Below are 115,343 nucleotides of genomic sequence, written 5' to 3'. Positions count from 1 at the left end.
CGCCCGCACGATCCGCTTGATGCCGTCGAGGATCGTGCTGCGGGTCGTGTCGGTGAAGGTGCGGACGTTGAGCTGCAGCACCGCCTGGTCGGGGATCACGTTGCTCTTCGTCCCGGCCTGGATGCTGCCCACCGTGAGCACCGCAGTCTCTCCGGGCACGACCTCTCGCGAGATGATGGTCTGCAGCCGCACCACGATCATCGCGGCCAGGACCACCGGATCGACGGCGGCCTGCGGCATCGAGCCGTGCGCCCCGCGTCCGTGCAGGGTGATCCGCATGCTGTCCGCCGCCGAGAGCGCCGGGCCGGAGCGGGTGCAGACCTGACCCGCGGGCAGTGGCATCACGTGCTGGCCCAGCGCCGCCTGTGGTGTCGGGACGAGGTCGCCGAGCCCGCCGTCGACCATCCCGCGCGCACCGTCGGCGGTCTCCTCCGCCGGCTGGAAGACCGCGATGAGGGTTCCCTTCCAATGCTCCTTGCCGTCGGCGAGCAACTGTGCGGCCCCGGCCAGGCAGGCCACGTGCATGTCGTGGCCGCAGGCGTGCATCACCGGCACCTCGTTGCCGTCGGCGTCGGTGGCGGTGACCTCGCTGGCGTAGGGCAGCCCGGTCTGCTCGCGCACGGGCAGCGCATCCATGTCCGCCCGCAGCAGCACCGTCGCGCCGTCCCCGTTGCGCAGCACGCCGACCACCCCGGTGCCGCCGACCCGCTCGTGCACCTCGAACCCGGCGCTGCGGAGCCGGTCGGCGGCCAGGCCCGCGGTCCGCGTCTCCTGGTGCGACAGCTCTGGGTGCTGGTGGACGTCCCGGTACAGGTCTTCCTGCCACGGCCTGGAGTCCTCCAGGCCGGTGAGGACGGCTGAGACAGCCGAGTCAGCGGTCATGGCCCGCTCCAATCTCCAGGACGAACGGTCGGGCGGCTCCCCACGTCAGTGTGCACACAGGTCGCTGGTCCGCGCACCGTCGCTCGGGCGCGCTGCCCCGGCCCCGGGCAGCGTGGCTACCGCGGCCGGCCGCGTCGACGTCGGGTGCATGCAGCTCCGGTTCGAACCGGCCCGGGACGGGCAGCCAGCGACGGATGTCCCATGACCGCAGGAGCGTGCCGCCGTGTCCACCCGCCCGTTGACCCGCTGCTGTGGTGCTCCCACGGGCTGCCGCCGGCCCGCGACGGATCGATCGGCGGCCGGGTGACGCTGCGGGTCGGAGAGCGGCTGATCGTGGCGCTGCACTGGTGTCGCGGGGGGAGGCTGATGGGCGATCCCAGGCTGACGAACCGTCCGAGCGCGCTGCGGTAGTCCTCGCCGGTGACCGCGACGCCGGGCTGGGGGACGGAGGCCGAGCCGGGCTCGGCCAGGGCGAGCATGCCGTCGACGTCGGCGGCGTTGAAGTGGTCCGCCCACACAGGGTGCAGGTCGGCGGGCTCGGGGATGTCGGGCACGGCGGTGAGATCCCGTCTCGTCGAGCACGGTCCGGACGGGCCGACCCATGGTGGTGCGGGCGTGGCTGTGCAGTGCACCATCTGCGCTCGACTCCCAGCGGGCGGCAGACCAGCGCGTTCAACCGGCCGCCCGACCTCGCTCCAGCAACGGGGGGCCGGAGGAGCCGGCCGGGTAGTCGAGCATCGGGGGGCGCCCGGAGGCCCAGACCTCCGGGATGGGGGTGACCACCCGCCACTGCTCTACCGCCTCGTCCCCGCGGACCGACAGCGCGCTGTCCCCGCTCAGGACGTTGAGGAGCACGTGACCGTAGGGCGGGAACTCGGCAGCGGGTGGTTGACCGCTCAACTCGAGCGACACCAGGCCCAACCCGGAACCCTCCATCCAACAGCCGGTCATGTGCAGGGTGAGGTCGTTGGGTTCGTCCACGCCGATCCACAGGGAGCCGGCCGAGCGCTCGGCGTCGTCGTCGGCACGGGGGTGGTCGGATGTCCCGGGCGCTCGGAAGGTGAGCAGGACTCCCTTGCGGCGGGCGCTCAACGCCTTGCCGGTGCGCAGCCGGAAACGGGTGCCCGACCACCGTGGGCTGTCCAGCTCCAGCAACACCTCGGCACAGGTCTCCGTGTCGCGGCTGGGGTCCACGCCGTCCTCGTGCACGTAGTCGGGCACCTCCTCCCCGTCCGCGCCGCCGGTATCGGCGAGGCGGCCGGCGGTGTAACGGGCTCGCCGGGTGCGCGTGACGACCTCGTCCTCGGTCAGCTGGCGTACCGAGCGCAGGGCGGCGACCTTCGCGTCGCGCAGCTCGTGCTCGCGCAGGCGGCGCGGGGGCTCCATCGCCACCAGGGCCAGGACCTGCAGCATGTGGTTCTGCAGCACGTCCTCCAGCGCACCGTTCTGGTCGTAGTAGCCGGCCCGGCCCTCCAGCCCGAGGGTCTCCTCCCAGAAGACGTCGACCTCCTGGACGTAGGTGCTGTTCCACACCGCTTCCAGGAACGGGTTGGCCATCCGGAGCCCGATGAGGTTCATCATCGTGGGCATGCCGAGGGTGTGGTCGACCCGGAACACCGCCTGCTCGGCGGCGTCGCCGGCCACCTGCTCGAGCAGCCGGTTGAGGGCCTGAGCACTCTCGACGTCGTGGCCGAAGGGCTTCTCCAGGGCCACTCGGCTACCGGAGGGCAGCCCGACCTTGCCCAGCGTCTCGACCGTGGCGGGGAAGAGGGTCGGGGGCAGCGCCAGGTAGGCCACCAGCGGGCGGTCGTCGGTGCCGTCGTCGTCCGAACCCGAGCCGGTGGCGCCGACGGACAGGACCCGGGCGACGCTGTCCGGGTCGGTGACGTCGACCGGCTCGTACCGCAGAGCGCGGACCAGCTCCTCGCGGGCGGCACTCGGCACGACTGCGGCGTGCTTCTCCAGGCGCTCCGCGACGTGGCGCCGGAAGCGGTCCTCGTCCCAGTCCTCGACGGCGGTGCCGACGAGGCAGAAGCCGTCGGGCAGCCGGTCGGCGGCGTGCAGCGCGGCCACGGCCGGCAGCAGCAATCGGCCGGCCAGGTCGCCGGTGGCACCGAAGAGCACGAGCTTGTCGATCATCGGGTACCTCTCTGCATCGGGCAGGTCAGGACGAGGTGGGACCGCGGGTCTCGGGTAGCACCGTCACCACGAGGAAGAACGGCAGGACGGCGGCCACGGCGAACATCAACCGCCGGAGGTGAGGCCACCTCCGGCGTCACCGCAGCCTGGCGGTGGAACCGGCCCGGTCCAGGCCATCCACGCGGCGCACCCGGAGCCGACCGAAGAGCAGCAGCATGGTCCCGTCGGCCAGCGCCTGCACGCCGAGCAGCACCCCGAGCAGGGTGAGCGTGGCCGCCCACAGGTTGAACAGCACGATCAGGCCCAGCACGATGCCCACCACGCCGCTGAGGATCAGCGCCGCCCGGGGCGCACCCCGGTCGAAGGCCATGACCAGCCGGACGATCCCGCCGACCAGGAACAGCGACCCGGCGATCAGGGTCAGCGTCAGGGCGGCCGTACCGGGGTAGCGGAGCAGCATCAGGCCCAGCACCAGCAGCACGCCGCCGCTGAGCGCGGTGGCCCAGAACCCACCCCGGCCGATCTGGAACACCGCCGCGATGAGGGCGATCACCCCGCCGACCACCCCCAGCCAGCCCAGGAAGAGCACCGAGACGACGGTCGCCAGCACGACGTGCGCCAGGATGACCACGCCGACGATGACCAGCAGGATGCCCAGCACGACATCCCACCCGCTGCGCCGACGTTCCACCACGACTCCGGTCATGTCCGTTCACCTCTCGATACAGGGACACCGACCCCAGGGTCGATACAGGGACACCGACCCCAGGGCTGATACCCCGAGGGTCCCCGCCATCACCGTCCGAAGCCGTCGATTCGGGCTCCGGTAGGCGGAGTCGGCCACGTCGCCGGTACTCAGAACCCGCCCTTCAGCCGCATCGGCCACGGGCGGCCGTCGGGGTCGTAGGCCAGGTCGTACACCGGGGTGATCAGCCGCCGCGCCCACCTCGGGCCGTGCCGCCGGGGATGGCGGCGCAGCCGACCTGGCGGGCGCGGCCCCTCGCGGCCGTTGGCGTGCCAGGCGTCCAGCTCCGCGGCGGCCCGGCACAGCGCCTCGGCGGCGCAGTCTGGGGACAGCAGGTCGGCGTCGTCGCCGTCGGCCCGGCCCAGGTGCTCGCGCATCAGGGCCAGCCGCAGCCCCCGGGCGAAGACCCGTGCGCCGTCCCCAAGGCCGCCGGGGTCGAGCGGATCGCGGCCGTCGCGCTGCTCGTCGAGGACGGCGGCGGTCAACTCCGAGTCGTGCGTCCAGGCCCGACGGCACAGGTTGGCGCTGCCCACCGCGGCCCACACGTCGTCGACGACGCAGACCTTGGAATGCACGTAGACCGGGTGACCGGCCTCGTTCTCCAGGTCGAACAGCTGCACGCGCTCCCCACCGGCGGCCAGCACCGTCCGCCAGGCCGTGTTCTGCCCCAGCATCGTCGCGGGGCGGTCGAGGCGCCCTTCACCGTCGATGTACCGGGGGACCACGACGATCAACCGCAGCGCCGGTGAGCGGCGCAGCGCGGCGGCGAAGATCCGGGCGACGTCCGAGGACCACAGGTACTGGTCCTCGACGTAGACCAGCCGGCGGGCCCGGGCCAGCGCCTTGGCGTAGCCCCGGGCCACGCTGCGCTCGCCGTCCGGCGCGAACGGGTACCGGGGCCGCCGCCGGGGGTAGGTCTGCAGCAGCTGCACCGCACAGCTGCCCGCCGGCTCGGGCCGGGGCGCCGGCGGCGGGAGTGGCTGTACTGCGCGCGCGGCCCCGCGCAGCCGATCCGGGATCGTCTGCCACGGCCAGTGGGTCGGCGCGGCGGGGTCCGCCCACCGCCGCCGAAACACCATCGCCACGTCGTGCACCGCCGGGCCGGTCAGCCGCAGCTGGACGTCATGCCAGGCCGGCGTCGGGCCGTACACGTCGTTGAACGTCGGCTGGACCTGCTGGTCTCCGGTGTGCGCGGGGCCGTCGCGCCGGGTGCGGGCAGTGTCGAGGCCGCCGACGAACGCCACCTGGCCGGTTGCGCCGGCGACCACGGTGAACTTCTGGTGGTGGCAGCCCAGCGGCCGCACCCGCTGGTCCAGCACCGTCTGGCCGCCCGCGGCGTTCACCGCCCGGGCCAGGTCGCGGTGGGCGCCGAGGCTGTGCCCGAGGACCTCAGGGTGCGAGCGCCACAGCAGCAGGCGCACCGTCGCTCCGCGGCACGCGGCGCCGACCAGCGCGGCGGCCACCGGCGGCCCGTCGTCGTCGAGCAACTCGTCCGGCTCGGCCCGCCAACAGGCGAACAGGACGACGTCCCCCGCTCCGGCGCTCTCCAGCACCCTGCCCAGCTCGGCCAGGTAGCTTCGCCCGTCGATCAACGCCTGCACGCCGTTGCCCTCGCTCCACGCCGGCAAGTCCGAACTGTCGTTCCCCCGCTGTGCGGTGGAGAGCAGCCACGGATGTCCGCCGCGCAGTTGCCGCGCCCAGCGTGGCTCCCGGCGGTGTACTGGAGATCTGGGCACGACCCGTGTCCACCTCTTCTGCCATCCGGACCCGCCGCCCCGGTCATCCGGCGGCTAACCACCACGTGCTGTCCGAGGGATCGACGTTCGCTTCGAGGACGTGTATGCGGTGGACCCTTGGAGGGAGGAGATCGGCATGTGGCACGACGTGCTCGCCCCGCAGGTCCCGTTGCTGGAGAAGGTGCTCAGAACAGCACTGGTCTACGTGGTGATCTGGGCGCTCCTGCGGGTGTCCGGCAAGCGAGGGCTGGCCTCGACCAACACCCTGGACCTCATCGTGGCGTTCCTGCTGGCGAGCGCCGTGGAGAGCGCGATCCAAACTGACGACGACAGCGTGACCGGAGCCGTGGTCAGCGCGGTCACCCTCATCGCCCTCAACACCGGGCTGCTGCACCTGTCGAACACCAGCCCGACGGCCGCGCGGATCATCCAGGGCAGGCCGACGACCGTGATCGAGGACGGTCGCCTCGACGAGCACAACTTGAAGAGACTCGGGATACGGTCCCGCGAGCTGGAGCACGCGGTCCGCAGCCAGAACGGTGACGACATCAGCGAGGTCCGGCACGGTGAGCTGACCCCCAGCGGCCAGTTCGTCCTGACCCTCAAGGACAGCGAGCAGTCGGCGACGAAGGCCGACGTGGCCGCTCTGGCCGAGCAGCTCCGGCACCTCGAGACGCTCCTGGCCACGCGGCGCTGACGTCCACCGGCAGGCCCGAACCCGGCGCCCTGGTGTCGGCACCCGCGGCCGGTGATGCGCTGTTCACCGGTCGCGGGGATAGATGTCGGTGCGCTGGGCGCGCGCCATGACCGCCTCGCCGGGCTGGACCTCCGAGAGCTGGACGACCTGGCTCGGCAGCGCGGCCGCGAGGAGCCAGTCGGCGGCCACCCGGACCCGGTTGGGGGTCATCGGCAGTGCGAGGAGGTGATAGGCGCGGGTGACGGTCTTGGCCGCCGGCCCGGCCAGCGAGACACCCAGCACCTGGGCCACCGCGTCCCACCCTCCGAGATCGGCCACCAGCCCGAGGTTGTGGTGCCGATACGGGCGAGCACGGCCCACACCCAGGCTGGCGGCCACGTTACGGGCCAGCGCCACCCCCTGTCGCTGGGCGTGCTGCGCGGTCGTGGGAGTCGGTGGCCACCTGTACGCGACGCCACCGTCGCCGTCATCCCCGCCGGTGTCGGTGGAGGTCGGCTGTTTCGTCAGGTCCGGAACGGCGGCGGCGTCCCCCGCCGCCCACACGTGCTCGACGCCCGGGACGCGCAGCTGCGCGTCGACGACCAGTCGTCCCTTCTCCAGGGGCCGGCCGAGGCCGGCCACGAGGGGGTTGGCCGACACTCCGGCGCCCCAGATGACGGTGCGGGTGGGGACGACGGTGCCGTCGGTCAGCGTGACGGAGCGCTCGCCGGCCGACTCGAGGCTGACACCGAGCCGGATCTCGATCCCTCGGTCCCGCAGTACGTCCCTCGCCACGTCCCCGAGTTCCGCGCCGAGCTCGGGGAGCACGGTGTCCGCGATGTCGATGAGCAGCCAGCGCACGTCGGTCGGCTTGATCCGGCTCCACCGGTCCGCGACCGTGTGGGTCCACCGTCGCAGTTGGGCGACGACCTCGACCCCGGTGTAGCCGGCGCCGACGGCCACCACGGTCAGCCGCTCGCGCCGCTCCCGCTCGCCGTCCTCGGTGGCCGGTGTGGTGTCGGCACGGTCGAGCTGGGTCAGGAGGTGGTCGCGCAGGTACAGCGCCTCGGTCAGGGTCTTCACGCCGAGGGCGTGCTCGGCGAGACCCGGGATGTCGAACTGGCGGGTGACCGAGCCCGGGGTCAGGACGAGGCGGTCCCAGCTCTCCGTCCGGGTACCACTCACCTGCCCGCCGGTATCGAGGAGTTCCACCGTCACCGTCCGCTCGGAGAGGTCCACGGCGGTCACCTGGCCGAGCACCCGCCGGGTGCGCGGCAGGGCCTGACGCAACGGGACGGCGGCGTCGCGAGGCTGCAGCGCACCGGTGGCGACCTCGGGGACCAACGGGGTGTAGAGCAGGTAGTCCGTCGGGTTGACCAGAACCAGCTCCGCCGCCTCGGCCGGCAGCCGCCGCTCCAGGCGGCGTAGGGCGTGGAAGCCGGCGAACCCGGCCCCGATCACCAGCACTCTAGGGCGCGACTGCGTCATCGCTGTCATCTCCAGTGACTGAGGTCATCCCCACCGAGAGAGATGGAAATGGCTGGTCACGCCGTTGTACTCGGTGGGAAGGCGGAAGCGTCGGACGGGTGAACAACCCTGCAAGATCAGTTGGCGTGTCGGTGTGATACCCGCGATGCAGGGTTTCATGACACAACTGGGGGAAACGCATAGGACAGCACCTGCGCACGTCTGGCTGATCTCGGACGACTTCCTGCTCCCGCACGCCGTAGCCGGGGCGTTGAGCGCTCTGGGGTGGGAGGATGTCCGGGTGCTGCGCGAGCAGCAGTCGTCGAGCGCCGATCTGAGCGGCGCTGCACAGACGTTGGTCCGCCAGGGTCGATTGCTGTGGCTGGTGCTCGTGGCGGACGAGAGCGGAAGGCTGCCCAAACCCCCCCGAGACTTCGTCCGGTCCGCCCGCCGCCACGTCCTGGTCCTCGGCGGCCGCCGATCCTTTGGCGCGCTCGCGACCGCGATGGAGCGCGGCGCTCATGCCGCGCTCGACGCTGACCAGCCCTTCGAGACGCTGATCCGCAAGTTGGCGCAGGAACTCGCCCACCCGTCCGCGGATCACCCGGCCGCGATTGCGGTGGCGCGACTGCGGCGGCGTGAGTCCGAGGCGCTCCGCTTCGGCTTGCTGAGCGCCCGCGAGCTCGAGGTCCTCGCTGCGCTCGTGGAAGGACGCAGCGCCGCCCAGATCGCAACCGCCGAGCACGTGACGATGGCGACCGTCCGCAGCCACATCCGCGCCATTCTCACCAAGCTCGGGGTTTCCTCACAACTGGCTGCCGTCACCATGGCTCACCGCTCCTGCCGCGAGGCCGTGGTCGTCGACCGCATGCGCAGGATCATCAACTTTGATGATGACGAGTCCGTCAGTGAATCGTCACGCTGAATAACGGAACCGCTCATTACGAGTCCAGGTCATGGCTTGTCGGAGCGGGACTGGAAGGTAATTTCGCCCATGTCGGACGACCGATGGCCGAATGATGCCGCCAGTGTCTCGACGGTGGTCGGGACGAGCCCATCCGCACCTGCCCCTGCGTGTGGCAGGAGCGGGACCGGTCCAGCACCGCGACGACGCCGGTCGCCCCGGCCGTCGAGCACCGGGTGGGCATAGTGGCGGTCCCCTGCCCTCCGGGAGCCCCGCGCCAGCACGTTCCCGACCCGAGCACGGACACCCACCTCGGGACGTGCCTGCGCGCGGTGGGCGGGGCACGTGCTGTTCCCGACCGGGACGTCCGGTCGCGACTGGTCGGTGGCCGCTATCAGCTCGACGAGCTGATAGGGCGCGGCGGGACAGCCGAGGTCTACCTCGCCCGCGACGCGCTCTCGGCGCGGACGGTTGCCGTCAAACTGCCGCGTCCCGACCGGACCAGCAACCCCGGCCTCGTCGGACGCTGTCGACGGGAGGCGCAGTCCGCCGCCCGGCTCGACCACCCCAACATCGTTCCCGTGCTGGGCACGGGGCAGGACGAGGTCAGCGACTCCCGCGGGAACGTGGTCCACCGGCCCTACATCGTCCTGGAGTGGGTCAGCGGATCCACGCTGCGGGAGGTGCTCGCTGATCGGCAGGTCCTGCGACCGGACGAGGCGATGCGCACCACCGCCGAGGTGCTGGCCGCGTTGCAGCACAGCCACGAACGCGGCGTCGTCCACGGTGATGTCACCGCGGCCAATGTCATGGTGAGCGCCGGAGGCGTGGTCAAGGTGCTGGACTTCGACAACAGTCACGTGCTCACCGACGCAGATGTGACCCACACGCTGTCGACCAGGGGCACACCCGCGTACTCGGCTCCCGAGCAGGTCCAGGGGATGGCCGTCGACGCCCGCACCGATGTGTACTCCACCGGCTGCCTGCTCTACGAGCTGCTCACCGGGTCACCCCCCTTCAGCGGTGAGTCTGCCGCGGCCCTGGCCCGTCAGCACGTACACGCCACGCCTCATCCGCCGTCGCTCTTCTGCTCTGGTGTCGCACGGGAGATGGACGCCCTGGTCCTCCGTGCACTGGCCAAGGAGCCGGAGGCGCGTCATCAGACCGCTGAGCAGTTCCGGCACGACCTGCTGGCGGTCGGTCCACGCCACGACCGCAGGAAGGTCGAGCCGAGAGATGGCTGACGTCCGCCCTGCACCAGCGGGTGCGACCTGGGACATCGCCGTAGAGGGGGATCCCCTGGGCGCAGCTCTGCTGGCGCTGTCACGGTTGGAGATCGACAGCCTGGAGTTCGAGGACGTCCTGCTCCACCTGGCGCAGCTGGCAGGTCGGGCTGTGCCCGGTGCGGACGGCGCCGGTCTCCGCCTGCTCGACCTCAGCCGGCCCTCGAGCGTGGTGGGGACCACCGCGGTGGCCTGCAAGGTCAATGCGATCGAGAGCCGGCTCGGTGAGGGCCCGTGCACGACCGCCCTCGTCGAGGCACGGACGATCCGGTGCAACGCGCTGAGCTCGGAGCGCAGCTGGCTCCCGTTCCGGCGGCGGGTCCGTCACCTGGGCATCGAGAGCGTGATGTCGCTGCCGCTCCGGCTCTCGAACCGGGTCCTCGGCTCGATCGGCGTGTACGCCGGCCGACGAGATGCCTTCGACGAGCACGCCGCACGCGTGGGAGAGCTGTTCACGACGTCGGCCGCGGTCACGGTGCACAACGCCCAGGTGCTGGCTGCGGCGCAGCGCCTGGGGGTGCCGCCGCGGACGCCGGAGACGGACGGACCCGTCGTCGAGCGGGCGTTGGGCGTCATCATCAGCCGCACGGGCGACAGCCCCGTCGAGGCCTTCGAGCGGCTGCTCCTGGTCAGCCACCGGACGCACCGGAGGGTGAGCGCCGTCGCATCGCAGGTGGTGCACGAGGCAGAACGCGCCGCCCGGGCTCGACGGGCCGGACGGCCGACGATCTCACCGGCCCATCAGCACGTGGACCCCGGACGGCGGACGGGTCAGCCGTCCGTCTGAGCAGCCTCGACCAACGTGATCGGCCCGTAGTCGGTCGGCATCTCGATGTCGTGTCGCAGCAGCGTGCCGACGACGGCCGGGATGAGCGCATCGAGGGCGTCCACCTCGTCCAGGGCGGTGGAGCCGACCCAGACGCTCACGGTGAGACCGATGCTGTTGGGGTTGATGGCGCTGACGCGGACCGACGGTGGCGGGTCGTCGAGCGCCTGGGGGAGTTCCCGGACCGCGTCCAGGAGAACCCGGCGGGCGAGGTCGAAGTCGGTCTCGTAGGCGACCCCGACCTCGACCTGGAGCATGCGCTTCTCGTAGCCGGTCTGCACGCGCACCACCGACCCGTGGACCTTGCTGTTCGGGATCACGACCTGGGTGCCGGTGAAGGTGCGAACGACCGTCTCGCGCAGGTTGATGATCCGGATGGTGCCCTTGACGCCACCGACCTCGACCTGGTCGCCCTCACGGAAGGGCTCGCGGACGACCATCATGATCCCGCTGAAGATGTCGCCGAGGATGCTCTGGGCAGCGATGCCGATGATGAGCGAGGTCAGGCCGAGCCCCGAGAGGACGCCGGCGAAGTTGACGCTGGGAAAGGCGACCACGAGCGCGATCGACCACCCCAGTGCCGTGGCCGCCCATCGGAAGATCGTCGAGAAGATCGTGGCGAAGCTGCGGCCCCGGCCCCGCGCCCGCATGATCTTCTCCGAGAGGTAGCCGACCAGCCTGCCGAGCAGGTACGCCGCAACGGCGACCCCGAGCCCGATGAGCAGGTCCGTGCCGTCCAGCTGGGGCGTCGGTATCTCCGGGATCTCCGCCGCGGACAGCCACTGGGGGAGCAGAGCAGGAGCCATCACGAGGTCCTCGTCACGGTGTCAGGATCTTCAGCGCCGTGTCCCAGTTGAACGCCGGGGACGCCGGATCGGCCTGCAGGGTCATCACCACGAACTGGAACCCCTCCAGGTGGCGTGTCCGGCGCAGCGGACCCACGTCGATGGGGCGCAGGCCCGCCGCGGAGGCGAAGCCGGAGACCTTCTCCTTGGCCTGGTCGGATTCTCCGGCGATGAAGACGTCCAACGGCTGGCCGGCCACCTCCCCGGTCCGCACGGGGGCCGCGAACGTCGTGTTGAAGGCCTTGACGACGTGGACGCCGTCGTCGGCGAGGCCGGCGATGGTCTCGGCAGCAGAGGTGCCGGGGGCGACGACCAACGAGTCGAACGTGTCGAAGTCGACCGGGTTGGTGATGTCGACGACCGTCTTCCCGGACAACGCGGCGCCGTAGTCGGCCACGATCTCCTCGGCCGCCTCGAAGGGAACCGCGAGGACGACGATGTCTCCCGTAGGTTCGTCCCCGACAGTGCCGGGATCGGCGTCCACGTCGAGCGTGCCGGCCAGCTGCCGCGCCGTGTCGACGTCTCGGTCGAGGAGCGGGAGGCTGTGCCCCGCAGCAACGCCACGCGCTGCGATCCCTGCACCCACGTTGCCGGTGCCGACGATCGTGATGTCACTCATGGGGTTCCTCTTCCGAGGCCGCCTCGTCATCTGATCGAACCGCTGACGCTACGGCGCCCACCGTCGCTCGTCAGCCACCGGTGTCCAGCGGCCGTGGTCCTCGACCCGGCACGGCCACAGGGGACGATTCCCGAGCACGTCGAGCTGCCGACCCCCCGCCGGTGGATCCGGTGGATCCGAAGATCTCGTCAATCCTGACGATGACACCGCCCGGGGTCGCCACCAGCCTCGAGAAGTGGAATCGTGCGGTCCGCACTGACGTCGTCGCACTGTCCGCCGGTCATCTCGGTGCGCGGGATGCCCTGCACACGGCACCCCGACACACGGCACCGTGACCCCGCGCACGATCCACGACGAGTCTCCCTCGCACCCGCCGAGCGACGCTGTCCGGTCCGGCGATCCACGTCCTGCTCCCACCTCCACGGAGGACCGATGGACGTCTCCACCGAGGGCCTGAAGAAGGCACGCCGAGCCGGGTTGTTCGTCAACCTGGGCACGTTCCTGATCGGTTACACGACCGGGGTCATCGCCGGTGCCCTGCTCTACATCGGCCCCGACTTCGGACTCGACGAGCTGCAGTCGAGCCTGGTGACGACCGTCCTCCTGCTCGGGGCGATGGTGGGGGCGCTGGGGTCGGGACGCGTCGCCGACCGCCGGGGACGGAAGGCCACCCTGCTCCTGGCCGCGATCCTGTTCACGGTGGGCCTCGCGCTCGCGGCGGTGGCGCCAGGCTTCTGGGTGCTGCTGCTGGGACGGGCGGTGATGGGGCTCGGCGTCGGCACCGCGTCAGCTCTGGTGCCGACCTACCTCACCGAGCTCTCGCCGACGCAGATCCGCGGGCGGATGCTGGCGCTCAACCAGCTCATGCAGAACGTCGGGATGCTCGTCGCCTACCTCGTGAACCTCACCTTCTCGAGTTCGGGGAACTGGCGCGCGATGTTCTGGGTGGGCGCGATCCCGGCGGTCGTGCTCGCGCTCGGCGCACTGAAGCTGCCCGAGTCGCCGTCATGGCTGGTCGCCCAGGGACGGGTCGACGACGCCCGGTCGACGCTCGGCGAGGTCACCGGGACCGAGGGCGCCGACCGCGTGGTCCAGCGCTACCGGCGCGAGGCAGCCGACGACGCCGACCGCAGTACGCAGGATGAGGAGTCCGAACAGCAGGGCTGGCAGGCTCTGCGGGCGCCTCGCGTCCGCGCGGCGGTCGTCGTCGGTCTGGGCCTGGCGGCCCTGCAGCAGTTGGTCGGGATCAACACCGTCCTGTACTACGCGCCGACGATCATGGCGCAGACCGGCTTGACCGCGTCGAACTCGATCCTCTACTCGGTCGTGATCGGCGTCGTCAACCTGCTGATGTCGTTCCTGTCCCTGCGGTTGATCGACCGCGTCGGGCGCCGGCCGCTGCTGATCACGTCCCTGGTCGGCATGGGCGTCTCCGTCGCCCTGCTGGGGCTGGCCTTCGTCGCCGATCTCAGCCCGCTGCTGAAGCTCATCGGCATGGTGCTGTACGTGATGTCCTTCGCGGTCGGGATGGGTCCGGTGTTCTGGGCACTGCTCCCGGAGATCTTTCCCTCCGCCTACCGCGCGCAGGGCACGAGCGCGGGTTCGGCGACGAACTGGCTGTCGAACTTCGCGGTGTCCACGGCGTTCCTGCCGCTGGCCGGGGCGATCGGGACGGGGCCGGTGTTCCTGGTCTTCGCAGTCGTGTGCCTGTTCGCCCTGGGGTTCGTGGGGAAGTACGTCCCCGAGACCAAGGACCGGAACTTCGCGCAGATCGACGCGGATCTCCGGTCGCGCTGGTCGGGCCAGCAGGTACAGGCCGCCTGAGCGGGGGGCGGCCCGCGACCCCCCTCGGGTCGGACACGCCTCACCGCTCCGGCGGGCAATCCACCCACAGAACGCAACGGGAGGCACCACGGTGTCGGAACCACGCGAACAGACCCTGCTGATCCTGGGCGCCACCGGCGACCTGAGCCAGCGGCTGCTGCTGCCGGGCCTGGGCGCTCTCCTGGCCACCGGCCGCGTCGTCGGCCTCTCGCTCTTGGGTGCGGCCGCCCCCGAGTGGGACGACGAGCGCTGGCGCCAGCGGGTCACCGAGTCCTTCCGATCGGCCGGTGCCACGGGCGAGGAGGTCGACGCGGTGGCGCAGAACGCGCGCTACCGGCAGGTCGACGCGACCTCCCCGAGCGACCTCCGCGAGCTGCTGGAGGCCAGCAAGGGAGGTCTGGTGGTGTACTTCGCACTGCCGCCGGCGATCACGGTGCAGGCCTGTGAAGCGCTGACCGAGATCGGCGGGGTGCCGGAAGGCACCCGGCTGGTCATGGAGAAGCCGTTCGGTACCGATGCCGCCAGCGCCGAGGCGCTCAACGGCCTGCTGGCGAGCTTGGTACCCGAGCAACAGGTGCACCGGGTCGACCACTTCCTCGGCCTCTCCACGGTGCTCAACATCGTGGGCCTCCGCTTCGCCAACCGCATGGTCGAACCGGTGCTCAACGCCGGACACGTCGAGAGCGTGGACATCATCTGGGACGAGGACCTCGCCCTGGAGGGCCGGGCCGGCTACTTCGACGCCACTGGCGCCCTCACGGACATGTTCCAGAGCCACCTGCTCCAGGTCCTGTCGCTGGTGGCGATGGAGCCGCCCAGCAGCATCGACGCGAGGGACTTCCGCGACGCCAAGGCCCAGGTCCTGCGCGCGACGCGGGTCTGGGACGACGACCCGGTCACCTCCAGCCGCCGCGCTCGGTACACCGCCGGCCGGATCGACGGGCGACAGGTGCCCGCCTACCTCGACGAGGAGGGCATCCCGCCCGACAGCACCACCGAGACGCTGGCCGAGGTGCGGTTTGCCGTCGACACCTGGCGGTGGGCGGGCGTGCCGTTCCGGCTGCGGTCGGGCAAGGCGCTGGGCGAGCCGCGCAAGGAGATCGTCGTTACCTTCAAGCCACCACCGCGGCTTCCCGCCGGCCTCACCGGCAACGACCGGCCGGACCGGCTGCGCATCGGCATCGGCTTCGGCGCCGACCGGCTGCACCTGGACCTCACCCTCAACGGCCCCGGGAACCCGAAGGTGCTCGACCCCGTCACGCTGGAAGCCCGGTTCGGCGCCGGCGACCTGCCCGAGTACGGCCAGGTGCTCGAAGGCATCCTCGACGGCGACCCCACGCTGTCGGTCCGCGGCGACACCGCCGTCGAGTGCTGGCGCATCATCGAGCCGGTCCTGGACGCCTGGCGCGCGGGCACGCCGCCGCTGCAGGAGTACCCGGCCGGCAGCCACGGACCTGCCGACTGGCCGCTGCCTGGGCAGCTGGAGAGCTGACCCATCGCTGGTGGACCTCCCAGGTGGTCGACCGGGCTCCCTCGAACGGGAGGAGACGCCCGTGCCCGGGCAACTGCCGGGCTCCACCGGTCCGGCCGAACCCACCTCGCACCGATCGGGAGGGCGCACGATGATCACCGAGCAGCAGATCGTCCGCTTCCTGAGCTCCGATGGCCGGCCGGCGGGCTCAACGACTGGACCCGCAGCCGGCTACCCCGATCGTGTGCGTGGACGGTCACCGTGACCGACGGTGTCGCCAGGGGCGCCAGCACCTGCAGCGGAGCGGTCACGGCAGGAGCGTCCCGCCATTGATCCGGCCCGGCGTCTCCCCGGTCTCGGTGACGACTGCGGCGACGTCGCGCAGCTTGCGTTGGGTGTCCTGCGAAGCCTTGACGAGGATGCCGAAGGCGGCGTCCTCGGTGATCCGAAAGCGCTCCATCAGCACTCCCTTGGCCTGCCCGATCAGGTCGCGGCTGGCCACCGCGGCCGTCAACCACCTGACCTGCCGGGAGGCACGAACCGCCACGGCGGCATGGGCGGCGGCCAGTCGCACGAAGGGTGCGCTGGAGTGGGCCCTCCACGGGACGTGCGTCGGGCCGTAGACCGTCAGGGCGCCGAGCGGTCGGACATCGCCGCGCAGAGCAACGGTCGTGACCGATCCGGCACCCTCCTCCCGTGCCGCCGACGCGACCCGAGGCCAGCGAGGGTCAGCGGCGAGGTCGGCGCTGTCGACGGTCGCGCCCGCGGCGGCGTCGACCACCGGCCCCTGGCGGATACGGCACTGCAGCAGATCGAGGCGCTCCGCTCGGCTGTCACTCGCCGCCCCTGGCCGCAGCCTCCGGCCGGGCCCCACCAGGCTCACCGACGCCCAAGCGCCTTCGGGCAGAGCAGAGACGACGGTGTCGACCACGGCGGCTACCGTCGCTGCAGGATCCGACTGCAGGGGCCAGGTGCACGCCATCTCGGCCAACCAGACCGAGCAGTCGGCGCCGTCTCCCGAGCAGTGCGGCACCGGTCGAGTGGTTGGATCCACCACGTACCTCCGCGATCGCGACGTGCTCCTCCACGGGCACGTCGGTTCCCTGCCACGGCAGCACCCGCGAGGAGCGGCGGGCCGCCCGAGGCCAGCCTGATGACGGGATCCTGGGCAGGTCATCGTCAATGTTGACGAACCGGTCGGTCCCGTATCGCCATCCACCGGTGTGTCCTGGCGTCCGGCCGAGCCAGGAGTGGGGGGAGGCCATGTCCCCAGCATGCCCATGTTCTGCATAATGCTCGATGGCATTCTGTTGTGAAGAACGCTTCGCCGTACGCCATCAGGAGTGTCGACTCCGCGCTGCGGCTGGCGGCGGCGCTCCAGGTCGAGGGTCCGCTCAGCGTGAGCGAGGCAGCCGACCGTCTCGGGGTGGCCCGCTCGACGGCGCACTGGCTGCTGGCGATGCTGGTCTACCGCGACTTCGCCGAGCAGTTGCCCGACCGCAGGTACGCAGCAGGGCCGGTGCTGCGGAGCGAGTTCCCGCAGGCGCCGGTGACCCGGCTGCGGGAGGTCGCCCTGCCCCACCTGCGGCGCGTGGTCGACGCGGTGGGGGAGACGGCCGGAGTCGTCGCGGTGGTGTGCGCGCCGTTCGTGCGGCGCGCAGCTTGTCGGCCGGCCGGTCGCCGACGCCTGAGCCGTCGCCCATGGCACGGGGTCGGTCGGAGCAGCACTCCTTGCTGGTCTTCTCTCCCCTCGAGCGGGCCGGCGCGCCCACCGCGAACGCCCCCGGTGGACGCGCCGCTGCGGCCGACCCCCAGCCGCTTCCTGCGGGAGCAGGTGAACGAGCCGGGATGACCGGCAGGCCGGCTCGGCCGGCTCGCGGCGCCCGACCCGATCGATCGCGCATCCGGGTGCAGACGGGCATCGGGAGGGTAGGCCCGTGCTCACGGTCAAGGGCCACATCCCGGCCGGTCACCGGGGCGCCGCCCCGAGAGGGGAAGGCCGATGACGCAGCAGGGGCACGGGATCGGTGAGGTCGTGGTCGGCGTCGACGGGTCCGACGAGGCCCGCCGGGCGCTGGCGTGGGCCCTGGGTGAGGCCCGACTGCGCGGGGTGGCGGTACGGATGCTCACCGTGTGGGAGGGACGGCAGCCGCCGGGCGACCGGGACGGCCGTACCGTTGTGGAGTTCGAAGAGGACGTCGCGGCCCGCATGCGCGCCGACGCTGTCGGGGCGGCCCAGGTCACGGGGACCACGGCGGTCCCGGTCGTTCCCGAGGTGCGGTACGGCCACCCCGCGAGATCCTTGATCGAGGCGGCCGGCTCCGACGGCCTGCTGGTGGTGGGCTCCCGCGGGATGGGTGGCCTGCGCGGCCGGCTGATGGGCTCGGTCAGCCAGCAGTGCGCCCAGTACGCGGACTGTCCGGTCGTCGTCGCGCGCGGCGAGTGGGTGGGGGAGAGGACTGCCTCGCTCCGACGGGTCGTGGTGGGGGTCGACGGCTCGGACGACTCGGTCAGCGCGGCGCGGTTCGCCGCGGCCGAGGCACGGCTGCGCGGCGCGGAGCTGCACGTCGTCCACGGCTGGATCGACACCGTGTCCGGTTACGGAGGGCCGCTGTGGGAGGTGCCGGACGCCACGCTGCGGGAGGAGGCCGAAGCGGCCCTGCAGCAGAGCCTGCAGGCGGCCGGACTGGACCGGCCAGGCGACGTCCGGGTGCGGGCGGAGGCGATCGAGGGGGTCGACCGGGACGTCCTGCTCGACGTCGCCGAGGGAGCCGACCTGCTCGTCGTGGGTTCGCGCGGCCGGTCCGGGTGGGCGGGACTGCTGCTGGGCTCGGTCGGACTGCACTGCGTCACCGCCGCCCCGTGCCCGGTCGCGGTGCTGCGGCCATCGCACAGCGAGGGCTGAGGCGAGCGGCTCGAGGGGTCGTCAGATCCAGCGCTTCTCGGTCGTGAAGCGCCCGAAGTAGACGAGGTTGTGCCCGCCGGCCGCCCGCAGCGACTCGGCCACCCGCTCCTTACGGTCCTCTCCGCGCACGGGGACGTACACGACGTGCCCGCCGCCCCGGAGCGCCTGGTCGTGCAGGTCGAGCGTGTCGTTCTCCGAGGAGGTCCACTGCAACACCCGCAGCAGCCGGCCGCGCAGCCCGTGCCCGGTCCCGCGGCGGTCGAGCAGAGCCGCTCCCTCCACCCCGCTGAGGACGTGCACGCCGGAGAGGTCCACGCCGATCCCGCGTAGCCGGGCGAGCGCGTCGTCCGTCGCGGCCTGGTCGTCGAAGACCGCCACGAGCTGCTGCGCGGGGTAGCGGTAGAACCCGGGTTCGTTCCGGAGCGGTTGATCGTCCACTCGACGTTCGCCTCCCTCGCATCGGCCTCGCGCCGATGCCTCCCTGACGGCAGTGTGACCGATGCTTCCCTGACGGCAGTGTGACCGACTCCGTCCCAGCCGAGGGATCATCCGGCCGGTCAGTCGCTGGGCTGCTTCCCGATCGGCTCGACCGTCCTGTGGGTCGGAGAGGCGCTCCTGCCGGTCCTGCGGCTGCGGGGGCATGCTCGCGCTGACCGGCGGTCAGCCCGGCGTCGTACGGGGACGGCCCGGCGCCCGGCGCCGGGGCGACCGGTCCGGACCGACCCGCCGGCCAGCCCGACGACGGCCGCGTCGAGCGATGGGGCGACGGCGCCTGGTGACCAGCGAGGCTGCCCGAGGCAGCCGACCGCGCCGAGGACCCGCACCGAACCCCGGTGCCGCTGGTCCGCCCCTGCGTGGCGGGCGACCTGCGCGCACTCTGGCGCCGGCAGTCGCCGCACTGTCCGTCGTCGCCAGATCGGGGTGGGCCATGACCTCCGAGTCCGCCGTCTCATCGGTCCTCGCTGGATCGGCGAACTCCAGGCCGTGGCGGGAAGAGTCGTACCGGGCGTCCACGAACACCTCGAACGGCAGCTCCTGCCTGTCCGGGTCCACCGTGCCGCGCCAGCCTCCAGGCCGGGGGGTCAGGCTCGTGGAGCGAGGACGATGTCGAAGCGGGTGCGTGCCCAGGGCCGACCGCCGAGGTCGCGCCCGTCGGGGGTGGGGGTGTCGGGGGCCTGGTCCTCGAACCGCTCGACGAGGGAGTCCTTGACCCCGAAGACGGAGTCGCCGATCTCCAGCTGGGGATCGCCCTCGACGAAGATGTGGGTCACCAGGGTGCGGTAGCCCGGTGCGGTGACCATGAAGTGCAGGTGGGAGGCGCGCACGGGGGAGCGGCCGACGGCGGCGAGCATCCGGCCCACCGGCCCGTCGGAGGGGATGGGGTAGGGCGTGGGGGTGAGGCCCCAGAAGCGGTAGCCGCCGTCCTCGTCGGCGTAGAGGTGGGCGCGGCCGGCGACGCGGCCGTCGGCGTACTGGACGTCGTAGAAGCCGTCCTCGTCGGCCTCCCACACCTCGATCCGGGCTCCGGACACCGGGTTGCCGTCGGTGTCGGTGACGGTGCCCTCGACCCAGCAGGGCGTGCCGGGGGCCTCACCGGCGATGTCCCCGCCGCGGGGGATCTCGGGGGCGTCCGCGATGAAGAACGGCCCGAAGACGGTGGCCTCGGTGGCGTTCTCGTAGGCCTCGTTGTTGACCGCGATCGTCTGCATCGAGGCACCCAGGACGTCGGAGAACAGGATGAACTCCTGACGCTCGTCGTCGCTGATGTGACCGGCGTCGGTGAGGAAGGCGATCGCGGTGTTCCACTCGGCCTCGGTCAGCCGCACGTCGCGGATGAAGGCGTGCAGGTGCCGGGTCAGCGACTGCATCACCTGCCGCAGCCTCGGGTCCGGGCAGCCGGCGAAGCTGGCGACGACGCGGTCGACGAGGTCCTGCTCCCGGGCGGCCTGCTCGAGGGCCGCGCTCGTGGTGGTGGGGGTGGCGGTGTCGGTCATGGGGGGCTCCTGTTCGCAGCAGGGTTCAGCGGGCAGCGGGGACCGGCGGAGCGCCGGTCAGGGCGTCGGTCAGCAGGGCGGTGACGTCGGCCTCGGTGACCGGCACGGGATTGGCGGCCGGGGCGGCCTTCAGCACCCGCGCCGCCGCCTCGGGGATGTCGGCCTCGGCGAACCCGAGGTCGGCCAGCCGGGAAGGGGCGGACAGGGTCTCGTACAGCCGGCCCAGCGCGGCCACCGCCGCCGCGGCCGGCTCCTCCGCATCGGCGGCGGGTCGGCCCAGGGCAGCAGCCAGCCGGCCGGCCAACTCGGGGACGGCGGGCGCGTTCAGTGCCAGCACGTGGGGCAGCACGGTGGCGTGGGTCGACGCGTGCGGTAGGTCGAACGTGCCGCCCAGGACGTGGCAGATCTTGTGGTGCAGCCCTGAGCCGGCGGAGGCGAAGGCCACCGCGGCCAGGTAGCAGCCGTACAGCGCCTGCTCCCGCCCGGCCAGACCGGTCGGATCGGCGGCGACGACCGGCAGGGCCAGCGCCAGGGCGCGGGCCCCCTCCAGGGCCAGGGCCTGGTTGATCGGGTCGGCCTTCGGGGCCCACAGGGAGTCCACGCAGTGGGCCAGGCCGTTGAGCCCGGACGCCACCGACAGGCCCACCGGCAGGGAGACGGTCAGGGTCGCGTCGTAGATGACCGTGGCCGGCAGCACGCGGTCGTCGACGCCGGTGGTCTTGGTCCGGGCCTCGGTCAGGCCCCACACGTTGGTGGCCTCCGAGCCGGCGTAGGTGGTCGGCACCGCCACGATCGGGATGCCGGTGGTGAGGGCGACCGCCTTGGCCAGCCCGGTGGTCGATCCGCCGCCCAGGCACACCAGCAGGTCGACGTCGTGCGCGGCGGCGGCCGCTCGGGCGGCCTCGGCGGTCTCCACGGGCACGTGCTGGACGACGTCGTCGAACCACACCGCGATGTCGGTGTCCCGGCAGACCCGATCGGCCAGGTGCCGCTCGGACTCGGAGGCGATCGCCATCACCCGCGTGGCCTCCAGCCGCTGCACTTCTGCGGCGAGGTTCGCGGCGGCCTTGCCGGCCCCGAACAGCACCCGCTGGCTCGACGTCGTGTGTTCGAAGGTCATGGTCATGGGCTTGCTCCCTTCGGTCGAGGGACGGCAGCGCCGTTCGGCGTCGTCCGGTTCCGCGCCATCACACCGCCGCTGTCGGCATCCTGAGCGACAGGGACTCCACGATCCGGTCGAAGGCCCGGCGCATCTGCTCGCCGGTGGCCGCCGTCGCCGCGACGTAGAAGTCCGGGCGCACCAGCAGGTGCGTGACGTCGTGTGCGCGCATCCAGGCGGTGTAGACCCCTTCGACGTCGATCACGTCGGCTCCGCTGCCGGCCGCGCCGACGGTGACTGATGTTCCGTCGATCTCGGCGAACAGCGCCTGCTGCTCGGCCGACAGGGGCTGCTCGTGCCCGGGGGCGGAGATCAGCGTCCAGCCGCGCCCGACGACCTCGTCGAAGCGGCCGGCGGCCCCGCGGTGGGCCACGCGGCTCTGGACCGACGGCTTGCCCGCGTGCTCGTCCCCCTCGACCCAGGCGCCGGGGCCGAGGACGGCCTCGTGCGGCGAGATGGGGCCACGGGCCTTGTGCTCCTGGTGCTCGGCGATCAGGCGCCGGTCGCGCTCGGCGGCTTCCGCCTCGTCGGTGACGCAGATGACCTTGCCGATGCCGACCGAGAAGTCGATGTACCACTTGACGTGCGGCTTGCGCTCGCTGCAGTAGCCGTCCAGGACGCTCGGGTCGGCCAGCCCCCGCAGGGCGAGATCCAGCCGCCAGCACAGGTTGTTCGCATCCCGGAGCCCCGCGCACATCCCCTCGCCCGCGAAGGGGGGCATGAGGTGCGCGGCGTCCCCGGCCAGCGCGACCCGGCCGACGCGCCACTGCTCGAGGTGCTTGGCCTGGAAGCGCCACACCACCGCGCGCTCCAGGACGGCGTTGTCGGGGGTCACGTCGAAGGGCCGCAGCAGCTCCCACACCTTCTCGGGCCGGCCGAGCTCCTCGCGGGACTCTCCTGGCAGTGCCATGAACTCCCACCGCCGACGATCGGGGTCGCCGGGGTTCCTGCCCGGCCCGCCGGGCACGACCGTGGTGGGACGGGCGGGGTCGCAGACCTGGTAGTGCGGCGGGTCGTAGACCAGCGGCAGCTCGGGCTGCAGGTCGACGACCAGCCAGTCGTAGTAGAACTCCTGGTCGGCCGGCTCCAGGCCCAGCCGCTGCCGGGTCGTGCTGTTCGCGCCGTCGGAGCCGATGAGGAACCGCGCGGTCACCGAGCCCGCCTGCCCGTCCTCCTTCGGCACGGCCAGGATGCCCTGCACGACCGTCTCGCGGTAGGAGACCCGGACCAGGTCGGTGCTCTGCTCGAAGTCCTGGACCTCGAAGCCGGGCATCAGCGTGACGTTGGGCAGCGACGCCGCGACCTCGCGCAGCCGCGCCTCGAGCGCCGGCTGGCTGAACCAGTAGCGATTGCGCCACCCGTCGTGCGCCGTGTTCTTCCAGTCGATCTCCATCAGGGTCTCACCGGCGGCGTTCTGCCAGCGGTAGACGGAGTCGTAGTGGGCGATCGCCGGGTCCGCGTCGGCGTCGATGCCGATCACGTTGAGGATGCGGGCGATCTCGTGGTCGAAGGTCACCGCCCGCGGGAGGGGATAGGGCGTCGGCCAGCGGTCGAAGCCGATCACGCGGTAGCCCTTCCGGCCGAGCAGGATCGCGGAGAACAGGCCGACCGGGCCGAGCCCGGAGACGGCGACGTCGTAGTCCGTGGCGGTCGGGGTGTCCTGGAGGCTCATCGTGAAGCTCCCTTCGGGGTGGTCTGCACCACGAGTATGAGTGTTGTCTCACGCATGAAGCAACCCTCATTTTTGAGGATGTGGTCAGGGATGAGGGGTTGGTATGCTCCGGTCCCGTCAGGGGCCGTCCCGTCGCTTCGGTCGGTCCGGTCCAGCCGTTGTAGGCCGCGCGCCGACGTCGACCAGTCCGACCTCACGGGTACGGGAACGAGCCAGCGGGAGAGCCGTCGGATGACAACTGCAGGGTCTCCGCTCGTCGGGTCCAGCGGTCGTGGGCGGGTCGGCAGGCGGCGTGCGCGCAACCGTGAACGGCTGGTCAGCGCCGCGGCGGAGCTCATGGCCGAGGCAGGCGTCGAGGGTGTCACGGTCTCGGCGATCACCGAGCGGGCCGACCTCGGCGCCGGGACGTTCTACAACTACTTCCAGTCCCGGGACGGGATCGTCGACGCCGTCGTCGCGGGCGCCGTGGAGACGCTGGGGCAACGGCTCGACGCGCTGACCCAGGGCATGGCCGACGCGGCGGAGATCTACTCGTCCTCCCTGCGCCACCTCATGCGCACCGCCGTCACCGACCCGCTGTGGGGGCGGCTGGTGGTCCGGCTCGGCATCGCCCACGACCAGCTCATCGCGACGCTGGGTCCACGTGCTCGTCGGGATCTCCTGATCGGGGTCGACTCAGGCCGCTTCCAGGTCCCCGACGTCGACATCGCGACCGCGATCACCTTCGGTGCGCTGCTGTCGGCGATCCACGCCCACCTCGGCAGCGACCAGGCCTCCGACCCGAGCGGGGTCTTCGCCGAGTCCCTGCTGCGCATGGTCGGCATCCCGGCCGAGGAGGCCACGGAGATCACCCAGCGGCCGCTGCCCCCGCTGCCGTCGCTGGAGGAGGCGCGGGTCATCCTCGGAGGGGACGCCGAGGGCTAGCGGCAGGGATTCGGAGTGCGGCCGCCCCGGGGCCCGCTGCGCTCCTCGTGACCGGCGTGCGGCCTGCGGCCTAGGGAGTGCCTGCGTCGTCCCGAGGTGGTACTGCCCAGTGCGGGCTCACCTCCGAGGACTCACCGAGCAGGCTGCCAGCGGTCCACGGGGCGGCCGATGCGCCGGCCCGAGACCTCCCGCAGCGAGATGGCGATGTAGGACTCCTTCTCCCCAGGGGCCCACACCTCCACCAGCGGAACGCCCAGGACGGCGACCTCGAGCTCGTCGCCGATCACCCGAGCCGGTCCGCTGGCGGTGACCGACCAACCGGTGCGGGTGGACGGGTCGATCCCGTCGACCCCGAAGGCCATGGCCAGGCCGTGGGCGGCGGCCGCCAGCTTGCTCCCGTAGCCGCTCCGCACGATCACCTCGCCCTCGTGGACCACGTAGTTGACCGGGACCAGCTGCGGGTCGCCGGCCGAGCAGTGAGCGATCCAGCCCACGGGTGCCGTGGGCAGCAGCTGCAGGCACTCGTCGCGGGACAGCACCTCGATGTACGCCTTGTGATCGCTCATGGCCTCGGTTCCTCCGTCGACGGGCGGGTGGCGGTCGGAGCAGCGGACGGTGATCGGCGCGGCTCCGGCGGCCGGGTCCATTGGTAGCGCCGGTTCACCCGGGCCGTGAACCACCCCCGAGCCCGGTGGAGGCCGAGTTCTGCCGTCAGCGGTCGGTGCAGACGTCGCTCTGCCGGTGGTACGCGGCCTCGGACTCCGGTGGCGGGACCGGAGGACCGTCGTGGCCGACGTCGGCGCGAGGGTGCGCGCGTCGACGCTCCGCTCGACCGAGCCTTGGAACGCCCGGAGCCGGCGGCGCACCACTCCGCCGCGGACGTCGGAACCGGACTCGTCAGTCCGACACCGACCGGTCTCGACAGCTCGCCCCTGACGCGACGTCAGGCCACGGCATCGAGGCCATGGGGAGCAAGCGGATGGGATCACCGCTCACCGACGCCGAGCAGCCACACGGAGAGGCCCTGGGCCGGTGCTACTGGACTAGGCGCAGCGCCGGCGCGGCGGGAGCGGGCGGATCGGCCGCTGCCGCCCCTCCGGGGAGGAGGACGAGCCCGGGACGGGCTCCGGCCGCGCGAGGTCCGTCGAGCCTGGCCCGGTCGGACGCGTTCGCGTAGCCGGTGGGCAGCCGGGAGCACTGGTCGTGGGCGTGCGGCGGCACTGCGGGAGCGGCGGGGTCCTGCGCCGGGTGGACGTAGCGGATGCGGTCCGCGGGGTCGTAGGTCCTCATCTCGTCCTCGCCTCCTCCCCGGATCCGCCGGTGCGGTGGCCGCGGTCTGCGGTGGTGACACCGGCGGTGCGATCCGGACAGGGACAGCGTGACCCTCGGGTACGACAGGAATCGGACCCCGAGCCGAGTCGGGGCACCGAGGCCGGGGTTCCCGTCCAGTGGTAGCCGTGACCCGGAGCACTAGCCTGCGAGCATGGACGGCGGCCGGGGAGCCGGCGGTGGGCCGGGTCGTCGGTCGGTCACGGTGCGGGCGACCTCGCTGCTGAGCGCGTTCGACGCCGACCACCGGGTGCTCAACCTCTCCCAGCTGTCCCGCCGCAGCGGCCTCCCGCTGGCGACCGTGCACCGTCTGGCCGCCGACCTGGTCGAGAGCCGCCTGCTGGTCCGTCGTGGCGACGGCCGGTACGAGATCGGCGCGCTCCTGTGGCGACTGGGGCTGCTCGCGCCGCCCACCGAGCTGCGCGAGCTGGCCCTGCTGCACCTGCAGGACCTCGTCGGGGCCACCGGGCACACGGTCCACCTGGCCGTCCTCGACGGGGCCGGCGCGCTGGTCATCGAACGACTCGCCGGCACCAGGACCCTGCCGACCCGGCACAGCCCGGGAGGCAACCTCCCGCTGCACTGCACCGCGGTCGGCAAGGCGCTGCTGGCCTCCGCCGACCCCGCCCTCGTCGCCCGGGTCGCCGGCGACCTCCGGCGGCACACCGCCTACACGGTCACCGACCCGGCGGCCCTGCACCGGCAGCTGGCGGAGATCCGGCGCAGCGGGGTGGCGCGCAGCGCGCAGGAGCACCGCCTCGGCGTCTCCTCCCTGGCCGTCCCGGTCAACGGCTCCGACGGCGTGGTCGCCGCCCTCGGCCTGCTGGCCCCGCTGCGCAGCCCGCGGGTGGCGGGCGCGCTGCCGCACCTGCGGGCCGCCTCGGCCTCGATCAGCGCGGACCTGCTGCGCAGCGGACTGGCGGTCACGACCTCCAGCGGCTCGGGCTGATCGGCTCCCGACGCGCCGCCGGGCCGGGTGTTTCCGGATACCGGGAAGGAGGTGTTGTCCGTCACACCGCGCTCGGCGACCGTCTCGTCCATGTCGAGCGCGGCGGTGCGCGGGGGAGCCGAGGACGGATCCGTCCGCGAGGGCGACCTGCTGTGGACGCCGTCCCCCGAGCGGATCGAGCGGACCCGGCTGACCGCGTTCACCCGCTTCGCCGAGGAGCGCACCGGCCGGTCGTTCGACGACTACGCGGCGCTGTGGCGCTGGTCGACGACGGAGCTGGAGGAGTTCTGGTCGGCGGTCTGGGACTTCTTCGACGTCCGGTCGTCGGCGCCGTACGACGCCGTGCTCGCCGAGGACACCATGCCCGGCGCCCGGTGGTTCCCCGGCGCCCGGCTCAACTTCGCCGAGCACGTCCTGCGCCGGGAGGCGTCGGGCGCGCCGGCGCTGCTGTACGCCAGCGAGACCGAACCGCTGCGCGAGCTCCCCTGGGAGGAGTTCACCCGTCAGGTCCGCGCGGTCGCCACCCACCTGCGCGAGCGCGGCGTGCGGCCAGGGGACCGCGTGGTCGGCTACCTGCCCAACGTCCCCGAGGCCGTGGTCGCGGTGCTCGCCGCGGCCGCCGTGGGCGCCGTGTGGGCCGGCGTCTCCCCGGACTTCGGCGCCCGCGGCGCGCTCGACCGGCTGGCCCAGCTGCGCCCCACCGTGCTGGTCGCCGCCGACGGCTACCGCTACGGCGGCCGCACCTTCGACCGGCGCGACGAGGTCACCGAGATCGTCGCCGGGCTGGCCGATCTGCGCGAGGTCGTGGCCGTGCCCGTGCTCGGCCGGCCCGTGCCCAGCCAGCCCGTGTCGAGCCTGCCGGTGCCGGTCACCTCCTGGCCCGACGCCCTGGCCGGCCCGTCGCAGGAGGCCGGTGACCTCGTCTGCGAGCAGGTCCCGTTCGACTCCCCGCTGTGGGTGCTGTTCTCCTCGGGGACCACCGGCCTGCCCAAGCCGATCGTGCACGGCCACGGCGGGATCCTGCTCGAGCAGCTGAAGTCCCTGGCGTTCCACCAGGACCTGCGTCCCGGCGACCGGGCGTTCTTCTTCACCACCACCGGCTGGATGATGTGGAACTTCCTGGTCAGCATGCTGACCGCGGGCATCGTTCCGGTTCTCTACGACGGCAACCCGTCGCACCCCGACGTCGACGTGCTGTGGCGGCTGGCGCAGGACGCACGTGCCCGCTTCTTCGGGACCAGCCCGACCTTCGTCGAGTCGATGGAGAAGGCCGGGATCGTGCCGCGGGAGCGGTTCGACCTCTCCGCCCTCGAGGTGGTCATGCCGGCCGGGTCACCGGTCGCCCCGGCGATCACCGCGTGGTTCCACGCGGCCGTCCGGGACGACCTGTGGGTGGCCACCGGCAGCGGGGGCACGGACGTCTGCACCGGCCTGGTGGGCGGCGTGCCGACGCTGCCGGTCCGCGCCGGCGAGATCCAGGCGCGGTGCCTGGGGGTGGCGGCGGAGGCCTGGGACGACGCCGGTCGCCCGGTCGTCGGCCGGGTCGGGGAGCTGGTCGTCACCCGCCCCATGCCCTCGATGCCGCTGTTCTTCTGGGGTGACGAGGACGGTGCTCGCTACCGGGCCAGCTACTTCGAGACCTTCCCGGGCGTCTGGCGGCACGGCGACTTCCTCGAGGTCGACGAGCGCGGCGGCTGCTTCGTCCGTGGCCGCTCCGACGCCGTCCTCAACCGGCACGGTGTGCGCATCGGCACGGCCGAGATCTACCGGGTGGTCGAGGACGACGCCGCCGTCGTCACCTCGCTGGTGGTCGACCTCGACCTGCCCGGCGGCGGCGCCATGGTGCTGTTCGTCGTCCTGGCGCCCGGTGCGGTGCTGGACGACGAGCTGCAGGAGCGGCTGCGCCGCAGGCTGCGGGGGGAGTACACCCCGCGGCACGTGCCCGACCGGATCGTCGCCGTCCGCGCGGTCCCGCTGACCCGCAGCGGCAAGAAGATGGAGGTCCCGGTCCGCCGGCTGCTGATGGGCGCCGACCCCGCCGACGTCGCCGACCCCGGCGCCATGGCCGATCCCGGCTCCCTGGCCGGGTTCGTCGAGTACGCCCGCACGCAGCAGGACCACCCGCTCGCCTGACCCCCCGAGAACAGGAGACGCCAGATGTCCCAGCCCACCGGCGAGCGGTCGTTCCCGCTGCCGTCCCAGATCGCCGACGTCCCGGGTGCTGCGGGGTGGGAGGAGATGTACCCGTACTTCTCCCGCTTCCAGCCCGAGGACGACCAGCGCTTCTGGTTCTACAACTCGATGCACTTCCCCGAGGTGGTGCCGGCCTTCGACGGCCTCACCTCGGAGATCCCCTACACCGCCATCGGCGCGAACACCGCGCGCCTGTTCTCCTTCCCGACGACGATGGGGATCGAGTACCGGATCGTCAACGGGCGGGTCTACATCACCGCCAACCCGGTGCTGGACCCGGCTGAGCAGGCCGAGCGCCTGGAGCACTTCCAGGAGCGGGCCGGCCACTACTACGCCAACTGGGACCGCCTGTACGGGGAGTGGCAGCAGCGGATCGAGAAGCTGATCGCCGAGATCGAGGCGGTCGAGGTGCCGCAGCTGGGCGAGCTCGACGACCTCTCCGTCGTCACCGAGGCCCGCGGCTTCGCGTCCAACCACCTCCTGCGCGAGAACTTCCACCGCTGCATCGACCTCTACTCGAAGATGTGGCACCACCACACCGAGTTCCTGATGCTCGGGTACGGCGCCTACGTCGTCTTCTTCGGGTTCTGCAAGCAGGCCTTCCCGGAGATCGGCGACCAGACGGTCGCCCGCATGGTCGCCGGCATGGACGTGACGATGTACCGGCCGGACGACGAGCTGAAGGAGCTGGCCGCGCTCGCGGTCGAGCTGGACCTCGCCGACCTGTTCGTCGAGGGCAACGAGCCGGCCAAGGTGCTCGGCGCCCTGGGGGAGCGGGGGGACGCCGGCGCCCGGTGGCTGGCTGCCCTGGAGGAGGCCAAGGACCCGTGGTTCCACGTCTCGGTCGGCGACGGCTTCTACCACCACCACCTGTCCTGGGCCGACGACCTCACGGTGCCGTTCGCCGCGCTGCCCCGCTACGTGGAGCAGATCGGCAACGGCGAGGACCTCACCCGGCCCACCGAGCGGCTGGCCCGGGAGCGCGAGCGGATCGCCGCGGAGTACCGCGCCCTCCTGGCCTCCGACGACGAGCAGGCCGCCTTCGACCAGATGCTCGGGCTGTGCCGGCAGGTGTTCCCCTACATCGAGTCGCACAAGTTCTACTGCGAGCACTGGTTCACCACGCGGTTCTTCCAGAAGATCCGCGCCTTCGGCCAGCTGCTGGCCGACCGAGGGGTGCTGGCCGACGCCGAGGACGTGTTCCACCTGCGGCACCTCGAGGTCGAGGACGCCCTGGCCGACGTGCAGCTGGCCTGGGCGGCCGGCGGGACCGAGCTGGGCGCCCGCCACTGGCGGCCGGTCGTCGAGCGCCGCAAGCAGATCCTCGACGCGCTGTCGCGGTGGTCGCCCCCGCCGGCGCTGGGGCCGGTGCCCGAGACGATGAACGACCCCGCGGTGCAGATGCTCTGGGGCGTCACCGACGAGACCATCCAGACCTGGCTGGCCGGCGAGGAACTCGACGAGAAGACCGTCCGCGGGTACGCGGCCTCCCCGGGCGTCGTCGAGGGGGTCGCCCGCGTTCTCATGAACGTCAACGAGATCGGGCAGATCCGCGAGGGCGAGGTCCTCGTCTGCCCGGTGACCGCCCCCAGCTGGGGGCCGGTGTTCGGCAAGATCGCCGCCGCCGTCTCCGACATCGGCGGCACCATGTCGCACGCGGCGATCGTCGCCCGCGAGTACGGCATGCCGGCCGTCGTGGGGACCGGCCAGGCCACCACCAAGATCACGACCGGTGACCGCGTCCGCGTCGACGGCGACCGCGGCGTCGTGACCATCCTCGGCTGAGGAGGGCGACCATGACCACGGTCCAGCCCGTGCTGCCCTTCGCCGACATCGGCCGGGACGACGTCCCGGCGGCCGGGGGCAAGGGCGCCAGCCTGGGGGAGCTGCTGCGGGCGGGCGTCCGCGTCCCCGACGGCTTCGTGGTGACGACGGCGGCCTTCCGGTCCGCGGTCGCCGCGCTCGACCTCGGCTCCCGGGTCACGGTGCTCGACCCGTCCGACGCCGGTGCGGTCGCGGCGGCCTGCGCCGAGCTGCGGTCGACCGTCGAGTCGGCGCCGCTGCCGGCCGCGGTCGCCGAGGCGGTGACCGCCGCGTACGCCCGGCTCGCCGACGCGTGCGGCCAGCCCGACCTGCCGGTGGCCGTCCGGTCCAGCGCCACCAGCGAGGACTCGGCCGAGGCCAGCTTCGCCGGGCTGCAGGACACCTACCTGTGGGTGCGCGGTGCGGACTCGGTCCTGTCCTCCGTGCGGCGGTGCTGGGCGAGCCTCTACAGCGTCGAGTCGGTGAGCTACCGGCTGCGCCGGGGCATCCCCGAGACCGACCTGGCGATGGCCGTCGTCGTGCAGCAGATGGTGGGCTCGCGCAGTTCCGGGGTGATGTTCACCCGCAGCCCGCTGTCCGGCGACCGCTCGGTCGTCGCCATCGACGCCAGCTGGGGCCTCGGCTCGGCCGTCGTCAGCGGCGAGGTCACCCCGGACTCCTTCGTCGTCAGCAAGGTCACCGGGGAGATCGTGCGGCGGACGGTGTCGACCAAGACCCGCTGGCACCAGCCTGATCCCGGCGGCGCCGGTGTGGTGGAGAGCGACGTGCCGGCGAACCTGCGCGACGTCGCGTCGCTCAGTGACGCCGAGATCGCCGAACTGGTGGCGATCGCCCGGGAGGTCGAGGCTCACTACGGCTGCCCGCAGGACATCGAGTGGGCGGTGTCGCGGACGGCGCCGCCCGGCGAGAACGTCTTCCTCCTGCAGAGCCGACCGGAGACGGTGTGGGCCGAGAAGGACGCCGCGGCGGCCACGCCCGGGGTCGCTCCGACGTCCCGCGCCTTCGACCACGTGTTCAACCTGCTGGGCGGCAAGCGCCCAACCCCTCCGGAGAGCTGAGCGCCGTGGACCTCACCCCCGACGACGTCCGCGACGTCCTGCACGCGTTGGACTCCAGCGGCCTGGACGAGCTGCACCTGGAGCTGGCCGACCTCACCCTGACGGTGCGCCGGGAGGGCGCGTCCGGCTGGACGGCCGAGCAGCAGGTGCTCCGCCGTCCGGTCGTCGAGGGCCACAGTGGCCACGAAGGCCCCACCGACAGCGGCCGAAGTGGCCACGAAGGCCCCTCCGCGGCGGTGGCCGAGGGCATGGTGGCGGTGCACCCGCCGCTGCTGGGCACCTTCTACCGAGCGCCGAAACCGGGCGCGGCACCGTTCGTCGAGGTCGGCGACCTGGTCACCGAGGACACCGTCGTCGGCATCGTGGAGACCATGAAGATGATGACCCCGGTGCACGCCGGCGTCCGCGGCACGGTGGTGGAGGTCCGCGCCGGCAACGGGGAGTTCGCCGACACCGACGCGGTGCTCCTGGTGGTGGACCCGGCCTCGGGCACGGCCGGGCTGGGCGAGGGCGCGTCGTGAGGATCCGGCGACTGCTCGTCGCCAACCGCGGGGAGATCGCGGTCCGGGTCGTCCGCACGTGTCGCCGGCTGGGCATCGAGTCGGTGCTGGCCGCCTCCGACGCGGACCTGGACTCGCTGCCGGCGCGGCTGGCCGACCGGGTGGTGCGGCTGGGCCCGGCGCCGGCGTCGGCGAGCTACCTGGACCCGTCGGCCGTGGTCGGCGCCGCGCGGGCCGTGCACGCCGACGCGGTGCACCCCGGCTACGGCTTCCTGTCGGAGAACCCCGCGCTGGCCCGGGCGTGCGAGGCGGCCGGGATCGTCTTCGTCGGGCCGACACCGGCGTCCCTGGAGGCGGTCGGGGACAAGCTCCGGGCCCGCTCGCACGCGATCGCCGCCGGGCTGCCGGTCGTGCCCGGCGGCGAGGCCGCAGACCTGCCCGGCGCGCAGGCGGTGGCGGCCGAGGTCGGCTACCCGCTGCTGGTCAAGGCGGTCGGCGGAGGCGGCGGGCGCGGGATGAAGCTGGTCCGCGCGGCCGAGGAGCTGCCGCACACCCTCGACCTCGCCGTCTCCGAGGCCGCCGCCGCGTTCGGCGACCCCCGGGTCTACCTGGAGCGCTACGTCGCCTCCGGCCGGCACGTCGAGGTGCAGGTGCTCGGCGACGGCACCCGGGCCGTGGCCCTGGGCGACCGCGACTGCTCGGTGCAGCGCCGCTACCAGAAGCTGGTCGAGGAGGCCCCGGCGCCGCTGCTGCCCGACCGCGTCCACACCGAGGTGGCCCAGGCCGCCCTCGCCCTCGCCGAGCACCTCGGCTACCGCGGCCTGGGCACGGTCGAGCTGCTCTACGACCGCGAGCGCGAGGCGTTCTACTTCCTCGAGATGAACGCCCGCATCCAGGTGGAGCACCCGGTCACCGAGGTGGTCACCGGCATCGACCTGGTCGCCGAGCAGCTGGCCGTCGCCGAGGGGCTGCCGCTGTCCCTGCGCCAGGAGGACGTCACCCTCACCGGGCACGCCGTCGAGTGCCGGATCAACGCCGAGGACCCGACCGCGGACTTCCGGCCGTCACCAGGGCGGATCGACCGGGTGGTGCTGCCCGTGGGGAACGGCATCCGCGTGGACACCCACGTGCAGGGCGGCTCCGTCGTCCCGCCCCACTACGACTCGCTGCTGGCCAAACTCATCGTGCACGGCCGCGACCGCGCCGACGCCCTCGCCCGGGCCCGCGCCGCGCTGGCACTCCTGCGGATCGAGGGCGTGACGACGACCGCGCCGGTGCACGCCGCGCTGCTGGCCGACCCCGAGTTCGCCGCCGGGGGAGTGGACACCGCCTTCTTCGAACGGTTCCTCAGCGGCGCCCGGCTCGATCTCGTGGAGGTGTCCTGATGGCCGACGTCGGACTGGTCGACGTCTCCCTGCGCGACGGCAACCAGAGCCTGTGGGGTGCTGCCGGACTGCGCACGGCGCACGTGCTGCAGGTGGCGCCGATCCTGGAGCGGGTCGGCTTCCGGGCACTGGACTACAGCTCCAGCACCGCGATGGGCATGCTGGTCCGCACCCACCGGGAGGACCCCTGGGAGCTCCTCAGGCGCACCCGCGCGCTCATGCCGAGGACCAGGCTGCAGTTCATCGGCACCGGCTTCCGCTTCATCTCCTGGCAGAACTCCCACCCCGACACCATGCAGCTGGTGTACGACCGGCTGGTCGCGGGCGGCATCGACCGGGTCGTCGTCCTCGACCCCATGCACGACATGGACGCCGCCCGCGCCACCGCCCGCCGGCTGAAGAAGGCCGGCGTCGACGAGGTGGTCGCGGCGCTGACCTTCACCATCAGCGCCGTCCACGACGACGCCTTCTACGCCGACCTCGCCCGCCAGATGCGCGAGTGCCCCGACGTCGACCGCGTCTACGTCAAGGACCCGGCGGGCATCCTCACCGCCGAACGCGCTCGCACGCTCCTCCCCGCGATCGAGTCCCAGCTCGGCGACGTGCCGCTGGAGCTGCACTCGCACGCCACCATCGGGCTCTCCCCGCAGACCTACTCCATCGCGCCCGAGCTCGGCGTGGAGGTCGTGCAGACCGGCTGCGGGCCGCTCGGCAACGGCTCGTCGCTGCCCGAGGTGCGCCGCACCGTGGCCAACCTCCGCGAGATGGGCCACCGCGTCGACGTCGACGACCGCGCGCTCGGCCTGGCCTGCGACTTCTTCGAGCGGCTGGCGACCGCGGAGGAGCTCCCCGCCGGGCGACCGCAGGACTTCGACGCCGCGTTCCTGCACCACCAGATCGCCGGGGGCGTGCTGACGACGACCCGCCGCCAACTGCGGGAGATCGGCATGGAGGACCGGTTCGAGAGCCTGATCGAGGAGGTCGGCCGGGTCCGCGCCGAACTCGGCCACCCGATCATGGTGACGCCGTTCCCCCAGATGGTGGTCTCGCAGGCGCTGTTCAACGTGATCGGGGAGCGCTGGTCGACCGTGCCCGACCAGGTGATCCGGTACGCGCTGGGCAGCTTCGGCCGGCCCACCGCCCCGATCGACCCGGACGTGCTCGACCGGATCCTCGACCGGCCGCGGGCCCGGGAGCTGCAGTCGGAGCCCCCACCCCCGTCCCCGGAGGAACTGCGCCGCCAGTTCGGCTCCGCGATGAGCGACGAGGAGCTGCTGCTGCGGGCGCACATGCCCGCCGAGCAGGTCGACGCGATGCTCGCCGCCGGGCCCGCGCCCGAGCACTACAACCCGACCCTGACGCCGGTGCTCACCCTGCTGCGCGAACTGGGGGAGCGGACGACCGTGCACGACCTGGCGGTCGGCAAGCCCGACCTGCGCCTGTTCGTGCACCGCCGGAGGGAGGGGACCGTCCGTGTCTGAACCCGGCCCCGCCGTCCTGGACCGCCTGCGCCGTGTGCGCGGCTTCGTGCTGGACATGGACGGCACGCTGGTCCTCGGGGACCGCGACAACCGGGGGCTGCGTGCCCTACCCGGAGCCGTGGAGTTCGTCCGTCTGCTCGTGGAGCGGGACCTGCGGTTCTGCGTGTTCACCAACGGCACCGTGAAGACCCCGACGCAGTGCGCGGACGCCCTGCAGCAGGCCGGCCTCCCGGTGCCCGACGACGCGGTGCTGACGCCGGCCACCGCCGCGGTCGAGGTCTTCCGGCGGCGCGGGCACCGCCGGGTGGTGGTGCTCGGTGGCAAGGGCGTCACCGAGCCGCTCGAGGCCGCCGGGATCGAGACTCTGCCGCCGCTGCCCGGCACGACCGCAGACGCCGTCTTCGCGGGCTGGTACCGGCAGGAACTCACCTTCGAGGCGCTGGAGGCCGCCTGCTTCGCCGTCCTCGAGGGAGCGACGTTCTACAGCGCCTCCCAGTCACCGTTCTTCGCCACGGCGGAGGGACGCACGCTCGGCACCTCACGGGCGATCTCCGCGGTGGTCCGCGACATCACCGGGTGCCGGGTGACCGTCGTCGGCAAGCCGTCGCTGCAGGCGCTGCGCGCGGCGGCCCGGCACCTCGGCGTCCCTGCCGCGGAGCTGGCCGTCGTCGGCGACGACCCCGAACTGGAGGTCCCGATGGCGCACGAGGGCGGCGCGGTGGCCGTCGCCGTCCACACCGGCATCGGCCACGCGGAGTCGTTCACCGACCTGCCCGAGGACGTGCGTCCCCACCTGGACCTGACCGACGTGGGGGTCCTGGGAGGGCTGCTCGCCCACGGCTGAGCACGGGCCGCCGGTGCTGGCGTCCCAGGGCCCGGGCGGGAGCGCTGGCAGCCCGGCGGCGCCCGACGGGAGGGCCTCAGCCTCCCGTCGGCCGTCCCGTGCCCGAGCGTCCGGCGTCCGCGGCGGCCTCGGATCGCAGCAGCGGCAGGGTGCGCCAGGGCACGAGCTGGGACAGGGCCACGACGCTGGTCGAGCGCACCACCGCCGAGGACCGGTTGAGGTGGACGAGGGTCTGCTGCAGGGCTTCGTGGGAGCTGGCGGCCACGCGGCACAGCACGTCCCCGCTGCCGGTGGTGGCGTGCGCCTCCAGGACGCCGGGGATGCCCTCGAGGTCGCGCCGCACGTCGTCGATCGCCCCCTGCGCGATCTCCAGGGTGACGAAGGCCTGGACGCCGAAGCCGGCCGCGCGGACGTCGACGTCCGGGCCGTAGCCGGTGATCACGCCGGCGTCCTCCAGGCGTCGCAGGCGGGCCGAGACGGTGCCCCGGGCCACGCCGACGAGCCGGGACAGCTCCAGGACCCCGGCGCGCGGGTGGTCCTCCAGCGCTGCCAGCAGGGCCACGTCCAGGGCGTCGAGGGCGCGTCCGTCGGTCATCCCGTGTCCTCCCCTACCCGTGCCGTCGACTGTGCAGTCTGCCCAGTCGGTTGCCGCCCTCGCTGGTCGGGATGGTCAGCCCGCCCACCGGGACCCGGACGGGTTGCCCGTCTCCACCGCCGGGTGTGCAGTGCCCGTGACACCGCTGGACGCAGCCTCGTGCGGGAGGAGACGGTCATGAGCCTCGAGCAGGCCCTGAACGCCGACGAGCGCCTGGCGCAGCTGGACGGAGAAGGGCTCCGCCAGCTCGTCGGCCTGGTCGAGTACGACCCCTCCGGGGATCCGTTCCCGGTCTCCGGGTGGGACGCGCTGGTGTGGGTCGTCGGCAACGCGACGCAGGCCGCGCACCTGTACCAGTCGGCGTTCGGCATGGAGCTGGTCGCCTACTCCGGGCCCGAGACCGGCAACCGCGACCACGTCGGGTACGTGCTGCAGTCGGGCGCGGCGCGCTTCGTCGTCACGGGTGCCTACGACCCGGCCAGCCCGCTGGGCGACCACCACCGCCGGCACGGCGACGGCATCGCCGACATCGCGCTCGCCGTCCCGGACGTCGACCGCTGCACCGCCCACGCCCGCGCCCAGGGCGCCACCGTGCTGGAGGAGCCGCACGACCGCACCGACGAGCACGGCACCGTCCGGCTGGCCGCCATCGCCGCCTACGGCGACACCCGGCACACCCTCGTCGACCGCTCCCGCTACACCGGCCCCTACCTGCCCGGGTACACCGCGCGGACGTCGTCCTTCGTCCCGCGCCCCGGCCGGCCGGCCCGGCTGTTCCAGGCCGTCGACCACGTCGTGGGCAACGTCGAGCTCGGCGCCATGGACGCCTGGGTGGACTTCTACAACCGGGTCATGGGCTTCACCAACATGGCCGAGTTCGTCGGCGAGGACATCGCCACCGAGTACTCGGCGCTGATGAGCAAGGTGGTCGCCGACGGCAACCACCGGGTGAAGTTCCCGCTCAACGAGCCGGCACCGGGCAAGAGGAAGTCGCAGATCGACGAGTTCCTGGAGTTCTACGGCGGGCCCGGCGCGCAGCACGTCGCGCTGGCCACGGACGACGTCCTGGCCACCGTCGACGCGATGCGGGCCGAGGGCGTCGAGTTCCTGTCGACGCCGGACTCCTACTACCAGGACCCGGGGCTGCGGGCCCGCATCGGGGAGGTGCGGGTGCCGGTCGAGGAGCTGCAGGCGCGCGGGGTCCTGGTCGACCGGGACGAGGACGGCTACCTGCTGCAGATCTTCACCAGGCCGATCGGCGACCGGCCCACGGTCTTCTTCGAGCTGATCGAGCGGCACGGCTCGCTCGGGTTCGGCAAGGGCAACTTCAAGGCCCTCTTCGAGGCCATCGAGCGGGAACAGACCCGGCGCGGCAACACCTGAAGGAGGACCACCCTCCCCCACGTCTCCCAGGCTCAGGCGGAGGGACCCTGGAGGGTGGCCGTTCCAGCACGGCACCAGGCTCGGCGCGGGTCAGCGGAGGGCGGTGGCGACCTCTCGCGCGGCGCCGGCCACGGACCGGCCGATCCACGTCGTGTCCGCCGCGTCGTCGACGAAGACCACGGCCAGCGCCGCGCGGGCGCCGCCGTCGGGACCCAGCACCGGCGCGGCGACCGACCGCACGCCGGGGATGACCTCACCGCGGGAGGTGGCCCAACCGAGCCGGCGGGCGTCCCGGAGCTCCGTGCGGTCCTCGGCCGAGGGGGCCTCGGGCAGCAGCAGGGCGAGGCCGGGGGCACCTCGGTCCACGGGGTGGCGGATGCCCGGCCGGTAGACGACGTGCGCGGGCGAGTCGTGCGGCTCGACGGTGGCGACGGTCACCGCCTCGTCGCCGGCCCGGACGACGAGGAAGGCCGTCATCCCCAGCTGCGCCACCAGCGCGTCGAGCCGGGGCAGGGCCGCCGACTGCAGGTCGGTGCGCACCCCGCGGGCCAGGCCGACCATGCCCAGACCCAACCGGAAGTGCCCGGCCGGGTCCCGCTCGACGAGCTGGTGGTCCTCGAGGGTGCGCAGCAGGCGGTAGGTGATCGAGCGGTGCAGGCCCACGGCCTGACCGATCTGCGCGATCGGCTGCGGTGTGCTGACGGTGGCCAGGTGCTCGAGGATCCGGATGCCGCGGTCCAGCGTCTGCGACTGCGGCGCGCTCGCGCCGTCGGCTGCCGCCATCGCCGTCCCTTCCCGTGGCTCGTCGGCGTCCACCCTACGGTCGTCCGGTTCCGCGCCCGGCGGTGCACGGGATCGCGGGGACCTGCGCCGCGGCCGTCGCCGACGAGGGACGCCGCGACCGGAGTCGCCTCACGGCGTCGGCTCGATCCGCCCGGTCACCTCACCGAGGGCGATCCGGGTGCCGTCCGGCCCGGGGGCGGTGGCGCTGATGGTGACCTCGTCGCCGTCCTGCAGGAACGTCCGCGTCGACCCGTCGGCCAGCGTCAGCGGGTCCTCACCACCCCAGGACAGCTCGATGAACGAGCCGCGCTGGTCGCGCTCGGGGCCGGAGACGGTGCCGGAGGCGTACAGGTCGCCGGTGCGCAGGCTGGCGCCGTTGACCGTCGTGTGCGCGAGCTGCTGGGCGGGGGTCCAGTACAGCTGGCCGAACGGCGGGCAGCTGACCAGCTCGCCGCCCAGCCGGACCTCGAGGGTGAGGTCCAGGCCCCAGGGCTCGTCGGCGTCGTCGAGGTAGGGCAGCAGCGGCACGTCGCGGGCCGGCGCCGGGACCCGGGCGGCCTCGAGCGCGGCCAGCGGCACCACCCACGGGGAGACCGAGGTGAGGAAGGACTTGCCGAGGAAGGGCCCCAGCGGCACGTACTCCCAGGCCTGCAGGTCGCGGGCGGACCAGTCGTTGACCAGGCAGACGCCGAAGACGTGCTCGGGGAAGGCGGCCAGCGGCACCGCCCGACCGAGCTCGGACGGCGTGCCGACGACGAAGCCGACCTCGGCCTCGATGTCCAGCCGCTGCGAGGGCCCGAAGGTGGGCGCGGCGTCGGTCGGCCCCTTGCGCTGGCCACTCGGCCGGACCACCGGCGTGCCCGAGACCTGCACCGTGCCCGCGCGGCCGTGGTAGCCGATCGGCAGGTGCTTCCAGTTCGGCGTCAGCGGAGCCGAGTCGGGGCGGAACATCCGGCCGAGGTTCTCCGCGTGGTGCTGCGAGCTGTAGAAGTCGACGTAGTCGGCGACCTCGACCGGCAGGTGCAGCGTCACCTCCGACCGCGGCACGAGGTGCGGCTCCACCGTCGCCCGGTGCGCGGCGTCGGTGAACCAGTCCGTGAGCTGCGCCCGGAGGTCCGCCCAGGCCCGCGGCCCGCGGGCCATGAAGGCGTTGAGCGAGCCCGTGGCGTGCACCTGGTCGCCGGTGGCCGCCACCAGGTCCAGCACGAGCTCGCCGATCGCCACCCCGGTGCGGGGCGCGCTGCCGGCGGTGGAGAAGACGCCGTAGGGGAGGTTGCCGATCCCGAACCCGGTGCCGGCGGGCAGGTCGAGCCAGGTCATCTCGGGGTCCCCGCGGGGACGGGGAGCGCCAGCGGAGCGCGTTTCCGGGGATCTCTCATGCGGGGGTCCGTTCTCGCGAGGGCAGCAGGCCGAGGGTGACGAGGTCGTCGACCGGCTCGAGCACGCTGCAGGTGCCGAAGGAGGTGAAGACGGCTCGTGCCCGGGCGGCGCGCTCCGCGGGCCAGCTGCGCAGGGCCGCGACCAGGGCGCCGGCGTCGGTCTCGCCGAGCCACCCGGCAGCGACGGCCGGTGGCGCTCCGGTGGTCAGCGCGCCGACGGCGAGGAGCACGTTGAGGAAGCCGTGGTGGGTGCAGCCGGTGGTCGGGTCGGTGCGCCGGACGGCGGAGTGCAGCCCGGCCGTGCACTTGAGCGCCACCCGCTGTGCGACGCAGGCGTGGAGGGTCGCGGCCAGCTCCCGCGGTGTGGGGAACAGCGCGGCGCGGACGCCGCCGGTGCGCAGCTTGGCGCGGTACCGGGTACCGGTGAGGACGTCGAGCACCTCGTCCCGGGCGGCGGTGCGGGGCAGTTCGACCGCCGCCGGCACGTCAGCGGGCACGACCTCGTCGAGCACCCGGACCGCCTCGCGCGCCGCGGCCGCGTCGGCGACCAGCGGCACCTCGACGGCGGCCAGCGTGAGGCCCGGGGAGGACCGGACCCGGGCCGCGGCGGCCGGCAGGTCGCCGGCCGCCGCGATCAGCGAGACGTGGAACGGCGCCGCGTCGTCTCCCGAGCCGTCCCCGAGGTGCTCGGTGAGCTCGCCGAGCCGGGCTGCCGGCACGACGAACGGCCCCACCAGGTCACCCAGGCGCACCCGCAGCTCGCGGTGCGCCGGGACGGCGACGGCCATCGGTGCGTCCCCGGGCGGGAACAGCGCCGCGTCGTCGAAGAGCCCGTCGAAGAGCCCGTCGAACAGCTGGTCGGACGGCGCCGTCATGCCGACGGCCCCCGGCCGGACCAGCTCCAGGCGTAGCGCCCGTCGTCGGCGGCGGTGCCGGCCTCGCCGAGGTCGAGCGGGCGGAAGGTGTCGACCATGACGGCCAGCTCGTCGAAGTACTCCACGCCCAGGGCCCGCTCGACCGCGCCCGGCTGGGGGCCGTGGGAGTGCCCGCCGGGGTGCAGGCTGATCGAGCCCCGCCCGATGCCCGAACCCCTGCGGGCCTCGTAGTCGCCGTCGACGTAGAACATGACCTCGTCGGAGTCGACGTTGGAGTGGTAGTAGGGCACCGGCACCGCCAGCGGGTGGTAGTCGACCTTGCGCGGCACGAAGTTGCAGATGACGAAGTTGGCGCCCTCGAAGACCTGGTGCACCGGCGGCGGCTGGTGCACCCGGCCGGTGATCGGCTCGAAGTCGGCGACGTTGAACGCGTACGGGTAGAGGCAGCCGTCCCAGCCGACCACGTCGAACGGGTGCTCGGGGACGACGTGCACCGTGCCGGCCAGCCCGCCGGGGCCGGGACCGCGGTGCTTGACGTAGACCTCTACGTCGCCGCCCTCGGCGGTCAGCGGCTCGGCCGGCCCGCGCAGGTCCCGCTCGCAGTACGGGGCGGACTCGAGGAACTGCCCGTAGCGGGACAGGTAGCGCTTGGGCGGGGCGATGTGGCTGTTGGCCTCGATGGCGTAGGTGCGCAGCGGCTCGGGCCCGGTGGGGATCCAGCGGTGGGTGGTGGTCCGGGGGATGACCACGTAGTCACCCCGGCCCACCTCGAGGGCGCCGAAGGTGGTCTCCACCGTGGCCGCGCCGCGCTCGACGTAGACGCACTCGTCGCCGGTGGCGTTGCGGTAGTACGGACTGGGCAGCGACGACACGGCGTAGGAGATGCGCACGTCGGCGTTGCCCAGCACCAGCCGCCGCCCGGTCACCGGATCGACCGCCTTGTGCTCCTCACCCGGGAAGAGGTCGTGCAGCTTCAGGTGCCGGGGCACCAGCGGCGCGTTCGGCGTGAGGGTCTGGTCGGGCAGCTGCCAGGGGCGGGCGTCGACGATCGCCGAGGGGACGCCGCGGTGGTAGAGCAGCGAGGAGTCGCTGGAGAAGCCCTCCTCGCCGACCAGCTCCTCGTAGTAGAGGCCGCCGTCGGGACGGCGGAACTGGGTGTGCCGCTTGGGCGGGACCTCGCCCACCTGTCGGTAGAACGCCATCGGGTCACCTCACGTGGTCTGAGGGCCATAGTGGCCACTTTGGCCCTGACGGGATCGGTCAGGCCGGGACGGGGTCGGGGACGGGACGGGCGAGCAACCGGGCCACCGCGGCGGTGACCGCGGTCGGATCGGTGAGGACGGCGGCCACGTGCGCGTCGGGACGCAGCACCCAGACCTCGTCGGGGCGGGCGCCGAGGGCCCCGCGGAGGACCGGTGTCGGGTCCAGGTCGCGGATGCGGTGCACGGACACCGGCAGAAGAGGACCTCCCTGCCCCCAACCGCTCGCAGGCTCGCGGCGGGACCCTGCAGGGAGGCCGACCGGTGCGGGCAGGACGGCGTCGTCCCCGACGAGCACGGTGACCCCCTCGCGGGCCAGCTGCCGCAGCCGGACGACGTCCGGCCGACCGGGGACGGTGACCGGGCAGTCGGGCACGAGGACCCCCGGCGCCGGCACCGGGACGTCGCCGCGGGCGGGCCGCCCGGGGAACGGACGCGACGGGTCGGGCGTGGTCAGCGGGGAGTCGACGTACCAGAACGGCTCGGCCAGCCGGCCGGAGTCGACCTGCGCCCGGGCCTCGGGGTCGGTCGCCGCGCGCTCCAGGACGTCGCGGCGGCGGTGGGCGTCGGCCTCGGTGCCCGGCACGAGGAACCGCATGGTCGCGCCGGTGACCTCGATGTTCTCCAGCGCCGCGGCGTGCCGCTCGTCGTGGTAGCTGTCCAGCAGCGCCTCCGGCGCCCACCCCCTGCGGACGAAGGCGATCTTCCACGCGGCGTTCTCCGCGTCCAGGACGCCGGAGTTCAGCCCGCGGGCGCCGAACGGGGAGACCAGGTGCGCGGCGTCGCCGCCGACGAGGACCCGGCCCACGCGCATGCGGTCGACGACGCGGGAGTGGAACCGGTAGACCGACCTCCACACGATCTCGTAGGGCCGGTCGCCGATGACCTGCCGGATCCTCCGGTCGAGGCCTCCCGAGGCCTCTTCGGCGGCCAGGTCGAACTCCGGCGGCACCTGCCAGTCGATGCGGAACGTCGAGTCCGGGCAGGGGTGGATGAGCACCTGCCGGCCGGGGTTCCACGCCGGGTCGAAGTAGAACCGGCGCTCGGTCTGCCAGCCGGGCAGGTCGGTGCGGATGTCGCAGATGAGGAAGGAGTCGCAGAACGTCTCCCCGTCGAAGGCCAGCCCGAGGAGCGCCCGCACGTCGCCGCGCGGCCCGGGGCAGGCGACGGCGTGCGATCCGCGCACCTGGACCCCGCCGTCGGCGGTGGCGCAGGCGATGGTCACCCCGGCGTCGTCCTGGGCGATGTCGGTGACCCGGTGCCCCCAGCGGACGTCGATCAGCGGCTCGGCGGCGATGCGCTCGTCGAGCAGCCGCTCGGTCTCGCACTGCGAGATGTTGACGAACGGCGGGAACGCCGAGCGCCCGCGGTCGGTGAACCGGAAGCTGAACAGCTCGGCGTCGCGGTGGAAGGTCCGGGCGGTGGTCCAGGTGACGCCGCGGCGGGCGACCTCGGCGCCGACGCCGACGGCGTCCCACACGTCGAGGACGTCGCGCTGCTGGCAGATGGCCTTGCTGCCGATCACGTCCCGCTCGGGGCGCCCGTCGAGCACGACGACGGGGAGCCCCCAACGGGCCAGCAGCAGGGCAGCGGTCTGGCCGACCGGGCCGGCGCCCACGACCAGCACGGGTGCGTCCTGGGTCATCGGGGGCCTCATCCCTGCAGCTCGTCCCAGACCTGGCGGTCGCGCTCGGCGGTCCAGATCACCGGGCGCTCGATGCCGGAGAGCTCGTCCCACAGCCGCTGCACGTCGAAGGGCAGGCAGTGCTCGAAGATCGGCCAGGCGCCGTACTTCGGGGCCAGGGCGGCGTGGGTGGCGGCGAAGGCGTCCTTCAGCGTGCCGCCGGAGCGGTGCGCCTCGCCGACGGTGCGCTGCATGGTGAGCAGGAAGTCGCGGGTCTGCTCGATCGCCGCGTCGACCTGGTCGCGGCCGCGGGCGATGGCCCCGCGCCCGCCGATGAGCTGCTGGGCGCCCAGGGCCTTGACCCGGTCGAGGGTGCCGGCGGCCCAGTCGAAGTGGAACGCGTCGCCGGTGTAGAGCGCGGCCTGGGACTCGACCAGGTCGCCGGCGAAGACGATCTCCTGCTCGGGCAGCCACGCCACGATGTCGCCCTCGGTGTGGCCGCGGCCGAGGAACTCCAGCACCAGTTCGCCGCGGTCACCGCCCAGCTCGATGGTCAGGCGGTCGCGGAAGGTCAGCGTCGGCCAGGTGAGGCCGGGGATGGACTCCGGCTCCTCGAACAGCCGCGGCATCCGGCCGTACTCGCTCTCCCAGTCCTGCTGGCCGCGCTCGGCGATCAGGTGCCTGGTCTGCTCGGAGGCCACGACCACCTCGGCGTCGAAGGCGCTGGCGCTGAGCACGCGGACGGCGTGGTAGTGGGACAGCACCAGGTAGCGGACCGGCTTGTCGGTGTGCTCGCGCAGCCTGGCCAGCCACCGGCGGGCGGCGACCGGGGTGGCCAGCGCCTCGAAGCAGACGAGGAAGTCCTCGCCCTCGATGGCGCCGAGGTTGGGGTCGCCCTCCGCGGTCAGCGCGTACACGCCGTCGGCGAGCACCTCGAGGGTCTGCTCCTTGACGCCCAGGTCGGCGGAGGAGGCGAAGGGCTTGGCGGCCATAGCGGATCTCCACGGGGGTGGTGCTCGATATGCGAGCTACACATTCATCTACAGGTTGGAGCGTACGGGGCCGTGATGGCGACCACAAGGGCACCGGTCGTCCTCGGCGGTCCCCGTCTTCCGGTGCGGTGACGGACACCCGGTGCGCCCCGCCGCCCGGAACGCCTCTGTCGGCAGCCGCGTCCTTGCCCCGCGCCGAGACTGTCCGTACCCTCGTAGAGAACGGGTAGTTCTCTACCGGGGGGCCGTGCCATGTCGTCGGTGCAGCAGCAGGTCGTGGGCCGGTCGGAGCGGGCTCGGCCGGTGGTGGTGCCGCTCCAGGATGCGAGTCGGTACGACGTGGCCCTGGTGGGCGGCAAGGGCGCAGGGCTGGGCGAGCTGGTGCGGCAGGGCTGGCGGGTGCCGGCGGGGTTCGTCGTCACCACCGCCGCCTACGTCGAGGCGGTCGCCGCCGCGGGCGTGCCGGTGGCCGAGCGCGTGGCGGCGGACGATCTCGCCGGTCTGCGCGCTGAGATCGCGGCGGCCCCGCTGTCCGCGGAGGTGCGCCGCGAGATCGTCACCGCCTGTGCCGCGCTCGGCGACGGCCCCGTCGCGGTGCGCTCGAGCGCCACCGCAGAAGACCTGCCCGGCGCCGCGTTCGCCGGCCAGCAGGACACCCACCTCGGCGTCGTGGGAGACGACGCGGTCGTGGACGCGGTGCGCCGCTGCTGGGCGTCGCTGTGGACCGACCGGGCCGTCGCCTACCGCCGGCGGCTGCGCATGGCGCCCGAGGAGGTGCGCATCGCCGTCGTCGTCCAGCGCATGGTCGACGCCGAGGTCGCGGGCGTGCTGCTGACCGCCGACCCGGTGACCGGCGATCGGCACCGCCTCGTCGTGGAGGCCAGCAGCGGACTGGGTGAGGCGGTCGTGTCCGGTCTGGTCACCCCGGACCACTACGAGCTGGACCGGCGTGGCCGCGTGCGGGTCTCCACCGCCGGCCGCCGCGAGGTCGTCGTCCGCAGCGCCCCCGGTGGCGGCACCGTCACGGACGCCGGCGACCCGGGTGGGGTCGCGCGCCTGTCGCGGGCGGTGCTGGCGGAGTTGGCCCGCACCGGCACCGCCGTCGCCGAACGCGCCGGCCGGCCGCAGGACATGGAGTGGGCCCTGGCCGACGGGCGGCTCTGGTGGCTGCAGGCGCGTCCGATGACCGCGCTGCCCCCGCCCCCGGTCCGGCTGAACCGGCTGCAGCGACAGGTGAGCCAACTGGTCGTCGAGTACTTCTCGGTGCGGCCCTACCCGATCGACGCGACGACCTGGGTACCGCACGGCGTCGTCGGAGCCATGGGACGGGTCACCCGCAGCGTCGGGGTGACCGGGGTGTTCGAGCACCTGCTGCACGAGCAGGACGGCGTCGTGGACCGGCTCCTGCTCCCCACCCCGCGGCCCACGCCGGCCGTGCTGCTCGCCCCGGCGCGCATCGCCCGCCGGGCACGGCGCTTCGACCCGGCCCGGTGGACGGCCGACCCCCGCCTGCTCGACGCGACGGCCCGCAGTCGTGCCATGGCCGCCGACGACCTGCGGGTGCTGCCGTGGCGCGACCTGCTGGCCCGCCCCCGGGAGGCGCTGGCGCTGGTGCCGCCCCTGGCCGACCTGCGCATCGACTACCTGCCCGGCACCGGGCTGGCGCTGCTGCGCCTGGTGCTGGTGCTCGCCCTGCTGCGGCGCCGCGCCGCGATGACCGACCTGCTCGCCGGCATCCCCACCCGGACCGACGAGGCCAACCGGGCGCTGGAGGCGCTCGCCGACCGGGTGCGCGCCGACCCCGCGCTCGACGCCGCCCTCGCCGACGCGATCGCCCGTCCCGGCGCCGGACCGGACGACGGCGCGGCCTTGCCCCCCGACTTCGCGGAGCAGGTCGCCGCCTTCCTGGTCGAGTTCGGCCATCGGGAGACCGCCACCCCTGTGCTCGTCACGCCCCCGACGCTGGCCGACGACCCGGCGGCGCTGCTCGGCACGGTGCGCGTGCTCGCGTCCAGCCCGCGCCGCTCCGACGACCGGGCCGACCGCGCCCGGCGGGCCATGGGGGACCTGCTCGCCGCGCGTCCGCTGCGCTCCCCGGCGGTGCGCGACCGGGCTCGCCGCTGGGTCGCGGCGGCCCGGGCCGGCATGGCCTTCCGGGAGGACAGCCACGCCGCCCTGACCCTGCCGCTACCCGCCCTACGCCGCAGCCTGCTCGAGATCGGCCGCCGACTGCAGGTCGCCGGGGTGCTCGAGCAGCCCGAGGACGTCTTCCACCTGCGGCTGGCGGAGCTGGAGGCCCTCGGCGGCCTCGAGGACGCCGGCCAAGTGGACGACGCCGACCGCGATCGGCTCTGCGGGCTCGTGCGGGCCCGGGCCGCCCGCCGCGAGGAGCTGTCCGGCGTGCCGCTCATCGACACAGCCGCGGTCTACCGGCGCCGCCGGTCGCACCGCAGGGTCGAGGAGGACGGCGGGGAGGTCGTGGTCACCGGCACCCCGGCCGGTCGCGGCCGGGCGACCGGACCGGTGACCGTCGTGCACGGTCCCGCGGAGTTCGGCCGGTTGTCCTCCGGTGACGTGCTCGTGTGCCCGTCGACCAACCCCGCGTGGACGCCGCTGTTCGGTCGCGCCGCAGCGGTCGTCGTCGACACCGGCGGCCCGGCGTCGCACGCGGCGATCGTGGCCCGCGAGCACGGGATCCCCGCCGTCATGGGCACCGTCACCGGCAGCACCGCACTTCCCGACGGCCAGGTCGTCACCGTCGACGGCGGCACCGGCCGCGTCACCCTCGCCCGGCGGTCCGCCCAGGTGCCCGTGTCGGAGCGGCCGTGAGTGGCGCGGCCACCGACCACCGGACCCTGCCCCGCCGCCGGGGCCCCGTCCTGCGCGCGGCCGTCCTGCAGGCGGCGCTGGACGAGCTGACCGACGTCGGCTACGCCGCCCTGACCATCGACCGGGTCGCCGAGCGCGCCCGCACCGGCAAGGCCACGGTGTACCGGTACTGGCCCAGCAAGCTCGAGCTCGCCCTGGACGCGGTGCGCTCGGCCCTGCCGGATCCCGCCTCGGACCCCGCCTCGCTGCCCGACACCGGCAGCCTGCGCGGTGACCTGCTGGCCCTGCTGCGGGCGACGGCGCGGCTGCTGGCCGGGCCGGCCGGTGAGGCGCTGCGCGGCCTGCTCAGCGACGCGCTGCGCGAGCCCGGCCGCGTCTGGGAGATCCGCCAGCACCACCGGGGCACCGGGCGCCGCGCCACCGAGGAGGTGATCGCCAGGGCCGTCGCCCGCGGCGAGGTCGACCCCGCGCTGGTCACCCCCCGCCGCCTGGAGGCGGGAGAGGCCCTCCTGCGCCACCACTTCCTCTTCGACCGTCCCCCCATCACCGACGAGGTGGTCGTCGGCATCGTCGACGAGGTGCTGCTGCCCCTGTTCCGCGGCGTCGTCGCGCGACCGCCGGGGTGACGTGCGGCGCCTCCGGCTCCGGCAGCGGCTCGACCTGCTGCTCACGAGGCCATCCCTCTGGCGGGCTCGTCGCCGAGCGGGTCCGACGGCCCCCACCGGCTGCGCCCCGCGAGCGTGTGGCTGTCGTCGACCCACGGGAGTGCTTGGATGCGCGCAGGGAGCCGGGATGAGGAGGTCGGCGGTGGCCGAGGTCGAGGGCACGTGCACCAGCCGGTTCGAGCGTGTGCGCGACGCGCTGGCCGAGAACCTCGGCACGGGGGAGGAACTCGGCGCATCGGTCCACGTCGACCTGGACAGCGAGCCGGTGGTGGACCTGTGGGGCGGCTTCCGCGACGAGGAACGGACCACGCCCTGGACCGAGGACACCATCGTCAACGTCTGGTCGACGACGAAGACGGTCACCAACCTCGCGGCTCTGCTGCTCGTCGACCGGGGTGAGCTGGACCCGTCCGCGCCGGTCGCCCGCTACTGGCCGGAGTTCGCCGCGGCCGGCAAGGACGCGATCGAGGTCCGTCACCTGATGTCGCACACCTCGGGGGTGTCCGGCTGGGAGAAGCCGTTCGCCATCGAGGACATGTACGACTGGGACGCCGCCACGGCGCGCCTGGCCGCGCAGGCGCCGTGGTGGGAGCCGGGCACCGCGTCGGGCTACCACGCCAGCAACCAGGGCCACCTGGTCGGTGAGGTGATCCGGCGGATCACCGGCCGGTCGCTCAAGCAGTTCGTCGCCGAGGAGATCGCCGGCCCGCTCGGCGCCGACTTCCAGATCGGCGCCCGGGAGGCCGACTGGGGCCGCATCGCCGAGGTCGTTCCGCCTCCACCGCTTCCGTTCGACCTGGCCGCGCTGCCTCCCGACAGCCCCGTGGTGAAGACCTTCACCGCTCCGGTCGCCGATGCCGCCCAGGCCAACACCGCCGGATGGCGGCGGGCCGACATGGGCGCGGTCAACGGGCACGGCAACGCCTGCTCGGTGGCCCGGGTCCTCTCCGTCCTGGCCCGGGGCGGGCAGGTCGACGGGGTGCGCCTGCTGTCGCCCCGGACGATCGACGTCGTCTTCCAGCAGCAGTCGGACGGCGTGGACCTGGTGCTCGGCGTCCCGGCCCGCTTCGGCATCGGCTGGGCGCTGCCCAAGGCCGAGCTGCTGCCCTACGTCCCCGACGGCCGGATCTGCTTCTGGGGCGGTTGGGGTGGCTCGCTGATCGTCACCGACCTCGACCGCCGGATGACCTTCTCCTACATGATGAACAAGATGGCGCCGGGCATCCTCGGCTCGCCCCGCAGCGAGGGCTACCTGCGCGCCGTCTACGACGCCCTCGGCGTGGCCACCCCACCCACCACCCCACCGGTCCACGCGTAGGACACGGCCCCATGAGCCTGGGGGCGCCCGGCCGGGAGCCGGTCCACTGGTCGGCCGCGTCTACTGGTCGGCCGCCAGGAGCTGGGCGAGGTAGACGGTGGCGCCGCGGCCGGCCAGGTAGTCGAGGACGCGGTCGGCGGACCGGCGGATGTCGGGGTCCGCCGCGGTGCTGCCGACGTGCTCGAGCACCTCGACGAGGGCGCAGGCGACGGTGAGCACGCCGGGCCGGTCGGTGTCGATCGGCCGGTAGGGGTCGAAGATCGTCACGGGTCGTCCTTCCCCTGTGCACGATGGCCGGTTGCGCCCTCTCTTGTGACGGTCAACCCAGACGCTCCGCCGCGGTTCCGGCTCCGTCAAGGGGTACCCGTGCGCCGGCCGATCGCTCGCGGAAGACGTCGATGGGACGGGGACCGATCGGTCCAGGTCGCGTCCCGCCATGGGTCACCGCGGACGAGAAGCCGACGACGTACCACCAGTAGCGCGAGAGGTGGACCAAAGTCGGTGGCTCGTCCGCCGAAGTGTCGATGCCCGTCGCACACACGCCGCGCCAGCATCGCGGTACCGGCGATGTCGGTGCTCGGTCCTCAGGGGGCGCCGCGCTCACCGGACCCACCGTGAACAGGTGCGACCCGGACGACCCGGTGACGACCCAGCAGCAGACGCGCTGGGAAGAGAGAGGAGCCTGTGATGAGGACGACTGCTCGAGGAGGACGCACGGTGACCAGCTCCAGCACCCAGCAGGTGCAGGCGCTGTCACTGCCCGAGCAGCTCGTGCTGCTGGCCGTGGATCCGGATCGGGGGCGCATCAGCGGATCACCGATGGTCTACGTCGCGATGGCCGGCGGGGTGGTGCTGGACCTGGTGGACGGCGGCGTCGCCACCGTGCAGGACGGCGAGGTCAGGGTCGAGCGCCCCACCACCGCCACGGCGCTGCCCGGGATGCTGCAGCAGAACGCCGTCGCTGCGGTGTGCACCGATGAGCCTCGAGGCGTCACGCACTGGGTGTGCCAGCTCGCCGCACCGAGGTTCCGGCTCGGGCAGCAGGTCGCGGCCGCCCTGGCACGGCGTGGGGTGCTGCGCGTCGAGCGAGCACGCCGGTTCGGGATCTTCCCGGTCCAGCGCCAGCGGCTGCTGGACCGTCAGGCGCGCGAGGAGCTGTGCGCCACCGCCCGCCTGGCGCTGGTCGGCGCCGCGCAGCCGGCGCTGCGCGTGCGGGAGTTGCTGGTGCTCGCCGGGGCCGCTGGACTGGTCGACCGGCTCGCCGACCCGCCGCAGCGGACAGCCGCACGGCAGCGGATCGACCGACTGACCTCGCAGGGACCGGTCATCGGTGCGGTCGGCCAGGCCGTCGCGGAGGTACAGGCGGAGGTGCGGGCGGCGAGGAGGAGAGTCGCGGTCGCCGCGGCCATCGGCGGCACCCACGGGGGGTGAGGGGCTCGTCCTGGGGCGGGACGTCGCGGCGGTCTCCTGACGTGCCGTGACCGCGGATCCTCCGCAGCTGCCGCGCGCTGCCGCGAGGCCGGCGAGGCGAGCCAGGTCGTCGCCACACTCGTACACCGACCCGCCCTACCGCGCATCCCGCTCTGGAGGAGTCCATGACACCGGAGGAGTCCGTGACACCGGAGGAGTCCGTGACACCGGAGGAGTCCGTGACACCGGAGGAGTCCGTGACACCGGAGGAGTCCGTGACACCGGAGGAGTCCGTGACACCGGAGAACGACGCTGCCGCACCGACGACCGTGGCCGTCATCGGCGGCGGGCAGATGGGGTCGGGGATCGCCCAGGCGTTCCTCACCGCCGGCTGTGCGGTGACCCTGGTGGAGTCCTTCGCACCCGACCGGGCCCGCGAGCGGGTGACCGCCGGCCTCGAGGGAGCTGCCTCCCGCGGCAAGCTCGCCGAGGAGGTGTCGGCTGTCCTCGCCCGGCTGTCGGTCCACGCGTCCGTCTCCGCGGTGCCGGCCGGTGCCGCACTGGTCGTCGAGGCGGTGCCCGAGGACGCCGGGCTGAAGGCCGAGGTCCTCCGCGCGGCCGAGGGCGTGGTGGGCCGGGGGGCCGTGCTGGCGACCAACACCTCGTCCCTGTCGGTCACCGAACTGGCCGCAGCACTGGGAGAGCCGCGCCGCTTCCTCGGGATGCACTTCTTCAACCCGGTTCCGGCGTCCCGGCTCGTCGAGGTCGTCGTCGCGGCCGAGACCGCTGCCGACGTCGTCGAGACGGCTCGGGCGTGGGTCGACCGGCTGGGCAAGACCGGGATCGTGGTCACGGACTCTCCGGGCTTCGCATCGTCCCGGTTGGGCGTGCTCCTGGGCCTGGAGGCCATCCGGATGCTCGAGGAAGGCGTCGCGGACGCTGCGGCGATCGACACCGCGATGGAGCTGGGGTACCGGCATCCGATGGGGCCGCTGCGCTCCACCGACCTGGTCGGGCTCGACGTCCGGCTGGCCATCGCCGAGTACCTGCACGACACACTGGGTGAGCGGTTCTCCCCTCCGCAACTGCTCCGGGACAAGGTCGCCGCGGGGGAGCTCGGCCGCAAGACCGGCCGCGGCTTCCACGACTACCGGTGACCCGTCGGCTCCAGCGGCACACCGGGATGCCGTGAGCCGGGGCAGGGAGCGTCAGGGCGAGAACAGGTGGGAGGCCCGCCACGGCCGGGCGAGCATCTCGGCCAGGGCCTCCTCCCGTCGCCGGTCGGTCACGGTCAGCCGGTGCTCGTGCTGGCGCAGGTGCTCTCGCCACGAGGGCACGAGGTAGAGCTCGAGGAACCGGTCGGTCTCGGCGCCGTCGCGGTAGAGCCCCCACCGCGAGGCCCCGGTGCGCCGTCGGGACCGAGCGACGTAGGTCATCGCCTGGACGAAGTCGTCGATCCGGTCGGGCAGGACGTGGTACTCGACCGTGACGAGGACGGGACCGGACCGTCCGTCGGGGTCGAGGGCGAGCTCCGGTGCAGGCCAGTGCGCGGAGGGGCTGGGGTCGAGCCGGTCAGGGTCGGGCAGGCGGACGACGGAGACCGTCGCGGTGCCGAGCGCGAGCACGGCCGCCGCCACCAGCAGGGACGCCTCGGTCGAGAGCAGACCCGCGAGGAAGCCCCACACCACGCTGCCCAGGGCCTGCCCGCCCTGGAAGACGAGCAGGTAGACCGCGAGGGCGCGGGCCCGGACCCATCCGGGCAGGATGAGCTGCGCGGTGGCGTTGAGGGTCGCCAGCACCGCCGTCCACCCGGCGCCGGCCAGGACCAGCAGCACCACCGCGAGCGGCGTCGAGCGGCCGACCGCGAGGACGACGAGGGCCAGCGCGTACGACCCGCCGGCCGCTACCAGCAGTGCCGGTGCCGACAGCCGCGTCCGGATCCGACCCAGCTGCGCCGCGCTCGCGACCGCGCCGACGCCGAGGGCCGCCAGCAGGATCCCGTACCCCCGGGAGTCGAGCGCGAGCCGGTGGCTGGCGACGACGGGCAACAGCGCCCAGAGCGCGCTGGCCGGCAGCACCCACAGGGCGGCTCGCATGAGCACCCGCAGCATGGCGGGGGACGCGCGGACGTACCCGATCGCCAGGCGCATCGCGCCGGTGAGCGGCTCCGGGTCCAGGCGGCCAGCTGCCCGCGGCAGCCGCACCAGCGCGAGGACGAAGACGAGGTAGCTGACCGCGTTGAACGCGAAGGTTCAGCCCACGCCGGCGAGGGCGACGAGGAGGCCACCGAGCGCCGGGCCGACGGCGCGCGCGAGGTTGACCGCGACGCCGCCCAGGGCCGCCGCCGACGGCAGCTCCGCGCGGGGCACCAACTCGGGCACCGTCGCCTGGAAGGCCGGGTTGGTGAGAGCGACCCCGGCGCCGAGGGCGGCGGTGAACGCGAGCAGCGTGGCCGGACTCAGCCGCCCGATCAACGTCTCCACCGCCAGCGCGGTCGCGACCAGCGCCATCGCGGTCTGGACGACGAGCAGCATCCGCCGTCGGTCGACGACGTCCGCCAGCGCCCCGGCAGGCAGGGCCAGCAGCAGCACGGGCAGGCTGGTCGCGGTCTGCACGAGGGCGACCAGCTCGGGTCGGCCGGACTCGGTGGTCAGGAACCACTGGGCGCCCACCGTCTGGGCCCAGGTGCCGACCAGCGAGAAGGCCTGACCCGTCCAGAGCGTCCGGAAGACCGGATGGCGCAGGGGCGTCCACGCCCCCGCCGCCGGGGCCTGGTCCTGGTGAGCGGTCATGGTCCCCTGCCCCTCCCGCCCGCCTCCCGCGCCGTACCCGTGGTACCTGCTCTCGTGATGGCTACCCGGCTGCGGTGCAGCAGCCAACCGGATGGTCGCTGTCGCGCACGACGAGGCCGTGTTGCCCACCGGGGCGCTCGGGCGGTCCTGCCTCGCCCGGACGACGGCACCGACGACAGCCGGTCCACCGACACGGTCGGCGCAGGAGCCGGCGAGGCGGTGACCCCGGCACCTGGCCAGCTGGTGGCTGCTCGACCCACAGGGGCTCCTCCTGCAGGCGCGCGCCGCTCGCCTGGACCCCGGGTAGCCGTCGACGCGTCAGCGGCGGCGCACCGGTCGCCGCGGTGTCACGGGGCCAGACGGACGGGTCAGACGAGCCACGCGCCGGCGCGCATCAGCGTCCGGCCGGGGATCTCGTTCGCCTCGCGCCAGGCCTGGATGCGCTCGGGGCGCAGCACCAGGTAGCGGTAGCCGGCGCCGGCGGTGCGTGGGTCCCAGTCGGCTTGCGCGGCGTAGCGCTCGGCCAGCTCGCGCGCCGCGGGATCGGTGACGAGCAGGGAGCGCTCGAGCCGCACGTCGAGCAGGACGACGTCGCGGGTCGGTCCCACGCCCAGCCGTGCGGTGCCGCTGCTGGTGATGTTGCCGGCGGTGCGGGAGGTCTCCTCCACCGCGATGACGGCGCGCTCGTCGACCCACGCGAGGGACACCGGCACCAGGTGGGGCTGCGGGGTGTCCGTGTCGCCGGGTCCGGCGGTGGCGACCCAGACGTCGACCGCCGGCCGGGTCAGCAGCGCGAGCGTGTCCCGCTTGCGCTGGCCGCCGTCGCGTGGTGCCTCGTTGTTCATCCGTCGTCCTCTCGATGGGCGGCCCCGCGCCAGCAGTGACGCCAGCGTCTGCCGAACGTCGGCGACGTGCCAGTGGTGGATCCACGCGGGTGGGGCACCACGGCGACCGAGATCTCCTCGGTCGCGGCGATGACTCCCGCCACTCCGGGCGTCATACAGGGTGGGCGACGCGACCCGGAGCAGAGTGGTGACCGGCTTGCCGGCGGACCTCGCACCGACGCGCACGGCACGCGCCCGATCCACGACCGAAGCGGCGACGCCGGCCGCCGGCAGACAGGAGAGTTCCGTGGACATGAAGCTCGAGCTCGTGCTGGTCCCCGTCACCGACGTCGACCGCGCGAAGGCCTTCTACACCGAACGGCTCGGGTTCGTCGAGGACGTCGACGTCCGCCCGGCGGAGGGCGTGCGGGTGGTGCAGCTGACGCCTCCGGGCTCGGCGTGCTCCCTCGGCATCGGCACCGGCCTGCCGGCCTACGACGACATGAGGCCCGGCGCGGTCAAGGGCCTGCACCTGGTGGTCGCCGACATCGACCGGGTCCGCGCCGAACTGGTGCACCGCGGCGTCGACGTCAGTGCCGTGGAGGACGTCGGCGGAGGAGTCAAGTACGCCTGGTTCGCCGACCCCGACGGCAACACCCTCACTCTGCAGGAGATGCCCTGGCGCACCGGGGACGACTTCTGACCGGCCGGGTTCGACGCGAACCGATCGAGGACCTGCGAGTCGACGTCGAGGACGGCTACGGGCAGCCTCCCGACGCGGAGGACCGGACGGCCGCCGAGGTGGCCGTCGCCCTGGCCCGCGGCGGCGCAGGCCGAGGGCGGACCACCCTCGGGATCCGGTCGGTGGCGCAGGTGGCCGCCATGGTCGGCCACCTACTTCTTCTTCCGCCTTCCGCTCACCGTGGCCGAACCCCGGCTGACCCGCACGAACCGTCGCCGAGCGGTCAGTCCCCGGACGTCTGGACGACCTCGCCGGTGCTCGCGTTCAGGTCGACCTCGACCTCCGAGCCGTCGGACTGCGCGATCTCGACCTGCCAGACCACGGTGCCGTCGTCGGTGCTGTCGATCTCCATCTCCTTGAGGGTGCCCCCGTGTTCCCGTGCCACCCGCTCCACGGCCTCGACCGCGCTGATCTGGGCCGACTGCAGCTTCTGCACGTCGTCGTCCGGTGTCGCGTCCTGCTCCTGGGACACCACCGTGGAGCCGTCCTCGGACACGTAGAGGTTGAACTGGTTGCCGTTCGATGCGACCTTGATGTCCCAGACCCGCTGCCCCTGGTAGGTGTCCCGCTCCAGGTCGAACGGCTGGCCGTTCGGGACGGCGGCCGCGGCGGTCTGCAGCGCGGCGACGGCGTTGGCGACGCCCTGGGGGACACCGCTCGACGGGGCCGCGGAGGTGCTGGTCGGCGTGCTGGTCGGCGTGCCACCGCTGGTCGTGCCCCCGGGGCTCGACGTCACCCCGCCGGACGGGGTCGTTCCTCCGGTGGCGGTGGCGGTGGCGGTGGCTGTAACGGTGACGGTGACGGTGGCGCCGGTGCTTCCACCGGTGTCCCCACCGTCTCCGCCGCATCCGGAGAGCAGGGCGGCGGAGACGAGCAGTGCTCCGGCTCCCCGAGAGTGCCGTGTCGTGCCCATGGTCATCATGCCCATTGCCACTGTCCTTCCTGCGAGCGGGTCGGTGTGCGTCGGACGGTCGGGTGCAGGGGGAGTGATCGGGACGCCGCCCCGGGTCAGTTGCCACCATGATCCGACTCGCGGAACGCCCGGTCGAGCGTCAGCCGGAGCGGGGAGGAGACGACCGCGTCGACGGTGGCCTCGCCGGCGTCGGCGTAGGTGAAGGTCACCGGGAGGGACTGAGCGGTCCGCAGGGTCGAGTCGATCCCGGTGATGACCAGGACGAACTCCCCGGAGTCGCCGGAGAAGACGGTCTCCCCGGGCGCGATCGGGATCGAGAGCGGCTCGCTGCCCGGCGTCCCCTCGACGACCACGCCCTGGAAGTCCGGGCCGGACACGCCGATCAGCCGCTCCTCCGCTCTGCCCTTGTTCACCACGGCGAACTCGAGCCGGGCAGCGCTGCCGACCTCGTACACGCCCTCGGGCGGGGGAGCGAGCTTGATGTCACGCATCTCGACGTCCCCGACGGAGGCCTGGACCTGGGGGGCCCGCGTGTGCGTGCCCTCCGCACAGGCCGCGGTGCCCCCCGATGCCGCCAGCAGCAGCCCGCCCAGGGCGAACCGCGCCATCCGCCCGCGAACCGATTCCATGTCCAGGTTCCCCCTCGTCGCCGACCGCGGCCCGCACCCGCTCCTGCTCGCGGTCGGGACCTCGCGGCCGGGCACCACGGGCGCCTGGTGAGGCGGCGCCCACGGGCGGGGTACCCCCGGGGAGGCGCGTGATACCCCGCGCCCGGGACGGAGACCTCCTCCGGCCACACCGGCGGTGGTCCGGCACGGTGACCGGTCCCGGAGCAGAAGTCCTCGACGGAGCGGGTTTGGGTGCCCGCCCAGGGGGGCAGTCGCCGACCACGCTCAGCATGCGGCGTGCTACCTCTCCCATCTCAGGGAGGCCGCAGGGATGGCCGACGAGCAGAACTCCGCCCAGTCGAACGGTCAGCCGGCGATGCACAGTTCGTCGACGCCGGGGACCGAGACGTGGATCTCCTCCCTCATGCTCACCCCTCGGGAGACGGAGAAACTGATCATCTACCAGGTCGCCGAGCTGGCGCGACGGCGCAAGGACCGGGGCGTCAAGCTGAACTTCCCCGAGTCGATCGCCTTGATCTGCGAGGCGCTGCTGGAGGCGGCCCGCGACGGCCGGTCCCTGGCCGACACACAGGAACTGGGCAAGCAGGTGCTGACCCGCGACGACGTCCTGCCCGAGGTCCCCGACATGGTGACCCTGGTCCAGGTCGAGGCGACGTTCCGCACCGGCACCCAGCTCGTCTCCGTGTCCAACCCCATTCCCTGATGTCCAGCCCTGACGCCCAGCCGGTGGAGGTGCCTCGATGATCCCGGGCGAGTGGCTGCTCTCCGAGGAGCCAGTGGAGATCAACGCCGGCCGGAAGACGGTGCGGCTGCGTGTGCGGAACACCGGCGACCGGCCCATCCAGGTGGGGTCGCACTACCACTTCTTCGAGGCCAACCGGGCGCTGGACTTCGACCGGCCGCAGGCTCTCGGCAAGCGGCTCAACGTCCCGGCCGGCCAGGCGATCCGGTTCGAGCCCGGCGATGAGAAGGACGTCGAGCTGGTGGCCTTCGGCGGGATGCAACGCATCGTCGGCTTCGACGAGCTGGTGCACGGGTCGGTGACGGCCGAGCACACCGCCACCGAGGCCCTGCGCCGGGCCCAGCAGCGCGGATACCGGGGCATGGAGGGCTGGCAGCCGCCGTCCGGGGACCCCACGCAGCGCAAGGAGCAGACCCCGTGACCTCGATCCCGCGGCGCACCTACGCCTCGCTCTACGGCCCCACCACCGGAGACCGCTTCCGGCTGGCCGACACCCAGCTGATCGCCCAGGTCGAGCGCAGCCTGCTGACCCCGGGGGAGGAGGTCGTCTACGGAGGCGGCAAGACCGCCCGGGACGGCATGGGCCAGACCCCCGGCCTGCGCAACGCCGACGGCGTGCTGGACCTGGTCATCACCGCGGCCGTGGTCATGGACCCGGTCCTCGGCATCGTCAAGGCCGACATCGGCGTCAAGGACGGACGGATCGCCGGCGTCGGGCAGGCGGGCAACCCGTACGTGCAGGACGGCGTCGACCCGAACCTCGTCGTCGGCGCCGGCACCGAGGTGATCTCGGGAGAGGGGCTGATCGCCACCGCCGGCGGCATCGACCCGCACGTGCACTTCCTCACCCAGGCGCAGGCGTCGCACGCGCTGTCCAACGGCATCACCACGCTCATCGGTGGCGGAACCGGCCCCGCGGACGGCTCCAAGGGCACCACCTGCACCCCCGGGCCGTGGAACATCGCCCGGATGCTCGAGGCGACGGCGACCATGCCGATCAACATCGGCCTGCTGGCCAAGGGCAACAGCAGCGAACCGGAAACCCTGCGGGAGCAACTGGCGGCAGGCACCTGCGGGCTGAAGGTGCACGAGGACTGGGGCGCGCCGCCAGCGGTGATCGACTGCTCACTGACCGTCGCTGACGAGTTCGACGTGCAGGTCGCGATCCACACCGACTCGCTCAACGAGAGCGGTTACGTCACGGACACCATCGACGCGATCGACGGCCGGGTGATCCACACCTACCACACCGAGGGTGCCGGGGGCGGCCACGCTCCCGACATCATGCGGATCGCGGCGCTGCCCAACGTGCTGCCATCCTCGACCAACCCGACCCGGCCGTACACCAGCGACACCACCGACAACCTCTATTACATGACGTTGGTGACCCACCACCTCAACCCGCAGAACCCCGAGGACGTGGCGTTCGCCCAGTCCCGGATCCGCGGGGAGACCGAGGCCGCCGAGGACGTGCTGCAGGACCTCGGGGTGCTGTCCATGATGTCGTCGGACTCGCAGGCGATGGGCCGCGTCGGCGACACGGTGACCACCACGTGGCGCACCGCCGACAAGATGAAGCAGGTCAGGGGCAAGCTGGACGGCGATCCGGAGGAGCACGACAACAGCCGGATCCTGCGCTACCTGGCCAAGTACACGATCAACCCCGCCCTCACCCACGGCGTCGCGCACCTGGTCGGCTCGCTGGAGCCCGGCAAGGTCGCGGACGTCGTCCTGTGGCCGACCAACACCTTCGGGGTCAAGCCCAAGTACGTCCTCAAGGGCGGGTTCATCGCGTGGTCGATGATGGGCGACCCCAACGCCTCCATCCCCACCCCGGAGCCGGTGCTGCTGCGTCCGGTGTTCGGCAGCCAGGGCAAGGCCACCGCCCGCACGTCGATGACGTTCATGTCGGCCGCGGCGGTCGAGGCCGGCGTCCCCGAGCGGCTCGGTCTGGAGCGGTGGGTGGAGCCGGTGCGTGGCTGCCGGAGCGTCGGCAAGAAGCAGATGGTGCGCAACGACGCCACGCCCGAGATCCGGATCGACCCGGAGACCTACCAGGTCTACGTCGACGGGGAACGGGCTACCGCTCCCGCCTCGGAGCAGGTGTCGATGTCCCAGCTGTACTACATCGTCTGAGGTCCGGCGTGCAGCGGAACGGGGAGTCGACGGCGCCGCCCGCTCGGGAGGCGCCGGAGGCCATGTCCCTGGCCGCGTTCCTCGGCTGCCTGCAGCTGACCGACTCCGCGTTCCCCAGCGGCCGCTACACCCAGTCGTCCGGCCTGGAGTCCTTCGTCCAGCACGGCTACGTCACCGCCGACAGCGGCCGGCAGGGGCTCACGGCGTTGCTCGTCGACCAGCTCGAGCACGCGGTCGGTCCCACCGACGGCGTCGCGCTGGCGTGGGCGCACCGGGCCGTGTCGCGGCGCGCTCCGGGCCAGGAGCTCGACCTCGCCCTCGCCGTCGAGGCGGACCAGCGGCTGACCGCGGTCAAGCTGGCCCGGGAGGTGCGGGAGTCCTCGACCCGCACCGGCCGCAGCCTGCTCCGGACGGCGACGACCGTCTTCGGCGGTGCCGCGCTGGAAGCGTTCTCCGGTGCGGTGCGGTCGGGCGCGACCCCCGGCAACGCCGCGGTGGTGACGGGCGTGCTCATGGCCCAGCAGGGGATTCCGACGGACCACGCCGTCGCGGCCGAGCTCTACGCCTATGCCGCCGGCTGGGTGAACGCGGCGGTCCGGCTGGGCGTGGCCGACCACCGGGTGGCGCAGGCCGTCCTGCACGCCGGCAGACCCGTCGTCGAGCGGACCGGCCGGCTGGCGTGCCGGACGGCGTTGGCGGACATGGCCGGCTCCACCCCGCTGGCCGACCTGATGAGCATGCGGCACGAGCACGCTCCGCTGCGGCTGTTCATGAGCTGACCCGAGACAGGAGGACACGTCAGGATGAGCCACGGTCAGGGGAGCCATTCCCACCACCCGGCGCACGAGCACCCGCACGACGTGGCGGAGCACGACCAGGACCTGCCCCGCCTCGGTGGCCCCGTGCCCCGGGTCGGCATCGGCGGGCCGGTCGGCTCCGGCAAGACCGCGCTGATCGAGGCCCTGGTTCCGCTGCTGGTCGCCGAGGGTCACCGGCCCGTCGTCGTCACCAACGACATCTTCACCCAGGAGGACGCCCGGCACGTGCGGGCCACCCTGGCCGGGGTGCTCGAGGAGGACAAGGTGGTCGGGGTCGAGACCGGCTCGTGTCCGCACACCGCGGTGCGCGACGACCCGACCATGAACCTGGACGCGGTCCAGGCCCTCACCGAACGCTTCCCGGACACCGACGTGGTGCTGCTGGAGTCCGGCGGGGACAACCTCACCCTCACCTACAGCCGCGCCCTCGCCGACTTCTTCGTCTTCGTCATCGACGTGGGGGAGGGCGACAAGATCCCCCGCAAGCGCGGACCGGGCATCACCGCGTCCGACCTGCTGGTCATCAACAAGATCGACATCGCTCCCCACGTGCGCGCCGACCTCTCCGTCATGGAACGCGACGCGCGGATGGTCCGGGAGGGACGCCCGTTCGTGCTCACCGACTGCTTCTCCGGCACGGGGCTGCGCCAGGTGATCGACCACTTGCGGGCCGCGGGCGTCCTCGCCGCCACTCGCGCGCCCGTCTGACCCCGGTGCCGGCTGCGACGCGGGGCGCCCAGCGGCGCGACCCCCGGTGGTGGACCCCCGAGCGGCTGCCTCCGGCGCTGGCGGAGTGTCGGAGCGGCCCGGCCCCGGGGGAGACCGTCGGCCTGCTCGACCTGGACCTGGCCCCGATCGCCGGGGCCACCCGGGTGGTCCGCCAGTACCACCGCACGCCGCTCTACGTGCTGCGGCCGATCCACCTCGACGCGGCGCGGCCGGGCATGGCGTTCCTGTACCTGCAGCAGCACGGCGACGGACTGGTGCAGGGCGACCGCTACCGCATCGACGTCCACGTCGCCGCAGGCGGAGAGGCGCACCTGACGACGCAGGCCGCCACGAAGATCTACCGGATGCCCGGGGGGTACGCGACCCAGCTGGTCAACCTCACCGCCGAGGCGGGCAGCCTGCTCGAGTACCTGCCCGACCCGGTCATCCCGTTCCGCGGCTCCCGCTTCTACGGCGCCACCACCGTGACCGCGGATCCGACGGCCACCGTGCTGCTCGCCGAGACCCTGCTGCCCGGGCGGCTCGCGGCAGGAGAGTGCCACGACTACGACTTCTTCTGCGCCGCCACCCGGATCCGCCGCCCCGACGGCCGCCAGGTGGCCGTCGACACCCTGGCGTTCGGCGCGGCGGACGGCCCGGCGCAGAGCCCGGCGCGACTGGGGCGCCACCTGGTCCACGCCGCCTTCTACGCGCTCGCGGACGGCGGCACGCTCGACGGGTTGGACCGGTCGCTCCTCGCCGCTCTGGCGGAGTGCCCGGAGGTGCTGACGGGGGTCGGCCTCCTGCCGTACGACGCCGGTCTCGTCGTCCGCATCCTGGGACCGTCGTCCCTGCCGGTCCGGTCGGCTCTGCACACCGCGTGGGACACCGCGCGGCGGCACCTCACCGGCGCGCCGGCGCCCGACCTGCGCAAGGGGTGAGGGCGGCCGGATGAGAACCCCAGCGGTGGCGGCGAAGCTGACGAGGTCCCCGCCCGGACAGTTCGTCGACGCGGTGCTCCGCGGGATCGGGCAGGTGTTCCTGCAGAACAACCCGCTCACCGGCGCGCTCATCCTGCTCGGCATCTTCCTGAGCAGCTACCGGTCGGGCCTCTACGCCCTGCTGGGCACCGTCGTCGCCACCGTGACCGCCCTGGTGATCAGCGCTCCTCGCGAATCGGTCGGTCAGGGGCTGTACGGCTTCAACGGCACCCTCACCGCGATCGACCTCTCCTTCTACATCGAGCGGCAGGAGCGCCTGATCGCGTACGTCGTCCTGGCGTGCGCCGTCTCGGCCGTCCTCACCGCGGGCATCCAGAACTTCCTGAGCTTCGCCCACGTCCCGAGCCTGACCGCGGCATTCGTCGCGACGACCTGGGTGTTCCTCGCCGCTCTGCACCAGTTCCCGCACCTGGCACCCTCGCCCGCGCTGCTGGAGCTGCCGCACCTGCCGGCGCAGGCGGGCGGCGGGGGAGGATCGTTGACCCCGGCCGACCTGCTCTCCGGCTTCCTCAACGGCTTCTCGCAGGTGTTCCTGCAATCCGGGCTGTGGACGGGGGTGGCCTTCCTCGTCGGGATCCTGGTGAACTCCCGCATCTCGGCCGCCGCCGCCGCCGTGGGCAGCCTGATCGGGCTGGGCACCGGATGGGCCCTGGGGCTGCCGGCGACGGCCCTGCGCGACGGTCTGTCCGGGTACAACTCCGTCCTGACCGTCATCGCCCTCGGCGGGTTGTACTACGCGCTCAGCTACCGGTCGGCGCTGCTGGCGGCCGTCGGCGGGATCGCCGCCGTCGTGGTCTACGGCACCTTCGCCACCATCCTCAGCCCGGTGGGGCTGCCGATCCTCACCGCGCCCTTCGTGGTCACGACCTGGGTCTTCGTGCTGGCGGCCACGTCGTTGACCCGGCTGCGCACGGTCGATCCCGCCGAGGTGACCACGCCGGAGGGGAACCTGAGCTCCGACAGCCGCCGCGGGACGCGGTCCGGGAGCGACGCCCGGGACAGCGGCAGCCCGGGAGCCGGGGATCGCTGAACGCTCCGCTGACCGGTCGCCGGGTGCCCCGGACGGTGCTTCCGGGGTACCCGGCACCACCCCGTTGCCAGGTCGACCGCGGCATCCGGCCGAGACCTGGCTCTGCGACCTCGGCAGCCGATGGGCGGCGCGACCGGGGCGAGGACGCCGGGGGACCGGTCGATCCGCGCGGACCACGTCCCCGTGGGAGCGTCGTCGAGCCCTGAGCCTCGACCCTCCCGCGGGGACGCCCGGCGGGTACGCCAGACATGGGATTGGGCACCGCCACCGGGGGCACACCCATCCCAGCGGTCCGGTCCGGAAGGGGATCCGATGAACGGTCTCGGTGGTCTCAACCCGCCACCCGGAGGGCTGACTCTCGGGCTGGTGCAGTTCGCTGTTCCCGAGGTGACGCGCCCGGAACACCTCAAGACGACCGCGGCGAAGATCGCCGACATGGTCCGCGGCGGCAAGGCCGGGCTGCCCACCTTGGACCTGCTGGTGTTCCCCGAGTACAGCCTGAACGGGCTGAACCCCAAGAGCTGGGTCGACGACGAGCTGCTCTGCGACCTCGACGGTCCCGAGGTGGAGACCTGGCGCGGCGCGTGTGCCGAGGCCCAGGTGTGGGGCTGCTTCTCGCTCATGGAACGCAACCCGAACGGCGCCCCCTTCAACAGCGGGATCATCGTCGACGATCGCGGGGAGATCGCGCTGTACTACCGGAAGATGCACCCGTGGGTGCCGTTCGAACCGTGGGAACCCGGCGACCTGGGGATCCCGGTGTGCGACGGGCCGGCCGGCGCGAAGCTCGCATTGATCATCTGCCACGACGGGCAGCTACCGGAGATGGCGCGTGAGGCTGCCTACCAGGGCGCCAACGTCATCCTGCGCACCGCTGGGTACACCTATCCGATCCGGCACTCCTGGCGGATCACCAACCAGGTCAACGCGTTCACCAACCTGGCCTACACCGCCTCCGTCGCTCTCGCCGGACCCGACACGACCGGCATCTGGTCCATGGGCGAGGCGATGATCTGCGACTACGAGGGGCAGCCGACCGTCGAGGGCGACGGGCACCCTGACCGGGTGGTCACCGGCACCGTCGTCCCGAGCCGCGCCGACGAGGCCCGCATCGGCTGGGGCGCGGAGAACAACATCTACCAACTCGGTCACCGCGGGTACGTCGCCGTGGCCGGCGGTGCCACCGACTGCCCCTACACCTACATGACCGACCTCGCCGCGGGTCGTTACCGGCTGCCCTGGGAGGACCAGGTGCAGATCACCGACGGCACCGCTCAGGGCTTCGCACCGCCCCGCGGCAGCGGCCATCCCGACGACCGGCAGCTCGGAGAGGGGCCGCGGGGGCCGGCCGGCGGCTGACCGACGGTGCGGCCCCGGTGGGTGAGCAGGTCTAGGGCCGGATCCAGGTCGAGGCGGCCGGAGGTGTCCAGGTGCACGTCCACCCCGTCGGGAGCCGCCTCGGTGAGGCGCTGCACCACGTGGCGGTCGCGGTGGTCGATGGCGGCGCCTGGGGCGTGGCAACGGTCGAGACCGCCGGCCCCGGCGCTGCGATCACCCGTGTGCCGACCCGCGTGGCGAGGATGATCGCCGCACCGTCTACGTCGCCGGCGCCGCCGGCGACGTAGACCGACTCCCCGGCCTGCAGCTCGGCGTGGACGACGAGGGCGAGGTGCGCGGTCGCCGCGAGATGGGCCATCGCGACCGCGGGGACGGAGTCGCCGCAACGGCGTTGCTTTAAGAGCAACATGAGTGTGGCACTGACGACCGTGGAGCGGTCGAGAGGGCCGGGGTGCTCGAGCGTCTCGTCGCTCCTGGGCTGCTTGACAGTGGCGCGGGCCACAACTACGTTGATGCAACCGCGTTGCTATTGACGCAACATCAAGCTCTCAGTCGCACCACTGAGCCCACCGGATGGACACCATGAGCCACAACCTCACGGCAACCGTTCCCGGCCCGGCCGCGGCGCCGACCGCCACCGACGCCGGCATCCGCCGTCGCGTGGTGGCGGCGAGCTTCATCGGCAACTTCGTCGAGTGGTTCGACTACGCCGTCTACGGCTACCTGGCTGCCGTCATCTCCACGGTCTTCTTCCCCGCGGCGGACCGGACCACCGGCCTGCTGCTCACCTTCGCCGTCTTCGCCATCTCGTTCTTCGTGCGCCCGGTCGGTGGCCTGGTCTGGGGGCACATCGGCGACAAGGTCGGCCGGCGGAGCGCGCTGTCCTACTCGATCCTGATCATGTCGGTCGCCACGTTCGCCATCGCGTTCCTGCCGACGTACGCGGCCGTCGGGATCCTCTCGCCCGTCCTGCTCCTCGTCGTCAGGGTCGTGCAGGGCTTCTCCGCATCCGGCGAGTACGCGGGCGCCTCCTCCTTCCTCGTGGAGTACGCCCCGGCCAACCGCCGGGGCCGCTACGCCGCGGTCGTCCCGGCGAGCACCGCCGCCGGGCTGCTGTTCGGCTCGCTGCTGGCGGCTCTGCTGACCGGTGTCCTGTCCGACGACCACCTGCACAGCTGGGGGTGGCGACTGCCGTTCCTGCTCGCGGCCCCGATGGGCCTCATCGGGCGCTACATCCGGAACCGGCTCGAGGACACTCCCGCCTTCCGGGCCCTGGAGACCGATCACGAGGTCGCCCGCACGCCGGTGCTCGACATCTTCAAGCGGCACCCCAAGCGACTGCTGCTGGCCCTGGGCGCCGCCCTGCTGAACGCCGTCGCCTTCTACGTGCTGCTCAGCTACATGCCGACCTACCTGTCCGAGGAACTCGGGTTCGGTGCCACCGAGTCCTTCCTCGCCACGACCGTTGCGCTCGCGACCTACATCGGCTTCATCTTCCTCACCGGTATCGCCTCCGACCGGTTCGGCCGCAGGGCGGTACTGGTCACCGCATCGGCGCTGTTCATCCTGTTCACGGTGCCGGCCTTCATGCTCCTGGACGGCGCAGGCTTCCTGACGATCGTGCTGCTCCAGGTCGTGCTCGGCGCGATGCTCACCCTCAACGACGGCACCCTGCCCAGCTTCCTCGCCGAGATGTTCCCGACGCGCGTCCGGTACAGCGGTTTCGCGGTCAGCTTCAACCTGGCCAACGCCGTGTTCGGTGGCACCGCGCCCTTCGTGGCGACCCTGCTCATCTCCCGGACCGGGAGCACCATCGCCCCGGCCTGGTATCTCGTCGCCGCTGCGCTCGTCTCCGGTATCGCGGTGCTGGCGAGTCGAGAGACCTCCCGCGAGCCACTCCGCGAGACCTGAGACACCCCACTCCTCCGACGAACACCCTCGAGAACAACAAGGAGAGACACCATGTCCGTCACCGAGCTCGAACGCCTCAAGGTGATCCACAACGGCGAGAAGGAGCAGCAGACCTTCTCCGCCGAGGAGATGGAGCGCCGGCTCTCGTCCCTGCGCAAGGTCATGGCCGAGCAGGGCGTGGACGTCGCGCTGCTCACCTCGTACCACAACGTGAAGTACTACTCGGACTTCCTCTACACGTCCTTCGGCCGGCCCTACGCCTACGTGGTGACGGCGGACGACCAGTACACGGTCTCGGCCAACATCGACGCCGGCATGCCGTGGCGGCGCACCTACGGCGACAACGTCGTCTACACCGACTGGCACCGCGACAACTACGTGTGGGTGATCCGCGAGAGCCTGCGCAGCCGGGGCGTCAACCCGGGCCGGATCGGCGTCGAGGACGACAGCCTGCCGCTGGAGATGCGGCAGAAGTTCGCCGCGGCGTTCCCCGACGCCGTCCTCACCGACATCTCCAAGGCGGCGATGCGTCAGCGCATGGTCAAGTCGGCCGAGGAGATCGAGGTCATCAAGCACGGCGCCCGCATCGGCGACCTCGGTGGCGAGGCGATCCGTGCGGCGATCACCGAGGGGGTGCCGGAGTTCGAGGTCGCCCTCGCCGGCACGAACGCCATGGTCCGGGAGATCGCGCGCGCCTTCCCGCACACCGAGATCCGGGACACCTGGGTGTGGTTCCAGTCCGGGATCAACACCGACGGGGCGCACAACTGGCCCACCACCCGGCGGGTGCAGCGCGGTGACATCCTCAGCCTGAACTGCTTCCCGATGACCTCGGGCTACTACACCGCCCTGGAGCGCACGCTGTTCTACGGCGAGCCGGACAAGCGGTCCCTGGAGCTGTGGGAGGTCAACGTCGCGGTGCACCGCGCCGGCCTCGAGCTGATCAAGCCGGGCATCAGCTGCGCCGAGATCGCGCACCGGCTCAACGAGATCTACATCGAGCACGACCTGCTGCCCAACCGGACGTTCGGCTACGGCCACTCGTTCGGCGTGCTGAGCCACTACTACGGCCGGGAGGCCGGCCTGGAGCTGCGCGAGGACATCGAGACCGTCCTGGAGCCGAACATGGTCGTCTCCATGGAGCCGATGATCATGGTGCCGGAGGGGCAGCCGGGTGCCGGCGGCTACCGCGAGCACGACATCCTGGTCGTGCAGGAGAACGGTGCCGAGAACATCACGAAGTTCCCCTTCGGCCCGGAGCACAACGTCCTCGGGGTCTGACCGCCGCCGCGGAGGGGCAGAGACCGTCTCTGCCCCTCCGGGAGGCCGGTCGCCGACAAGGGAGTTCGATGACCAGCACAGTTCGATGACCAGCACAGGCAGCCGGTTCCAGCCCGACGACACCCCCGAGAACGGGGAGGCGCGCGGGATCTCGGTCCTGCAGAACGGGCTCGCCGTCCTGCGGGCCTTCTCGGTCGACGAACCCGTCCTGGGCGTCTCGGAGATCGCCGGCAAGGTGGGTCTGCACAAGAGCACCGTTTCCCGCATCCTGGCCACGCTCGAGCTGGAGAACCTGGTGGAGCGGGATCCCGCCACCCGACGGTTCCGCCTCGGTCTCGGGATCATCGCGATGGCCGGGCCGTTGCTGGCCGACCTCGACGTGCGGCGCGTCGCCTATCCGGTCCTGCAGGATCTCAGCCGCCGGACCGGCGAGACGGCGGCGCTCATGGTCTGGGACGGGGGAGAGGCGGTCTGCGTCGAGCAGGTGCCGAGCTCTTCCCAGGTCAAGCACACGACCCCGCTGGGCACCCGGTACAACACGGCCGGGAGCTCGTCCGTGCAGGTCTTCCTCGCCCAGCTCGACCCGTTCACCGTCCGCACCCTGCTGATGAAGGGCGTGGTCGACCACCCCGGGCTCACCGAGGTGGCACTGGACACCTACCTGGTCCGGCTCCGGGAGATCGCCGAGCAGGGATACGCGGTCAACTACGGCGAGACCTCGCTGGAAGAGGTGGGCGTGGCGGCGCCCGTGTTCGACCACCGCGGCGAGCCGGTGGCCACGGTGCTCGTCTCGGCTCCGCGGTTCCGGATCTCCACCGAGCAGCTCGGTCTGATCCGGGATGCGGTCGTCGCAGCCGCCGGTGACATCGGTTCCCGGCTCGGCGGCACCTCCTGAGGTGGGTGGGCCGGAGTTCAGCCGGCCGGGTGCTGGTGCGCCAGGTGGTGCAGACCGTGGCGCAGCCGGAGCGCCAGGTGCAGGGGCAGCGCCCGCTCGGTGCCGGTCGGATCGCCGCCCACCATGCCGAAGGCGCGCTCGAGTCGGCCGTAGAGCGACTGCCGCTGCAGGTGCAAGACCTCCGCGGTGCGGGTCTTGCTGCACCCCGAGTCGAGGTAGACCTCCAGGGTGTGCAGCAGGGTCTCGCGCTCGGTGGGCCGCAGGGAGAGCAGCATCGCCAGCTGACCGCGGACGAACTGCTCGCGGCGGAACCGGAGGTCCTCGGCGCCCAGCAGGGTCTCGATGGCGGTGGTCGTCGCATCCACCACCGACCCCGGGCCGTACGCGGGCCGCTGCTGTGCCGACGACACCGCCAGTTCCATCGAGGTGAACACCGACGCCAGGTCCGGGACGGCGGGCCCCACTCCGACGACCACCGCGTCCAGGTCGCGGGCCCAGTCCTCCAGCCGGGCGACGAGCGCGGTGCGGTTGGTCGCCGCGCCTCTGCGGTCGGGAAGGGACACGACCGCGCGGACCTCGGTGTCCGAGACGTCCATCGCGATCCGGCCGGAGCGGCGGAGCAGGACGTCCAGGCCGGGCAGGCCGGCGCTCGTGGCGGCGGTGACCATGGCGATCGCCACGACCGGGTCGCCCGGATCGAAGCCGATGAGCTGCCCGAGGTGGATCAGCCGGTCGCGCTCCTGCGGTCGCCGGCAGGCCGTTCGCGCCAGCTCGCTGGCCGCGAAGTCCCGTGTCGAGGGCGGGTGGCTGCGCATCAGGGCCAGCACGATGGCCTCGCTGGCCCGCTCCCCGACGATCGCCAGCAGGTCCGGGTCCGTGTCCGCGTCGGGGTAGAACACGAGGGTCGCCGCATGCGCGCCCCGGACGCTGATCCGGGACGTCGTGCCGCCGTGCGGGGGCACGGGTGGGTCGACCGCCGCCGCGGCCGTGCCGGTGGGGAACTCGGTGATCACCCGCCCTCTGCTGTCGAACAGCGCCACCGGGACGCCGGTGCGCTGCTCCAGCAGCTCCAGCAGCGCTCGGACGTCCCCGCCGCGCCCGAGGATCCCCGACAGCGCGTGCGCGAGCTCGCCGCCACGTCTGAGCCGGGTGACCGACTCGTCCACCAGTTCGGCGTTCACCGCTTCGGCCACGTCGACGAAGGGAACCCGCCGGCGGAGCTCGATCACCGGGAAGCCGAGGTCGTCGGCCTCGCTGATGACCGCCGCGGGGATCGCGGGGAGCCCGACGCCCACCTCGATCGCCACCCCCGTGACGCTGCGTTCGGACAGCTGACGCACATAGCGACGCTGGTCGGCCGCAGAGGCCCCGGCGAGCATCTCGCCACCGGTCAGGAGCAGCTCCCCACCGCGCAGCAGGGAGGCGATCTCCATGACCTCGCTGGAGTGGATCCACCGCACCCGGCGCTGGAGGCCGGTGGCGCCCGCCCGCACGCACGGTTGCCCCTGCTGCAGGATCGGGTGACGGAGAACCCCCTCAAGCGTCAAGTGCATGACGTTCCGTCAGTCGGAGAGTCGACATGCCGGACAGAATGCGTCTTGTGGGGTGTGATCCGCAACACCCACGATGTATCGACCGAGAGCACGTCCGTCGAGCCGGAGGCCCGCCCCTCATGTCAGCCGCAGCCACCCCCGAACCGGCGTCCATCCACGACGTCGAGGAGCAGCTCCAACCGATCCCCGAGAGCTCCCGTACCACCAAGGTGTCCGGCCAGTTCTGGATCTGGTGCGGCGCCAACATCGCCCCGATCAACTGGGTCTTGGGCGCACTGGGGGTGAACCTCGGCCTGGGCCTCGCCGACACCCTGATCGTCCTGATCGCCGGCAACCTGATCGGCATGTCGCTGTTCGGCCTGTTCGTGCTGATGGGTCAGAAGACCGGCGTGACCGGCATGGTGCTGGGGCGGGGCGCCTTCGGCCGGCGCGGCAACTACCTGCCCTCGCTCATCCAGGCGGCGCTGTCCATCGGCTGGTGCGCGGTGAACACCTGGATCATCCTCGACCTGGTCATGGCACTGTTCGGCCAGCTCGGCCTCGTCGACCCGGCCGCCGACAACTACGCGGCCAAGATCGCGGTCGCCGCCTTCCTCATGGTCATCCAGGTCGCCATCTCCTGGCTCGGCTACCGGGCCATCTCGGCCTTCGAGCGGTGGACCGTACCGCCCACGATCGCCGTCCTGGTCCTCATGTCGGTCGTCGCCTGGTTCTTCCTCGACATCGACTGGAGCTACGCCGGCCCCGAGGGCGCCGTCCTCGCCGGCGGTGAGCGGTTCGCCGCGATGACCGCGATCATGACGGCGATCGGCATCGGCTGGGGGATCACCTGGTTCACCTACGCGGCCGACTACTCCCGGTTCGTCAGCACCCGGATGCCGCGGCACAAGCTCTACCTCGCCAGCACCCTGGGCCAGTTCATCCCGGTCGTCTGGCTGGGCGTGCTCGGCGCGACCCTCGCCACCAAGAACGGTTCGGTGGACCCGGGCCAGCTGATCGTGGAGAACTTCGGCGCGCTCGCCATCCCGGTGCTGCTGCTGGTCCTGCACGGGCCCATCGCCACGAACATCCTGAACATCTACACGTTCTCCGTGGCGACCCAGGCGCTGGACATCAAGCTCCCCCGCCGCAGCCTCAGCATGCTCGTCGGCGTCCTGGCGATGGCGGTCGTGATCTTCTTCATCTTCCAGGAGAACTTCGCGACGGTCCTGGACACCTGGCTCGTGGCGTTGGTCGCCTGGGTGGCCACCTGGGGCGGCATCATGCTCGTCCACTACTTCCGCGTCGAGCGGCGCCGCGTGCGGGTCGACCGGCTGTTCGACCCAGTCGGGACGCCGCGCCTGCCCGACGTGAACTGGGCCGGCCTGACCGCCTTCTTCGCCGGGATCGTCGCCACCTGGCTGTTCATGTACGGGCTCATCCCGGTCTTCCAGGGGCCGATCGCGGTGGCCATGGGCGGCGTCGACCTGAGCTGGCTCGCCGGCGGGCTCACCAGCGCCGCGGTGTACTTCGTGCTCGGCCCGATCGCCGCGGCGAAGTACGACCAGGTCGCCGCACCGCAGGGCGTCGAGACCCCGCGGGTGACGGCATGAGTCTGCCCTGGCCGGACGGGCACCGGGCCGCGGCCGCCTTCACCTTCGACGTCGACGCGGAGTCCTGCGTGCTGGCGCACGACCCGGCGGCCTCCTCGCGCATGTCCTTGATGACCCACCAGTCCTACGGGCCCCGGGTCGGCGTCCCCCGGCTGCTGCGGCTGCTGGAACGCCAGCGGGTGACGGCGACCTTCTTCGTCCCCGGGTTCACCGCCGACACGTACCCGGACGTGGTCCGCCAGATCGTCGACGGCGGACACGAGGTCGCCCACCACGGGTACCTGCACGAACCGATGCAGGGGATCAGCGCCGCGCAGGAGGCGGAGTACCTCGACCGCGGGCTGGAGGCCCTGGACCGCCTGGGGGTGCGGCCGGTCGGGTACCGGGCCCCGTGGTGGGAGCTGAACTGGCACTCCGCCGACCTGCTCGTCGAGCGCGGCTTCCGCTACGACTCCAGCCTCCTGGACGGCGACGTCCCCTACCGCTTCTGCGGGGACAGCGGTCGGGGCAGCCTCGTGGAGATCCCGGTGGACTGGACCCTCGACGACTGGGAGCAGTACGCCTTCTACCCGGGCTGGACGGGCAGCGGCGTCATCGAGAGCCCGGCGAAGGTGCACGAGATGTGGTTGCTCGAGGCGCAGGCGCACCACGCGGAGGGGGGCTGCTTCGTGCTCACCAACCACCCCTTCATCTCCGGGCGCCCGTCCAAGGCCGTGGCGCTGGAGCGCCTGATCGAGGACGTGCGGGCACTGGACGGGATGTGGGTGGCGCCCCTCGGGGAGATCGCCGAGCACGCCGCGGCGACGGTGGAGGAGGTCCGCCGGATCCGGCGGGTCGAGTGCCCCGAGGGCTACTTCGACCGCACGGGACCGCACCGCACGGCTCCCGGGCACTGAGCCGCGCCGGCCGGGCCCCTCGGCCTCCGGGGCGGGGGGTCCGGCCTGCGCGTGCCCGGTCGCCTGCGGTCGCTCACGCCTCCTCGCCGATGTCCTCCCGCCAGAGCTCCGGGCGCTCGCTGAGCATCCGCTGCATCAGCGCGACGCAGGCCGGGTCGTCGAGGACGTCGAGCCGGACGCCGTGCGACCGCAGCAGCTCCTCGGCCTGCGCGAAGCTGCGGTTCTCCCCGACGACGATGCGCGGGATCTCGTACAGCAGTGCCGTCCCGGCGCACATGTAGCAGGGCGAGAGCGTCGTGTAGAGGACGCTGCGCCGGTACACCGAGGCCGGCAGGCGCCCCGCGCGTTCGATGCAGTCGGTCTCGCCGTGCCGGATCGCGCTGCCCATCTGGACGCGACGGTTGCGGCCCACGGCCAGCACCCGGCCGTCGTGGACCAGGGCCGCCCCGATGGGCACGCCACCCTCGTCCCACCCGGTCCGGGCCTGCTCCACCGCCAGGCCCAGGAAGAACCTGTCCTGCTCGTCGGCCGGGAGCCCGGGCGGCACGTCGGGGGTGCGGGGGTCGGACACGGCGGCTCCTCGCGAGGTGGGTGTGGAGTGCACCCGATCGCACCACACCGAGGCCGTGCCGGGCGCCTCCCGGCCTGTCACCCTGACCGTGAGGGGGCTGGGCGTCAGGCGCCGACCGGAGCCTGCAGCGGCTGCGGTGTGAACATCGGCGGCTCCTGGTCCGGGGTCAGCGCAGTGGGCCCGTAGAGCCAGTCGACGAAGCCGTAGTCGTGGACGTCTCGCTGCCGCAGGACGTCGTTGCGGGCCTCCCGCTCGGCGTCGGTGAGGTGCCAGAGCTCGCCCCAGGAGCGGGCCGTGGTGAGCACGCGCCGGCAGTGCTCGGGCCGGACGGCGTTGTAGGCCGCGAGCGCCGCGTCCCAGTCGAGGTGGCCGGCGGCCAGCTGGGCACCGACGTGCTCGGAGAGCACCCAGGCGTCCTCGATGGCCATCACCGCGCCCTGCGCCAGGTACTGCAGCGGCGGGTGGGCGGCGTCCCCGGTCAGTGCCAGCCGACCCTGCACCCAGTTCGGGATCGGGTCGCGGTCGTACATCCGCCACCACCGGTCGCGCCACATCAGCGGCAGGCCGGCCCGGACCTGCGCGCAGGTGCCGGCGAAGGCGGCGTCCAGCTCGTCCGGTGTGCCCCAGTCCTCCTCGCCGGCCAGGGCTTTGGGTGACCGGAACACCGCCACCTGGTTGAACATCTCGCCCTGGCGCAGCGGGTACTGCACGAAGTGGCAGTGCGGCCCGACGAAGACGACCACGTCGCTCATCGAGACGTCGGCCTGCGCGACCTGCTCGGCGGGGATCGCGCCGCGGTAGGCGACGTAGGCCGAGCTGACCGGCTCGTCGTCGCTGAGGAGGGCGCGGGCGATCGATTTCAGGCCGTCGGCGGCGAGGACGACGGGGGCCACCTCTCGGCCGCCCGCGTGGACCACGGCCGCGCCATCGGGCACGTGCTCGTAGCCGGTCACCCGCACGTCGTTGAGCAGGTCCACGCCGGCGCGCCGGCAGGCCCGCAGCAGGACGCCGTGCAGGTCGCTGCGGTGGATCACCACGTACGGCGAGCCGTAGCGCTCCCGGGCGTCGGCCAGGTCGAGCCGGGTGAGGACGCTGCCGTCGACGGCGTCCTTCATCACCAGGTTCTCCGGCTGCACGCCGAGGGACAGGACCTCGGGCAGCAGGCCCCAGGAGTCCAGGATGCGGGTGCAGTTCGGTGCGATCTGCAGACCGGCGCCGACCTCGCCGAACTCCGAGGCGCGCTCGAGGAGGCGGACCCGCAGCCCCTTCCGGGTGAGGGCCAGGGCGTTGGCCAGTCCGCCGATGCCGCCGCCGACGATCACGACGTCGACGCCGCTCGTGGGAGTGCTCATCGGGAGTTCCTCCAGGTTCTACAGCCAGGGTGCGAGGTCGGGGACGGCGCCGGACGGAGCCGTGACATCGGCTCTCGGGCGGCCGGTGAGGTAGGCGGCGACGGCGCCGAGGGACCCGTGCAGTGCGGTGGCCTCACCCCGTCCGGACACCTTCCAGGTGTGTCGGCCGCCGTCGGCGGACAGGACGAGCGCGGGCTGGTCGCCGCCCGAGCGCCGGGCGACGACGTCGTCGACGAGGGCGAGGAGGAAGTCCTCGGGCAGGTTGTCGAAGCCGAGCGTCGGGTCGAGGTCCACCGCGTGCACCATGACCTCCCGCGCGCGCAGCCACGGGATCTGGCTGGCCGGCACGAGGCGGCCCTGGGCGGTGCGGACGGTCCGGGACCAGTGGTCGGCGGAGAGCCCGTCGAGGGCGGTGGCGAGCCGGCCGGCGGACTCCTCCACCCACCGGCGCAGCTCGCCCGGCGTCCGCCGGGCACCGGCCGCGATGTCGGCGTCGCGCTGACCGGGGGAGGAGTACATCGGGGTCTCCTCCCCGGTGGCCGCCCAGTGCGCCAGGTTGAGCAGGGCCTCGGCGTTGGCGGCCACGTGGGCCACCAGGTGCCGGCCGGTCCAGCCCGGCAGCGCGGTGGGGCCGGTGAGTGCGTCGTCCGCGGTGCGGGCCAGGGCCCCGGAGAAGATCTGGGTGCCCTGGTCCGCCCAGTGCCGGGTCGTGGCGAGGTCGTGCACCGCCGTCACGCTCCCGGGTCGGCGACGACCGCGTTCTCGCACCGGCCCAGGCCGCTGATCTCGGTGGTCAGGTGTTGCCCCACCTGGAGGTAGCGGACCGGTGTGCGGGCGTGCCCGACGCCGCCGGGCGTGCCGGTGGCGAGGACGTCGCCCGGCCGGAGCGTGATCATCGTGGAGACGTACTCGACCAGGGCGACCGGGTCGAACAGCAGGTCGCCGGTGGTGTCCTTCTGCACCGTCTCGCCGTCGATCCTGGTCGTGATCTCGAGGGCGGGGCGGACGCCGCCGGGCAGCTCGTCCGGGGTGACGAGGTAGGGGCCCAGGGGAGTGGTGGCCTCCCAGTTCTTGCCCTGCAGCCACTCGCGGGTGCGGAACTGCCAGTCCCGGCAGGTCACGTCGTTGAGCACCGCGAAGCCCGCGATCGCCCGCTCGGCGTCCGTGCCGCGGGCGCGCCGGACCGGGGCGCCGATGACGACCGCGAGCTCGCACTCCCAGTCGAAGGCGTCGGTCTCCGGCGGCTCGACGATGTCGTCGTTGGCGCCGACGAGGGTGTCGGCGTACTTGCTGAACAGCGTCGGGTACTCGGGCAGGTCCCGGCCCATCTCCAGGATGTGGGTGCGGTAGTTGAGCCCGACGCAGACGATCTTGCCGGGGCGGGGGACGACGGGGGCGAACGCCGCACCCCGCAGGTGCGTCGCCGGCTGGTCCGCGGCGGCCGCCCGCTCCGCCCAGCCCGGGTCGGCGAGGAACTCGCCGAGGTCGGCAGCACCCAGGTCGACCAGCTGCTCGTCGTCGACCCGGACGGCGCGGGTCGCGCCGTCCAGGGTGCGGATGGTGGCCAGTTTCACCGGGACCCCTCCACGGCGACGCGGTCCAGGTGCAGGGCCTCGAAGATCGGGGTGTCGCTGAACCGGAAGAGGTCCAGCGCACCGGAGTCGGAGTCGGAGGCGCCGGCCTCCGACCGCAGCGACAGCGGCTCCCAGGAGGGGACGACGAACAGGTCGCCGCGCTCGACCCGCCAGGAGGCCTCGCCGACGGTCACGGTGCCGCTGCCGTCGAAGACCTGGAACACCGAGGAGCCGGCCTCGCGGCGCGGCGCGGTCTCGGCACCCCGGCGGACGCGGTGCATCTCCGCCCGGATGGTCGGCAGGACGTCGCCGCCGGTGGTCGGGTTGGTGTAGCGGACGGCGGCGTGGCCGGGCTCGACCACCCCGGGGGAGCCCTCGGCCTCCAGCTCCAATTGGTCGCTCAGCGCGGCGTCGGTGTCGGCCCACCGGTGGTTCAGCAGCGGGGTGCCCGGGGTCGCGCCGGGCGCGGAGACCGGGCGCAGGCCGGGGTGGCCCCACAGCCGCTGCGAGCGGGAGCGCTCCGGCGTGGTCTTCTCCTGCTCGCTGATCGTGTCGCGGCCGAACTCGAAGAACTGCGACTCGGAGGTGTACTGGAACGGGATGTCCAGGCCGTCGATCCAGGCCATCGGCTTCTCGGCGGCGTTGTGGTGGGCGTGCCAGTTCCAGCCCGCCTGCGGCAGGAAGTCGCCGCGGTTCATCGGCACCGGGTCGCGGCCGACGACGGTCCACACGCCCTCGCCCTCGACGACGAAGCGGAACGCGTGCTGGGTGTGCCGGTGCTCGGGGGCGTCCTCGCCCGGCATCAGGTACTGGATCGCTGCCCACAGCGTGGGGGTGGCGAAGGGCTTGCCGTCCAGCGCCGGGTTGGCCAGCGCGATGGCCCGCCGCTCGCCGCCGCGCCCGACCGGGACGAGGTGGCCGGCCTGGTCGGCCAGCTGCAGCAGGTTGGACCAGCGCCACACGTGCGGCACCGCGCGGGACCGCGGGTGGGCCGGCATGAGGTCGCCGATCTCGGTCCACAGCGGCACCAGCAACTCCTTCTCGAATCCGCGGTAGAGCTCCTCGAGCTCGGGCGTCGGAGTGGGCTGGTCGGGGGCGTCGACGGCGGTCAACGAGACGGGTGAGGCCAGGTGCTGGGTCATGGAGTGTTCCTCCCGGGAGGTGGGGCCGCCTCCACAGGATGCTTGTGTTCTGCAAACCAGTCCATATTATTCTGTTGTGAAGAACGCCCCGTTGTACGCCATCACGAGCGTCGACTCCGCGCTGCGGTTGGCGGCGGCGCTCCAGGTCGAGGGTCCGCTCAGCGTGAGCGAGGCGGCCGACCGGCTCGAGGTGGCCCGCTCGACGGCGCACCGGCTGCTGGCGATGCTAGTCTACCGCGACTTCGCCGAGCAGTTGCCCGACCGCCGGTATGGAGCGGGGCCGGTGCTGCGGGGCGAGGTCCCGCAGGCGCCGGTGGCCCGGTTGCGGGAGGTCGCCCTGCCCCATCTGCGGCGCGTGGTCGACGCGGTGGGGGAGACGGCCAACGTGATGGTCCTGGCCGGCTCGGACGTCCGCTTCGTCGGCACCGTCGAGTGCGACCACGTCCTGCGGGTGGGCGACCGGTCCGGGCGGACGCTGCCGGCGCACCTCGCTTCCGGCGGCAAGGCGGTGCTGGCGACCCTCGGTCCCGAGGAGCTGGCCGCCGCCCTGGGCTCCCTGGACGAGGTGGCGGCAGTGCGGCTGGAGCGGGAACTGCGCACCGTGCGGCGCCGCGGCTTCGCGGTCAACGACCAGGAGACCGAGAGGGGGTTGACCGCGGTCGGCGTCGCGGTACCCTCCGGAACGATCCAGGCCGCGCTCTCACTGGCCGTGCCGACGGCCCGGTACTCGCGCGCAGACCTGCCGAGGTGGGGCGCGGTGCTGGCAGCGGCTGCCGCGGACGTCGCCCGCGACCTGACACCGGTGTGACCGGTTCCGGAGCCGGACCCGCCGTGGCGGCCTCGGCCTGCGGGAACGCGCCGATCGAGGCCGGCGGCCGCTTTGGAGTCCTTGAGACCCGACTGGTTCAGTCGATCAACAGCGAACGCCAGGAGTCGGTCAGCAGGGCGACCGTCTGGTTCCGGTCGACGTCCCAACCGGTGCGGAACCAGCGTCGCGAGAAGAACTCCAGCTGGCCGAAGGCGAGCACTGCCCGGATGCGGCGGCTCGACGGGTCGAACCGGCCCGCGCGGTCGAGCCCGGCCTGGATGTCGCCGATGGCGCCCTCGAACCACCGGGTGATCGCGGCCTGGATGTCTCCGTCCTGGGGCGCGGCCTCGTGCGCCGCCATCACGTACGGACGGATGTCCGGCCACTGGTCGACCTTGCGCGCCAACCATGCTCGCAGCTGTTCGACGTCGCCGGAGGCGACCGCGGAGGTCAGCGGTGGCTCGTCCGAGCTGGTCAGCATGCGGTCGACCGTCTCGATCAGCGACTGCATCAGCTGCGACTTGGACGGGAAGTGCTGGTAGAAGGTCTGCCGTGTGGTGCCGGCAGCGGCCGCGATCTCGTCGACGGTGACCGCCGCGTAACCCTTGGCCTCGAACAGCTCCAGGGCCTGGGTGAGCAACAGCTCCCGGGTCATCCGCTTCTGTGCCGCTCGGAGCCCCCCCACGCCTGGAGGGTAGTCCAGGCCGGTGTGCGCCCCGGAGAGCAACCGCCTCGCCGGATCGGCGGCGCGCTGACCTGCGTGTGTGAGACGGATCAACTCTTGGCTTGACATGACGTCAAGCCAAGTGACAGACTGCACACCGAGCGCGTGAGCGCCGCCACAGGAGCGGGTCGCGTGCACACCGAACCCGTCCCTCTCCCCGGGAAGGGCCGGCCCTCCGGTGCCACCCGCACCGCACACCACACCAGCACGTCCGTTGATCGCCGGTCGACGACCGGTTCGGCATCCCGTCTCTCGGAGGAGAGTCAGTGACACAGGATCACAGGGCACCAGATCACGAGGCGACGGCAGCCGGGTCGCACCGACTTCCGACGCCGGCGCGCGCGGCCCGCACCGCGGGGACCCTCGTGGCGGCCTGCTTCGCCGTCATGGTGGCGCAGGTCGCGAACGCCCTGCCCGCATCACTCAACGGTCTGTTCCAGCAGGACCTGCAGACCACCGGGTCGCAGCTGACGTGGATCACCGCGTCGTTCATGATCGCGGTGGTCGTCTTCGAGCTCACCTTCGGCGCGCTGGGCGACCTGTTCGGACGGCGCCGGCTGCAGGTCTACGGCGCCGCCCTGCTGGTCCTCGGCTCGCTGGTCAGCGCGTTCGCCCCGCAGGTGGAGGTGCTGTGGCTCGGCGCCGCGCTCAACGGCCTCGGCGCGGGCGCCATGTTCCCCGCCTCGCTGGCCCTGGTGGCCGCGGTGACGCACACGCCCGAGTCGCGGGCCCGCGGCATCGCTCTGTGGGCCGGGTTCCTCTCCGCCGGCGCCGCCGTCTCCCCGCTGCTCGGTGGGGTGTTCGCCGAGGTGGGCTCCTGGCGCGGGTCGTTCCTCATCGTCGCGGGCCTGGCCGTCGTCACGGTCGTCGCGACCGTGCTGCTGTCGGTGGAGTCGACCGCGCCGGAGGGCCGTGGCCTCGACATCGCGGGGCAGGTCACCTTCGCGGTCGGGTTGATCGCCGTCCTCTACGCGCTGGTGCAAGGGGCCGAGGACGGCTGGACGCGGCCGCACATCCTGTTCGCCCTGGTCCTGGGTGTGGTCTTCCTCGTCGCGTTCGTCGTGGTGGAGCGTCGGGCGGCGACGCCGCTGCTCGACCTGGACATCTTCTGCAACCGGGCCTTCTCGGTGGCCTCGGTGGTGACCGTGGTCGGCATGTTCGCCTTCCTGGGGTCGGCCTTCTCGTTCAGCATCTGGCTGGGCGCGGTCCAGCACCAGGCGCCGGCCCGCGTCGGCCTGCCGCTGCTGCTCATCCAGGCCCCGGCCTTCGTGCTGATCCCCGTGGTCTCGCGGCTCCTGGCGCGGGTCAGCGCCCGGTGGCTGCTCACCGCAGGCTTCGGGCTCATGGCGGTGGGCGCCTGGCTCGCCTCTCGGCTGGACGTGCTGGACACGAGCCTGGCGCCGATGGTGGCGCCCGCCCTCCTCATCGGCGTCGGCTTCGCCCTGGCGGTCAGCTCGTTCACGGCCGTGGCGATCAACACCGTTCCGCTGCACCTCGCGGGCATGGCCAGCGCGACCACCAACCTGCTGCGCGACCTCGGTTTCGCGCTCGGGCCGATCATCACCGGCGCCGTCGCGCTGAGCACCGCGGGCGAGAAGCTGGGCGCCGCCCTGGCGAGGGCCGACCTGCCGCCGGACCAGGCCGGCGCCGCCGCCGCCGTCTTCCAGGCCGGCGGACCGCTCGCCGTGAACGGCCTGCCGCCGGAGGCCCCCGGCGCGGCGGCGCACCAGCTGGCACTCACCTCCCTCGGCGACGGGTTCTCCACGGCGTTCGCCGTCTGCTCGATCGCCGCGCTGGTGGCCGCGCTGCTGACGCTGTTCGGCCTGTCGAGCAGCGTCAGCGAGGCGCAGCCCACCACCGAGTCGCTGCACGACCCGCTGCACCCCGAGCCGCCGGGCGAACCCGTCCCGGCGCCCCGCCCCGCCGAGCGGCTACTCGGCCATGGCGGTCGGTAGGGCACGGACCCCTATCCCCTACCGCTCGCAGGCTCGCGGCGGGACCTTGCAGGGAGCCGCGGAGAACAGCGGGGTCCTCCCAGGGTCCGAGGAGCAGTGAGTCCGACCAGGCCGGCTCGCCGTGGTGAGCCGACCACCGGCAGTGTTCGAAACGACGTCCAGCTCTCGAGGTGACCATGTCCGTCCCGACCTCCGACATCGACCTCTTCGCCGACGAGGTCCTGCTCGACCCGTACCCGTACTTCGCAGAGCTCCGCGAGCTCGGCGGGGTCGTGCACCTGCCCGCCAACGACGCCTACGCCCTCACGCGCTACGACGTCATCCGCGACGCGCTCGGCGACCCGGCGACCTTCTCGTCGCGCAGCATCGGCTTCAACCCGGTGGTCAACGAGGCGCTGCAGGGCACCTCGCTGGCCTCGGACCCGCCGGACCACGCCCGGCTCCGGGCCACGCTGACCGAGAACCTGTCCCCCAGGGCCCTGCGCGGTCTGAAGACGCAGATCGACACCAAGGCCGCGGCTCTGGTCGGCGAGCTGGTGGAGCAGCGCTCGTTCGAGGCCATCGACGCGCTCGCCCGCGCCTTCCCCCTCGAGGTCGTCGCCGATCTGATCGGCTTTCCCGGCCACGTGCGCGACAACATGCTGCGCTGGGGCCAGGCCGCGATGCAGGTCATCGGCCCGATGAACCAGCGGACCGCGGAGAACTTCCCCATCGCCGGTGAGCTCTACGCCTGGTGCTCCAGTGTCACCGCCGAGGACCTCGCGCCCGGCTCGGTCGGTCGCGGAATCTTCGACGCCGAGGCCCGCGGCGACATCCCGCCGAACACGGCCGGGCACATCATCCACCAGTACCTCGGTGCCGGGGTGGAGAGCACGATCGCCGCGATCGGCAACGTCGTCGCCCTCTTCGGGACCTACCCGGAGCAGTTCGACCTGGTCCGGAAGGACCTCTCGCTCGTGCCGGCCGCCTTCGCCGAGGTGCTCCGCTTCTGGGCGCCCATCAACACCTGGGGCCGACACGTCGCCGAGGACGTCGAGATCGACGGCGCCACGGTGCCCGCGGGCTCGCAGGCCGCGATCTTGCTCGGCTCCGGCAACCGCGATCCGCGCCACTACGAGAACCCGGACACCTTCCTGGTCGAGCGCAACCCGGTCGACCACCTGACCTTCGGCTACGGCCCGCACGGGTGCGCCGGGCAGGGGCTCGCGCGGCTCGAGGCGCACGCCGTCATCGAGGCACTCGTCAGCCGGGTCCAGCGCCTGGTCGTGGGCGAGGAGTTCCGCGTCCCCAGCAACATCACCAGGAGCATCGAGCGGCTGCCCGTCCTCGAGACGGTGCCCGCATGAGCTCCTCGACAGCTGCGAGACCGACGAAGGGAAGTGACCTCATGAGGATCGTTGCGGACCAGGACCGGTGCGAGGGCCACGGACTGTGCGCTGACACGGCGCCGGAGGTCTACGACCTCGACGACGACGCCATCGTGGTCCTCCGCCACGAGGTCGTGCCGCCGGAGCTCGAGCGCAAGGCCGAGGCCGGGGCGCGGGTGTGCCCGGTCGCCGCGCTGCGCGTCGAGCAGATCGGCGCCGAGCCGTGAGCGTGCGCGACGTCGTCGTCGTCGGCGGCTCCATCGCGGCGCTGACCGCGGTGGAGATGCTGCGGATGGAGGACTTCGACGGCCGGATCACCGTGCTCAGCGACGAGGACGTGCCGCCCTACACCCGCGTACCCCTGTCGAAGGGGGTGCTCACCGGCACCGAGTCGATCGATGACGTCGTCCTCGCACCGCTGGCCGACGACGTCGACCTGCGCCTGCAGACGTCCGCGACGGCGCTGGACATCGACACGCGGACCGTGCACACCCCCAGCGGGCCCGTGCGCTACGACGGCCTGGTCATCGCCACCGGCGGCCGCGCCCGCCGCCTGGGACGACCCGACCAGGTGGAACGGGTGCTGCGCTCCCACGGCGACTGCGCCCGCCTGCGCGACGACCTGGCCGCGGCCTCCTCGGTGCTGGTCGTGGGCGGCGGTTTCCTCGGCATGGAGATCGCCTCCACCGCCCGGACGCTGGGCAGAGAGGTCACCGTCGTCGACCTGGCCCCACCGCTGGACCGGCTGCTCGGCGCCGCCGTGGGCGGGCACGTGCGGTCCGTGGCCACGCAGGCAGGCGTCCGCATCGTCGTCACCGACGGGGGCGTCCGGCTGCTCGGCGCCCCCGTCCCCACCGGGGTGGAGCTGGTCGACGGCACCCGCCTGGAGGCCGATCTCGTCGTCTCGGCGGTCGGGGACGTACCCAACGTGGAGTGGCTCGCCGGCTCCGGGGTCCAGCTGCACGGCGGGATCGTCGTCGACTCCCACTGCCGGGTCGCTCCCGACGTCGTCGCCGCCGGCGACGTCACCGTGATCTCGGAAGGCGACGGGCAGCTGACCCGCTCCCCGCACTGGACCAACGCCGTCGACCAGGCCCGCGCCGCGGTCCGCGCGCTGCTGCACGGGGACTCCGCCGCGCCCTACCGGCCGTCGCAGTACTGCTGGACCGAGCAGTTCGGTCTCGACGTCAAGATGGTCGGCGACCTCGACCCGCAGGGCGAACCGACCGTGCTCGACGGCTCACTCGACGAGGGCTCCGCCCTGCTGGCCTGGCCCGACGCCACCGCGCCGCGCACCGTCATCGCGGTCAACCACCGCACCCCGCCCGCGAAGCTCAAGCGCCTCCTCAAGCCGGCTGCTGCGGCAGCCCCCGCGTGACGCCGCCACCGGCGAACGCTGACGAAAGGTATCGCTCATGACGGACGCACGGACTGCGCCCAGCCGAAGCGTCAACACCGTCCTCGGCCCCGTTCCCGCTGACGACCTGGGCGTCGTCTCGGTCCACGAGGCCCTGCTCTCCGTGGTCCCGGGGGCCGAGCACGCGTACGACATCACCATCGACCGCGCCGAGGTCTTCGAGGTCCTGGCGAAGAAGCTGACGGACTTCCGCAACGCCGGTGGGGGGACGATCGTCGACAGCACCGGCATGTTCTACGGCCGCGACGTGCGCCTGTACGAGGCGCTCTCGCGCTCCACCGGCGTGCACGTCGTCGCGTCGACGGGCATGGGGCCCGAGGAGATGCTCGGCGGCTACTTCCTGACGCCGCAGACCAACCCGCCGACGCCGTGGCCGGCCGAGAGGTTCGCCGACCTGTTCTCCCAGGAGGTCTCCGAGGGCATGGTGGTCCCGCGCGTGGAGCGCCGGGGCGGCGCGGGCCTGGTGGCCACCACCGCGACCCGCGAGGGCATGACGGCGACCGACGAGAGCCTGTTCCGCGGCGCCGCCCGTGCCGCACGGGACACCGGCGTCCCGGTCTCGATCCGCTTCGGCGCGGACGCCGTCCACGACCTCGAGGTCGTCCTTTCCGAGCAGCTGCCGGCCGACCGCGTGGTCGTCGGCGGGCTCGACCGCAGGGACGCGGTCGATGCCGGTGCCCCGCTCGAGGTCGCCCGCCGCGGGGCCTACGTCGCACTGGACCACGTGGGCTCGGACTCCGTGGACAGGGACGACGACGACGCGCACCTCACCGACCGCGAACGCGCCGCCCTGGTGGTCGAGCTCGTCCAGGCCGGCCACGCGGACCGGATCCTGCTGTCGAGCAACGCGATCGGCGTGGCCGTGGGTCAGCCTGCCTACGACCTGCCGTTCAGCCACGTCTGCTCGACGTTCGTCCCCTTCGCGAAGTCACTGGGGCTCAGCGACGAGGACGCCCGGCGGATCCTCGTCGGCAACCCCCGCGACCTGCTGACCGTGCGCTGAACAGACGACCCGACGACTCCCGGAGAGAGAAGACCTGATGTCGAAGGTGAACACCGTGCTCGGGACGATCCCGGCCGAGGAACTCGGCGTCGTGGCCGTCCACGAACACATCGGCTACGGCATGCCCGGCTCCGAGCTGGACTCGAAGTGGTGGAAGACCCCCGAGCAGCGGTACGAGGAGACCGTGCCGAAGCTCCGTGCGTTCCACGAGTACGGCGGCGGGACCTTCGTCGACGTCACCGGCATCTGCAACGGCCGCGACGTCGACTACTACAAGTCCCTGTCGGCGAAGACCGGGGTCCACATCGTCGCCTGCACCGGCTTCGTCGGCGGCGACACCGCGCTGCCGCACTTCGCCCGGGCGAGCGTCGACTACCTGACCCGCCAGTTCGTCTCCGAGATCACCGTCGGCATCGGCGACACCGGCAGCCGCGCGGGCGTCATCAAGGTCGGCGTGAGCCGCGGCGGGCGCATGACGGAGCTGGACAAGCGCATCTACCGCGCCGCCGCCCGCGCCGCCCTGACCACCGGCGTGCCGATCATGACCCACCTGGCGATCGACGCCGAGACCGCGATCGCCATCTTCTCCGAGGAGGGGCTGCCGCTGGACCGCGTGCTGTTCGGGCACGCGGACGACGGCGTGAACGCCGAGAAGACCCGCGACACCTGGATCGCCGAGCAGGGCGGTCGCGTCGGCTTCGACACCTTCGGCTACGAGACCGAGCTCGAGGACCCGCCGTTCTGGGCCCGCCCGCGCAAGGAGCGCCTGGACCACTTCCTCCGCTTCATCGGCCAGGGACACCTGGACAAGGTGCTCGCCTCGGCCGACGCCAACTGCAGCCCGCTCGGCTGGCCCGGTGTCAAGGGACACACCGTCAACTACGTCTTCGAGGACCTCATCCCCGACCTGCGCGAGGCCGGGGTGGACGAGGCCACGATCACGACGATCTTCGTCGACAACCCCGCCGACTTCCTGACCATCCGGACCTGAGAGGAACGACCATGGACATCACGAACCTGAAGATCGCCGTCGTCGGTGCCGGGTACGGCGGCGCCGCGGTGGCCAAGGGCCTGAGCGTGCACGGCGCCGACGTCGCCGTCTACGAGCAGGCGACCCAGATGCGCGAGGTGGGCGCCGGCATCGGTCTGCGCCCCTCCACCATGGACCGGTTCCGCCAGTGGGGCGTCTTCGACGCGATCGCTGCGGTGAGCTCGCCGAGCGACTACTTCGAGATCCTCACGGCGACAGGTGAGCCGATCATGAAGGACTCGTGGCCGGGCATGGAGGACTACGAGGTCAAGACCCACACCCACATGATCCACCGCGGCGACTTCATCGACGCCCTCCTGGGCGTGCTCCCCGAGGGCATGGTGCGCCTCGGCCACAGGCTGGGGACCGTCGAGGACCGGGGCGACCGCGCCGTCATCACCTGCGCCAACGGCACGACCGTCGAGGCCGACCTGGTCATCGGTGCCGACGGCATCAAGTCGGCGGTGCGCCGACAGCTGTTCGGCGACCAGGGACCGGTGTTCTCCGGTGAGCACGCCTACCGCACGGTGATCCCCACCGACGACGCCCACGGGACGGTCGTCGACGACAACCTCCGGATGTACGTCGGCAGAGGCACGAAGGTCTACCTGCTGCCGCTGCGCCATCGCAACCAGTTGTCGTTCGACATCACCGCCCTGAACCCGGACGGCAGCTGGACGCCGACGGTCACGAAGGACGACCTCGTGGCGACGGTGGAGGGCTTCGACGAGCGGATCGTGGCCATCGCGCGCGGCCTCGACATGGACGCCGTCAACATCAAGGCCGTCTACGACATCGACCCGGTCGACTCGTGGCACTCGGACTCCGTCGTCCTCATGGGCGACGCAGCCCACGCGATGCTGCACCACCAGGGCCAGGGCGCGAACTCGGCGATCATGGACGCCGGCGCCCTCGTCGACGCCCTGCTGGAGGCGGACTCCGTCCCGGAGGCGCTGGCCTCGTACCAGGCGGCCCGCAAGCCCGTCACCGACGAGCTGCAGCGCATCTCGCGCCAGGGGTGGAGCGAGGACGAGCTCGACGACGTCTTCCCCGGACAGAAGCCCGCCGGACAGAAGCCCGCCGGACAGAAGCCCGCCACCGAGCAGCCCGCCTCGACGGGTGCGGATGCGGTGGCCCCGTGACCCTGCACCCCGAGATCGCCGAGGTCCTCGGCAACCTGCCCGAGCTCCCCCCGGGGCCGCTCGACCCGGGAGCTCTGCGCGCCGCAGAGGAGGCGCAGGTCCCGCCGGTCGAGGAGCGGCTGCCGCTGCACTCGGTGGAGGACGCGACCGCGCACACGCCGACGGGCGACGTGCCGGTGCGGATCTACACGCCGGTCGAGGCCGACTCCTACGGACTGCTGGTGTACTTCCACGGCGGCGCCTTCTTCCTCGGCAGCCTGGAGACGCACGACTCCGTCGCGCGGTCCCTGGCCAAGGAGACCGGGTGCAAGGTCGTCTCCGTCGGCTACCGCCGGGCGCCCGAGGCCGCGTTCCCGGCCGGTCTGCAGGACTGCTACGCGGTCGTCCGCGGGGCCGTCGAGAACGGCGAGCGCCTGCACTGGGACGGCCGGACCCTCGCGATCGCCGGCGACAGCTCCGGCGGCGGCTTCGTCGCCGCCGTCGCCGCGATGGCCTCCGACGACGGGTTCGACCGCATCACCCACCAGGTGCTGTTCTACCCGTCCCTGGACCTGGACTTCGACGTCGACCGCTACCCCTCGCTGCGGGAGAACGCCGAGGGGTACGGCCTGGAGACGGCCGGCCTGAAGCCGTTCAACGCCTTCTACGTCGACAGCGGCGCGGACCCGGACGACCCCCTGGTCTCGCCGATCAAGCGCGCGGACCTCACCGGGTTGCCACCGGCTCTGATCGTCACGGCCGAGCACGACCCGCTGCGTGACGAGGGCGAGCGCTACGGACAGCGGCTGGCGGACGCCGGGGTGGACGCGAGGGTCACCCGGTACGCCGGCGCCAACCACGGGTTCGTCGTGAACTTCTCCTGGATCCCGGAGTACGCCCGGGTGTTCCGGGAGACGGCCGAGTTCCTGGGGCGGTGAGAGCGATGGTGACGATCCACCCCCTGGTCTCGCCCTGGGGCCGGTTCGGGCTCTACAGCTTCTTCCTCGACGCGCCCGAGCCGGCCATCGTCGACACCGGGATCGCCTCGTCTCCCGCCGACGGCATGGCTCCCGCGCTCGAGGCCCTGGGGCGCAGCATCGCCGACGTCCGCTGGATCCTGCTGACCCACGGCCACGTCGACCACGTCGGCGGCGCGCACGCCCTGTGGGAGCTCACCGGCCGGCGCGCGGAGGTCGTGATCTCCGAAGCCGACGCGCACCTGCTGCGCTCGCGCCGCACCCACGTCCAGCAGTACGTGGACGTGCGCTCGCAGTACCTGTCCGACCCCGAGGGCGTGGAGAGGCAGACGGCGATGGCGGCCGACGCCATCTCCGGGGAGATGGAGCCGTCCGTGCTCGTCCGCGGCGGCGAGACGCTGTCCCTGGGCGGGGACGTCACCGTCTCGGTGCACGCTCTCCCGGGCCACACGGCCGGGTCTGTCGCATACGTCGTCGACGGCCAGGACGACGTGTTCGTCGGCGACGCCGTACAGGTGCACGGGGCCGCCAACGGGTTCCCGGGGTACGAGGACCCGCGCTCGTACCGCGCCAGCCTCGAGCACCTGCGCGACGCCGTCCGTCCGCAGCACCTGTACCTCGGGCACCCGTACCGCACGGCCGGCGGGGTGCCCTACGGCGTCGAGCTCGACCGCGAGCAGGCGCAGCGGGCGCTCCAGGAGAGCCTGGACGTCGAGGCCCGCGTCGCCGACGCCGCCTCCCGGTACCTGCGGGACGGGCTGCAGGAGACCGGCTCGGCCCACTCCCCGTTCGCCCGCGTCGCCGAGGAACTCGGCTACGACAAGGACCCCAGGCTCGAACCGTCCCCCTTCTTCACCACGCTGCACGGCTACCGCGTGCAGTTCGAGACCGAGGAGTTGCGCGGCCATGGCTGACACCCGACGGCTGGACGCCGGTGGGCAGACGATCGGCGTCCAGAAGGACCTACGGATCCCCATGCGCGACGGCGTCACCCTGGCCGCCGACGCCTACTCCGGCGTCGAGGACACCCCGCGCCCGGCCCTCGTCGCGCTCAGCCCGTACGGCAAGGAGCTGCAGGCGCTCGCCCTCACCATCCCGCCCCAGCGACGTCCCAGCCCGATGTGGGACGGCTGCATCGAGGCCGGCGACATCGCCCGCGTGGTCGCCGAGGGCTACGTCCACGTCATCGGCGACCTGCGCGGCTCCGGGGCGTCGGAGGGCGAGCACATCGGCAACTACAACGCCGGCGGCGTGCCCCTCGGCCAGGACGCCTACGACGTCATCGAGTGGGTCGCCGAGCAGCCGTGGTGCGACGGCAACGTCGGCATGATCGGCATCTCGTACTACGGGTCCATGCAGGTGCTGGCCGCGGCCGAGCGCCCGCCGCACCTGAAGGCGATCTTCGTCAGCGGCGGCCACTTCGACTTCTACGAGACCACCTACCACGGCGGCGTTATGTGGTTCATGCCGCGCGCCGCCCGCGAGGGACGCGGTGGCGACAGCGGGTGGGCCTATACCGACCGGATCACGTCGCGCATGCTCGAGACGTACTCACCGGAGGAGGTCGAGAAGCGCGTCGCCGAGCGCCTGCAGGACCCGGACGTCGCCGCCTGGCCGAACCTCGTCCACGTGCTCCACTACCCGAAGCACCACGAGGCCTGGTTCGACATCGTCCTGAACGAGCTCGACGGCGACTGGTACGAGGAGCGCAATCCGGTCAACCTGGCCGAGAACATCGAGATCCCGGTCTATCTCCAGATCGACCAGGGCCGCGGATGGACCGTGGACGGCCACATCGAGCTGTTCGACGTGCTCACAGGCCCCAAGAAGCTGGTCATCGGCTCCTACCCGCCGATGCAGTCGCGCCCCTGGGTCGAGGAGCACGACGAGATGTTCCGCTGGTACGAGTACTGGCTCAAGGGCGTCGACAACGGGATCATGGACGAACCCGCCGTGAGCGTCTTCGTGGAGGGCTCGCGCGAGGTGGTCACCGCCGAGCAGTGGCCGCCGAAGGACGTCGAGCACCGGTCGCTCTACCTGCGCCCGCGCGCCAAGCTCTCCCCGGAACCCGAGCCGATGGGCCCCGAGCACGCCGCGCCGGACGGCTTCTACCAGGCGCCGCTGACGGTGACCGACCGGGTGGAGATCCTCAGCTGGAGCACCGCGCCGTTCGAGGAGGACACCGAGCTGATCGGCACCGGTGCCGCGCACCTGTTCGCCGAGATCGACCAGCCGGACACCAACTTCATCCTGCGGCTGTGGGACGCCGCCCCGGACGGGAGCCGCCAGCTGGTCACCACCGGCTTCCTGAAGGCGTCGCACCGCGAGCTGGACGAGCGGACGACCGAGGGCAACCCGTACCACCCGCACACCCGCGCCGTGCCGGTGGAGCCGGGGGAGATCGAGGAGTACGTGCTGCGCCTCTACCCGTTCGCGGCCACGTTCCGGCCGGGTCACCGTCTGGTGGCGGAGCTGTCCAACGACGAGCCGCTGGCCGACGCCCACAACGCGCTGCTGCCGCCGGACGCCTTCCACCTGCCGGTGGGCCGGCCCGTCACCCACAAGATCTACCGCGACGCCCGCCACCGCTCCCGGCTCGTGCTGCCGTTCACGACGCGGAAGGCAGCGGTGGAGTAGCGGCGACCTCGCCCGGGCGGCCCGGATCCGACTGCCGCGATCGGGGCTCCACCGGCCATGACGTACAGGATGCCTCCGGACGTTCCGGCCGCAGGTGTCCGTCACGTCGGGAGACTTCCCGGCGGACCACTGGAGGCCTCCGGCGCCCGGGTGCGGCGGTGGGGGACCGGCGGCTGGCCGCGGCGGCTGCTCCGGCGGAGGCGATCAGCTGGGGCACGACCGTGGTCACCGTGCCCTGACCGTGCCAGGCCGGCGTCCGTGGGGGGTCCGGGTGGACAGAGCGGCTCTGGTCCGGGGTGGGGGGCGTCCCGCAGATTCGGCGCGAAGCCCTGCGCACGTCCCGAGGAGGACACATGACCACCCCGTACTGGGTCGCCGGCCGGCCCCGGACCGGCACCGACGTGCTCGAGGTCCGCTCGCCGTACGACGGCGCCCTGGCCGGCCGGACGACGACCGCCACCCTCGAGGACGTCGAGGCCGCGGTCGCCGGCGCCGCCGGTGCCCGCGCCGCCTGCGCCGCGACCCCAGCCCACGTACGCGCGGCCGCCCTCGACCACGTGTCCCGGCGGCTGGCCGAGCGGGCCGAGGAGGTGGCCGCGCTCATCACCGCCGAGTCGGGCAAGCCGCTGAAGTGGGCCCGCCTGGAGGTGGCCCGCGCCGTCTCGACGTTCCGCTGGGGTGCGGAGGAGGCCCGGCGGTGGTCGGGCACCCTCCAGCGGCTGGACACCGACCCGGCCGCGACCGGGCGGATGGCACTGGTCCGGCGCGCGCCGCGGGGACCGGTGCTCGGCATCGCACCGTTCAACTTCCCGCTCAACCTGGTGGCCCACAAGGTGGCGCCGGCGATCGCGGTCGGCGCTCCGATCGTGCTCAAGCCCGCCCCTGCGACCCCGATGACCGCCCTGCTGCTCGGCGAGATCCTGGCCGAGACCGACCTGCCCGCCGGCTGCTGGTCGGTCCTGCCGCTGTCCAACGACGTGGCGGCGCAGCTCGTCCGCGATCCGCGGCTGCCGGTCGTGTCGTTCACCGGGTCGGTGCCCGTGGGCTGGTCCATCCGCGAGTCCGCGCCACGCAAGCACGTCACCCTGGAGCTGGGCGGCAACGCCGCGGTCGTCGTCGGCCCCGACCAGGGCGACGAGGGGTCCCTGGCGTGGGCGGCCTCCCGGATCGCCACCTTCGCCATGTACCAGGCGGGACAGTCCTGCATCTCGGTGCAGCGGGTCTTCATCCACCGGGACGTCGCGGAGGCGCTGACCGAACGGGTGGTCGAGGCCGTGCAGAAGCTGGTCACGGGCGACCCGACGGACGACGCCACTGACGTCGGCCCGCTGATCGACGAACAGGCCGCCTGCCGGGTGGAGAGCTGGGTGGAGGAGGCCGTCGTCGCGGGCGGGCGCGTCCTCACCGGCGGCACGCGGGACGGCGCCGCCTACGCGCCCACGGTGCTCACCGACGTCCCGGCCGAGGCGAAGGTGTCCTGCGAGGAGGTCTTCGGCCCCGTCGTCGTCCTCGATCCCGTGGACTCCGTCGACGAGGCCTTCACGCGGGTCAACGACAGCCGCTTCGGGTTGCAGGCCGGGGTGTTCACGCGGGACCTGCAGCTGGCCTTCCGTGCCGCACGCGAGCTCGAGGTCGGCGGCGTCGTCATCGGAGACGTGCCCAGCTTCCGGGCCGACCAGATGCCCTACGGCGGGGTCAAGGACTCCGGCACCGGTCGCGAGGGCGTCTGCGCGGCCATGGAGGACCTGACCGAGGAACGGGTCCTGGTCCTCACCGGCGTCGACGTCTGACGCACACCCCCCCCCGGCGATCACGGGGTTGTTGCGGATCCCCTCGGCGTGCCGACGCGTGTCGCCGGCAACAACCCCGTGATCGACTCGGGAGGCCGGTCCCGGGACGGCCCGGACCCACGCCCGGCCCGGTGGAGCCCCACCGGGCCGCGCGTGCGCCGCGGCGCGGCTCAGCTCTCGATGTTCGCCATCACGTGCTTGACGCGGGTGTAGTCCTCGAACCCGTACAGCGACAGGTCCTTGCCGTAGCCGGAGTGCTTGAACCCGCCGTGCGGCATCTCGGCGACCAGCGGGATGTGGGTGTTGATCCACACGCAGCCGAAGTCCATCTTCCTGCTCATCCGCATGGCCCGGCCGAAGTCCTTGGTCCAGACGCTGGAGGCCAGGCCGTACTGGACTCCGTTGGCCCAGGCCAGGGCCTGCTGCTCGTCGCTGAACCGCTGCACGGTGATGACGGGGCCGAAGATCTCCTTCTGCACCATCTCGTCGTCCTGCCGGAGCCCGGCGACGACCGTCGGCTCGACGAAGAAGCCCCGGTCGCCCAGCCGGTGTCCGCCGGCGGTGACGTCGGCGTGGTCGGGGGCGCGGTCGAGGAAGCCGGTGACGTGGGCCAGCTGGTTGGCGTTGTTGACCGGCGGCACGAGGGCGTCCTCGTCACCGGCCCCCTTCTCGTACGTGGTGGCGGTGTTCCTCGCCTGCTCGGTGAGGGCGGCGACGAAGTCGTCGTGGATGCCCGGCCCGGCCAGCACCCGGGTGGCCGCGGTGCAGTCCTGGCCGGCGTTGAAGTAGCCGGCCACCGCGATCGCCTCGGCGGCGGCCTCGAGGTCGGCGTCGTCGAAGACGACGACCGGCGCCTTGCCGCCGAGCTCCAGGTGCACGCGCTTGACGTCGCGGGCGGCGGCCTCGGCGACCTGCATCCCGGCGCGCACCGACCCGGTGATGGAGACCATCTGCGGGATGCGGTGCTCCACCAGCGCCCGGCCGGTCTCGCGGTCACCGCAGACGACGTTGAGCACGCCCGGCGGGAGGAACTCGGCGGCCAGCTCGGCCATCCGCAGCGTGGTCGCCGGTGTGGTGTCGCTGGGCTTGAGGACGACGGCGTTGCCCGCCGCGACCGCCGGGGCGAACTTCCAGACCGCCATCATCATCGGGTAGTTCCACGGCGTCACCTGCCCGACGACCCCGACCGGCTCCCGGCGGATCCAGGACGTGTGGCCGGCCATGTACTCGGCCGCGGCCTTGCCCTCGAGGTTGCGCGCCGCACCGGCGAAGAAGCGGATCTGGTCGACCATCGGCGGGATCTCCTCGCTCGCGGTCAGCCCGATCGGCTTGCCGGTGTTGCGGCTCTCCAGCGCCACCAGCTCCTCGGCGTGCGCCTCGATCGCGTCGGCGATGCGGAACAGGGCCAGGGAGCGCTCCGACGGGGTCGCGTCCCGCCAGCCCTCGAAGGCGTCCGCCGCGGCGCTGTAGGCCCGGTCGACGTCCTCGGCCCCGGACACCGGCGCCGAGGCGAACACCTCGCCGGTGGCCGGGTCGACCAGGTCCATCCGGCGGCCGTCGGTGGCGTCGACGTGCTCCCCGCCGACGAAGTTGCGCAGCTCGAGCTTCTCGCTCACGGGAGGTCCCTCTCGTTCGACTCTGGTGCTGATCCGGTCGTCATCGTGCTACCGAGCCGCTGATCGAACCAGCCTCTGGGCCGGATTCCTGCGGATTCCCCACTCCCGCGGCCCCCGCCGTCACCTCCGCCAGGAGCTCGGACCCGGTGACCACCTTCTCCGCGAAGTGCCGGTGCATCCAGGCGAGGTGGTCGTGCCGGCTGCGCATGATCCGCAGGGTGTCCCAGTTGGGGAACACCTGCTGGAGCACGTGCTCCTGCATCAGCCGGGGGTCGACCTCGTAGACGTGCTCGAAGGTCGACTGCGCCACCTCGCTGACCCGCACCGGTGACGGCGGGGTGTGCTGCTCGGCGAACCGGTACGGGGCGGCGGCCGACGGCCCCGCGGGTTGCTCATCGGTTCTCATCGGTGGTGTCCCTCCCGTAGGCCCGGTCGAGCAGGTACTTGCCGGGGTTCATGACGTTGTTCGGGTCCAACGCCCGCTTGACGTCGAGCATCACGTCGAACCCGCGGCCCAGTTCCTGCGGCACGAGGTCGACCTCGCCCTCGCGGCACGAGCCGTGGCAGGCGCTCATCGACCCGCCGTGGGCGAGGGCCACCGCGGCGATGTCCCGCTTGGCCTGCACCCACGCCGCCCACGCGGCGTCGTCCAGGCGCTGCTCCCAGATGCCGACGTCGATCTCGGTGAGGTAGTCGACGCCGGTGTTCGCCGAGGTGTAGGCGAACATGCCCCAGTCGTCGAAGACGTCGGTCTTCCGGCGCAGGTCGGCGAGGATCTCGTGCCAGGCCCGGCTCACCGCGGGGACGGCGGAGAAGTTGACCGCCGCGTCCTCGCAGTGCCAGGACATGGGGATGACCTGGCCGTCCTTGGTCCGGCCGTGCAGCGGGGTGGCGTAGCGGTCGTGCCGGGCGGCCCAGTCACCCTCGGAGATCTCGTCGCCCAGGTAGCGGGCGCCGTGCTCCTTGGCGATCCGGAACAGCCGCCGACCACCCGCCCGCACCTCGTCCTCGTAGCCGTACGCGACGGCGCAGACCAGGGCGCGGACGTCGGAGGGCTGCGGGATGTAGGCCTCGTCGTCCCGGCGCAGGTAGGCGACCTTGTGCTCGTCGAAGAGGACGGCGCCGGCGAAGGTGGCCACCCCGGCGCGGGCCAGCGCCCCGGTGCAGGCGTGCGCGTCCGCGTAGTCGTCGAACGCCCAGAACGGGGACAGCTCGGCCTCGGGCTTGGGGAAGAGCTTGAGCGTCGCCTTGGTCGCGATGCCGAGCGTGCCCTGGTGGCCCATGAACAGGTGCTTGAGCTGGTAGCCGCTGGAGCTCTTGCTGATCTTGCGGCCGATGCCGTCGCCGACGTGCAGGACCTCGCCGGTCGGCAGCACGTGGTCGAAGCTGAGCACCAGGTCGCGGGTGTGCCCGTAGCGGGAGCCGATCAGCGACCAGCCGCTGGTGCCGATCCGCCCGCCGACCAGCGAGCACGGGTAGGACGCCGGGTCGTCCGGGTAGAACAGCCCGTGCCGGGCCAGCCGCTCGTTGAGCTTCATCATGCTGATCCCGGTGCCCACCGTGACGGTGCGGTTGACCAGGTCCAGCTCGTGGATCTGGTTCATCCGCTTGACGTCGACGACGATGCCGCGGCGGTGCGGGACCGCACCGTCGGTCAGCCCGGTTCCGCCGTCGCGGGGCACGACCGGGATGCGCAGGTCGTTGGCGATCTTCACGACGGCCGCGACCTGCTCGGTCGTGGTCGGCAGCACCACGACGTCGGGCACCCGCTCGGACCAGCGGTGCACCGGGAAGGGGGCCGGCACCCGGGCGCGGTTGTAGCGGTCGGTCTTGGCCTGCAGGATCTGGTCGTCGGCCAGCACCGGCCGCAGCGCCGTCACCAGGGTGGTCAGGGCCGCGTCGTCCAGCGGCTCCCGGGTGAAGGGAGCCGGTTCGGTGATCGTCATGGTCAGTGCCCTCCGCACCCGCAGCCGCCGGACCCCTCGCCGGGGTCGTTGCCGCACCCGCCGCCGCAGCCACCGCCCCCGCAGCCCCCGAGGCCGCTGCCCCGGGTCCGCCGGTCCCGGCCGGGCACGCCGGTGCGCTCCTGGGCCAGCCGCCGGTCGCCGACGTCGCCGCGCGACCCGCCGACGGCGATGCCCAGCGACTGGGCGAACAGCTCGTGCAGGTCGACCACGTCGATGTCCTCGGCGTCGCCGGCCTCCGACAGCGGCCGCTCCGACCACGGGCAGGCGCTGACCAGCGTGTCGACGTCGAGCTCGGCGGCCCGCTCCAGCCGCGCGGCGCTGATCTTCGCGGTGAGCTCGGGCTTCTCGACCGGCAGCCCGCCCCCGCCGCCGGAGCAGTAGGACCACTGGGTGACCCGGTCGACGTCCTCGAACCGCAGGCCCGGGATGGCCCGCAGCAGCTCGCGCGGCTCGGCCCAGATGCCCTTGCGCTTGTTGAGCCGGCACGGGTCGTGATAGGTGATCGCGCGGTCCACCGGCACCGTCGGGGTCAGCCGGCCCTCGCGCAGCAGCTGCGCCAGCAGGTCGAGCACGAGCACGACCTCGATGTCGAACTCCTCGCCGAAGTACTTCGGGTAGTCCTCGGTGAAGCTGATGTAGTCGTGCGGGTCGAGCACCAGCAGGCGCTTGGTGCCCGTGGCCCGCCAGTCGTCCAGGTTGTGCCGGGCGAAGCGCTGCGCCTGCTCGGCGTAGCCCATCTCGGCGGCCGGGCCGCCGCAGCACCACTGCTCGCCCATCAGGCCGAACTCGTAGCCGGCCAGCTGGAGCATCTGGGCCACCGCCTGGGGCACCGACGTCCGGTAGAACGCGGCCTCGCAGTCGACGAACAGGACCGTCTCGCCGCCGATCGGGATGGAGAGGCCCTCGGCCCAGTCGCGCACCCTCTCCTGGCTGACCGGGGTCTCGCCGAGGACGGGCTCGTGGGTGCGCAGGTCGGTGCGCTCGTTCCAGACCTGCCAGTTCGGCTGGTGGACACCGCTCTCCACGGCCAGCGAGCGCACCGCCTTGACGACGTCGACGGTGCGGGTGCGGAACCGGTAGAAGTCGCCGGTGAACAGGGTGTTCGGGCAGCGCAGCTCGCAGGCGCCGCACTGCGTGCAGTTCACGTAGTCGGCGGCGATGTCGGCGATGTCGAGCTCGCCGCGCTCCATGGCGACGACGTTGGCGTGGAAGGCCGTGGGGGTCCACGACTCGTTGCGCTCGACCTGGGTGACCGGGCAGACCTCCCGGCAGAACTTGTGACCCGACGAGAAGCAGTTGTACGAGGTGTTGCGCCACTGCTCGACGAAGGCGGCCGTCTTCGGGTCCTGGCGCGGCGGGGGGATCGGGCCGGCGAGCGTCTCCGGGTAGTCCGCCAGCTCCGGCGGGTTGGAGGGGGCCCCCGGCGTGAACGGCTCGGAGAGGGCGTTGATCCCAGGGTCTTCCTCGGACGCCCGGTCGGGCTGGACCTGTGTCACTGCGTGCTCCTCGTCACAGGGGCGGGTGGGGCGTGCGTCACGCTAACCGCCAAAACCTATAGAATCAACGGTTAAGGCCGAGGTTCCGAGTGCGACACTGTGGGACACCCCGGTCACAGGAGGCGAGCGTGCAACTGCTCAGCGGTGACGCCCGGCGCGCCGTCTTCGCGCCCCTGGACGACGGCGCGCTGCGCAGCGAGGCGGTCGTGCGCCGGGTGGGCAGCGCCATCGCCCTCGGCCTGCTGGGGAACGGCGAGCAGCTGCCGACGGAGACCGACCTGGCGACGATGCTCAACGTCTCCACGATGACCCTCCGCGAGGCGCTGGCCGAGCTGCGCAAGCTCGGCCTGGTGGAGACCCGCCGCGGCCGCGGGGGTGGCAGCTTCGTGCGGGCGCGCGACGACGTCCTCGGAGAGCTGGCCGACGCCCGGCTGGCCGAGCTGGGCACCACCGACCTGCGCGAGCTCGGCGACGTCCACGGTGCGGTCGCGGCGGCGGCCGCCCGCCTCGCGGCGACGCGGGCGTCCCGCACCGAGACCGCGCGGCTGCGGGAGATCGTCGACCGGCTCGCGCACGCGGACTCGGTGACCGGTCAGCGCCGCACCGAGGGCCGGTACTACATCGAGCTGGCGGCGTGCGCGCAGTCGGTGCGGCTGACCATGCAGGAGATGGACCTGCACCTCGAGCTCGGCCAGCTGCCGTGGCCGCCGGCGCACGCCCCTGAGCTGCTCGGCGTCATCGTCGCCAGCCACCGGGCGGTGGTGGACGCCATCGAGGCCCGGGACGCCGGCACCGCGCGGGCCCTCACCGAGGGGCACATCGAGACCCGCACCCTCTGGTCGATCGAGCTGCGGCTGCGCGCCGGGCAGGGCGGCCTCGTCCCCCGACGGGAGGTGTCGTGACCCTCGAGCGCGAGGTCGCCCGCGGAACGGCGGCGGTCACGGAGGTGGCCGAACAGGTCTTCGCCACGGTCGCGGAGGTGCACGCCGCGGCCCTGCGGCCGGCCGCCTGGAACGGGACGCGGGCGGGCCGGCCGGTGCTCGGCGACGACGTCCGCGAGCTCCTGCTCCGGCCCGGCCAGCTCGCCGTCGGGCTCGGGCTGGTCGTCGCCCCCCGGCCGGAGCGAGGGCTGCCGCTGCGGCTCGAGTGGTGGCAGGTCGACCCCGACGGGGGCCGGTTGCGCACGCTCGAGCCGGACCTGAAGCCGACCAGCCTCGGGTATTACGACTACACGGCCACCGAGTGGTTCGACGTCCCGCGGCGAACCGGACGGCGGCACGTGATGGGCCCGTACGTCGACGTCCACGGGACCGGCCGGTACCTGCTGACGCTGACCGAACCGGTCGTCGTGGACGGCGAGTTCGTCGGCGTGGCGGGTGCCGACGTCCCGGTACGGCGGTTCGAGACCCACCTGCTGCGGGAGCTCGGCCCGCTGCCGGCGCCGGTCGTCCTGGTCAACGAGGAGGACCGCGTCGTCCTCTCCACGTCACCGCGGTGGCTGGTCGGCGGGCTGCTGCCGCCGGATGTGCTCGCCGCCGGCCCGGCGACCGACGTGCCCGGCGTCCCGTGGCGGCTGGTCCCGGTGGACGACCGGAGCCTCCTGAGCGCCTGAGCGTCCCGGGGACGGGACACGCGGACCGCAAACATCCGATCGTGTCTTGTCCTTTGAACTGTGGCTCTATAGGTTCTGCCGGTCCTTGTGGCCCGGAGCACACCGACGCCCGTCGGTGAGGCCGCGCCACCGAGCCGAGGAGACCCGGTGACACCACCCGGAGAACACGCCGGTCGGACCGCCGACGACGCCCAGCTCGCCGCGCTGGGCTACAGCGGCGAGTTCCACCGCAGCATGGGCCTGTGGGCGAACATGGCCCTCGGGTTCACGTACCTCTCGCCCCTGGTGGGCGTGTACTCGCTGTTCGCCTACAGCCTGTCGATCGGCGGCCCGCCGGCGATCTGGTGGATCGTCATCGTCGGTGCCGGACAGCTGCTGGTGTCGCTGGTCTTCGGCGAGGTGGTCTCCCAGTACCCGCTGGCCGGCGGCATCTACCCGTGGACCCGACGGCTGTGGAACCGGCGCTACGCCTGGATCGTCTCCTGGGTCTACATCTGGGCGATCATCGTGACGGTCACCGCGGTCGCCGAGTTCGGCGGCGGGTTCGTCGCGGCGCTGTTCGGTGTCGAGGCCACACCCGGTGTCACCCTGCTGACCGCCGTCGGGCTGCTGGTCGTGGCCTTCACGGTCAACTACAGCGGCACCCGCATGCTGGCCCGCATCGCCAAGGTCGGCCTGGCCGCCGAGCTCATCGGCGTCATCGCCCTGGGGCTGTTCCTCCTGCTGTTCCGGCGAGAGCAGCCCCTGTCGGTCTTCTTCGACACCCTCGGCGCCGGCGGCGGTGACGGCTACCTCGGCACGTTCCTCGCCGCGTCCCTGTCGGGCCTGTTCCTCTTCTACGGCTTCGAGGCCTGCGGCGACGTCGCCGAGGAGGTCTCCGACCCGACCCGGAGGATCCCGCGGGCGATGATCCTGACCATCCTCGTCGGCGGCGTCTCCGGCCTCGTGTCCTACGCCGGCTACGTCCTGGCCGCGCCCGACGCGCAGCTCTCGGCCATCGTCGCCGGGGAGGACGTCGACCCCATCCCGACGATCCTGGTGAGCGCGCTGGGGACCGCCGGTTCCAAGGTGTTCCTCGTCGTCACCGTCGTCGCCTTCATCTCCTGCGTGCTGTCGCTGCAGGCGGCCGGCAGCCGGCTGCTCTACGCGTTCGCCCGCGACCGCATGCTCCCGGCCAGCGGCTGGCTGTCCCACGTCTCGAGCCGGCACGCCGTCCCCACCAACGCGCTGCTGGTCGTGTGCGTCGTGCCGGTGCTGATCTCCCTGTTCGTCTTCTGGCGGCCCGACACCCTGGCCCGCGTCACCGCCTTCGCGGTGCTGGGCATCTACATCGCCTTCCAGGCCGTCGTGCTGGCCGCCCTCCGGCAGCGGGTGAGGGGCTGGCGGCCGGCGGGCCTGTGGAACCTCGGCGGGGCGGGGCTGCTCGTCAACGTCCTGGCGCTGGCCTACGGCCTCTTCGCCATCGTCCTGCTGATCAAGCCCGCTCCCGGCACCGAGACCTTCCTCGACCGCTGGATCGTGGCCATCGGCCTGGCCATCGTCGCCGGGACCGGGCTGCTCTACCTCTTCCTCGCCCGGCCGGACCGGCACTCGGCGCACATCCCCGAGGGCGACGCCCGCGAGGTCGCCCGGCAGCTCCAGCAGATCCGCCGGGACGCCCGCACCCAGGTGAGCGAGGAGATCCGGTGAGGTTCAGCTGCGCGATGCTCCCCGACCACCCCCTCGAGGATTCGCTGCGGGCGATCGAGCTGGCCGACGAGCTCGGCTTCCACGCGGTGTACGCCGCCGCCGAGACCTGGCACGAGGACCTGTGGCTGCTCTTCGCCGCCGCGGCCGCACGGACCTCCCGGATCCGGATGGGACCGAGCGTGTCGTCGGTGACGCTGCGCGAGCCGACCCTCATCGCGCAGGCGGCCGCCACCCTCGACGAGCTGACCGGTGTCGCGACGGTGGAGGAGCAGCTGCGGCTGCTGCGCGACGAGGTCATGCCCGCCTCCGCCTGAACGGAGTCTGGGAGTGCAGAAGACCTGCACTTCCGCACTCCGCTAGCCCGGCGGGTGCAGCGCGAGCCAGAGCTCGGCCCGGACGCCGGGGGAGTCGAGGTCGCGGCCGAGCAGCTCCTCGACCCGGCGGATGCGCTTGCGCAGGGTGTGCCGGTGGACGCCGAGGCGGCCGGCGGCCGGCTCCCACTGGCCGTGGGCGGCCAGCCACACCCGCAGCGACTCGACGAGGTCCCCGGGGCCGGCCCGGTCCGCGGCGACGAGCGGGGCGAGCGCCGCCTCGGCGAACGCGGTGGTCACCTCGGGGTCGAGCAGGGCGGACAGCCCCCGGCCGGCCAGGTCGGCGAACGCCGTCACCGGCCGTCCGGCCGCCCGGCCGTGCTCGGCGGCCTGCCGGGCCTGTCGCACGCCGTCGGCCAGCCGGGTCCACGGCACCGCCGGCGCCGTCCCGAGGACGGCGCCGGGCACCCGCTCGGGGAGGACCGCGAGCCGCTCGGCCAGGGGGCCCTCGGCGGCCACCAGGACGACGAGGGCGTCGTCCAGCTCGGCCGGGAACACCGGCTCGCGGTCGTGCGCCGCGGCGTCGGCGGCCACGTCGACGGCCGCGGCGCGCTGCTCGGCGCTGCCGAGGACGGCGAGGGGCCGCACCGGGGCGGCCGGCAGCCGCTCGCCGAGTGCGCCGACCACGGGCGTCACCGCGGACTCCTCGCCGGCCAGCAGCAGGCGCAGCAGCGCCGCCCGCAGCGCCGCGGTCGCGCTGTCGAGCGCCCGGGACTGCTCCAGCCGCAGGGTCAGCAGCAGCGCGGTCGCGTTGACGACGTGCCGGTCACCGGCGGGGAAGGGTCCCGGTCGACCGACGGCGAGGAACCCGCGGGTGCGCGAGCCCGTGCCCAGCGACTGGAGGAGCACCGACTCGCCGGGCCGGGTGAGCGCCGCGCCGGCCGGGGGTCGGGTCCCGCGCAGCCGGTCGACCGCCGTCGCCAGCTCGCCGGTGCGGCCCCGGGCGCTGCGCGGTGCGGCCTCCAGCGGCGTCCCGGCGGCGTCCATCAGCAGCACCCAGCCGCCGAGGTGCCGGGCGAGCCGGTCCACGACGCCGGCCGGGGCACCGGGGGCGACCGCGGCGCGGGTCAGCTCCTGCTGGACCGCCGAGGTCCGGGCGACCGCCGCGTACTCCTCCGCGGCCAGGGCGTCCGCCACCGCCCGGGAGATCGCGATGAACGGCGTCTGCCGGGGCACCTCGAGGACGGCCAGCCCGGAGGCGTCGGCCGCGGCCACCAGGTCCTCCGGCACCCGGGGGTGGCTCAGGCCGGTGCCCATGCCCAGCGCGACCACCCCGGCCTCGGCCAGCCGGCGCACGTAGTCCCCGGTGTCCCGGTCCTCGGGCAGGAGGGCCAGCCCGGTGGTGAGCAGCAGCTCGCCGCCCTCGAGGAACGGGGTGGGGTCGGTCAGCTCGCTGACGTGCACCCAGGAGACCGGGCGGTCCACCGGGGCGGTGCGCGTGTGCAGCGTCAGCTCCAGCGACGCGGTGCCCAGGAGGGTCGAGACGGTGACCGACACGGGCTGACCTCTCGACGATGTGGACACCCGGAGGCACTGACAGTGCCGGAGTGGACGGTATCGGCCCCTGCCCGTGCGGCCCACCCTGGGAGCCGATCCCTCCCCCGTCGGGGGCGTCCGGACCACGAGGAGAGACGATGACCCCGAGCGCGGCGACCCTGAGCGCGACGACCCCGAGTGCGACGACCCTGAGCGCGACCCCGAGTGCGACGACCCCGAGCGCGGCGATCGACGTGCTCACCGCGACCGGCACCGTCGCCCAGGAGCGGCGGCTGGTCACCGAGGTGCCCGGCCCACGCTCGCGCGAGCTGGCCGCCCGCCGGGGGAGCGCGGTCACCTCCGCCGTGGGCAGCGTCCTGCCGGTCTACGTCGAGCGGGCCGGCGGCGGTGTGGTCGTCGACGTCGACGGCAACTCCTTCATCGACCTCGGCTCGGGCATCGCCGTCACGAACGTGGGCAACGCCGCGCCCGAGGTCGTGGCCGCGGTGCAGGAGCAGGTGGCCGCCTTCACCCACACCTGCTTCATGGTCGGCCCCTACGAGGGCTACGTCGCCGTGTGCGAGGAGCTGGCCCGGCTGACCCCCGGCGACCACGAGAAGCGCTCGGCGCTGTTCAACTCCGGCGCCGAGGCCGTGGAGAACGCCGTCAAGGTCGCCCGGCACGCCACCGGGCGGCAGGCCGTCGTCGTGTTCGACCACGCCTACCACGGCCGCACCAACCTCACGATGGCGCTGACCGCGAAGAACATGCCGTACAAGCACGGGTTCGGGCCGTTCGCCGGCGAGGTCCACCGCGTGCCGATGTCCCACCCCTACCGCGACGCGCCGGGGATGACCGGCGAGCAGGCTGCCGCCCGCGCGATCTCGCTGGTCGAGACCCAGGTCGGCGCGGGCAACGTGGCCGCGGTGCTCATCGAGCCGATCCAGGGCGAGGGCGGCTTCGTCGTCCCGGCGCCGGGCTTCCTCCCGGCGCTGGCCGACTGGTGCCGGCGCTCGGGTGCGGTGTTCGTCGCCGACGAGGTCCAGACCGGTTTCTGCCGCACCGGCGCCTGGTTCGCCGTCGAGCACGAGCAGGTCGTGCCCGACCTGGTCACCACCGCCAAGGGCATCGCCGGCGGGCTGCCGCTGGCCGGGCTCACCGGCCGGGCCGAGCTGATGGACGCCGTCCACACCGGCGGCCTGGGCGGCACGTACGGCGGCAACCCGGTCGCCTGCGCCGCCGCCCTGGCCACGATCCGCACCATGCGCGAGCAGGACCTCGCCGGCGCCGCCCGCGCCATCGAGGCGACCATGCTGCCGCGGCTGCGGGCGCTGGCCGAGCGCACCGGCGTGGTCGGCGACGTGCGCGGCCGCGGCGCCATGCTCGCCGTCGAGCTGGTCCGGCCCGGCACCTCCGAGCCGGACGCCGAGCTGACCGCCCGCATCTCCAAGGCCTGCCACGCCCAGGGGGTCATCACCCTCACGGCCGGCACCTCCAGCAACGTGCTGCGCTTCCTGCCGCCGCTGGTCATCGGGCAGGACCTGCTCACCGAGGCGCTCGACGTCCTCGATGCCGCCTTCGCCCAGCACGCCCCGGTCCGGTGAGCGCCCCGGCCGCCGGCGGCGGTGGGCGCCGCCGGCTGACCCTGCGTCCCGAGACCGGCCGGACGGGAGGCGAGCGGGTGGCCGCACTGGTCACCTGGCCCGGTGCCCGGCCGCTGCTGGCCGACGTCGTGCCGGTCTTCGACCGGCTCGGGGTGCGCGTGGCCGACGCGGTCGCCGTTCCCGGGGACGACGGCGCGCCGGCGTCCCGGCTCGAGCTCCTCCTGCCACCCGGCACCGCGCCCGGCGCGGCGCTGCCCCGGCTGGAGCAGGCCCTGGCCGCGGCCTGGGCCGGGGAGACCGAGCTCGACGGCCTCGCCCGGCTGACCGTCGGGGCCGGGCTGCCGGTCCGGGACGTCGCCGTCCTCCGCGCGGCCTGCCGCTACCTCGCCCAGGTGGGCCTCGGGCTGTCCCGGGGCTACGTCGAGGAGACGGTGCTCGCCGCCCCGGAGTTCGCCCGCGCGCTGCTGGCGCACTTCGCCGCCCGGCACGACCCGGACGCCGCCGACCCCGCGGCCGCGGCTTCGGCCGCCGAGCACCTCGCCGAGCTGCTCACCCGGACGACGAGCCTGGACTCCGACCGCATCCTCCGGGGCCTGCGCGACGTGCTGGCCGCCGTCGTCCGCACCAACCGCTACCAGACCGACGCCGCCGGGGACCCGCGTCCGGCCCTGGCCCTGAAGATCGCCTCCGCGGAGCTGGACCTGCTGCCCGCGCCGCGGCCGGAGGTCGAGACCTTCGTCTGCTCGCCGCGGATGGAGGGGCTGCACCTGCGGGGCGCGCTGGTGGCCCGGGGCGGCCTGCGCTGGTCGGAGCGCCCGGAGGACTTCCGCACCGAGGTGCTGGGTCTGGTCAAGGCCCAGATGGTGAAGAACGCGGTCATCGTCCCGGCCGGGGCCAAGGGCGCGTTCGTCGTCCGCGACGACCTGCGCGGCCTCGACCGCGCCACGGTGCAGGCGCGGGTCGCCGACGCCTACCGCACCTTCGTCGACGCACTGCTGGACGTGACCGACGACCGCGACGGGGACCGCGTGGTGCACCCGCCCCGCACCGTGGTGCACGACGGACCGGACCCCTACCTGGTCGTGGCCGCCGACAAGGGGACGGCGACCTTCTCCGACCTGGCCAACGAGGTGGCCGAGCGCCGCGGCTTCTGGCTGGGCGACGCCTTCGCCTCCGGCGGCTCGAGCGGCTACGACCACAAGGCCATGGGCATCACCGCCCGGGGAGCCTGGGTGTCGGTGCGCCGCCACCTGCGCGAGCTCGGCGTCGACCCCGACGGACCGCTGACCGTCGTCGGCGTCGGGGACATGTCCGGCGACGTCTTCGGCAACGGGATGCTCGTGTCCGAGCGGCTGCGGCTGGTGGCCGCCTTCGACCACCGGCACGTGTTCCTCGACCCGGACCCCGACCCGGCGCGGTCCGCGGCCGAGCGGCGCCGGCTGTTCGAGCTGCCGGGCTCGTCGTGGGAGGACTACGACCGTTGCGTCCTGTCCCCGGGCGGCGGCGTGTTCCGCCGGGACGCCAAGAGCGTGCCGCTGTCCCCGCAGGTCCGCACCCGGCTCGGCGTGGACGCCGCGGAGCTGTCGCCGGCCGAGCTGGTGCGGGCGGTGCTGCGGGCACCGGTCGACCTGCTGTGGAACGGCGGGATCGGCACCTACGTCCGCGCGGCCGACGAGACCGACGCGCAGGTCGGCGACCGCGCCAACGACGCCGTGCGGGTGACCGCCGGCGAGCTGCGCTGCCGGGTGGTCGGCGAGGGCGGCAACCTGGGCCTGACCCAGCGTGCGCGGGTGGCCGCCGCGCGGGCGGGGGTCGCGCTGAACGCCGACTTCATCGACAACGCCGCCGGCGTGGACACCTCCGACCGGGAGGTCAACCTCAAGGTCCTGCTGCAGGGCGCGGTGGCGGTGGGGGAGACCACCCGGGCCGAGCGGGACGCGCTGCTGCGCGAGGTGACCGACGAGGTGGCCGCGGCGGTGCTGGCGGACAACGCGCTGCAGGCCCGGGCCCTGTCGGTCTGCGCGGCCCAGGCGCCGTTCCTGCTGGACCGGCACGCGCAGCTCATCGGCGACCTGGAGCGGCAGGCCGGCCTGGACCGCGCCCTGGAGCACCTGCCGACGGAGGCGGAGGTCGAGCGGCTGCGCCAGGCGGGATCCGGGCTCACCAGGCCCGAGGCGGCCGTGCTGCTGGCCCACTCGAAGAACCTGGTGCGGGAGGAGCTGCTGGCGAGCGACCTGCCCGACGACCCGTCGCTGGCCGGGGTGCTGGCGGCCTACTTCCCCCGGGCGGTGCGGGAGCGCTGGCCCGACCGGGTGGCCGCGCACCCGCTGGCCCGGGAGATCACCGCCACCCAGCTGGCCAACGACCTGGTCAACCGGGTCGGTCCGGGCTTCCTGCTGCGGCTGGAGGAGCGCTGCGGCGTCCCGGCGCCGGTCGCGGCGCGGGCGTACACCGTCGCCACCCGGGTGCTCGACCTCGACCCGGTGTGGGCCGGAGTCGACGGCCTCGTCGACGGTGAGGTGCCCCTGGCGGTGGAGCGGCTGGTGCTGCCCGAGCTGCAGGCGGCGACCGAGCGCACCGCGGAGCGACTGCTGCGGACCCACCCCGACCCCCGGGCGCTGACCGCGGCGGCAGCCGGCCTGGCCGCCGTGGTCGCCGGGATCGACCCCGCCACCTGGCTGGCCCGGCCGGGCGCGGAGGGCGACCGGGCCCGCGCGCTGCGGGCCGAGCTGGACGCGGCGGGCGCTGCACCGGAGCTCGCCGAGCGGGTCGCCGTCCTCGGGTGCCAGGCCGACCTGGTGGACCTCGCGGCCCTGGCCGGGGCCACGGGCACGGGGACGGGCACGGGGATCGGCCCGGCGGTGGCGGCCTCCGCCGCGGTGGGGGAGCTGCTGGGGCTCTCCCGGCTGCGCGCGTGGACGGCGGAGCAGCCCGGCGACTCGCACTGGGTGCTCGCCGCCCGCGGGACGTTGCGCGACGAGCTCGACCTGCAGCGGGTGGCCCTGGCCGGTGCGCTGCTGCGCGACGCGGACGGCGACGTGCGCGCGTTCGCCGACCGGCACGCCGCAGCGTTGGCCCGCTTCGCCGCCGTCCGCGAGCAGGCCGGCGCGGCGCGGGACGACGTCGTGGCCCGGGGCTGCGTGGTGACCGCGGAGCTGCGCCGGCTGGTCGAGACGGTCGGCTGACCAGGGCGGCTGGCCGGGAGCGGCCCCCTTGCAGGGTCCCGTCGCGAGCTTGCGAGCGGCGGGGGGCAAGGGGGTCCTTTCTCAGCCGCCCTCGCGCATGCCCCAGGGGGAGCCGTAGGCGGTCAGCAGGTCGAGGAACGGCACCGCGTCGAACGCCTCCGGGCCCAGCACCCCGCGGCCGCTCCACCGCCCGGTGGCCAGCAGCTCGAGGGCCACGACGGGGTTCACCGCGGTCTGCCAGACCACCGCCTGGGACCCGTACTCGGCCATCGACCAGGCGTTGTCGACGACGTGGTACAGGTACACCTGCCGCGGGCGGCCGGCGGGGCCCGTGCCGCTGACCCACAGCCCCGCGCAGGTCCTCCCGGTCATCAGCTCGCCGAGCCCCGCGGGGTCCGGCAGCGCCGCGGCCACCACGTCGCGCGGGGAGACCTCGACGTCCCCGACCCGCACCGGGGTGGTGGAGTCCAGGCCCACCTCGTGCAGCACCCGCAGGACGCCGATGACGTGCGAGCCCAGGCCGTACTTGAAGGTGACCCGCCGGGCGTCGACCCAGCGCGGCATGAGGAGCACCTCCTCGTGCTCCACGTTCACGCACTCCACCGGGCCGATGCCCTCGGGGAAGTCGAACACCTCCGGCTCGCTGAACGGCTCGGTCGTGTACCAGCCGCGGTCGCGCTCCCACACCACCGGCGGGTTGAGGCACTCCTCGATCGTGGTCCAGATGTTGAAGGACGGCGCGAACGCGTGGCCGCGCACCGTCAGGTCCGACCCGTCCCGGACGCCGAGCTCGTCGATCTCCGCGAACAGGTGGTCCGCGGCGTAGCGGGCGAACACGTCGGAGAGCCCGGGCTCCACGCCCATGCCGACCAGCGCCAGCCGGCCCGCGGCCGCCCACTCACCGGCCAGCGCGAACTGCTCGTCGCCGAGCTTGACACCGGGTTCCTCGTAGGGGCGCTCCGGGTGCGGTCGGGACAGCGACATGGCCAGGTCCAGGTAGTCGACCCGGGCGGCCAGCGCGGCGCGGAACAGCGGCAGGACGAAGCGCGGGTCGGTCGCGTTGAGCAGCACCTCGCAGCGGTGCTCGACCAGCAGCGCCCGGACGGCGTCCTCGTCGCTCGCGTCGACGCGGGCGGCGAGGAACCGCGGGTCGCCGGTCGCGGCCACCGCCTTCTCGGCGCGGGCGGGGTCGGAGTCGCCGACGACCAGCCGCTCCACGAAGCCCCGGCGGGCCGCGATCGCGGTCACCGCGCTGCCGACCCCGCCGGCGCCGACGAGCAGGATGCGCATCTGCCACCTCCACAGGAGGCGGTCACCCTAGCGACGACTTCCGTCGTCGGACCAGGGTCGCAGCCGTCGAACCCTTGCCGACACGCCGTCCGGCTGCGATAACCGTCGCATGAGTGCGGACCCGGCGGGCTCTGCCGTCCGTCCCGGCACGGAGCCCACCCTCCGCCCGGGCGCCATCGGCTTCCTCGACGCCCTCGTCATCGGCCTGGCGTCGACCTCGCCGGCCTACTCGCTGGCGGCGATCATCGGCGCGCTGGTGGCGCTCACCGGGGTCAACGCGCCCGGCGTGCTGCTGGCGTCGTTCGTGCCGATGCTGCTCATCGCCTCGGCGTTCGCCGCGCTCAACCGGGTCGACCCCGACTGCGGGACGACGTTCTCCTGGGTGACGCGGGCGATGGGGCCGTGGTTCGGCTGGATCGGCGGCTGGGCCATCGCGATGACCGGCATCCTGATCATCGGCTCGCTGGCCAACGTGGGCGTGGTCTTCACCCTGCGCACGCTGGACCTCGACGGGCTGGCCGGGAACACCGCCGTCGTCCTCGTGCTCACCGTCGTGGTCATCCTGCTGATGACCTGGATCTGCGTGCTCGGCACCGAGCTGTCCGCGCGGCTGCAGAACGGGCTGATCCTCGCGCAGACCGCCGCGCTCCTGGTCTTCGCGGCGGTGGCCATCGTCCGCGGCGTCACCGGCGACAGCCCGCTCGGCGGCCTCGACCCCAGCTGGGACTGGCTGAACCCGTTCGGCGCCGGCGGGGCCGCGCTGACCGGTGGGCTGCTGCTCGGCGTCTTCGCCTACTGGGGCTGGGAGTCGGCGGTCAACCTGACCGAAGAGACCCGGGACTCCACGTCCACGCCCGGCCGCGCGGCCATCGTCTCCACCGTCGTCCTGCTGGCCACCTACCTCGGCGTGGCCATCGCCGTCCTCGCCTTCGCCGGCACCGACTACCTGGCCGACAACGCCGACGAGGAGGAGGCGATCTTCGCGCTGCTCTCCACCGAGGTCATGGGCGGCTGGGACTGGGTGGTGCTGCTCGCGGTGGCGACGGCGGCCCTGGCCTCGACCCAGACGACGATCCTCCCGGCGTCCCGGACGGGCCTGTCCATGGCCCGGCGGCACGCCCTGCCCCGCCGGTTCGGCTCCATCGCGCCGCGGTACCGCACCCCCGACGTGTCCACCTGGTGGGTCGGCGGCATCGCCGCCGTCTGGTTCGTCGCGCTCAGCCAGCTCAGCGAGAACGCGCTGTTCGACTCGATCACCGCGCTGTCGCTGCTCATCGCCTTCTACTACGCGCTCACCGGCATCGCCTGCGCCGTCTACCACCGCCGGCAGCTGACCCGCAGCGTGTCGTCGTTCCTGCTCATCGGGGTCGGCCCGGTGCTGGGGTCGCTGCTGCTGGTCTGGCTGCTGGTGCTGTCGATCCGCGACCTGGCCGACCCGGCCAACTCCTACACCGGGCAGGCCTGGCTCGGGGTGGGCCCGCCGCTGGTCATCGGGGTCGGGATCTTCGTCGTCGGCGTCGTCCTCATGCTCGTGTGGCGGGCACGGGACCGGACCTTCTGGCAGGAGCGGCCGAGCGTCGCCGCTGCGCGGGAGGGGGACCGGTGAGCATCGTGCTCGGATACGACGAGTCGCCGGGGTCGCGGCCGGCCCTGGCGATGGCGATCTCGCTGGCGGAGCGCTACGAGGAACCCCTGGTCCTCGTCTACGGCGTGGAGCCGCCCGGCGGCGTGGGGGAGGAGTTCCAGGCCCACCAGCGGGCGCTGGCCGAGCTGGGCCGGACGGCGGTGGCGCACGCGGTCGGGGAGGCGGAGCAGGCCGGCGTCGCGACGGTCGTCGAGGTGCTCTCGGAGAAGCCGGCCCAGGCGCTGGTCGACGCCGCCCACCGGCACGACGGGCGGGTGATCGTCGTCGGCACCCGGGGGGAGAGCCCGCTGCGCGGCGCGTTCCTCGGGTCGGTGTCGCACAAGATGCTGCACCTCTCCGACCGCCCCGTCCTCTGCGTGCCGGTGGGCGGCGAGGACCACTGACCTCCCCTCCCCGTTGATCATCGGCGGGTGGCTGCCCGACACGCCGGTGTGCGCCGCCACCCGCCGATGGTCGACGGTCCGCCTTCCCCGCCGTCTCCACCGCCTCGCTGCCTCCGGTGGTTGAGGGGACGAGACCGGGGCTGTGACGTCCTGTTCGGTGTTGGTCCTGACGACGGATCCTGTCGTCGGATGGCCTGCTGGGATGGCGGAACCGCAGCGAGATGCCACCCGGACGGACGAGCCCGTGAGCGGCGCCCGTCGATACGATCCGGGGATGACCATCCGGGGGCGGTTCGTGCTGGACGACGTCTCGCGCGCCATCGTCGAACAGCTCCAGGAGGACGGGCGCCGTCCGTACGCCCGCATCGCCACGGCGGTGGGGCTGTCGGAGGCGGCGGTCCGCCAGCGCGTGCAGCGGCTGCTGGACGCCGGCGTCATGCAGATCGTGGCGGTCACCGACCCGCTGCAGCTGGGCTTCTCCCGGCAGGCCATGGTCGGCGTCCGCACCAGCGCAGACGCCCGGGCCGTCGCCGACCGGCTCGCCGACTTCGCGGAGGTCGACTACGTGGTCATCACCGCCGGGTCGATCGACGTCATCGCCGAGGTCGTGTGCGAGGACGACGACCAGCTGCTCGACCTGGTGGCCCGCATCCGCGCCGTCGAGGGGGTCACGTCGACCGATACGTTCCTGTACCTCGGCCTGCGCAAGCAGACCTACGCCTGGGGTACCCCGCGAACCGAGGGACCGACGGCGCTGCCAGGCGGGTGAGCCCGGCTCCGGCGGCCGTCGGTCACGTCGACCGGGGGTGGTCCCTGCCCCGCCACTCCGCGGACCGGGCCGGCATCTCGGCCAGGCGGCCACCGGAGGTGGAGGGCGACCCCGTCCCGGGCCCCGCCCTGAGCGTGTGGAGGGGTGGCGAGGAGGGGCGGCCCCCTCCAGGGCCCCGCCCTGAGCGTGCGAAGGGTGGGGAGGAGGGGGTCCTCCTCAATGGCAGCGGGAGGGGCTCGGCGGCACGTCGAGGGCCGGGTTGCGGTCGAAGAACCCGACCGGCTTGAGCGAGAAGCTCACCACGTCGACCGGCATGACCGGCCAGTCCTCGGGCCGGGTGATGTGGTGGATGCCGAACACGTGCCAGAGCACGATGTCGGTGTCGGCGATCGACCGGTCGGCCTTGATCCACTCGGGCAGCCCGGCGTCCCGGCGGCTCTGGTTGCAGAACTCGCCGGAGGGCCAGCGCTCGTCCTCCGCGTACCGGGTGACCCACAGGGGGTGCTCGACGGCCTCGGCGCGCTGCAGGAACGGCGCGCTGGGGTCGGCCAGCGCCGGGATCGACGCCGAGGGGACGAGCTTGTACCCGGTCGGCGTGCCCAGCCGGCTCGTCCGGCCGCGGTTGACCACCTTCCAGCTGCGCTGGCTCGCCCAGTCGACGTCCTGCCTCCCCTCGGACTCGGTGAGCAGCGGGCGGCTGCGCTGCACCAGGGCCAGCCCGTAGGGGTTCTCGTCGGAGACGGGGAGGGCCTCGCTCTCGGAGACGACGACGGTGTTCTCCGGCCCGTCGACCTCCATGTCCATGCGGGCGACGATGAAGTGCTGGTGGAACGGGGCGTAGGTGCGCTCGTCGACCACCGAGCCGTACGGCGGGGGACTGTCGTCGAACGCGCTGGTGACCATGATGCCGGTGGCCCGGACCTCGCACTCGATGGTGCCGTCCTGGTAGAAGCGCCAGTAGGTCAGGTACTCGTAGTTGGCCACGGTCGCGGAGAAGGACACGACCATCCGCCGCGACCGGCGCACCTCCGCCCCGGCCCGCTCGTCGACGTGCTTCCACAGCACGCCGTCGTCCTCCTCGTGCAGGCAGATGGCGTTCTCGATGGTGTAGGGCTCGCCGCGGCTGTCGTGCAGGACGGCGTCGACGTAGGTGATCTCGCCGAGGCAGTCGCACCCCAGCCGCAGCGACGTGGTCATGAAGCCCAGGCCCCACTCGCCGATGTCGAAGGCGGTCCGCCGGTGGTGGTCGGGGCTCGGGTCGCGGTAGGGGACGACCATCTCGGCGAACGACAGCCGGTGGGCGATCGGCCGCACCTCGTCGCCGTCGGCGTAGCCCACCCGGTGCAGCACCAGGCCCTCGCGGTGGTTGAAGCCCAGCCGCATCGTCCAGTTCTGCCAGCGCAGCTCGTGGCCGTCGAGGGTGAACGAGACACCCTCGGGCTGGGTGATCTCCAGCGGCTTGACGTCGCTGCGCTGCTGCAGGCCGGGCACCAGGGCGGGCACGTACTCGCCCATGACGTCCGGCCGGGCCGGCGGCGGGGTGTCCTCGACCTGGAGCAGCTCCATGGTGTTGAGGTCGACGACGAAGTGCAGGCCGCTCACCGGGTTGGCGTACGGGTTGCCCTCGGGCACCGAGCGGACCCAGACGTCGGTCCAGCCGACCCGGCGGTCCTGCAGGCCCTCGGGGATCAGCGAGTGGCCGTAGGCCCAGGTGTCGATGAGCACCAGGTCGAGGTCGGTGATCCCACGCTTCGCCAGCGCGGCGACCACGTCGGGGTGCTCGATCAGCACCTCGTGGGCCTCGTGCCACTCGTCGAGGGTCATGTTGGCCTGCTCGCCCGGGACCGCCTCCCAGGACAGGACGGCGTCGTCGGTCAGCGAGACCACCGCCTTGTACGGCGTCCCCTCGTCGCGGCTCCAGCACGTGACCCGGGCCTCGCGGCGGATCGGGTCCCCGGGCCGGAAGGCGCGGACGACGTCCTTGGCCGGCTCGCGCAGCTCGATCGAGGCGAACCGCCACCGCTCGTCGACGGCCTCGTCCCGTCGGAGGACGGCCGCCGCCGCGCGGAACTCGTCGGCGGACAGCGGGTCGAGCGGGTGCGCGGTCATGACTGGTCCTCCGGAGCGGGTCGGTCGGCGAGCAGGGGGAGGGCGGGGTCCCAGGCCCGGGAGGGGGTTCCGGGATCGGCGGAAGAGGACAGGGTGCCGTCGCGGGCGTCGCGGCGGCGGCGGGCGATGGCCGACAGCGCCTCGAGGACGACCCGGTTGGCCAGGGCCGCGGTGATGTCGGCGTGGTCGTAGGGCGGGCTGACCTCCACGACGTCGACGCCCACCACGGGCAGCTCGAGGCAGATGCGGCGCACGGAGTCCAGCAGCTGGCGGGCGGTGAGCCCGCCGGGCTCCGGGGTGCCGGTGCCGGGCGCGTGCCCGGGGTCGCAGACGTCGATGTCGACGGAGAGGAAGACGCCGTCGCACTCGTCGGTGGCGATCCGTGCGGCCTCGGTGAGGCACTCCTCCAGCCCCCGATGCCCGATCTCGGTCATCTCGTACGAGCGCATCCGCTGGGCGGCCATCCAGTCCAGCGTCTCGGGCGGGGGCCAGTAGCCGCGCAGGCCGATCTGCAGGAACCGGTCGCCGCGCAGCGCCCCGGACTCGATCAGCCGGCGCATCGGCTGGCCGTGCCCCCACAGGGAGCCGAACTCGATGTCGCCGGTGTCGGCGTGCGCGTCGAAGTGGATCATCGAGACCCGGCCGTGGCCGAGGACGTTGGCCACACCCTTGGCGTCGGGGAAGGCGATCGAGTGGTCACCGCCCAGGACGACGGGGATGGCGCCGGCCCGGGCCACCGTCTCCACCGCGGCCTCGAGCGCCGGCAGGGCCGTCTCGATGTCGCCGGAGTACATCTCGACGTCACCGGCGTCGAGGACGCGCAGGTCCCGCAGCCCGTCGGTGCGCAGCGCCAGGCTCGGCCGCGAGCCGTCGTGCGCCAGGTAGTCGGTCATCCGGATCGCCTGCGGACCGAAGCGGGTGCCCGGGCGGTGGGAGGTGCCGCCGTCGAAGGGCGCGCCGAGGACGACGACGTCCGCTCCGGCGAGGGATCCCGGGTCGCCGAGGTCGCAGCGGTCGATACCGAGGTAGGTGATGTCGGGCCCGTACTGGGGGCCGTAGCGCGTCATCGGTCGAGGTCCGATCGGTCGTGCGGAGGGGGTCGGGGATGACTGTCCAGGAGCCCGGGATCCGGTCATCGCACCCATCCACCTGCTCGAGATGTCGGCGGCAGACGACGGAATCCGTAATCGAGAACACTGTAGACGACGGGATCGGGATTGCCCAGGGGTCTGCGTCGCTGGAACCGGCCATGCCCGAGTGAGCATGTCGACCCGTCGCAGCCGTCGGCTCAACCCCGGACGGCGGCTCCGCGGTGGACGGCGGCTCCGCGGTGGCGACGTGGCTGCGGTCCTACCGGCGGGCGCTCGCCGAGCACCCGAGCCTCATCCCGCTGCTCACCGAGCAGACGATGACCGCGGGGTCGGTCCTGCGCGGTTACGACCGCGTGGCCGCCCTGCTCGGCGGAGCCGGTTTCCCCGAGGACCAGGTCATGCTGTGGGTCAGCGTGCTGGACAGCTACGCGCTCGGGGCGGCGTTCGACCTCGCCGCGCCTGCTGAGGTCTGGCGGGTCGACCGCGGCGACACGCCGGTCCTGGACGCCGCACTCCGGGCGGCCCCGCGTGGGCGGGCCCGGGCCGACGCGGCGTTCCAGCTCGGCCTGGAGGCGCTCCTCGCGGGCATGCGGAGCCGGCTTCCCGGCCGTCCTGACTGAGTCCCTCGTCACCCGGGAGGCCCGTCCGACCCCGGCGTCGAGGTGTGGAAAGAGCAGGCACGCCTACGTCACGCGCACGAAGCAGTCGTCGAACGGGACGTCGGCGCCGGGATCCGTGCCGGAGTGTCGATGCCGTCAGCGCCGGGTGTACACGACGGCCTCTTTCCCGAGGGGCGGCCGTGTGGCTGGCTGCGTGTGACACCCGGCACACCGCCGGGACCGGGTGCGCCGTGCGGGCGGCGCGACGAGGAGGACCGCATGACGGTGGAGCAGCGGCCGGCGACCGGCCACGCCGATCTCCGGGCCAAGGGCCTGTCGACGAACTCCGTGGGCCTGCTGGCCAGCGTCGTCCTCGGCGTGTCGAGCATCGCGCCGGTCTACGCGCTCACCGCGACGCTCGGCCCG

The 115,343-nt window shown here is 73.1% G+C and carries 98 protein-coding genes and 2 pseudogenes (2 of these 100 cut by a window edge); 60 read left to right on the top strand and 40 right to left on the bottom strand.

The annotated features are described in order from the left end of the window. The 4 genes from DQ238_RS01885 to DQ238_RS01870 all read right to left on the bottom strand — a co-directional run. Positions 1–882, bottom strand: partial view of an amidohydrolase gene (locus DQ238_RS01885; protein WP_113779578.1) — the 5' portion only. Its footprint begins 381 nt before the window's first position; only the first 882 of its 1,263 coding nucleotides appear in the window; it begins with the start codon at positions 880–882; its stop codon lies off the left edge, out of view. A gap of 672 nt (positions 883–1,554) precedes the next feature. After that, the gene (locus DQ238_RS01880; RefSeq protein WP_113779577.1) at positions 1,555–3,021 is read right to left on the bottom strand and encodes a glucose-6-phosphate dehydrogenase; all 1,467 of its coding nucleotides are present in this window, start codon (positions 3,019–3,021) and stop codon (positions 1,555–1,557) included. 136 nt (positions 3,022–3,157) lie between these two features. Continuing rightward, positions 3,158–3,727 (bottom strand): HdeD family acid-resistance protein, encoded by a 570-nt coding sequence (locus DQ238_RS01875; RefSeq protein WP_113779576.1) that lies wholly within the window; start codon positions 3,725–3,727, stop codon positions 3,158–3,160. A 149-nt stretch (positions 3,728–3,876) separates the two neighbouring features. Then, complete coding sequence (locus tag DQ238_RS01870) at positions 3,877–5,394, bottom strand: phospholipase D family protein (RefSeq protein WP_233495625.1); 1,518 nt, start codon at positions 5,392–5,394, stop codon at positions 3,877–3,879. 217 nt (positions 5,395–5,611) lie between these two features. Between DQ238_RS01870 and DQ238_RS01865 the strand changes: the two genes are divergently transcribed. Continuing rightward, entirely contained in the window at positions 5,612–6,199 is a 588-nt protein-coding gene (locus DQ238_RS01865) for a DUF421 domain-containing protein (protein WP_233495624.1), read from the top strand. Positions 6,200–6,262: 63 nt separating this feature from the next. Here the strand turns inward: DQ238_RS01865 and DQ238_RS01860 are convergent, their stop codons facing one another. Continuing rightward, a complete protein-coding gene (locus tag DQ238_RS01860; RefSeq protein ID WP_113779573.1) occupies positions 6,263–7,666 on the bottom strand; it encodes an NAD(P)/FAD-dependent oxidoreductase in 1,404 nt (467 codons plus the stop codon). Positions 7,667–7,946: 280 nt separating this feature from the next. On the opposite strand from DQ238_RS01860, the gene DQ238_RS01855 reads away from it, so the two are divergent. The 3 genes from DQ238_RS01855 (at position 7,947) to DQ238_RS01845 (ending at position 10,619) form a co-directional block, all read left to right on the top strand. Then, the gene (locus tag DQ238_RS01855) at positions 7,947–8,570 is read left to right on the top strand and encodes a LuxR C-terminal-related transcriptional regulator (RefSeq protein WP_158550689.1); all 624 of its coding nucleotides are present in this window, start codon (positions 7,947–7,949) and stop codon (positions 8,568–8,570) included. 149 nt (positions 8,571–8,719) lie between these two features. Then, positions 8,720–9,793, top strand: a complete 1,074-nt coding sequence (locus DQ238_RS01850; RefSeq protein ID WP_370447494.1) for a protein kinase — start codon at positions 8,720–8,722, stop codon at positions 9,791–9,793. Beyond that, positions 9,786–10,619 carry a GAF and ANTAR domain-containing protein gene (locus tag DQ238_RS01845; RefSeq protein WP_113779570.1) on the top strand — a complete coding sequence of 278 codons (834 nt, stop codon included), beginning with the start codon at positions 9,786–9,788 and terminating at the stop codon, positions 10,617–10,619. The genes DQ238_RS01850 and DQ238_RS01845 overlap by 8 nt, the downstream gene beginning before the upstream one ends. Here DQ238_RS01845 and DQ238_RS01840 read toward each other — a convergent pair. Both DQ238_RS01840 and DQ238_RS01835 read right to left on the bottom strand, forming a co-directional pair. Beyond that, positions 10,604–11,464, bottom strand: coding sequence for a mechanosensitive ion channel family protein (locus DQ238_RS01840; RefSeq protein WP_113779569.1), 861 nt, complete (start codon positions 11,462–11,464; stop codon positions 10,604–10,606). The two genes, DQ238_RS01845 and DQ238_RS01840, sit on opposite strands and share 16 nt — an antisense overlap. Positions 11,465–11,477: 13 nt before the next feature. After that, complete coding sequence (locus tag DQ238_RS01835; RefSeq protein WP_113779568.1) at positions 11,478–12,122, bottom strand: NADPH-dependent F420 reductase; 645 nt, start codon at positions 12,120–12,122, stop codon at positions 11,478–11,480. A gap of 432 nt (positions 12,123–12,554) precedes the next feature. Between DQ238_RS01835 and DQ238_RS01830 the strand changes: the two genes are divergently transcribed. Together DQ238_RS01830 and DQ238_RS01825 are read left to right on the top strand one after the other, a co-directional pair. Next, entirely contained in the window at positions 12,555–13,946 is a 1,392-nt protein-coding gene (locus DQ238_RS01830) for a sugar porter family MFS transporter (protein ID WP_113779567.1), read from the top strand. Positions 13,947–14,037: 91 nt separating this feature from the next. Continuing rightward, positions 14,038–15,438, top strand: a complete 1,401-nt coding sequence (locus DQ238_RS01825; protein ID WP_233495623.1) for a glucose-6-phosphate dehydrogenase — start codon at positions 14,038–14,040, stop codon at positions 15,436–15,438. A 286-nt stretch (positions 15,439–15,724) separates the two neighbouring features. On the opposite strand, the gene DQ238_RS22650 is transcribed toward DQ238_RS01825, so the two are convergent. Beyond that, entirely contained in the window at positions 15,725–16,348 is a 624-nt protein-coding gene (locus DQ238_RS22650; protein ID WP_158550687.1) for an ANTAR domain-containing protein, read from the bottom strand. A 381-nt stretch (positions 16,349–16,729) separates the two neighbouring features. On the opposite strand from DQ238_RS22650, the gene DQ238_RS01815 reads away from it, so the two are divergent. Together DQ238_RS01815 and DQ238_RS01810 are read left to right on the top strand one after the other, a co-directional pair. Further along, the gene (locus tag DQ238_RS01815) at positions 16,730–17,269 is read left to right on the top strand and encodes a helix-turn-helix domain-containing protein (RefSeq protein ID WP_113779564.1); all 540 of its coding nucleotides are present in this window, start codon (positions 16,730–16,732) and stop codon (positions 17,267–17,269) included. Between the two features lie 150 nt (positions 17,270–17,419). Further along, positions 17,420–18,322, top strand: a complete 903-nt coding sequence (locus tag DQ238_RS01810) for a universal stress protein (protein ID WP_113779563.1) — start codon at positions 17,420–17,422, stop codon at positions 18,320–18,322. A gap of 21 nt (positions 18,323–18,343) precedes the next feature. Here DQ238_RS01810 and DQ238_RS01805 read toward each other — a convergent pair whose 3' ends face one another. The 4 genes from DQ238_RS01805 to DQ238_RS01790 form a co-directional block, all read right to left on the bottom strand. Beyond that, positions 18,344–18,760 carry a hypothetical protein gene (locus tag DQ238_RS01805; protein ID WP_113779562.1) on the bottom strand — a complete coding sequence of 139 codons (417 nt, stop codon included), beginning with the start codon at positions 18,758–18,760 and terminating at the stop codon, positions 18,344–18,346. A 644-nt stretch (positions 18,761–19,404) separates the two neighbouring features. After that, positions 19,405–20,316 carry a dioxygenase gene (locus DQ238_RS01800; protein ID WP_113779561.1) on the bottom strand — a complete coding sequence of 304 codons (912 nt, stop codon included), beginning with the start codon at positions 20,314–20,316 and terminating at the stop codon, positions 19,405–19,407. Positions 20,317–20,341: 25 nt separating this feature from the next. Beyond that, positions 20,342–21,442 (bottom strand): maleylacetate reductase, encoded by a 1,101-nt coding sequence (locus DQ238_RS01795; RefSeq protein ID WP_113779560.1) that lies wholly within the window; start codon positions 21,440–21,442, stop codon positions 20,342–20,344. A 61-nt stretch (positions 21,443–21,503) separates the two neighbouring features. Beyond that, positions 21,504–23,147: a bifunctional 3-(3-hydroxy-phenyl)propionate/3-hydroxycinnamic acid hydroxylase gene (locus DQ238_RS01790; protein ID WP_113779559.1), complete on the bottom strand. Its 1,644-nt coding sequence runs from the start codon at positions 23,145–23,147 to the stop codon at positions 21,504–21,506. Between the two features lie 36 nt (positions 23,148–23,183). On the opposite strand from DQ238_RS01790, the gene DQ238_RS01785 reads away from it, so the two are divergent. Beyond that, positions 23,184–24,071, top strand: a complete 888-nt coding sequence (locus DQ238_RS01785) for a TetR/AcrR family transcriptional regulator (RefSeq protein WP_370447493.1) — start codon at positions 23,184–23,186, stop codon at positions 24,069–24,071. Between the two features lie 131 nt (positions 24,072–24,202). Here DQ238_RS01785 and DQ238_RS01780 read toward each other — a convergent pair whose 3' ends face one another. Next, positions 24,203–24,637 (bottom strand): pyridoxamine 5'-phosphate oxidase family protein, encoded by a 435-nt coding sequence (locus DQ238_RS01780; RefSeq protein ID WP_158550686.1) that lies wholly within the window; start codon positions 24,635–24,637, stop codon positions 24,203–24,205. Between the two features lie 917 nt (positions 24,638–25,554). On the opposite strand from DQ238_RS01780, the gene DQ238_RS01770 reads away from it, so the two are divergent. The 8 genes from DQ238_RS01770 (at position 25,555) to DQ238_RS01735 (ending at position 35,634) form a co-directional block, all read left to right on the top strand. After that, positions 25,555–26,349 carry an IclR family transcriptional regulator gene (locus DQ238_RS01770; protein WP_233495622.1) on the top strand — a complete coding sequence of 265 codons (795 nt, stop codon included), beginning with the start codon at positions 25,555–25,557 and terminating at the stop codon, positions 26,347–26,349. A 90-nt stretch (positions 26,350–26,439) separates the two neighbouring features. Beyond that, positions 26,440–28,482 (top strand): acetoacetate--CoA ligase, encoded by a 2,043-nt coding sequence (locus DQ238_RS01765; RefSeq protein WP_113779657.1) that lies wholly within the window; start codon positions 26,440–26,442, stop codon positions 28,480–28,482. 24 nt (positions 28,483–28,506) lie between these two features. Continuing rightward, on the top strand, positions 28,507–30,327 hold the full coding sequence (locus tag DQ238_RS01760) for a PEP-utilizing enzyme (RefSeq protein WP_113779555.1): 1,821 nt from the start codon (positions 28,507–28,509) through the stop codon (positions 30,325–30,327). Positions 30,328–30,338: 11 nt separating this feature from the next. Further along, positions 30,339–31,424, top strand: a complete 1,086-nt coding sequence (locus DQ238_RS01755; RefSeq protein WP_113779554.1) for a PEP/pyruvate-binding domain-containing protein — start codon at positions 30,339–30,341, stop codon at positions 31,422–31,424. Positions 31,425–31,429: 5 nt separating this feature from the next. Further along, positions 31,430–31,945 carry a biotin/lipoyl-containing protein gene (locus tag DQ238_RS22975; protein WP_199506068.1) on the top strand — a complete coding sequence of 172 codons (516 nt, stop codon included), beginning with the start codon at positions 31,430–31,432 and terminating at the stop codon, positions 31,943–31,945. After that, positions 31,942–33,309 carry an acetyl/propionyl/methylcrotonyl-CoA carboxylase subunit alpha gene (locus DQ238_RS01745; RefSeq protein ID WP_113779553.1) on the top strand — a complete coding sequence of 456 codons (1,368 nt, stop codon included), beginning with the start codon at positions 31,942–31,944 and terminating at the stop codon, positions 33,307–33,309. The genes DQ238_RS22975 and DQ238_RS01745 overlap by 4 nt, the downstream gene beginning before the upstream one ends. After that, the gene (locus DQ238_RS01740) at positions 33,309–34,790 is read left to right on the top strand and encodes a biotin carboxyl carrier protein (RefSeq protein WP_113779552.1); all 1,482 of its coding nucleotides are present in this window, start codon (positions 33,309–33,311) and stop codon (positions 34,788–34,790) included. Before DQ238_RS01745 ends, DQ238_RS01740 begins: the two co-directional genes overlap by 1 nt. Beyond that, positions 34,783–35,634 carry an HAD-IIA family hydrolase gene (locus DQ238_RS01735; protein WP_233495621.1) on the top strand — a complete coding sequence of 284 codons (852 nt, stop codon included), beginning with the start codon at positions 34,783–34,785 and terminating at the stop codon, positions 35,632–35,634. The genes DQ238_RS01740 and DQ238_RS01735 overlap by 8 nt, the downstream gene beginning before the upstream one ends. A gap of 76 nt (positions 35,635–35,710) precedes the next feature. On the opposite strand, the gene DQ238_RS01730 is transcribed toward DQ238_RS01735, so the two are convergent. Next, positions 35,711–36,229 (bottom strand): Lrp/AsnC family transcriptional regulator, encoded by a 519-nt coding sequence (locus DQ238_RS01730; RefSeq protein WP_113779551.1) that lies wholly within the window; start codon positions 36,227–36,229, stop codon positions 35,711–35,713. A gap of 177 nt (positions 36,230–36,406) precedes the next feature. On the opposite strand from DQ238_RS01730, the gene hppD reads away from it, so the two are divergent. After that, positions 36,407–37,612 carry a 4-hydroxyphenylpyruvate dioxygenase gene (gene hppD / locus DQ238_RS01725; RefSeq protein ID WP_113779550.1) on the top strand — a complete coding sequence of 402 codons (1,206 nt, stop codon included), beginning with the start codon at positions 36,407–36,409 and terminating at the stop codon, positions 37,610–37,612. 90 nt (positions 37,613–37,702) lie between these two features. Here the strand turns inward: hppD and DQ238_RS01720 are convergent, their stop codons facing one another. From DQ238_RS01720 to DQ238_RS01695, 6 genes are all read right to left on the bottom strand, one after another. Beyond that, on the bottom strand, positions 37,703–38,395 hold the full coding sequence (locus DQ238_RS01720) for an IclR family transcriptional regulator (protein WP_113779654.1): 693 nt from the start codon (positions 38,393–38,395) through the stop codon (positions 37,703–37,705). A gap of 129 nt (positions 38,396–38,524) precedes the next feature. Continuing rightward, positions 38,525–39,715 (bottom strand): fumarylacetoacetase, encoded by a 1,191-nt coding sequence (gene fahA, locus DQ238_RS01715; protein ID WP_113779549.1) that lies wholly within the window; start codon positions 39,713–39,715, stop codon positions 38,525–38,527. A 55-nt stretch (positions 39,716–39,770) separates the two neighbouring features. Beyond that, complete coding sequence (locus DQ238_RS01710) at positions 39,771–40,649, bottom strand: hypothetical protein (protein WP_113779548.1); 879 nt, start codon at positions 40,647–40,649, stop codon at positions 39,771–39,773. Beyond that, positions 40,646–41,851 carry a homogentisate 1,2-dioxygenase gene (locus tag DQ238_RS01705; protein WP_113779547.1) on the bottom strand — a complete coding sequence of 402 codons (1,206 nt, stop codon included), beginning with the start codon at positions 41,849–41,851 and terminating at the stop codon, positions 40,646–40,648. Before DQ238_RS01705 ends, DQ238_RS01710 begins: the two co-directional genes overlap by 4 nt. A gap of 58 nt (positions 41,852–41,909) precedes the next feature. Beyond that, complete coding sequence (locus tag DQ238_RS01700) at positions 41,910–43,553, bottom strand: FAD-dependent monooxygenase (protein WP_113779546.1); 1,644 nt, start codon at positions 43,551–43,553, stop codon at positions 41,910–41,912. An 8-nt stretch (positions 43,554–43,561) separates the two neighbouring features. Further along, entirely contained in the window at positions 43,562–44,524 is a 963-nt protein-coding gene (locus DQ238_RS01695) for an MBL fold metallo-hydrolase (protein ID WP_113779545.1), read from the bottom strand. A 261-nt stretch (positions 44,525–44,785) separates the two neighbouring features. Between DQ238_RS01695 and DQ238_RS01690 the strand changes: the two genes are divergently transcribed. The 3 genes from DQ238_RS01690 to DQ238_RS01680 all read left to right on the top strand — a co-directional run bounded on the left by DQ238_RS01690 (position 44,786) and on the right by DQ238_RS01680 (position 49,336). Beyond that, a complete protein-coding gene (locus DQ238_RS01690; protein ID WP_199506067.1) occupies positions 44,786–47,353 on the top strand; it encodes a PEP/pyruvate-binding domain-containing protein in 2,568 nt (855 codons plus the stop codon). Further along, positions 47,350–47,979 carry a TetR/AcrR family transcriptional regulator gene (locus DQ238_RS01685; protein ID WP_113779543.1) on the top strand — a complete coding sequence of 210 codons (630 nt, stop codon included), beginning with the start codon at positions 47,350–47,352 and terminating at the stop codon, positions 47,977–47,979. The genes DQ238_RS01690 and DQ238_RS01685 overlap by 4 nt, the downstream gene beginning before the upstream one ends. 181 nt (positions 47,980–48,160) lie before the next feature. Beyond that, positions 48,161–49,336 carry a serine hydrolase gene (locus DQ238_RS01680; protein ID WP_199506066.1) on the top strand — a complete coding sequence of 392 codons (1,176 nt, stop codon included), beginning with the start codon at positions 48,161–48,163 and terminating at the stop codon, positions 49,334–49,336. Between the two features lie 60 nt (positions 49,337–49,396). Here DQ238_RS01680 and DQ238_RS01675 read toward each other — a convergent pair whose 3' ends face one another. Then, entirely contained in the window at positions 49,397–49,603 is a 207-nt protein-coding gene (locus DQ238_RS01675) for a hypothetical protein (protein WP_113779541.1), read from the bottom strand. 450 nt (positions 49,604–50,053) lie between these two features. On the opposite strand from DQ238_RS01675, the gene DQ238_RS01670 reads away from it, so the two are divergent. Both DQ238_RS01670 and DQ238_RS01665 read left to right on the top strand, forming a co-directional pair. Further along, positions 50,054–50,767 carry a GPP34 family phosphoprotein gene (locus DQ238_RS01670; protein ID WP_158550685.1) on the top strand — a complete coding sequence of 238 codons (714 nt, stop codon included), beginning with the start codon at positions 50,054–50,056 and terminating at the stop codon, positions 50,765–50,767. 272 nt (positions 50,768–51,039) lie between these two features. Beyond that, complete coding sequence (locus tag DQ238_RS01665) at positions 51,040–51,903, top strand: 3-hydroxyacyl-CoA dehydrogenase family protein (RefSeq protein WP_233495620.1); 864 nt, start codon at positions 51,040–51,042, stop codon at positions 51,901–51,903. A 51-nt stretch (positions 51,904–51,954) separates the two neighbouring features. Here DQ238_RS01665 and DQ238_RS23455 read toward each other — a convergent pair. Both DQ238_RS23455 and DQ238_RS01655 read right to left on the bottom strand, forming a co-directional pair. Further along, positions 51,955–53,538: pseudogene (locus DQ238_RS23455) on the bottom strand (MFS transporter). 368 nt (positions 53,539–53,906) lie between these two features. Beyond that, on the bottom strand, positions 53,907–54,383 hold the full coding sequence (locus DQ238_RS01655; RefSeq protein ID WP_113779539.1) for a pyridoxamine 5'-phosphate oxidase family protein: 477 nt from the start codon (positions 54,381–54,383) through the stop codon (positions 53,907–53,909). Between the two features lie 292 nt (positions 54,384–54,675). On the opposite strand from DQ238_RS01655, the gene DQ238_RS01650 reads away from it, so the two are divergent. Then, positions 54,676–55,065: a VOC family protein gene (locus DQ238_RS01650; RefSeq protein ID WP_233495637.1), complete on the top strand. Its 390-nt coding sequence runs from the start codon at positions 54,676–54,678 to the stop codon at positions 55,063–55,065. Positions 55,066–55,327: 262 nt separating this feature from the next. Here the strand turns inward: DQ238_RS01650 and DQ238_RS01645 are convergent, their stop codons facing one another. Together DQ238_RS01645 and DQ238_RS01640 are read right to left on the bottom strand one after the other, a co-directional pair. Beyond that, a complete protein-coding gene (locus DQ238_RS01645) occupies positions 55,328–55,840 on the bottom strand; it encodes a PepSY domain-containing protein (protein ID WP_147262994.1) in 513 nt (170 codons plus the stop codon). Positions 55,841–56,112: 272 nt separating this feature from the next. Beyond that, on the bottom strand, positions 56,113–56,646 hold the full coding sequence (locus DQ238_RS01640; protein ID WP_147262993.1) for a copper chaperone PCu(A)C: 534 nt from the start codon (positions 56,644–56,646) through the stop codon (positions 56,113–56,115). 310 nt (positions 56,647–56,956) lie between these two features. On the opposite strand from DQ238_RS01640, the gene DQ238_RS01635 reads away from it, so the two are divergent. From DQ238_RS01635 to DQ238_RS01580, 11 genes and pseudogenes are all read left to right on the top strand, one after another. Further along, entirely contained in the window at positions 56,957–57,349 is a 393-nt protein-coding gene (locus DQ238_RS01635; protein ID WP_305037549.1) for an urease subunit gamma, read from the top strand. 37 nt (positions 57,350–57,386) lie between these two features. After that, positions 57,387–57,689 (top strand): annotated as a pseudogene (locus DQ238_RS01630) (urease subunit beta); the annotation flags it as partial. A 116-nt stretch (positions 57,690–57,805) separates the two neighbouring features. Further along, positions 57,806–59,524: an urease subunit alpha gene (gene ureC, locus DQ238_RS01625; protein WP_113779534.1), complete on the top strand. Its 1,719-nt coding sequence runs from the start codon at positions 57,806–57,808 to the stop codon at positions 59,522–59,524. Positions 59,525–59,532: 8 nt separating this feature from the next. Then, complete coding sequence (locus DQ238_RS01620) at positions 59,533–60,303, top strand: urease accessory protein UreF (RefSeq protein WP_199506064.1); 771 nt, start codon at positions 59,533–59,535, stop codon at positions 60,301–60,303. A 24-nt stretch (positions 60,304–60,327) separates the two neighbouring features. Beyond that, the gene (gene ureG / locus DQ238_RS01615) at positions 60,328–61,050 is read left to right on the top strand and encodes an urease accessory protein UreG (protein WP_113779533.1); all 723 of its coding nucleotides are present in this window, start codon (positions 60,328–60,330) and stop codon (positions 61,048–61,050) included. Between the two features lie 5 nt (positions 61,051–61,055). Beyond that, positions 61,056–61,991, top strand: a complete 936-nt coding sequence (locus tag DQ238_RS01610; protein ID WP_113779532.1) for an urease accessory protein UreD — start codon at positions 61,056–61,058, stop codon at positions 61,989–61,991. 10 nt (positions 61,992–62,001) lie between these two features. After that, the gene (locus DQ238_RS01605; RefSeq protein ID WP_113779531.1) at positions 62,002–63,081 is read left to right on the top strand and encodes an urea transporter; all 1,080 of its coding nucleotides are present in this window, start codon (positions 62,002–62,004) and stop codon (positions 63,079–63,081) included. A 120-nt stretch (positions 63,082–63,201) separates the two neighbouring features. Then, the gene (locus DQ238_RS01600; RefSeq protein ID WP_370447492.1) at positions 63,202–64,440 is read left to right on the top strand and encodes a formamidase; all 1,239 of its coding nucleotides are present in this window, start codon (positions 63,202–63,204) and stop codon (positions 64,438–64,440) included. A 561-nt stretch (positions 64,441–65,001) separates the two neighbouring features. After that, positions 65,002–66,330: an MFS transporter gene (locus tag DQ238_RS01590; RefSeq protein ID WP_199506063.1), complete on the top strand. Its 1,329-nt coding sequence runs from the start codon at positions 65,002–65,004 to the stop codon at positions 66,328–66,330. Between the two features lie 51 nt (positions 66,331–66,381). Beyond that, positions 66,382–67,611 (top strand): M24 family metallopeptidase, encoded by a 1,230-nt coding sequence (locus DQ238_RS01585; protein WP_113779527.1) that lies wholly within the window; start codon positions 66,382–66,384, stop codon positions 67,609–67,611. Positions 67,612–67,696: 85 nt separating this feature from the next. Then, the gene (locus DQ238_RS01580; protein WP_113779526.1) at positions 67,697–68,506 is read left to right on the top strand and encodes an IclR family transcriptional regulator; all 810 of its coding nucleotides are present in this window, start codon (positions 67,697–67,699) and stop codon (positions 68,504–68,506) included. 17 nt (positions 68,507–68,523) lie between these two features. Here the strand turns inward: DQ238_RS01580 and DQ238_RS01575 are convergent, their stop codons facing one another. After that, positions 68,524–70,059, bottom strand: coding sequence for a PucR family transcriptional regulator (locus DQ238_RS01575; protein ID WP_113779525.1), 1,536 nt, complete (start codon positions 70,057–70,059; stop codon positions 68,524–68,526). Between the two features lie 119 nt (positions 70,060–70,178). Here DQ238_RS01575 and DQ238_RS01570 point away from each other — a divergent pair, with 119 nt between their 5' ends. Next, the gene (locus tag DQ238_RS01570) at positions 70,179–71,651 is read left to right on the top strand and encodes a cytosine permease (protein ID WP_113779524.1); all 1,473 of its coding nucleotides are present in this window, start codon (positions 70,179–70,181) and stop codon (positions 71,649–71,651) included. After that, positions 71,648–72,547 carry a polysaccharide deacetylase gene (locus DQ238_RS01565; protein WP_113779523.1) on the top strand — a complete coding sequence of 300 codons (900 nt, stop codon included), beginning with the start codon at positions 71,648–71,650 and terminating at the stop codon, positions 72,545–72,547. Before DQ238_RS01570 ends, DQ238_RS01565 begins: the two co-directional genes overlap by 4 nt. 73 nt (positions 72,548–72,620) lie before the next feature. On the opposite strand, the gene DQ238_RS01560 is transcribed toward DQ238_RS01565, so the two are convergent. From DQ238_RS01560 to DQ238_RS01540, 5 genes are all read right to left on the bottom strand, one after another. Further along, complete coding sequence (locus tag DQ238_RS01560; RefSeq protein WP_199506062.1) at positions 72,621–73,118, bottom strand: nucleoside deaminase; 498 nt, start codon at positions 73,116–73,118, stop codon at positions 72,621–72,623. A 104-nt stretch (positions 73,119–73,222) separates the two neighbouring features. After that, on the bottom strand, positions 73,223–74,470 hold the full coding sequence (locus tag DQ238_RS01555; protein ID WP_113779522.1) for an FAD-dependent oxidoreductase: 1,248 nt from the start codon (positions 74,468–74,470) through the stop codon (positions 73,223–73,225). Positions 74,471–74,488: 18 nt separating this feature from the next. Then, complete coding sequence (locus DQ238_RS01550; protein WP_113779649.1) at positions 74,489–75,196, bottom strand: maleylpyruvate isomerase family mycothiol-dependent enzyme; 708 nt, start codon at positions 75,194–75,196, stop codon at positions 74,489–74,491. Positions 75,197–75,201: 5 nt separating this feature from the next. Next, entirely contained in the window at positions 75,202–76,044 is an 843-nt protein-coding gene (locus DQ238_RS01545) for a fumarylacetoacetate hydrolase family protein (protein WP_113779521.1), read from the bottom strand. Next, positions 76,041–77,186, bottom strand: coding sequence for a cupin domain-containing protein (locus DQ238_RS01540; RefSeq protein ID WP_113779520.1), 1,146 nt, complete (start codon positions 77,184–77,186; stop codon positions 76,041–76,043). Before DQ238_RS01540 ends, DQ238_RS01545 begins: the two co-directional genes overlap by 4 nt. 76 nt (positions 77,187–77,262) lie before the next feature. On the opposite strand from DQ238_RS01540, the gene DQ238_RS01535 reads away from it, so the two are divergent. Continuing rightward, complete coding sequence (locus DQ238_RS01535; protein WP_113779519.1) at positions 77,263–77,994, top strand: IclR family transcriptional regulator; 732 nt, start codon at positions 77,263–77,265, stop codon at positions 77,992–77,994. A gap of 97 nt (positions 77,995–78,091) precedes the next feature. Here the strand turns inward: DQ238_RS01535 and DQ238_RS01530 are convergent, their stop codons facing one another. Continuing rightward, on the bottom strand, positions 78,092–78,679 hold the full coding sequence (locus DQ238_RS01530; protein WP_113779518.1) for a TetR/AcrR family transcriptional regulator: 588 nt from the start codon (positions 78,677–78,679) through the stop codon (positions 78,092–78,094). 404 nt (positions 78,680–79,083) lie between these two features. On the opposite strand from DQ238_RS01530, the gene DQ238_RS01525 reads away from it, so the two are divergent. From DQ238_RS01525 to DQ238_RS01475, 11 genes are all read left to right on the top strand, one after another. Next, entirely contained in the window at positions 79,084–80,673 is a 1,590-nt protein-coding gene (locus DQ238_RS01525) for an MFS transporter (protein ID WP_233495618.1), read from the top strand. A gap of 176 nt (positions 80,674–80,849) precedes the next feature. After that, entirely contained in the window at positions 80,850–82,019 is a 1,170-nt protein-coding gene (locus tag DQ238_RS01520) for a cytochrome P450 (RefSeq protein WP_113779517.1), read from the top strand. A gap of 41 nt (positions 82,020–82,060) precedes the next feature. Then, positions 82,061–82,267 carry a ferredoxin gene (locus DQ238_RS01515; protein ID WP_113779516.1) on the top strand — a complete coding sequence of 69 codons (207 nt, stop codon included), beginning with the start codon at positions 82,061–82,063 and terminating at the stop codon, positions 82,265–82,267. After that, positions 82,264–83,418 carry an NAD(P)/FAD-dependent oxidoreductase gene (locus tag DQ238_RS01510; RefSeq protein WP_199506061.1) on the top strand — a complete coding sequence of 385 codons (1,155 nt, stop codon included), beginning with the start codon at positions 82,264–82,266 and terminating at the stop codon, positions 83,416–83,418. The genes DQ238_RS01515 and DQ238_RS01510 overlap by 4 nt, the downstream gene beginning before the upstream one ends. 37 nt (positions 83,419–83,455) lie before the next feature. Further along, on the top strand, positions 83,456–84,460 hold the full coding sequence (locus DQ238_RS01505) for a phosphotriesterase (protein WP_113779514.1): 1,005 nt from the start codon (positions 83,456–83,458) through the stop codon (positions 84,458–84,460). 37 nt (positions 84,461–84,497) lie between these two features. Beyond that, positions 84,498–85,451 carry a phosphotriesterase gene (locus DQ238_RS01500; protein WP_113779513.1) on the top strand — a complete coding sequence of 318 codons (954 nt, stop codon included), beginning with the start codon at positions 84,498–84,500 and terminating at the stop codon, positions 85,449–85,451. Positions 85,452–85,462: 11 nt separating this feature from the next. Next, positions 85,463–86,632 (top strand): NAD(P)/FAD-dependent oxidoreductase, encoded by a 1,170-nt coding sequence (locus tag DQ238_RS01495; protein ID WP_113779512.1) that lies wholly within the window; start codon positions 85,463–85,465, stop codon positions 86,630–86,632. Continuing rightward, a complete protein-coding gene (locus tag DQ238_RS01490; protein ID WP_113779511.1) occupies positions 86,629–87,549 on the top strand; it encodes an alpha/beta hydrolase in 921 nt (306 codons plus the stop codon). Before DQ238_RS01495 ends, DQ238_RS01490 begins: the two co-directional genes overlap by 4 nt. Before the next feature lie 8 nt (positions 87,550–87,557). After that, complete coding sequence (locus DQ238_RS01485; protein ID WP_233495617.1) at positions 87,558–88,502, top strand: MBL fold metallo-hydrolase; 945 nt, start codon at positions 87,558–87,560, stop codon at positions 88,500–88,502. Beyond that, on the top strand, positions 88,495–90,225 hold the full coding sequence (locus DQ238_RS01480) for a CocE/NonD family hydrolase (protein WP_113779509.1): 1,731 nt from the start codon (positions 88,495–88,497) through the stop codon (positions 90,223–90,225). The genes DQ238_RS01485 and DQ238_RS01480 overlap by 8 nt, the downstream gene beginning before the upstream one ends. A gap of 353 nt (positions 90,226–90,578) precedes the next feature. Continuing rightward, positions 90,579–92,015: an aldehyde dehydrogenase family protein gene (locus DQ238_RS01475; RefSeq protein WP_113779508.1), complete on the top strand. Its 1,437-nt coding sequence runs from the start codon at positions 90,579–90,581 to the stop codon at positions 92,013–92,015. Positions 92,016–92,185: 170 nt separating this feature from the next. On the opposite strand, the gene DQ238_RS01470 is transcribed toward DQ238_RS01475, so the two are convergent. The 4 genes from DQ238_RS01470 to DQ238_RS01455 are packed head-to-tail and all read right to left on the bottom strand — an operon-like array spanning position 92,186 to position 97,094. Then, positions 92,186–93,631, bottom strand: coding sequence for a gamma-aminobutyraldehyde dehydrogenase (locus DQ238_RS01470; RefSeq protein WP_113779507.1), 1,446 nt, complete (start codon positions 93,629–93,631; stop codon positions 92,186–92,188). Between the two features lie 40 nt (positions 93,632–93,671). Then, positions 93,672–94,037: a hypothetical protein gene (locus DQ238_RS01465; protein WP_199506060.1), complete on the bottom strand. Its 366-nt coding sequence runs from the start codon at positions 94,035–94,037 to the stop codon at positions 93,672–93,674. Next, positions 94,024–95,577, bottom strand: a complete 1,554-nt coding sequence (locus DQ238_RS01460; RefSeq protein WP_113779506.1) for an FAD-binding oxidoreductase — start codon at positions 95,575–95,577, stop codon at positions 94,024–94,026. The genes DQ238_RS01465 and DQ238_RS01460 overlap by 14 nt, the downstream gene beginning before the upstream one ends. A 2-nt stretch (positions 95,578–95,579) precedes the next feature. Next, positions 95,580–97,094, bottom strand: a complete 1,515-nt coding sequence (locus DQ238_RS01455; RefSeq protein WP_199506059.1) for a (Fe-S)-binding protein — start codon at positions 97,092–97,094, stop codon at positions 95,580–95,582. Positions 97,095–97,222: 128 nt separating this feature from the next. Here DQ238_RS01455 and DQ238_RS01450 point away from each other — a divergent pair, with 128 nt between their 5' ends. From DQ238_RS01450 to DQ238_RS01435, 4 genes are all read left to right on the top strand, one after another. Then, positions 97,223–97,996: a FadR/GntR family transcriptional regulator gene (locus tag DQ238_RS01450; RefSeq protein WP_113779505.1), complete on the top strand. Its 774-nt coding sequence runs from the start codon at positions 97,223–97,225 to the stop codon at positions 97,994–97,996. Next, the gene (locus tag DQ238_RS01445) at positions 97,993–98,706 is read left to right on the top strand and encodes a cache domain-containing protein (RefSeq protein WP_158550683.1); all 714 of its coding nucleotides are present in this window, start codon (positions 97,993–97,995) and stop codon (positions 98,704–98,706) included. Before DQ238_RS01450 ends, DQ238_RS01445 begins: the two co-directional genes overlap by 4 nt. Before the next feature lie 147 nt (positions 98,707–98,853). Next, entirely contained in the window at positions 98,854–100,395 is a 1,542-nt protein-coding gene (locus DQ238_RS01440; RefSeq protein ID WP_199506058.1) for an APC family permease, read from the top strand. Continuing rightward, entirely contained in the window at positions 100,392–100,709 is a 318-nt protein-coding gene (locus DQ238_RS01435; protein WP_113779503.1) for an LLM class flavin-dependent oxidoreductase, read from the top strand. Before DQ238_RS01440 ends, DQ238_RS01435 begins: the two co-directional genes overlap by 4 nt. Positions 100,710–100,751: 42 nt before the next feature. Here the strand turns inward: DQ238_RS01435 and DQ238_RS01430 are convergent, their stop codons facing one another. Then, a complete protein-coding gene (locus DQ238_RS01430) occupies positions 100,752–102,263 on the bottom strand; it encodes a PucR family transcriptional regulator (RefSeq protein ID WP_199506057.1) in 1,512 nt (503 codons plus the stop codon). A 137-nt stretch (positions 102,264–102,400) separates the two neighbouring features. On the opposite strand from DQ238_RS01430, the gene gabT reads away from it, so the two are divergent. Next, the gene (gene gabT, locus DQ238_RS01425) at positions 102,401–103,846 is read left to right on the top strand and encodes a 4-aminobutyrate--2-oxoglutarate transaminase (protein ID WP_113779502.1); all 1,446 of its coding nucleotides are present in this window, start codon (positions 102,401–102,403) and stop codon (positions 103,844–103,846) included. After that, positions 103,843–107,031: an NAD-glutamate dehydrogenase domain-containing protein gene (locus DQ238_RS01420; RefSeq protein ID WP_233495616.1), complete on the top strand. Its 3,189-nt coding sequence runs from the start codon at positions 103,843–103,845 to the stop codon at positions 107,029–107,031. Before gabT ends, DQ238_RS01420 begins: the two co-directional genes overlap by 4 nt. An 81-nt stretch (positions 107,032–107,112) precedes the next feature. Here the strand turns inward: DQ238_RS01420 and DQ238_RS01415 are convergent, their stop codons facing one another. After that, the gene (locus DQ238_RS01415; protein ID WP_113779501.1) at positions 107,113–108,321 is read right to left on the bottom strand and encodes a saccharopine dehydrogenase family protein; all 1,209 of its coding nucleotides are present in this window, start codon (positions 108,319–108,321) and stop codon (positions 107,113–107,115) included. A 109-nt stretch (positions 108,322–108,430) separates the two neighbouring features. Between DQ238_RS01415 and DQ238_RS01410 the strand changes: the two genes are divergently transcribed. From DQ238_RS01410 to DQ238_RS01400, 3 genes are all read left to right on the top strand, one after another. Further along, positions 108,431–109,927 carry an APC family permease gene (locus tag DQ238_RS01410; RefSeq protein WP_113779500.1) on the top strand — a complete coding sequence of 499 codons (1,497 nt, stop codon included), beginning with the start codon at positions 108,431–108,433 and terminating at the stop codon, positions 109,925–109,927. Then, positions 109,924–110,349 carry a universal stress protein gene (locus tag DQ238_RS01405; RefSeq protein WP_113779499.1) on the top strand — a complete coding sequence of 142 codons (426 nt, stop codon included), beginning with the start codon at positions 109,924–109,926 and terminating at the stop codon, positions 110,347–110,349. The genes DQ238_RS01410 and DQ238_RS01405 overlap by 4 nt, the downstream gene beginning before the upstream one ends. 274 nt (positions 110,350–110,623) lie before the next feature. Beyond that, positions 110,624–111,118: an Lrp/AsnC family transcriptional regulator gene (locus tag DQ238_RS01400; RefSeq protein ID WP_113779498.1), complete on the top strand. Its 495-nt coding sequence runs from the start codon at positions 110,624–110,626 to the stop codon at positions 111,116–111,118. Between the two features lie 216 nt (positions 111,119–111,334). Here DQ238_RS01400 and DQ238_RS01395 read toward each other — a convergent pair whose 3' ends face one another. Beyond that, positions 111,335–113,227: a primary-amine oxidase gene (locus tag DQ238_RS01395; RefSeq protein ID WP_113779497.1), complete on the bottom strand. Its 1,893-nt coding sequence runs from the start codon at positions 113,225–113,227 to the stop codon at positions 111,335–111,337. Next, positions 113,224–114,294, bottom strand: coding sequence for an agmatinase (gene speB, locus DQ238_RS01390; RefSeq protein ID WP_113779496.1), 1,071 nt, complete (start codon positions 114,292–114,294; stop codon positions 113,224–113,226). The genes DQ238_RS01395 and speB overlap by 4 nt, the downstream gene beginning before the upstream one ends. A gap of 263 nt (positions 114,295–114,557) precedes the next feature. Between speB and DQ238_RS01385 the strand changes: the two genes are divergently transcribed. Then, the gene (locus DQ238_RS01385; protein WP_158550682.1) at positions 114,558–114,938 is read left to right on the top strand and encodes a TetR/AcrR family transcriptional regulator C-terminal domain-containing protein; all 381 of its coding nucleotides are present in this window, start codon (positions 114,558–114,560) and stop codon (positions 114,936–114,938) included. Positions 114,939–115,196: 258 nt separating this feature from the next. Further along, positions 115,197–115,343, top strand: partial view of an APC family permease gene (locus DQ238_RS01380; RefSeq protein WP_113779494.1) — the start only. 1,383 nt of this gene lie beyond the right edge of the window; only the first 147 of its 1,530 coding nucleotides appear in the window; the start codon lies at positions 115,197–115,199; its stop codon lies off the right edge, out of view.

The organism is Geodermatophilus sp. TF02-6, assembly GCF_003319115.1.
Taxonomy (GTDB): Bacteria; Actinomycetota; Actinomycetes; order Mycobacteriales; family Geodermatophilaceae; genus Geodermatophilus.
Note: the sequence above shows the minus strand (reverse complement) of the source record. Positions and strands in the feature narration are given on the sequence as shown.

Coding starts and splice junctions, on each gene's coding strand:
- DQ238_RS01570 (WP_113779524.1), top strand. CDS start 70,179: ATGTCAGCCGCAGCCACCCCCGAACCGGCGTCCATCCACGACGTCGAG.
- DQ238_RS01465 (WP_199506060.1), bottom strand. CDS start 94,037: ATGAGAACCGATGAGCAACCCGCGGGGCCGTCGGCCGCCGCCCCGTAC.
- DQ238_RS01880 (WP_113779577.1), bottom strand. CDS start 3,021: ATGATCGACAAGCTCGTGCTCTTCGGTGCCACCGGCGACCTGGCCGGC.
- DQ238_RS01800 (WP_113779561.1), bottom strand. CDS start 20,316: ATGACCGACACCGCCACCCCCACCACCACGAGCGCGGCCCTCGAGCAG.
- DQ238_RS01810 (WP_113779563.1), top strand. CDS start 17,420: ATGACGCAGCAGGGGCACGGGATCGGTGAGGTCGTGGTCGGCGTCGAC.
- hppD (WP_113779550.1), top strand. CDS start 36,407: ATGAGCCTCGAGCAGGCCCTGAACGCCGACGAGCGCCTGGCGCAGCTG.
- DQ238_RS01600 (WP_370447492.1), top strand. CDS start 63,202: ATGGGCGGCGCGACCGGGGCGAGGACGCCGGGGGACCGGTCGATCCGC.
- DQ238_RS01795 (WP_113779560.1), bottom strand. CDS start 21,442: ATGACCATGACCTTCGAACACACGACGTCGAGCCAGCGGGTGCTGTTC.
- DQ238_RS01770 (WP_233495622.1), top strand. CDS start 25,555: ATGGACGGCGGCCGGGGAGCCGGCGGTGGGCCGGGTCGTCGGTCGGTC.
- DQ238_RS01590 (WP_199506063.1), top strand. CDS start 65,002: ATGAGCCACAACCTCACGGCAACCGTTCCCGGCCCGGCCGCGGCGCCG.
- fahA (WP_113779549.1), bottom strand. CDS start 39,715: ATGACCTGGCTCGACCTGCCCGCCGGCACCGGGTTCGGGATCGGCAAC.
- DQ238_RS01410 (WP_113779500.1), top strand. CDS start 108,431: ATGAGTGCGGACCCGGCGGGCTCTGCCGTCCGTCCCGGCACGGAGCCC.
- DQ238_RS01860 (WP_113779573.1), bottom strand. CDS start 7,666: ATGACGCAGTCGCGCCCTAGAGTGCTGGTGATCGGGGCCGGGTTCGCC.
- DQ238_RS01705 (WP_113779547.1), bottom strand. CDS start 41,851: ATGGCGTTCTACCGACAGGTGGGCGAGGTCCCGCCCAAGCGGCACACC.
- DQ238_RS01555 (WP_113779522.1), bottom strand. CDS start 74,470: ATGAGCACTCCCACGAGCGGCGTCGACGTCGTGATCGTCGGCGGCGGC.
- DQ238_RS01785 (WP_370447493.1), top strand. CDS start 23,184: ATGAGTGTTGTCTCACGCATGAAGCAACCCTCATTTTTGAGGATGTGG.
- DQ238_RS01515 (WP_113779516.1), top strand. CDS start 82,061: ATGAGGATCGTTGCGGACCAGGACCGGTGCGAGGGCCACGGACTGTGC.
- DQ238_RS01780 (WP_158550686.1), bottom strand. CDS start 24,637: ATGAGCGATCACAAGGCGTACATCGAGGTGCTGTCCCGCGACGAGTGC.
- ureG (WP_113779533.1), top strand. CDS start 60,328: ATGAGCCACGGTCAGGGGAGCCATTCCCACCACCCGGCGCACGAGCAC.
- DQ238_RS01845 (WP_113779570.1), top strand. CDS start 9,786: ATGGCTGACGTCCGCCCTGCACCAGCGGGTGCGACCTGGGACATCGCC.
- DQ238_RS01605 (WP_113779531.1), top strand. CDS start 62,002: ATGAGAACCCCAGCGGTGGCGGCGAAGCTGACGAGGTCCCCGCCCGGA.
- DQ238_RS01460 (WP_113779506.1), bottom strand. CDS start 95,577: ATGACGATCACCGAACCGGCTCCCTTCACCCGGGAGCCGCTGGACGAC.
- DQ238_RS01830 (WP_113779567.1), top strand. CDS start 12,555: ATGGACGTCTCCACCGAGGGCCTGAAGAAGGCACGCCGAGCCGGGTTG.
- DQ238_RS01835 (WP_113779568.1), bottom strand. CDS start 12,122: ATGAGTGACATCACGATCGTCGGCACCGGCAACGTGGGTGCAGGGATC.
- DQ238_RS01480 (WP_113779509.1), top strand. CDS start 88,495: ATGGCTGACACCCGACGGCTGGACGCCGGTGGGCAGACGATCGGCGTC.
- DQ238_RS01475 (WP_113779508.1), top strand. CDS start 90,579: ATGACCACCCCGTACTGGGTCGCCGGCCGGCCCCGGACCGGCACCGAC.
- DQ238_RS01395 (WP_113779497.1), bottom strand. CDS start 113,227: ATGACCGCGCACCCGCTCGACCCGCTGTCCGCCGACGAGTTCCGCGCG.
- speB (WP_113779496.1), bottom strand. CDS start 114,294: ATGACGCGCTACGGCCCCCAGTACGGGCCCGACATCACCTACCTCGGT.
- DQ238_RS01505 (WP_113779514.1), top strand. CDS start 83,456: ATGACGGACGCACGGACTGCGCCCAGCCGAAGCGTCAACACCGTCCTC.
- DQ238_RS01635 (WP_305037549.1), top strand. CDS start 56,957: ATGGCCGACGAGCAGAACTCCGCCCAGTCGAACGGTCAGCCGGCGATG.
- DQ238_RS01500 (WP_113779513.1), top strand. CDS start 84,498: ATGTCGAAGGTGAACACCGTGCTCGGGACGATCCCGGCCGAGGAACTC.
- DQ238_RS01585 (WP_113779527.1), top strand. CDS start 66,382: ATGTCCGTCACCGAGCTCGAACGCCTCAAGGTGATCCACAACGGCGAG.
- DQ238_RS01875 (WP_113779576.1), bottom strand. CDS start 3,727: ATGACCGGAGTCGTGGTGGAACGTCGGCGCAGCGGGTGGGATGTCGTG.
- DQ238_RS01765 (WP_113779657.1), top strand. CDS start 26,440: ATGTCGAGCGCGGCGGTGCGCGGGGGAGCCGAGGACGGATCCGTCCGC.
- DQ238_RS01710 (WP_113779548.1), bottom strand. CDS start 40,649: ATGACGGCGCCGTCCGACCAGCTGTTCGACGGGCTCTTCGACGGGCTC.
- DQ238_RS01695 (WP_113779545.1), bottom strand. CDS start 44,524: ATGGCCGCCAAGCCCTTCGCCTCCTCCGCCGACCTGGGCGTCAAGGAG.
- DQ238_RS01740 (WP_113779552.1), top strand. CDS start 33,309: ATGGCCGACGTCGGACTGGTCGACGTCTCCCTGCGCGACGGCAACCAG.
- DQ238_RS01565 (WP_113779523.1), top strand. CDS start 71,648: ATGAGTCTGCCCTGGCCGGACGGGCACCGGGCCGCGGCCGCCTTCACC.
- DQ238_RS01520 (WP_113779517.1), top strand. CDS start 80,850: ATGTCCGTCCCGACCTCCGACATCGACCTCTTCGCCGACGAGGTCCTG.
- DQ238_RS01730 (WP_113779551.1), bottom strand. CDS start 36,229: ATGACCGACGGACGCGCCCTCGACGCCCTGGACGTGGCCCTGCTGGCA.
- DQ238_RS01495 (WP_113779512.1), top strand. CDS start 85,463: ATGGACATCACGAACCTGAAGATCGCCGTCGTCGGTGCCGGGTACGGC.
- DQ238_RS01790 (WP_113779559.1), bottom strand. CDS start 23,147: ATGAGCCTCCAGGACACCCCGACCGCCACGGACTACGACGTCGCCGTC.
- DQ238_RS01720 (WP_113779654.1), bottom strand. CDS start 38,395: ATGGCGGCAGCCGACGGCGCGAGCGCGCCGCAGTCGCAGACGCTGGAC.
- DQ238_RS01640 (WP_147262993.1), bottom strand. CDS start 56,646: ATGGAATCGGTTCGCGGGCGGATGGCGCGGTTCGCCCTGGGCGGGCTG.
- DQ238_RS01700 (WP_113779546.1), bottom strand. CDS start 43,553: ATGACCCAGGACGCACCCGTGCTGGTCGTGGGCGCCGGCCCGGTCGGC.
- gabT (WP_113779502.1), top strand. CDS start 102,401: ATGACCCCGAGCGCGGCGACCCTGAGCGCGACGACCCCGAGTGCGACG.
- DQ238_RS01540 (WP_113779520.1), bottom strand. CDS start 77,186: ATGACCCAGCACCTGGCCTCACCCGTCTCGTTGACCGCCGTCGACGCC.
- DQ238_RS01400 (WP_113779498.1), top strand. CDS start 110,624: ATGACCATCCGGGGGCGGTTCGTGCTGGACGACGTCTCGCGCGCCATC.
- DQ238_RS01760 (WP_113779555.1), top strand. CDS start 28,507: ATGTCCCAGCCCACCGGCGAGCGGTCGTTCCCGCTGCCGTCCCAGATC.
- DQ238_RS01650 (WP_233495637.1), top strand. CDS start 54,676: ATGAAGCTCGAGCTCGTGCTGGTCCCCGTCACCGACGTCGACCGCGCG.
- DQ238_RS01655 (WP_113779539.1), bottom strand. CDS start 54,383: ATGAACAACGAGGCACCACGCGACGGCGGCCAGCGCAAGCGGGACACG.
- DQ238_RS01840 (WP_113779569.1), bottom strand. CDS start 11,464: ATGGCTCCTGCTCTGCTCCCCCAGTGGCTGTCCGCGGCGGAGATCCCG.
- DQ238_RS01415 (WP_113779501.1), bottom strand. CDS start 108,321: ATGCGCATCCTGCTCGTCGGCGCCGGCGGGGTCGGCAGCGCGGTGACC.
- DQ238_RS01575 (WP_113779525.1), bottom strand. CDS start 70,059: ATGCACTTGACGCTTGAGGGGGTTCTCCGTCACCCGATCCTGCAGCAG.
- DQ238_RS01755 (WP_113779554.1), top strand. CDS start 30,339: ATGACCACGGTCCAGCCCGTGCTGCCCTTCGCCGACATCGGCCGGGAC.
- DQ238_RS01580 (WP_113779526.1), top strand. CDS start 67,697: ATGACCAGCACAGGCAGCCGGTTCCAGCCCGACGACACCCCCGAGAAC.